Annotated in this window: 104 protein-coding genes (2 of these 104 only partly in view); 33 read left to right on the plus strand and 71 right to left on the minus strand. The window is 37.1% G+C overall.

Annotation, left to right across the window (positions count from 1 at the left end; genetic code table 11):
* The 33 genes from carA to rpsL form a co-directional block, all read right to left on the minus strand.
* Nucleotides 1–249, minus strand: the start of a protein-coding gene (gene carA, locus APB85_RS14975) for a glutamine-hydrolyzing carbamoyl-phosphate synthase small subunit (RefSeq protein ID WP_057482216.1). It extends 864 nt beyond the left edge of the window; 249 of the gene's 1,113 nt are visible here — the first part of the coding sequence; its start codon is at nt 247–249; the stop codon falls past the left edge of the window.
* 169 nt (nt 250–418) lie between these two features.
* Entirely contained in the window at nt 419–922 is a 504-nt protein-coding gene (gene rplQ / locus APB85_RS14980; protein ID WP_057482217.1) for a 50S ribosomal protein L17, read from the minus strand.
* A 69-nt stretch (nt 923–991) separates the two neighbouring features.
* Nucleotides 992–1,984 carry a DNA-directed RNA polymerase subunit alpha gene (locus APB85_RS14985; protein ID WP_057482218.1) on the minus strand — a complete coding sequence of 331 codons (993 nt, stop codon included), beginning with the start codon at nt 1,982–1,984 and terminating at the stop codon, nt 992–994.
* A 20-nt stretch (nt 1,985–2,004) separates the two neighbouring features.
* Entirely contained in the window at nt 2,005–2,610 is a 606-nt protein-coding gene (rpsD, locus tag APB85_RS14990; protein WP_057482219.1) for a 30S ribosomal protein S4, read from the minus strand.
* Nucleotides 2,611–2,699: 89 nt separating this feature from the next.
* The gene (gene rpsK / locus APB85_RS14995) at nt 2,700–3,086 is read right to left on the minus strand and encodes a 30S ribosomal protein S11 (protein WP_037319270.1); all 387 of its coding nucleotides are present in this window, start codon (nt 3,084–3,086) and stop codon (nt 2,700–2,702) included.
* Nucleotides 3,087–3,094: 8 nt separating this feature from the next.
* Nucleotides 3,095–3,469 (minus strand): 30S ribosomal protein S13, encoded by a 375-nt coding sequence (gene rpsM / locus APB85_RS15000; protein ID WP_057482220.1) that lies wholly within the window; start codon nt 3,467–3,469, stop codon nt 3,095–3,097.
* Nucleotides 3,470–3,471: 2 nt separating this feature from the next.
* A complete protein-coding gene (gene ykgO, locus APB85_RS15005; protein WP_013305171.1) occupies nt 3,472–3,588 on the minus strand; it encodes a type B 50S ribosomal protein L36 in 117 nt (38 codons plus the stop codon).
* Nucleotides 3,589–3,706: 118 nt separating this feature from the next.
* Nucleotides 3,707–3,922: a translation initiation factor IF-1 gene (gene infA / locus APB85_RS15010; RefSeq protein WP_013073244.1), complete on the minus strand. Its 216-nt coding sequence runs from the start codon at nt 3,920–3,922 to the stop codon at nt 3,707–3,709.
* A gap of 2 nt (nt 3,923–3,924) precedes the next feature.
* Complete coding sequence (gene secY, locus APB85_RS15015; RefSeq protein ID WP_057482221.1) at nt 3,925–5,262, minus strand: preprotein translocase subunit SecY; 1,338 nt, start codon at nt 5,260–5,262, stop codon at nt 3,925–3,927.
* Nucleotides 5,263–5,273: 11 nt separating this feature from the next.
* Entirely contained in the window at nt 5,274–5,726 is a 453-nt protein-coding gene (gene rplO / locus APB85_RS15020) for a 50S ribosomal protein L15 (RefSeq protein WP_057482222.1), read from the minus strand.
* Nucleotides 5,727–5,735: 9 nt separating this feature from the next.
* Nucleotides 5,736–5,918 carry a 50S ribosomal protein L30 gene (gene rpmD / locus APB85_RS15025; protein WP_037319259.1) on the minus strand — a complete coding sequence of 61 codons (183 nt, stop codon included), beginning with the start codon at nt 5,916–5,918 and terminating at the stop codon, nt 5,736–5,738.
* Nucleotides 5,919–5,931: 13 nt separating this feature from the next.
* Entirely contained in the window at nt 5,932–6,456 is a 525-nt protein-coding gene (gene rpsE, locus APB85_RS15030) for a 30S ribosomal protein S5 (protein ID WP_037319256.1), read from the minus strand.
* 6 nt (nt 6,457–6,462) lie between these two features.
* Nucleotides 6,463–6,816, minus strand: coding sequence for a 50S ribosomal protein L18 (gene rplR, locus APB85_RS15035; protein ID WP_057482223.1), 354 nt, complete (start codon nt 6,814–6,816; stop codon nt 6,463–6,465).
* Between the two features lie 12 nt (nt 6,817–6,828).
* Nucleotides 6,829–7,371 carry a 50S ribosomal protein L6 gene (gene rplF, locus APB85_RS15040; protein WP_057482224.1) on the minus strand — a complete coding sequence of 181 codons (543 nt, stop codon included), beginning with the start codon at nt 7,369–7,371 and terminating at the stop codon, nt 6,829–6,831.
* Nucleotides 7,372–7,390: 19 nt separating this feature from the next.
* Nucleotides 7,391–7,789 (minus strand): 30S ribosomal protein S8, encoded by a 399-nt coding sequence (gene rpsH / locus APB85_RS15045; RefSeq protein WP_057482225.1) that lies wholly within the window; start codon nt 7,787–7,789, stop codon nt 7,391–7,393.
* Between the two features lie 66 nt (nt 7,790–7,855).
* The gene (gene rpsN / locus APB85_RS15050; protein WP_057482226.1) at nt 7,856–8,125 is read right to left on the minus strand and encodes a 30S ribosomal protein S14; all 270 of its coding nucleotides are present in this window, start codon (nt 8,123–8,125) and stop codon (nt 7,856–7,858) included.
* 2 nt (nt 8,126–8,127) lie between these two features.
* Entirely contained in the window at nt 8,128–8,679 is a 552-nt protein-coding gene (rplE, locus tag APB85_RS15055; RefSeq protein ID WP_057482227.1) for a 50S ribosomal protein L5, read from the minus strand.
* 2 nt (nt 8,680–8,681) lie between these two features.
* Nucleotides 8,682–8,993, minus strand: coding sequence for a 50S ribosomal protein L24 (gene rplX, locus APB85_RS15060; protein ID WP_037319242.1), 312 nt, complete (start codon nt 8,991–8,993; stop codon nt 8,682–8,684).
* A gap of 12 nt (nt 8,994–9,005) precedes the next feature.
* The gene (gene rplN / locus APB85_RS15065; RefSeq protein WP_037319239.1) at nt 9,006–9,374 is read right to left on the minus strand and encodes a 50S ribosomal protein L14; all 369 of its coding nucleotides are present in this window, start codon (nt 9,372–9,374) and stop codon (nt 9,006–9,008) included.
* A complete protein-coding gene (gene rpsQ / locus APB85_RS15070) occupies nt 9,374–9,631 on the minus strand; it encodes a 30S ribosomal protein S17 (protein ID WP_037319236.1) in 258 nt (85 codons plus the stop codon). The genes rplN and rpsQ overlap by 1 nt, the downstream gene beginning before the upstream one ends.
* 18 nt (nt 9,632–9,649) lie before the next feature.
* Nucleotides 9,650–9,841, minus strand: coding sequence for a 50S ribosomal protein L29 (rpmC, locus tag APB85_RS15075; protein WP_057482228.1), 192 nt, complete (start codon nt 9,839–9,841; stop codon nt 9,650–9,652).
* Nucleotides 9,842–9,853: 12 nt separating this feature from the next.
* On the minus strand, nt 9,854–10,273 hold the full coding sequence (gene rplP, locus APB85_RS15080) for a 50S ribosomal protein L16 (protein WP_057482229.1): 420 nt from the start codon (nt 10,271–10,273) through the stop codon (nt 9,854–9,856).
* A gap of 19 nt (nt 10,274–10,292) precedes the next feature.
* Nucleotides 10,293–11,012 (minus strand): 30S ribosomal protein S3, encoded by a 720-nt coding sequence (gene rpsC, locus APB85_RS15085; protein ID WP_057482230.1) that lies wholly within the window; start codon nt 11,010–11,012, stop codon nt 10,293–10,295.
* A 7-nt stretch (nt 11,013–11,019) separates the two neighbouring features.
* Nucleotides 11,020–11,427, minus strand: coding sequence for a 50S ribosomal protein L22 (gene rplV, locus APB85_RS15090; RefSeq protein ID WP_057482231.1), 408 nt, complete (start codon nt 11,425–11,427; stop codon nt 11,020–11,022).
* Between the two features lie 8 nt (nt 11,428–11,435).
* Nucleotides 11,436–11,714: a 30S ribosomal protein S19 gene (gene rpsS / locus APB85_RS15095; protein WP_057482232.1), complete on the minus strand. Its 279-nt coding sequence runs from the start codon at nt 11,712–11,714 to the stop codon at nt 11,436–11,438.
* Between the two features lie 6 nt (nt 11,715–11,720).
* Nucleotides 11,721–12,548 (minus strand): 50S ribosomal protein L2, encoded by an 828-nt coding sequence (gene rplB / locus APB85_RS15100; RefSeq protein WP_057482233.1) that lies wholly within the window; start codon nt 12,546–12,548, stop codon nt 11,721–11,723.
* 9 nt (nt 12,549–12,557) lie between these two features.
* Nucleotides 12,558–12,848: a 50S ribosomal protein L23 gene (gene rplW / locus APB85_RS15105; RefSeq protein WP_057482234.1), complete on the minus strand. Its 291-nt coding sequence runs from the start codon at nt 12,846–12,848 to the stop codon at nt 12,558–12,560.
* A 5-nt stretch (nt 12,849–12,853) separates the two neighbouring features.
* Nucleotides 12,854–13,483 (minus strand): 50S ribosomal protein L4, encoded by a 630-nt coding sequence (gene rplD / locus APB85_RS15110; RefSeq protein WP_057482235.1) that lies wholly within the window; start codon nt 13,481–13,483, stop codon nt 12,854–12,856.
* Nucleotides 13,483–14,094 carry a 50S ribosomal protein L3 gene (gene rplC, locus APB85_RS15115; protein WP_057482236.1) on the minus strand — a complete coding sequence of 204 codons (612 nt, stop codon included), beginning with the start codon at nt 14,092–14,094 and terminating at the stop codon, nt 13,483–13,485. Before rplC ends, rplD begins: the two co-directional genes overlap by 1 nt.
* A gap of 164 nt (nt 14,095–14,258) precedes the next feature.
* On the minus strand, nt 14,259–14,564 hold the full coding sequence (gene rpsJ, locus APB85_RS15120) for a 30S ribosomal protein S10 (protein WP_037319211.1): 306 nt from the start codon (nt 14,562–14,564) through the stop codon (nt 14,259–14,261).
* 10 nt (nt 14,565–14,574) lie between these two features.
* Complete coding sequence (gene fusA / locus APB85_RS15125; protein ID WP_057482237.1) at nt 14,575–16,683, minus strand: elongation factor G; 2,109 nt, start codon at nt 16,681–16,683, stop codon at nt 14,575–14,577.
* A 5-nt stretch (nt 16,684–16,688) separates the two neighbouring features.
* Entirely contained in the window at nt 16,689–17,165 is a 477-nt protein-coding gene (rpsG, locus tag APB85_RS15130) for a 30S ribosomal protein S7 (protein ID WP_057482238.1), read from the minus strand.
* A 23-nt stretch (nt 17,166–17,188) separates the two neighbouring features.
* On the minus strand, nt 17,189–17,563 hold the full coding sequence (gene rpsL, locus APB85_RS15135) for a 30S ribosomal protein S12 (protein WP_057482239.1): 375 nt from the start codon (nt 17,561–17,563) through the stop codon (nt 17,189–17,191).
* Nucleotides 17,564–17,973: 410 nt separating this feature from the next.
* On the opposite strand from rpsL, the gene APB85_RS15140 reads away from it, so the two are divergent.
* From APB85_RS15140 to rlmB, 5 genes are all read left to right on the plus strand, one after another.
* The gene (locus APB85_RS15140) at nt 17,974–21,096 is read left to right on the plus strand and encodes a SusC/RagA family TonB-linked outer membrane protein (protein ID WP_057482240.1); all 3,123 of its coding nucleotides are present in this window, start codon (nt 17,974–17,976) and stop codon (nt 21,094–21,096) included.
* Between the two features lie 19 nt (nt 21,097–21,115).
* Nucleotides 21,116–22,765, plus strand: coding sequence for a RagB/SusD family nutrient uptake outer membrane protein (locus tag APB85_RS15145; protein ID WP_057482241.1), 1,650 nt, complete (start codon nt 21,116–21,118; stop codon nt 22,763–22,765).
* A 492-nt stretch (nt 22,766–23,257) separates the two neighbouring features.
* Nucleotides 23,258–26,524: a SusC/RagA family TonB-linked outer membrane protein gene (locus APB85_RS15150; protein ID WP_057482242.1), complete on the plus strand. Its 3,267-nt coding sequence runs from the start codon at nt 23,258–23,260 to the stop codon at nt 26,522–26,524.
* An 11-nt stretch (nt 26,525–26,535) separates the two neighbouring features.
* Nucleotides 26,536–27,957, plus strand: coding sequence for a SusD/RagB family nutrient-binding outer membrane lipoprotein (locus APB85_RS15155; RefSeq protein ID WP_057482243.1), 1,422 nt, complete (start codon nt 26,536–26,538; stop codon nt 27,955–27,957).
* Nucleotides 27,958–28,056: 99 nt separating this feature from the next.
* A complete protein-coding gene (rlmB, locus tag APB85_RS15160; RefSeq protein WP_057482244.1) occupies nt 28,057–28,797 on the plus strand; it encodes a 23S rRNA (guanosine(2251)-2'-O)-methyltransferase RlmB in 741 nt (246 codons plus the stop codon).
* A 22-nt stretch (nt 28,798–28,819) separates the two neighbouring features.
* Here the strand turns inward: rlmB and APB85_RS15165 are convergent, their stop codons facing one another.
* Nucleotides 28,820–29,572, minus strand: a complete 753-nt coding sequence (locus APB85_RS15165) for a rhomboid family intramembrane serine protease (RefSeq protein ID WP_057482245.1) — start codon at nt 29,570–29,572, stop codon at nt 28,820–28,822.
* An 85-nt stretch (nt 29,573–29,657) separates the two neighbouring features.
* Between APB85_RS15165 and APB85_RS15170 the strand changes: the two genes are divergently transcribed.
* On the plus strand, nt 29,658–30,932 hold the full coding sequence (locus APB85_RS15170; protein WP_057482246.1) for a replication-associated recombination protein A: 1,275 nt from the start codon (nt 29,658–29,660) through the stop codon (nt 30,930–30,932).
* Here APB85_RS15170 and APB85_RS15175 read toward each other — a convergent pair.
* The 8 genes from APB85_RS15175 to APB85_RS15210 form a co-directional block, all read right to left on the minus strand.
* Complete coding sequence (locus tag APB85_RS15175) at nt 30,926–31,795, minus strand: hypothetical protein (protein ID WP_057482247.1); 870 nt, start codon at nt 31,793–31,795, stop codon at nt 30,926–30,928. The two genes, APB85_RS15170 and APB85_RS15175, sit on opposite strands and share 7 nt — an antisense overlap.
* Nucleotides 31,796–31,805: 10 nt before the next feature.
* Entirely contained in the window at nt 31,806–33,209 is a 1,404-nt protein-coding gene (locus APB85_RS15180) for a DUF5723 family protein (RefSeq protein WP_057482248.1), read from the minus strand.
* Nucleotides 33,210–33,211: 2 nt separating this feature from the next.
* Complete coding sequence (locus APB85_RS15185) at nt 33,212–33,766, minus strand: zinc-binding metallopeptidase family protein (protein ID WP_057482249.1); 555 nt, start codon at nt 33,764–33,766, stop codon at nt 33,212–33,214.
* A gap of 47 nt (nt 33,767–33,813) precedes the next feature.
* The gene (locus APB85_RS15190; protein WP_057482250.1) at nt 33,814–34,503 is read right to left on the minus strand and encodes a YjjG family noncanonical pyrimidine nucleotidase; all 690 of its coding nucleotides are present in this window, start codon (nt 34,501–34,503) and stop codon (nt 33,814–33,816) included.
* Complete coding sequence (locus APB85_RS15195) at nt 34,490–35,779, minus strand: polysaccharide deacetylase family protein (RefSeq protein WP_057482251.1); 1,290 nt, start codon at nt 35,777–35,779, stop codon at nt 34,490–34,492. Before APB85_RS15195 ends, APB85_RS15190 begins: the two co-directional genes overlap by 14 nt.
* A gap of 9 nt (nt 35,780–35,788) precedes the next feature.
* The gene (gene radC, locus APB85_RS15200) at nt 35,789–36,490 is read right to left on the minus strand and encodes a RadC family protein (protein WP_057482252.1); all 702 of its coding nucleotides are present in this window, start codon (nt 36,488–36,490) and stop codon (nt 35,789–35,791) included.
* 65 nt (nt 36,491–36,555) lie between these two features.
* The gene (locus APB85_RS15205; protein ID WP_057482253.1) at nt 36,556–37,908 is read right to left on the minus strand and encodes a UDP-N-acetylmuramate--L-alanine ligase; all 1,353 of its coding nucleotides are present in this window, start codon (nt 37,906–37,908) and stop codon (nt 36,556–36,558) included.
* 91 nt (nt 37,909–37,999) lie between these two features.
* The gene (locus tag APB85_RS15210) at nt 38,000–38,878 is read right to left on the minus strand and encodes a tetratricopeptide repeat protein (protein ID WP_057482254.1); all 879 of its coding nucleotides are present in this window, start codon (nt 38,876–38,878) and stop codon (nt 38,000–38,002) included.
* A gap of 205 nt (nt 38,879–39,083) precedes the next feature.
* On the opposite strand from APB85_RS15210, the gene APB85_RS15215 reads away from it, so the two are divergent.
* From APB85_RS15215 to APB85_RS15225, 3 genes are read left to right on the plus strand one after another with little or no spacing between them, the layout of a single operon-like run.
* Complete coding sequence (locus APB85_RS15215) at nt 39,084–44,189, plus strand: gliding motility-associated C-terminal domain-containing protein (RefSeq protein WP_057482255.1); 5,106 nt, start codon at nt 39,084–39,086, stop codon at nt 44,187–44,189.
* Nucleotides 44,190–44,215: 26 nt separating this feature from the next.
* Nucleotides 44,216–45,157: a PorP/SprF family type IX secretion system membrane protein gene (locus APB85_RS15220; RefSeq protein ID WP_057482256.1), complete on the plus strand. Its 942-nt coding sequence runs from the start codon at nt 44,216–44,218 to the stop codon at nt 45,155–45,157.
* 12 nt (nt 45,158–45,169) lie between these two features.
* Nucleotides 45,170–46,831, plus strand: a complete 1,662-nt coding sequence (locus tag APB85_RS15225; RefSeq protein WP_057482257.1) for an OmpA family protein — start codon at nt 45,170–45,172, stop codon at nt 46,829–46,831.
* A 118-nt stretch (nt 46,832–46,949) separates the two neighbouring features.
* Here APB85_RS15225 and APB85_RS15230 read toward each other — a convergent pair whose 3' ends face one another.
* The 4 genes from APB85_RS15230 to hpt form a co-directional block, all read right to left on the minus strand.
* A complete protein-coding gene (locus tag APB85_RS15230; protein ID WP_057482343.1) occupies nt 46,950–47,471 on the minus strand; it encodes a DUF4136 domain-containing protein in 522 nt (173 codons plus the stop codon).
* A 149-nt stretch (nt 47,472–47,620) separates the two neighbouring features.
* Nucleotides 47,621–48,628, minus strand: coding sequence for a GTPase ObgE (obgE, locus tag APB85_RS15235; RefSeq protein ID WP_057482258.1), 1,008 nt, complete (start codon nt 48,626–48,628; stop codon nt 47,621–47,623).
* A gap of 80 nt (nt 48,629–48,708) precedes the next feature.
* Entirely contained in the window at nt 48,709–49,287 is a 579-nt protein-coding gene (locus APB85_RS17525) for an adenylate kinase (RefSeq protein ID WP_057482259.1), read from the minus strand.
* A 6-nt stretch (nt 49,288–49,293) separates the two neighbouring features.
* Complete coding sequence (hpt, locus tag APB85_RS17530; RefSeq protein ID WP_057482260.1) at nt 49,294–49,821, minus strand: hypoxanthine phosphoribosyltransferase; 528 nt, start codon at nt 49,819–49,821, stop codon at nt 49,294–49,296.
* Nucleotides 49,822–49,939: 118 nt separating this feature from the next.
* Here hpt and APB85_RS15250 point away from each other — a divergent pair, with 118 nt between their 5' ends.
* From APB85_RS15250 to APB85_RS15270, 5 genes are all read left to right on the plus strand, one after another.
* A complete protein-coding gene (locus APB85_RS15250) occupies nt 49,940–51,100 on the plus strand; it encodes a 5-(carboxyamino)imidazole ribonucleotide synthase (protein ID WP_057482261.1) in 1,161 nt (386 codons plus the stop codon).
* 27 nt (nt 51,101–51,127) lie between these two features.
* Nucleotides 51,128–51,613, plus strand: coding sequence for a 5-(carboxyamino)imidazole ribonucleotide mutase (gene purE / locus APB85_RS15255; RefSeq protein WP_037319155.1), 486 nt, complete (start codon nt 51,128–51,130; stop codon nt 51,611–51,613).
* Nucleotides 51,614–51,884: 271 nt separating this feature from the next.
* Nucleotides 51,885–53,918 (plus strand): M3 family metallopeptidase, encoded by a 2,034-nt coding sequence (locus APB85_RS15260; protein WP_057482262.1) that lies wholly within the window; start codon nt 51,885–51,887, stop codon nt 53,916–53,918.
* A gap of 231 nt (nt 53,919–54,149) precedes the next feature.
* Nucleotides 54,150–54,701 (plus strand): sigma-70 family RNA polymerase sigma factor, encoded by a 552-nt coding sequence (locus APB85_RS15265; protein ID WP_037319151.1) that lies wholly within the window; start codon nt 54,150–54,152, stop codon nt 54,699–54,701.
* A 3-nt stretch (nt 54,702–54,704) separates the two neighbouring features.
* Nucleotides 54,705–54,968, plus strand: coding sequence for a hypothetical protein (locus APB85_RS15270; protein WP_057482263.1), 264 nt, complete (start codon nt 54,705–54,707; stop codon nt 54,966–54,968).
* On the opposite strand, the gene APB85_RS15275 is transcribed toward APB85_RS15270, so the two are convergent.
* Nucleotides 54,952–55,770: a UbiA prenyltransferase family protein gene (locus APB85_RS15275; protein WP_057482264.1), complete on the minus strand. Its 819-nt coding sequence runs from the start codon at nt 55,768–55,770 to the stop codon at nt 54,952–54,954. The two genes, APB85_RS15270 and APB85_RS15275, sit on opposite strands and share 17 nt — an antisense overlap.
* A gap of 130 nt (nt 55,771–55,900) precedes the next feature.
* Between APB85_RS15275 and gcvP the strand changes: the two genes are divergently transcribed.
* The 4 genes from gcvP (at nt 55,901) to APB85_RS15295 (ending at nt 61,383) form a co-directional block, all read left to right on the plus strand.
* The gene (gcvP, locus tag APB85_RS15280) at nt 55,901–58,747 is read left to right on the plus strand and encodes an aminomethyl-transferring glycine dehydrogenase (protein WP_057482265.1); all 2,847 of its coding nucleotides are present in this window, start codon (nt 55,901–55,903) and stop codon (nt 58,745–58,747) included.
* Between the two features lie 168 nt (nt 58,748–58,915).
* A complete protein-coding gene (locus tag APB85_RS15285; RefSeq protein ID WP_057482266.1) occupies nt 58,916–59,974 on the plus strand; it encodes a 3-oxoacyl-ACP synthase III family protein in 1,059 nt (352 codons plus the stop codon).
* Nucleotides 59,975–60,496, plus strand: coding sequence for a class I SAM-dependent methyltransferase (locus tag APB85_RS15290; RefSeq protein WP_057482267.1), 522 nt, complete (start codon nt 59,975–59,977; stop codon nt 60,494–60,496).
* Nucleotides 60,497–60,534: 38 nt separating this feature from the next.
* Nucleotides 60,535–61,383 carry a glycosyltransferase family 2 protein gene (locus tag APB85_RS15295; protein ID WP_057482268.1) on the plus strand — a complete coding sequence of 283 codons (849 nt, stop codon included), beginning with the start codon at nt 60,535–60,537 and terminating at the stop codon, nt 61,381–61,383.
* Here the strand turns inward: APB85_RS15295 and pafA are convergent.
* Entirely contained in the window at nt 61,375–63,030 is a 1,656-nt protein-coding gene (gene pafA, locus APB85_RS15300; RefSeq protein ID WP_057482269.1) for an alkaline phosphatase PafA, read from the minus strand. The two genes, APB85_RS15295 and pafA, sit on opposite strands and share 9 nt — an antisense overlap.
* A gap of 117 nt (nt 63,031–63,147) precedes the next feature.
* On the opposite strand from pafA, the gene APB85_RS15305 reads away from it, so the two are divergent.
* Complete coding sequence (locus APB85_RS15305; RefSeq protein ID WP_057482270.1) at nt 63,148–63,885, plus strand: MlaE family ABC transporter permease; 738 nt, start codon at nt 63,148–63,150, stop codon at nt 63,883–63,885.
* The gene (locus APB85_RS15310) at nt 63,885–64,649 is read left to right on the plus strand and encodes an ABC transporter ATP-binding protein (protein WP_057482271.1); all 765 of its coding nucleotides are present in this window, start codon (nt 63,885–63,887) and stop codon (nt 64,647–64,649) included. Before APB85_RS15305 ends, APB85_RS15310 begins: the two co-directional genes overlap by 1 nt.
* Here APB85_RS15310 and APB85_RS15315 read toward each other — a convergent pair.
* The 9 genes from APB85_RS15315 to porV all read right to left on the minus strand — a co-directional run bounded on the left by APB85_RS15315 (nt 64,646) and on the right by porV (nt 74,083).
* Nucleotides 64,646–66,088: a DUF389 domain-containing protein gene (locus tag APB85_RS15315; RefSeq protein WP_057482272.1), complete on the minus strand. Its 1,443-nt coding sequence runs from the start codon at nt 66,086–66,088 to the stop codon at nt 64,646–64,648. The genes APB85_RS15310 and APB85_RS15315 overlap by 4 nt on opposite strands.
* A 6-nt stretch (nt 66,089–66,094) precedes the next feature.
* Complete coding sequence (locus APB85_RS15320; RefSeq protein ID WP_057482273.1) at nt 66,095–67,177, minus strand: mannose-1-phosphate guanylyltransferase; 1,083 nt, start codon at nt 67,175–67,177, stop codon at nt 66,095–66,097.
* A gap of 11 nt (nt 67,178–67,188) precedes the next feature.
* Nucleotides 67,189–67,788, minus strand: coding sequence for a SprT-like domain-containing protein (locus APB85_RS15325; RefSeq protein WP_057482274.1), 600 nt, complete (start codon nt 67,786–67,788; stop codon nt 67,189–67,191).
* Between the two features lie 3 nt (nt 67,789–67,791).
* Nucleotides 67,792–68,472 carry an SDR family NAD(P)-dependent oxidoreductase gene (locus APB85_RS15330; protein WP_057482275.1) on the minus strand — a complete coding sequence of 227 codons (681 nt, stop codon included), beginning with the start codon at nt 68,470–68,472 and terminating at the stop codon, nt 67,792–67,794.
* 67 nt (nt 68,473–68,539) lie between these two features.
* Complete coding sequence (locus APB85_RS15335) at nt 68,540–69,532, minus strand: M28 family metallopeptidase (RefSeq protein WP_057482276.1); 993 nt, start codon at nt 69,530–69,532, stop codon at nt 68,540–68,542.
* Between the two features lie 66 nt (nt 69,533–69,598).
* Nucleotides 69,599–71,251: a pyruvate dehydrogenase complex dihydrolipoamide acetyltransferase gene (locus APB85_RS15340; protein WP_057482277.1), complete on the minus strand. Its 1,653-nt coding sequence runs from the start codon at nt 71,249–71,251 to the stop codon at nt 69,599–69,601.
* 3 nt (nt 71,252–71,254) lie between these two features.
* Entirely contained in the window at nt 71,255–72,256 is a 1,002-nt protein-coding gene (pdhA, locus tag APB85_RS15345) for a pyruvate dehydrogenase (acetyl-transferring) E1 component subunit alpha (protein WP_057482278.1), read from the minus strand.
* Between the two features lie 108 nt (nt 72,257–72,364).
* Nucleotides 72,365–72,847 carry a cytidine deaminase gene (gene cdd / locus APB85_RS15350; protein ID WP_057482279.1) on the minus strand — a complete coding sequence of 161 codons (483 nt, stop codon included), beginning with the start codon at nt 72,845–72,847 and terminating at the stop codon, nt 72,365–72,367.
* A gap of 81 nt (nt 72,848–72,928) precedes the next feature.
* Nucleotides 72,929–74,083, minus strand: a complete 1,155-nt coding sequence (porV, locus tag APB85_RS15355; RefSeq protein ID WP_057482280.1) for a type IX secretion system outer membrane channel protein PorV — start codon at nt 74,081–74,083, stop codon at nt 72,929–72,931.
* A 424-nt stretch (nt 74,084–74,507) separates the two neighbouring features.
* Here porV and gldJ point away from each other — a divergent pair, with 424 nt between their 5' ends.
* The gene (gene gldJ, locus APB85_RS15360) at nt 74,508–76,202 is read left to right on the plus strand and encodes a gliding motility lipoprotein GldJ (protein WP_444544508.1); all 1,695 of its coding nucleotides are present in this window, start codon (nt 74,508–74,510) and stop codon (nt 76,200–76,202) included.
* Nucleotides 76,203–76,316: 114 nt separating this feature from the next.
* On the plus strand, nt 76,317–77,615 hold the full coding sequence (locus APB85_RS15365; protein ID WP_057482344.1) for a UDP-N-acetylmuramoyl-tripeptide--D-alanyl-D-alanine ligase: 1,299 nt from the start codon (nt 76,317–76,319) through the stop codon (nt 77,613–77,615).
* On the opposite strand, the gene APB85_RS15370 is transcribed toward APB85_RS15365, so the two are convergent.
* Nucleotides 77,605–78,228 carry a DUF4403 family protein gene (locus APB85_RS15370; RefSeq protein ID WP_083482211.1) on the minus strand — a complete coding sequence of 208 codons (624 nt, stop codon included), beginning with the start codon at nt 78,226–78,228 and terminating at the stop codon, nt 77,605–77,607. The genes APB85_RS15365 and APB85_RS15370 overlap by 11 nt on opposite strands.
* Before the next feature lie 659 nt (nt 78,229–78,887).
* Nucleotides 78,888–79,778: a bile acid:sodium symporter family protein gene (locus tag APB85_RS15375; protein WP_057482283.1), complete on the minus strand. Its 891-nt coding sequence runs from the start codon at nt 79,776–79,778 to the stop codon at nt 78,888–78,890.
* Between the two features lie 251 nt (nt 79,779–80,029).
* Here APB85_RS15375 and galK point away from each other — a divergent pair, with 251 nt between their 5' ends.
* The 3 genes from galK (at nt 80,030) to APB85_RS15390 (ending at nt 82,832) form a co-directional block, all read left to right on the plus strand.
* Nucleotides 80,030–81,190, plus strand: a complete 1,161-nt coding sequence (gene galK, locus APB85_RS15380) for a galactokinase (RefSeq protein WP_057482345.1) — start codon at nt 80,030–80,032, stop codon at nt 81,188–81,190.
* Nucleotides 81,191–81,266: 76 nt separating this feature from the next.
* Complete coding sequence (locus APB85_RS15385; RefSeq protein ID WP_057482284.1) at nt 81,267–82,307, plus strand: UDP-glucose--hexose-1-phosphate uridylyltransferase; 1,041 nt, start codon at nt 81,267–81,269, stop codon at nt 82,305–82,307.
* A gap of 156 nt (nt 82,308–82,463) precedes the next feature.
* Nucleotides 82,464–82,832 carry a lipid-binding SYLF domain-containing protein gene (locus APB85_RS15390; protein ID WP_057482285.1) on the plus strand — a complete coding sequence of 123 codons (369 nt, stop codon included), beginning with the start codon at nt 82,464–82,466 and terminating at the stop codon, nt 82,830–82,832.
* Here APB85_RS15390 and APB85_RS17430 read toward each other — a convergent pair.
* From APB85_RS17430 to APB85_RS15425, 7 genes are all read right to left on the minus strand, one after another.
* Complete coding sequence (locus tag APB85_RS17430; protein WP_057482286.1) at nt 82,793–83,119, minus strand: hypothetical protein; 327 nt, start codon at nt 83,117–83,119, stop codon at nt 82,793–82,795. The two genes, APB85_RS15390 and APB85_RS17430, sit on opposite strands and share 40 nt — an antisense overlap.
* 245 nt (nt 83,120–83,364) lie before the next feature.
* Nucleotides 83,365–86,349: a histidine kinase gene (locus APB85_RS15400; RefSeq protein WP_057482287.1), complete on the minus strand. Its 2,985-nt coding sequence runs from the start codon at nt 86,347–86,349 to the stop codon at nt 83,365–83,367.
* Nucleotides 86,327–87,079, minus strand: a complete 753-nt coding sequence (locus APB85_RS15405) for a LytR/AlgR family response regulator transcription factor (RefSeq protein ID WP_057482288.1) — start codon at nt 87,077–87,079, stop codon at nt 86,327–86,329. The genes APB85_RS15400 and APB85_RS15405 overlap by 23 nt, the downstream gene beginning before the upstream one ends.
* A 339-nt stretch (nt 87,080–87,418) precedes the next feature.
* Nucleotides 87,419–89,392, minus strand: a complete 1,974-nt coding sequence (locus APB85_RS15410) for a hypothetical protein (protein WP_057482289.1) — start codon at nt 89,390–89,392, stop codon at nt 87,419–87,421.
* A 242-nt stretch (nt 89,393–89,634) separates the two neighbouring features.
* On the minus strand, nt 89,635–90,036 hold the full coding sequence (locus tag APB85_RS15415; protein ID WP_057482290.1) for a hypothetical protein: 402 nt from the start codon (nt 90,034–90,036) through the stop codon (nt 89,635–89,637).
* Nucleotides 90,037–90,048: 12 nt separating this feature from the next.
* Nucleotides 90,049–90,624 carry an outer membrane beta-barrel protein gene (locus APB85_RS15420; protein ID WP_057482291.1) on the minus strand — a complete coding sequence of 192 codons (576 nt, stop codon included), beginning with the start codon at nt 90,622–90,624 and terminating at the stop codon, nt 90,049–90,051.
* Nucleotides 90,625–90,923: 299 nt separating this feature from the next.
* Nucleotides 90,924–91,298: a hypothetical protein gene (locus APB85_RS15425; RefSeq protein WP_057482292.1), complete on the minus strand. Its 375-nt coding sequence runs from the start codon at nt 91,296–91,298 to the stop codon at nt 90,924–90,926.
* Between the two features lie 474 nt (nt 91,299–91,772).
* On the opposite strand from APB85_RS15425, the gene APB85_RS15430 reads away from it, so the two are divergent.
* Nucleotides 91,773–92,084 carry a hypothetical protein gene (locus APB85_RS15430; RefSeq protein WP_103294478.1) on the plus strand — a complete coding sequence of 104 codons (312 nt, stop codon included), beginning with the start codon at nt 91,773–91,775 and terminating at the stop codon, nt 92,082–92,084.
* Here the strand turns inward: APB85_RS15430 and APB85_RS15435 are convergent.
* Entirely contained in the window at nt 92,065–92,676 is a 612-nt protein-coding gene (locus APB85_RS15435; protein ID WP_057482294.1) for a recombinase family protein, read from the minus strand. The two genes, APB85_RS15430 and APB85_RS15435, sit on opposite strands and share 20 nt — an antisense overlap.
* Before the next feature lie 96 nt (nt 92,677–92,772).
* Nucleotides 92,773–93,357 carry a type I restriction-modification system subunit M N-terminal domain-containing protein gene (locus tag APB85_RS15440; protein WP_229792172.1) on the minus strand — a complete coding sequence of 195 codons (585 nt, stop codon included), beginning with the start codon at nt 93,355–93,357 and terminating at the stop codon, nt 92,773–92,775.
* A 574-nt stretch (nt 93,358–93,931) separates the two neighbouring features.
* Between APB85_RS15440 and APB85_RS15445 the strand changes: the two genes are divergently transcribed.
* The 3 genes from APB85_RS15445 (at nt 93,932) to APB85_RS15455 (ending at nt 98,172) form a co-directional block, all read left to right on the plus strand.
* Nucleotides 93,932–94,555 carry a hypothetical protein gene (locus APB85_RS15445; protein WP_103294479.1) on the plus strand — a complete coding sequence of 208 codons (624 nt, stop codon included), beginning with the start codon at nt 93,932–93,934 and terminating at the stop codon, nt 94,553–94,555.
* A gap of 435 nt (nt 94,556–94,990) precedes the next feature.
* A complete protein-coding gene (locus APB85_RS15450) occupies nt 94,991–96,658 on the plus strand; it encodes a recombinase family protein (protein ID WP_057482296.1) in 1,668 nt (555 codons plus the stop codon).
* 176 nt (nt 96,659–96,834) lie between these two features.
* On the plus strand, nt 96,835–98,172 hold the full coding sequence (locus APB85_RS15455; protein WP_057482297.1) for a tyrosine-type recombinase/integrase: 1,338 nt from the start codon (nt 96,835–96,837) through the stop codon (nt 98,170–98,172).
* Nucleotides 98,173–98,270: 98 nt separating this feature from the next.
* Here APB85_RS15455 and APB85_RS15460 read toward each other — a convergent pair whose 3' ends face one another.
* Nucleotides 98,271–99,362, minus strand: a complete 1,092-nt coding sequence (locus tag APB85_RS15460; protein ID WP_057482298.1) for a Fic family protein — start codon at nt 99,360–99,362, stop codon at nt 98,271–98,273.
* Between the two features lie 496 nt (nt 99,363–99,858).
* On the opposite strand from APB85_RS15460, the gene APB85_RS15470 reads away from it, so the two are divergent.
* From APB85_RS15470 to APB85_RS15480, 3 genes are all read left to right on the plus strand, one after another.
* On the plus strand, nt 99,859–100,215 hold the full coding sequence (locus tag APB85_RS15470) for a BfmA/BtgA family mobilization protein (protein WP_057482300.1): 357 nt from the start codon (nt 99,859–99,861) through the stop codon (nt 100,213–100,215).
* Nucleotides 100,216–100,917: 702 nt separating this feature from the next.
* Nucleotides 100,918–101,208, plus strand: a complete 291-nt coding sequence (locus APB85_RS15475; protein ID WP_057482301.1) for a helix-turn-helix domain-containing protein — start codon at nt 100,918–100,920, stop codon at nt 101,206–101,208.
* Nucleotides 101,209–101,213: 5 nt separating this feature from the next.
* Nucleotides 101,214–101,963 carry a hypothetical protein gene (locus APB85_RS15480; protein ID WP_057482302.1) on the plus strand — a complete coding sequence of 250 codons (750 nt, stop codon included), beginning with the start codon at nt 101,214–101,216 and terminating at the stop codon, nt 101,961–101,963.
* Between the two features lie 541 nt (nt 101,964–102,504).
* Here APB85_RS15480 and APB85_RS15485 read toward each other — a convergent pair.
* Both APB85_RS15485 and APB85_RS15490 read right to left on the minus strand, forming a co-directional pair.
* The gene (locus APB85_RS15485; RefSeq protein ID WP_057482303.1) at nt 102,505–103,395 is read right to left on the minus strand and encodes an outer membrane beta-barrel protein; all 891 of its coding nucleotides are present in this window, start codon (nt 103,393–103,395) and stop codon (nt 102,505–102,507) included.
* A 47-nt stretch (nt 103,396–103,442) separates the two neighbouring features.
* Nucleotides 103,443–111,464: a LamG-like jellyroll fold domain-containing protein gene (locus APB85_RS15490; protein WP_083482212.1), complete on the minus strand. Its 8,022-nt coding sequence runs from the start codon at nt 111,462–111,464 to the stop codon at nt 103,443–103,445.
* Nucleotides 111,465–113,066: 1,602 nt separating this feature from the next.
* Here APB85_RS15490 and APB85_RS15495 point away from each other — a divergent pair.
* Nucleotides 113,067–115,343 carry the 5' portion of a histidine kinase dimerization/phosphoacceptor domain -containing protein gene (locus tag APB85_RS15495; protein WP_057482305.1) on the plus strand. 765 nt of this gene lie beyond the right edge of the window, so the window shows 2,277 of its 3,042 coding nt (coding positions 1–2,277); it begins with the start codon at nt 113,067–113,069; its stop codon lies off the right edge, out of view.

The following is a 115,343-nucleotide window of genomic DNA, read 5'->3' on the forward strand; positions in this document are numbered from 1 at the left end:
AGAAATCTTAGCTTTATCGGCTTCGCTTTCTTCGGCTAATGTTCCATAATTACCAATATGTGCATTGGTAGTTACCATAAGCTGACCAAAATAAGATGGATCTGTAAAGATCTCCTGGTAACCGGTCATCCCGGTATTAAAACAAACTTCTCCAACGGCTTTACCGTCTTTGTCTCCTACTGCCTTACCGTGAAAGATAGTACCATCTTCCAGTAAGATAATCGCTTTTTTTCGAGTTTGATATTTCATAGTAATAATCCTAGATGTGTTTGTTGTGTTGAATGTTGTCCGTTAAAAAGGAAGTGAACTTTTTGATTTCCGCCTTCGCGGAAATGATTATTTCATTAGAATATATAAAAAAAGGATAAACCCAGAGAGTTTATCCTTTTTTAAAATTAGATTATTAAAAGATTCATTTCTATTCCTCTTTTTTATCCTCTTTATTTTCTGAAGATTTCTCTTCTGTTTTTCCTTCTGCTTTTGGAGCAGTAGCCTCAGTAGATTTCTTTTTACCCGCTCTACGAGTAGATTTCTTCTTCTCTGGCTTGCTAAGGTTATAAGTTTCGTTATAATCAACTAACTCGATAAGGGCCATATCGGCATTATCTCCAAGACGGTTACCTAACTTAATTACCCTTGTGTATCCACCCGGGCGGTCACCAACTTTAGGAGCTACCTCACGAAACAATTCGGCTACAGCTTCTTTTTGACGAAGTTTACTGAATACCAATCTACGATTGTGAGTAGTATCTTCCTTAGACTTAGTTACCAAAGGCTCTACAAAAACTTTTAAAGCTTTTGCTTTAGCTACGGTGGTGTTGATTCTCTTGTGCTCTATTAGAGAGCAAGCCATATTGGCTAGCATAGACTTCCTGTGAGCGGTCTTTCTACCTAAATGGTTTATTTTCTTTCCGTGTCTCATTGTTTTGTTCTTAATTCATTCTCCCAAAGCGCGATCTTTTGCCGGCTTTTATGGAAAACTACTTATATATTAGTCCTTATCTAATTTGTATTTTGAAAGGTCCATACCAAAGTTAAGCCCTTTGTTACTTACCAATTCTTCAAGCTCTGTCAAAGATTTCTTTCCGAAGTTTCTAAACTTCATCAAGTCGTTTTTATTGTAAGAAACAAGGTCTCCTAAAGTATCAACTTCAGCCGCTTTTAAGCAATTTAAAGCTCTTACTGAAAGATCCATATCTACCAACTTAGTTTTAAGCAACTGTCTCATATGAAGAGATTCTTCATCATAAGTTTCAGTTTGTGCTATTTCATCTGCCTCAAGCGTGATACGCTCGTCAGAGAATAACATAAAGTGGTGAATAAGTGTTTTTGCAGCTTCAGTAAGTGCATCTTTTGGATGAATAGAGCCATCGCTTACGATTTCAAAAACCAATTTTTCATAATCGGTCTTCTGCTCTACACGATAGTTTTCAATGCTATATTTTACGTTCTTTATTGGTGTATAAATAGAATCGGTAAATATAGTTCCAAGAGGTGCGTTGGCTTTTTTGTTTTCTTCGGCCGGAACATAACCTCTACCTTTTTCTATGGTCATTTCCATATTCAGGTTTACTTTCTTGTCTGCAGTACAGATCACCTGATCTGGATTTAGGACTTGAAAGCCTGAAATGAATTTTTGAAAGTGACCGGCAGTAATTTGTTCTTCTCCAGATATAGAAATGGTAACGGCTTCGTTATCTATTTCATCAATTTGCCTTTTGAACCTTACTTGTTTAAGGTTCAGGATAATTTCTGTTACGTCTTCAACGACTCCAGGAATAGCGGAGAATTCGTGATCTACGCCTTCTATACGAATAGAAGTGATTGCATAACCTTCTAATGAAGATAAAAGCACTCTTCTTAAAGCGTTACCAACGGTTAATCCATACCCAGGTTCCAAAGGGCGAAATTCAAATTTCCCTTCGAAATCGGTTGAATCAATCATTATAACTTTATCGGGCTTCTGAAAATTTAGTATTGCCATATTACGACTTCTGTGAATTATTATTTCGAATATAATTCGACGATGAATTGTTCATTTATGTTTTCCGGAATCTGAATACGTCCGGGTACTGAAACAAAAGTACCTTGTTTTGTTTCGTTATTCCAGGTAATCCATTCGTATACACTGCTAGAATTAGCTAGTGAATCCTGGATAGCCTGTAAAGATTTTGATTTTTCACGAACACCTACAACATCACCCGCTTTCAATTGGTAAGAAGGTATGTTTACCAACTCTCCGTTTACCGTAATGTGTCTGTGAGATACAAATTGTCTTGCTGCTCTTCTAGAAGGGGCAATACCCATTCTAAATACTACGTTATCAAGACGTGATTCACAAAGTTGAAGTAAAACCTCACCAGTAATTCCCTGCGCTCTAGTAGCTTTTTTAAACATATTACTAAACTGACGCTCAAGGATACCGTAAGTATACTTTGCTTTTTGCTTTTCCATTAGCTGGATAGCATATTCAGATTTTTTACCGCGACGACGGTTGTTACCGTGTTGTCCCGGAGGATAATTTCTTTTTTCGAAAGACTTATCGTCTCCAAAAATAGCTTCTCCGAACTTTCGGGCTATTTTAGTCTTTGGACCAGTATATCTTGCCATTAACTTTGAATTTAGAAGAAAGGGATTATGAATTAAGGTCTCTGTCCTTCGATAATCTTAACTCCTCTCTTATTTATTTATACTTATTATTAAACTCTACGTCTCTTAGGAGGACGACATCCGTTGTGTGGTAATGGAGTAACATCAATAATTTCAGTTACTTCAATCCCGTTGTTATGAAGCGAACGAATAGCAGATTCTCTACCATTCCCCGGCCCTTTAACGTAAACCTTAACTTTGCGCAAACCAGCTTCGTGAGCTACTTTAGACGCGTCTTCTGCAGCTAACTGGGCAGCATAAGGAGTATTCTTTTTAGAACCTCTAAAACCCATTTTTCCTGCAGATGACCAAGCAATAACGTCACCCTTTTTATTAGTAAGGGAAACAATAATGTTATTGAAAGAAGCCGTAACGTGCGCTTGCCCTACGGACTCAACGGTTACTTTACGCTTTTTTTGAACTGTCTTCTTTGCCATATTAATTACTATTTAGTCGCTTTCTTCTTGTTAGCAACTGTTTTTCTTCTACCTTTTCTGGTTCTTGAGTTATTTTTGGTTCTCTGCCCTCTAAGTGGCAAACCACTTCTGTGACGAATACCTCTATAGCATCCAATATCCATTAGACGCTTAATACTCATTTGAACTTCTGTACGTAATTCTCCTTCGATTGTAAATTCACCAACAGCTTCACGAATACGACCAATTTCTTCATCGTCCCAATCTGAAACTTTTTTGCTTTCATCTACTTTGGCCTGGCTAAGGATCTTTTGAGCCCTGCTTTTACCAATTCCGAAGATATAGGTCAATGCTATAACTCCTCGCTTTTGTTTAGGTATATCTACCCCTGCAATTCTTGCCATAATTAGCCTTGTCTTTGTTTAAATCTAGGATTCTTTTTGTTAATTACGTAAAGGCGCCCTTTTCTGCGAACTATCTTACAGTCGGCACTTCTTTTCTTTACTGATGCTCTAACTTTCATCTCTTTAGTTTTTTACAATTCACTGATCTTGAAATATGCTCAAAATCAGGATTTCAGCATTCATAAATTTTTCAGGTTGCAAAAGTACTGAAAATTTTACAAATAGCTCAAATTACTTTTAGTATCTGTATGTTATACGAGCCTTACTTAGATCGTAAGGGCTCATTTCCAGTTTTACTTTATCTCCAGGTAACAATTTAATGTAGTGCATACGCATTTTCCCAGAGATGTGAGCTGTCACAACGTGACCATTTTCCAATTCTACACGAAACATCGCATTAGATAATGCTTCTATAATTGTTCCGTCTTGTTCTATTGCCGGTTGTTTTGCCATAATTAAGCTACTGCTTTTCTGTTTTTACCTGTTTTCATTAATCCGTCGTAATGTCTATTCAGCAAGTAAGAGTTTACTTGTTGCATAGTATCTATTGCAACTCCAACCATAATTAAAAGCGAGGTTCCTCCAAAAAACAATGCCCATCCTTGTTGCACACCTAAGAGTTGCACCACAATCGCTGGGAACACAGCAATAAGTGCAAGGAAAATAGATCCTGGCAAGGTAATTTGAGACATAATTCTATCTAAAAACTCAGCGGTTTCAGTTCCGGGACGAATGCCTGGAATAAATCCTCCACTACGTTTTAGATCATCAGCCATTTTATTGGTAGGCACAGTAATCGCGGTATAGAAGTAGGTAAACACAATAATTAAAAGTGCAAATACTACATTATACCAAAATCCGAATATATCGCTAAAAGCCGCGGTAACCCCTTGTGCAGCATCAGAATCTGATAATCCTGCCACAGCAGCCGGGATAAACATAATAGCTTGAGCAAATATAATTGGCATTACACCTGAAGCATTAAGCTTAAGTGGAATGTACTGTCTAGATCCAAATACGTTTTTCTCGTAACCTCCAGAGGCGGTTCTTCTGGCATATTGCACCGGGATTTGACGCACGGCCATAACCAACATTACCGAAGCAAGAATAATAGCGAACCAAATTACCAATTCAATAAGAATCATAATAAGGCCTCCATTAGATTCAAATACTCTGGAAGCAAATTCCTGAATAAATGCCTGCGGTAAGGTAGCAATAATACCAACCATAATTAATAGCGAAATACCATTACCAATACCTTTATCGGTTATCTTTTCACCCAGCCACATTGCAAAAATGGTTCCTGTAGTAAGGATTACCACAGCAGAAGCCACAAATGTCACAGTATCACCTAATAAAAAGGCTTGCTGCGGAAGTGTAGCAAAAAGGTTATAGATATAACCAGGTCCCTGCACCAGGGTAATTGCAATTGTTAACCAACGAGTGATTTGATTGATCTTACGTCTACCGCTCTCTCCTTCTTTTTGAAGTTTTTGCAGGTAAGGTATCGCAATACCCATAAGCTGCACCACAATCGAAGCCGAGATATATGGCATAATTCCCAACGCAAAAACAGAAGCATTAGAAAATGCTCCTCCTGTAAATGCATTTAGGAGACCTAAAAGGCCACCATCGGTTTGACTAGCAAGATTAGTTAATTGCGAGGCATCTATTCCGGGAAGCACAACTTGCGCTCCAAAACGATAGACCAACAATAGACCGAGGGTAACTAAAATTCTATTTTTTAGTTCCTCGATCTTCCAAATATTTTTAATAGTATTGATGAATTTCATTTGGCTATCTATTATAAAGTAACAACTTCACCTCCAGCAGCTTCTATAGCTTCTTTTGCTGAGGCAGTAAATTTATGAACAGATATTTTCAACTTTGCCTTTAATTCACCTCTACCTAATATCTTAACTGGTTCGTTTTTACTTACAAGACCATTAGCGATCAAAGCATCAACATCTACAGTATCTTTAATTTTACCTTCATCAACCAAACGTTGCAAAGTATCAAGATTTACACCTTGATAAGCTACACGATTTCTGTTAGTGAAACCAAATTTTGGAACACGGCGTTGAAGTGGCATCTGCCCACCTTCAAAACCTATCTTCTTGGAGTAACCAGAACGAGACTTAGCCCCTTTGTGACCACGAGTGGCAGTACCACCTTTTCCTGATCCTTCTCCACGGCCAACACGCTTGTTGTTACTCTTAACTGAACCTTTTGCAGGTTTTAAGTTATTTAATTCCATGTGAATTTATTATTTTGTTTCTTCTACAGAAACTAAATGTTTAACTTTATTTACCATACCAAGGATGTTTGGCGTATCGTTATGCTCTACCGTCTGGCCAATTTTCTTAAGACCAAGAGACTCTAAAACCAATTTCTGGTTTTTAGATCGGTTAATAGCACTTTTTACTTTTGTAACTTTTATCTTTCCCATCGTTCTCCTTGATTTATCCTTTAAAAACCTTTTCTAATGAAATACCACGTTGTTTAGCAACAGTATCAGCACTTCTTAATTGAAGTAGCGCATCAAAAGTAGCTTTTACTACGTTGTGTGGGTTTGAAGACCCCTGGTTTTTAGAAAGTACGTCGTGTACACCAACAGATTCCAGTACGGCACGAATTGCACCACCGGCTATAATCCCGGTACCAGTTGCAGCAGGTAGCAAAAGAACTCTTGCACCACCATACTTACCTTTCTGTTCGTGAGGAAGGCTTCCTTTATGCAAAGGAATACGCACTAAATTCTTTTTTGCATCTTCCACAGCTTTAGAGATAGCGTCAGCAACTTCTTTAGATTTCCCTAAACCTTGCCCTACAACACCATTCTCATCTCCTACTACTACGATAGCAGAAAACCCAAAAGCTCTACCACCTTTGGTTACTTTGGTCACACGCTGTACTCCTACCAAACGGTCTTTTAATTCAAGTCCGCCCGGTTTTACATGTTCTACGTTTTTATAATCTTGATACATAATTTTCTAGAATTTTAGTCCTCCTTCTCGAGCACCTTCTGCTAATGATTTAACTCTTCCGTGATACAGGTAACCACTTCTATCAAAAGAAATAGTTTCTACACCGGCCTTTAAAGCTTTTTCAGCAAGGGCTTTACCAACCAATTCTGCTTGCTTGGATTTATTTCCTTCTGCTGTTACACCTTTATCTCTCGAAGAGGCTGCAGCCAGGGTTTTTCCTTCTACATCATCTATAATTTGAGCATAAATTTCTTTATTACTTCTAAATACAGATAATCTTGGACGGCTAGCGGTACCCGTAATTGACTTACGAACACGCTTTCTTATCTTATTTCGTCTATCTTGTTTTGAAACTGCCATATCTAAACTTTATTAAGCTGATTTACCTGCTTTTCTACGTAATTGCTCTCCAACATACTTAATACCTTTTCCTTTGTAAGGCTCTGGAGCTCTGAAGGAACGTATTTTAGCAGCTATTTGGCCCACAAGTTGCTTGTCATAAGAAGTCAATTTCACAACAGGATTCTTACCTTTTTCTGAAATTGTTTCCACCTGAACTTCCGGTGCCAAATCTATTACAATATTATGGGAAAACCCAACGGCCAAATCTAATTTTTGTCCCTGGTTAGTTGCTCTATATCCAACTCCTACCAGTTCCAATGATTTAGTGTATCCGTTAGAAACTCCTTCAATCATATTGTTTATCAAAGCACGGTATAAGCCGTGTTTTGCTTTTTGATCACTTTTCTCTGAAGAACGTTCAAAAGTAATTACGCCATCTTCAATTTTCACATCAATGTCGCTAACTTCCTGCTTAAGTTCTCCTAATTTTCCTTTTACCGTTACAATATTACCTTTAAGGTCTACAGTTACACCTTCAGGAATTGTAATTGGGCTTTTACCTATTCTTGACATTTCTTTAGTCTTTTAAGTATTAGTAAACGTAACACAATACTTCACCACCAACTTTCTCGGCTTTAGCTTGCTTCCCGGTCATTACACCGTGAGAAGTAGAAACTATAGCGATACCAAGACCATTAAGGATACGTGGCAATTCATTAGCGCCGGCATACTTACGTAAACCAGGTTTACTTATTCTTTGAATATCTTTAATTACAGGTTCTTTAGTGACTTTATCATACTTAAGGGCAATTTTAATTGTCCCCTGAGCAGTAGCATCATCAAACTTGTAACTAAGAATATATCCCTGATCGAATAATATTTTTGTTATCTCCCTTTTAAGGTTAGAAGCTGGTATCTCTACCACCCTGTGGTTTGCGGCCACAGCGTTCCTAACTCTTGTCAAATAATCTGCAATAGGATCTGTATTCATCTATAATAATTTGCGGATGTGGTTTTCTAACCGACTATCGGTAGAACCTGCAACCAATTTATAATTTTACCAACTAGCTTTTCTAACTCCAGGAATTAATCCTTTGTTAGCCATTTCTCTAAACATTACACGAGAAAGACCAAACTGTCTCATATATCCTTTTGGCCTACCAGTTAGTTTACAACGGTTATGCAAACGTACAGGAGAAGAATTTTTTGGTAATTTTTGTAGTGCTTCCCAATCGCCAGCTTCTTTCAAAGCTTCACGTTTTTCAGCATACTTCTTTACCATTTTTTGTCTCTTCACCTCACGGGCTTTCATTGATTCTTTAGCCATAATTAATTCTTTTTAAAAGGTAATCCTAGTTCGGTTAACAATGATTTAGCTTCCTTATCGGTCTTGGCAGTGGTTACAAAGGTAATATCCATACCATTAATACGGTTTACTTTATCAATATCGATCTCTGGAAAGATGATTTGCTCAGTAACACCTAAATTGTAATTTCCTCTACCATCAAAACCATTAGCTTTAATCCCGTTAAAATCACGAACACGTGGAAGTGCTGATGTGATTAAACGATCTAGAAATTCGTACATTCTATATCCTCGCAAAGTAACTTTTGCCCCAATTGGCATTCCTTTACGAAGCTTGAATGAAGCAACATCCTTTTTAGAAATGGTTTGCACCGCTTTTTGACCTGTAATTGTTGTAAGTTCATCTACAGCATGGTCAATTAGCTTTTTATCTGCTACAGCTGCACCAACGCCACGGCTCAAAACTATTTTTTCAAGTTTTGGGATCTCCATTACGTTAGCATAGCTAAATTCTTCTTTTAATGCAGGCTTAATTCGCTCTGCATATTCTGCTCTAAGTCTTGGTACGTATGCCATAACTAAATTACTTCATTAGATTTTTTGGAAAATCTTACTTTCTTTCCATCCTCTTCTTTATATCCAACTCTGGTAGTATTACCATCTTTGTCTAACAAAGAAAGGTTAGAAATATGAATAGGAGCTTCTTTCTTTACAATACCACCTTGTGGGTTAGATGCACTTGGCTTCTCATGTTTTGAGATAGTGTTCACACCTTCCACGATGGCTTTATTCTTTTCTATGAGTACTTTTTGAACTTTGCCTTCCTGACCTTTGTGGTCTCCAGCAATAACTCTAACAGTATCTCCAGATTTTATCTTAAGCTTTCTCATCTTTTTAATGTATTAAAGCACTTCTGGTGCCAATGATACAATTTTCATGAATTGCTTATCACGAAGTTCTCTCGCAACCGGTCCAAATACACGAGTTCCGCGCATTTCTCCGGTAGGGTTTAGCAATACACAAGCATTATCATCAAAACGGATATAAGATCCATCCTGCCTGCGTACTTCTTTCTTGGTACGAACAACAACTGCTGTTGAAACTGCACCTTTTTTGATATTTCCGTTAGGTGTAGCTTCTTTTACGCTGACAACGATCTTGTCCCCAACAGAAGCGTATCTTTTCTTTGTACCGCCCAATACACGAATGGTCAAAACTTCTTTTGCCCCGGTATTGTCTGCTACTCTTAGTCTAGACTCTTGTTGTACCATTACTTCGCTCTTTCAATTATTTCTACTAATCTCCAACATTTAGATTTACTTAAAGGTCGTGTTTCCATGATCCTTACAGTATCTCCTTCGTTGCAGTCGTTTGTTTCGTCGTGCGCTACGTATTTTTTCGTTTTTAAAACGAACTTTCCATACATAGGGTGTTTTACTTTCTTAACTTCAGAAACCACGATTGATTTCTGCATTTTATTACTGGTAACAACACCTATACGCTCTTTTCTTAAATTTCTTTTTTCCATCTTTCAGCAGAATAACACTTATTGTTGTTCTCTTTTAGTTAACTCTGTAGCAAGTCTCGCTATAGTTCTTCGTTCAGCTCTAAGCTGTATCGGGTTCTCTAATGGCGAAACTGCGTGAGCCATTTTCAAATCTGAATATGCTTTTCTAGATTTACCAAGCTCTTCTTGTAATTCTGCCACAGACAGTTCTTTTACTTCTGATTGTTTCATAACTTTATAATATTAAGCTTGATAGTCTCTAGCTACAATAAATTTGGTTCTTACAGGAAGTTTCTGTGCTGCAAGCCTTAAAGCTTCTTTAGCAACATCCATTGGCACTCCACCAATTTCAAACATAATTCTTCCTGGTTTTACAACAGCAGCCCAATATTCAACAGCACCTTTACCTTTACCCATACGAACCTCTAGAGGCTTCTTAGTGATAGGCTTGTCTGGAAATATTTTAATCCAGATAGAACCTTCCCTTTTCATATAACGGGTAGCAGCAATACGTGCAGCTTCTATTTGACGGGCAGTAATGAAACTAGAATCCATAGATTTAATTCCAAAGGTTCCATTAGAGAGTCTATGCCCTCTTCCGGCATTACCTTTCATACGGCCCTTCTGCTGTTTACGGTATTTTGTTCTTTTAGGTTGTAACATTTTTCTTTACTTTAAAAAATTACTTTCTACGACGTGATTTGTTACCACCTCGCCCGGCTCCAGCTTTTCCTCCTTGCTTCTTAGACATGCCAACAAGCGGAGAAAGATCTCTTTTACCGTACACTTCACCTTTCATGATCCATACTTTAACACCCAATCTACCATAAGTAGTGTGAGCTTCAATTAAAGCGTAATCAATATCGGCCCTAAAAGTAGACAGAGGTATTCTACCATCTTTGTATGCTTCTGAACGTGCCATTTCAGCACCATTTAAACGTCCGGAAATCTGTATTTTGATTCCTTCAGCATTCATTCTCATAGCAGCCGCGATAGCCATTTTTATTGCACGACGGTAAGAGATACGATTCTCAATTTGTCTTGCAACACTAGATGCTACTAAATGCGCATCAAGTTCTGGCCTCTTAATCTCAAAGATGTTAATTTGAACCTCCTTGTCGGTAATCTTCTTAAGCTCTTCTTTAAGCTTGTCTACCTCCTGGCCGCCTTTACCAATAATTATACCTGGTCTGGCAGTGGTGATAGTAACGGTTACAAGCTTAAGCGTACGCTCAATAATTACCCTAGATACACTCGCTTTTGAAAGACGAGCATGGATGTACTTTCTAATCTTATCGTCTTCGGCTAATTTATCGCCGTAGTCATTTCCTCCGTACCAGTTGGATTCCCATCCTCTTACGATACCAAGGCGATTCCCGATTGGATTTGTTTTCTGTCCCATACTCTACTTAGCTTTGTGTATTATTGTTTTCTCCAAGCACCAAAGTAACGTGGTTGGATCTCTTTCTAATTCTATGTGCGCGACCCTGTGGTGCAGGACGTAGCCTCTTAAGCATCGCTCCTCCATCTACACGGATTTCTTTTACAAACAATTCAGCTTCTTCAATATTCGCCTCTTCGTTTTTAGACTGCCAGTTGGCTATTGCAGAAAGCAATAATTTCTCTAAACGTCCAGAAGCTTCTTTTGAACTGAATTTCAATATTTGAAGCGCCTTCTCTACTTTCTCACCTCTTACTAGATCCGCAACAAGGCGCATTTTTCTAGGTGAAGTAGGGCAGTTATTTAACTTTGCAAAAGCTACCTGTTTTTTGGCCTCTTTTATTTGCTCTGCTCTTTCTCTTTTACGAACTCCCATAGCTTCAATTATCTTTTACCTTTATTTTTTGCACCTGAATGCCCTCTAAAAGAACGCGTTGGTGAAAATTCTCCTAACTTATGACCTACCATGTTCTCTGTTACATATACAGGTACAAATTGTTTCCCGTTGTGAACAGCGATAGTTTGCCCAACGAAATCTGGAGTAATCATTGAAGCTCTAGACCAGGTTTTGATCACGGCTTTTTTACCAGACTCAACATTTTGAGCTACCTTCTTATCTAACTTATAGTGAACGTAAGGTCCTTTTTTTAATGAACGTGCCATATCTTATTATTTCTTTCTACGTTCTACAATATACTTATTACTCGCTTTTGTTCTTGAACGGGTTTTAAATCCTTTAGCAGGTAAACCTTTTCTAGAACGTGGGTGACCTCCGGAAGCTCTTCCTTCACCACCACCCATTGGGTGATCCACAGGGTTCATCACAACCGGTCTTGTTCTCGGTCTAATACCCAACCAACGTTTTCTACCAGCTTTACCAGAAACCTGAAGTTGATGATCACTATTAGATACAGCCCCAATTGTTGCCATACAAGTAGCTAACACTCTTCTAATTTCTCCTGAAGGCAGCTTAACAGTTGCGTATTTTCCTTCTCTTGCTAATAATTGAGCAAAAGCTCCGGCACTTCTTGCCATTACAGCACCTTGCCCAGCTCTTAACTCTATACAAGAAACAACAGTACCAAGCGGTATACTAGACAACGGCATCGCATTTCCAATTTCGGGAGCAGCCGAATCTGTACTTGATACAATATTTTGACCTACCTGCAACCCATTTTGAGCAATAACATATCGTTTCTCACCATCCTGGTAATTCAACAATGCGATAAAAGCAGTTCGGTTTGGATCATATTCTATACTCGCAACAGTAGCCGGAACTCCGTGCTTGTCGCGTTTAAAGTCTACAATTCTGTAACGTCTCTTATGACCTCCACCTTTGTAGCGCATGGTCATTTTTCCCTGACTGTTTCTCCCACCTGACTTTTTTATCGGAGCCAAAAGGCTTTTTTCCGGCTTATCAGTAGTTACGGCGTCATACCCGTTTACTACTCTAAAACGCTGGCCAGGGGTGATTGGTTTTAATTTTCTAACTGACATTTTTTAATCTTAAAGATTACTGTACAAATCAATAGTTTCACCTTCCGTCACCTGTACCAATGCTTTTTTGAAAGCTTTGGTTTTACCAGTGATCATACCAGACTTTGTATATCTGGTTTTGCGATCTGGACGGACATTTATAGTACGAACTTTTTCAACTGAAACTCCATATGCAGCTTCTACTGCATTCTTAATTTCAATCTTATTCGCCTTACTGTCTACCACAAAAGAAAAACGGTTATTCAACTCGCTATCTCCAGTGGCTTTTTCTGTAATAATTGGTTTTATCAAGATACTCATAAGGCTTATTTACTTAAATTCGACTCAATTCCTTCTAAAGAACCTTCAAGCAATACAATATTCTTAGCATTAAGAATTCCGTAAGTACTTAATTCTGAGGAGTTTACAACCTCAAGTCCTTTTAAATTACGTGACGACAAATATACGTTTTTATTTGAGTCACCCAACACTATAAGCGATTTTTTGTCCTGAATACCAAGGGCTTTCAAAACATCAATCATACTTTTTGTCTTTGGCGCATCAAAAGAAAAGTCTTCAATTACATAAATTGATTCTCCTTTTGCTTTAATTGATAAAGCCGATTTTCTAGCCAAACGTTTTAAATTTTTATTCAATTTAAAACCGTAATTTCTTGGTCTTGGTCCAAAAACACGTCCACCACCTTTAAAAATTGGCGACTTAATGCTACCTGCACGCGCAGTACCGGTACCTTTTTGCTTTTTAATCTTACGAGTACTACCCGCGATTTCAGCACGTTCTTTGGCTTTATGAGTTCCCTGACGCTGATTAGCTAAATATTGCTTAACATCAAGATACACAGCGTGATCATTCGGCTCTATAGCGAAAACAGAATCAGAAAGCTTTGCTTTTCTGCCTGTTTCTTTTCCTTTTATATCTAAAACTGCTACTTCCATTACTTACTAATGATTACGTATGAGTTTTTGTGACCTGGCACACATCCTTTTACTACTAAAAGGTTTTTATCTGCCACCACTTTTAAAACTCTCAGGTTTTCTACTTTAACTCTTTCTCCACCCATTCTACCGGCCATTTTCATTCCTTTGAAAACCCGTGCAGGGTAAGACGCTGCACCAATAGAACCCGGAGCTCTTAATCGGTTATGCTGACCGTGAGTCGCCTGACCCACACCACCAAAGTTGTGTCTTTTCACAACTCCCTGAAAGCCTTTACCTTTAGAAGTACCTGCAATATCTACAAATTCTCCTTCGTTAAAGTGCTCTACCGTGATAGCATCACCTAATTTATAATCTGCTTCAAATCCTTTGAATTCAACGACTTTACGTTTTGCAACGCTTCCTGCTTTTTTAGCGTGCCCTTCGGCAGCCTTATTTACAGTCTTTTTGTCATCGAAACCAACTTGAAGTGCCTCATACCCGTCAACCTCTTTGGTTCTGACTTGGGTAACTACGCATGGACCTGCTTCTATAACGGTACAAGGAATGTTTTTCCCATTCTCGTCAAAAATACTGGTCATGCCTATTTTTTTTCCTATTAACCCAGACATAATTAATTATTGATTATTACTTATTTATTTAAAAAAATTCAGGGCAGAAAAACACTTTCGCCCTGAATGTATCTTTCTTCCGTTTTTCCCTCGCCAACTGCTCAGGACATGTTTATTCTCAAGTTATTGAGAATTTTGTTATCCCCGCCCAGGCGGGGACAAACTTATACTTTGATCTCTACTTCAACTCCACTTGGTAGCTCTAACTTCATCAACGCATCAATTGTTTTTGAAGAAGAACTGTAGATATCTAAAAGCCTTTTGTAAGAGCTTAATTGAAATTGCTCTCTAGCTTTCTTATTTACGTGAGGAGAACGCAAAACAGTAAAAAGTTTTTTGTGTGTAGGCAAAGGAATTGGTCCTGTTACCACCGCACCTGTAGTTTTTACAGTCTTCACGATCTTCTCAGCAGATTTATCTACCAGGTTATGATCGTAGGATTTTAGTTTTATTCTGATTTTCTGACTCATTTTCCTAATATTATTCGTTTGTACCCTTTGCCGCTTTAATCACTTCTTCTGAAATATTAGAAGGAGTTTCAGCATAGTGAGAAAATTCCATAGTTGAAGTTGCTCTACCAGAAGATAATGTTCTCAATGTAGTCACATATCCAAACATTTCAGCCAAAGGCACTTCCGCTTTAATAATTTTCGCTCCAGATCTATCTGACATACTGTTCACCTGACCTCTTCTTCTGTTAAGGTCACCTACAATATCTCCCATATTTTCTTCTGGAGTAACCACTTCGTTCTTCATAATTGGCTCAAGAATCACAGCACCAGCTTTCTTAGCAGCAGCTTTGTAACCCAATTTAGCAGCCAATTCGAATGAAAGTTGATCCGAATCCACAGGGTGGAAAGATCCATCTTTCAATACAACTTTTAGGGTATCCATTTGGAATCCAGCTAAAGGTCCATTCTTCATCGCTTCCTTAAAGCCTTTTTCTACAGAAGGAATAAATTCCTTAGGAATACGTCCACCTTTAATTTCATCGACAAACTGAAGTCCTTTTCCTTCGAAATCTTCATCTACAGGTCCCATTTCAAATACAATATCAGCAAATTTACCACGACCACCAGATTGCTTTTTATAAACCTCTCTGTGCTCAGCGTGTTTAGTTACTGTTTCTTTATATTCTACCTGAGGTTGACCTTCGTTAACTTCAACTTTAAATTCTCTTTTTAAACGATCTACAAGAATTTCAATATGAAGTTCTCCCATACCAGAGATAATGGTTTGACCTGAAATTTCATCAGTTTTAACCTGGAAAGTTGGATCTTCTTCAGCAAGTTTAGCCAAAGCCATACCCATTTTATCAACATCAGCTTTAGTCTTAGGCTCTACCGCGATACCAATTACAGGCTCAGGGAAAGTCATCGATTCTAAAACGATTGGGTGCTTCTCGTCTGTAAGCGTATCACCAGTTTTAATATCTTTAAAACCAACAGCAGCTCCAATATCACCTGCCTCAATTCTATTAATAGGCTCCTGCTTGTTCGAGTGCATTTGGTAGATACGAGAGATACGTTCTTTTTTACCAGAACGGTTATTCAATACGTATGAACCAGCATCTAATCCACCTGAGTAAGCACGGAAGAACGCTAACCTACCCACAAAAGGATCGGTTGCGATCTTAAACGCAAGCGCAGAAAAAGGAGAGTCTACGTGTGGTTTACGAGATTCCTCTTCACCCGTTTCAGGGTTAGTACCCACAATAGCTTCAACATCTACTGGAGAAGGCATATATCTCATTACAGCGTCAAGCATTGCCTGAACACCTTTATTTTTAAAGGCAGAACCACACATCATAGGTATGATAGACATATCTATAGTTGCAGCTCTTAGCGCAGCGATAATCTCATCTTCAGTAATAGAATCCTCATCCTCAAAAAACTTTTCCATCAATGCTTCATCATACTCGGCCACAGCTTCAACAAGCTCTGCCCTGTATTTATTCACATCATCGATCAACTCTTCAGGAATATCAATAGTTTCATAGGTCATCCCATGATCTTCCTCATTCCAAATAATAGCTTTTTTGGAAATAAGATCAACAACACCTTTAAAGTCTATTTCATCACCGATTGGAACTTGCAATGGCACTGGGTTTCCACCTAACATCTCTCTAACCTGCTTACACACATTAAAGAAGTCAGCTCCCTGACGGTCCATTTTATTTACAAATCCTAAACGCGGTACTTTATATTTATCTGCCTGTCTCCATACAGTTTCAGATTGAGGCTCCACCCCATCTACTGCACTAAACAAAGCAACAACACCATCAAGAACACGTAAAGAACGCTCTACCTCTACGGTAAAGTCAACGTGACCAGGGGTGTCAATAATATTCACAATATACTCATGATCTCTATAAGGCCAGGTACAGTGCGTCGCAGCAGAAGTAATAGTAATACCTCTTTCCTGCTCTTGCTCCATCCAGTCCATAGTAGCCGCACCATCGTGCACCTCTCCTATTTTGTGGCTTATTCCTGTATAATAAAGAATACGCTCTGTTGTTGTGGTTTTACCCGCATCAATATGAGCAGCAATTCCTATATTTCTCGTAAATTTTAAATCTCTTTGTGCCATTATTTTTAGAATCTAAAGTGAGAGAATGCTTTATTCGCTTCAGCCATTTTATGAGTATCAACTCTTTTCTTAACTGCAGCTCCTTCTTCTTTGGCAGCAGCAAGAACTTCAGAAGCTAATTTCTGCGCCATAGTTTTTTCATTTCTCTTTCTTGCAAAAGAAATCAACCATTTCATAGCAGTTGCTACTTTCCTATCTGGTCTTATTTGCATCGGGATTTGAAAGGTCGCACCTCCAACTCGTCTACTTCTAACTTCAACGTGAGGCATCACATTAGAAAGAGCATCTTTCCAAATTTCCAAACCGGTTTTTTCTTCGTCTTGTTTTTTCTCCTCTATAATTGCAATAGCATCATAGAAAATTTTAAAGGCTACCGATTTCTTACCATCCCACATCATCATGTTTACAAAACGTGTAACAAGTTGATCGTTAAATTTTGGATCTGGTAAAAGCGGTCTTTTTTTGGCCTGTCTTCTTCTCATTTCTTTACATTAAAAGTTTTTAATTACTTTTTAGGGCGTTTGGCTCCGTATTTAGACCTACGCTGGCTTCTACCTTCAACACCCGCTGTATCTAATGCACCGCGAACAATGTGGTATCTCACACCTGGTAAATCTTTTACCCTTCCACCTCTAACCAATACTATCGAGTGCTCTTGTAGATTGTGACCCTCACCTGGAATATAAGCATTAACTTCTTTTCCATTAGTCAACCTTACCCTAGCTACTTTACGCATAGCCGAGTTTGGTTTCTTAGGTGTAGTAGTATACACACGTGTGCACACTCCTCTTCTTTGAGGGCACGAATCTAAAGCAGCCGATTTGCTCTTCTTGGTCATCTGGGCTCTTCCTTTTCGTACTAATTGTGAAATTGTTGGCATAATTTCTTTTACCTAATTATTGTTTAAAATTAATCCCCTGTTTTTTAGGGTTTGCAAATGTAGAAATAAAAACATATTTATCAAACTATAATGAATTAATTTTCAGCAGTATGATACCTTGAGCTAAAAATACACGTAATCAAAATAAAAAATACTTTTTTATAACGCTCCAAAATCTAACATAACAACATAACCCCTCCATTAATTATCCAAATCAATCACCATATCTTTTTTTAATACCAATTAAAACGATCTTTTTAACATATTAGATAAAATAAACACCCTTTAAACCCAAAAATGGGTGAATAAATATTGATTTATGGTGTTTTATGTTAAATTTTTTATTCAAAAAATAGTTCCATTAACTATTTTTTAGCATATTTGATAAGCTAATTCCAAAAAATAAAAAGATGAACAGAAAATTACGCAGTACCCTTACGCTATTGCTGGTGCTTATTGCGCATATTTCCTTTGCGCAACAAAAAACCATTAGCGGTAATGTCTCAGATCAGGATGGTTTACCCCTCCCTGGAGTAAACGTCCTATTAAAAGGCACATCAACCGGAACTCAAACTGACTTTGATGGAAATTATTCCATACAAGCTGCACAGGGAGATGTTCTAGTTTTCTCATTCATAGGACTGGAAACGAAAGAATACACAGTTGGCGCTGTTAATACAATAAACGTAACTTTAGGCGATGATTCTGCATCACTAGATGAAGTTGTAGTTGTTGCTTACGGTACTACCAGTCAGGAAGCTTTTACTGGATCGGCGAGTGTGATAGGCGCTGCAGATCTTGAAAACAGAAACGTAACCTCACCAATTGCAGCGATAGAAGGTAAGGCAACCGGAGTACAATTTACTTCTCCTTCGGGACCAGGAGAATCTCCTGGAATTGTAATTCGCGGAGTAGGAACTCTTAACGGAGACACAGATCCGCTATTTGTAGTAGACGGAGTACCGTTTGAAGGAAGTTTAAGTGCGATCAACCAGGAGGATATCGAATCTTTTACGGTTTTAAAGGATGCGGCCTCTACTTCGCTTTACGGTTCCCGTGCGGCCAATGGGGTTGTGATGATTACCACAAAGAGTGGTACGCCTGGAGAAACCAAAATTACTTTATCTGCCCAAACCGGAATTGTGAACAATGGTGTTTCTTTCTACGATCAGGTATCTCCTGGTCAGTATTACGAAATTATGTGGGAAGCTCTTAAAAACTCCAGTGCAGGAGGAGGAGATCCACAATTTGCCAGCGACAACATTTATAATCAGTTAGCATATAATCCATTTAACGTCCCCAATGAAGAGATCGTTGGTGTTGATGGACAGTTGAATCCTGATGCTCAGGTAATATATGAAAGTCTGGACTGGTTCGATGAACTTACGCAAACAGGGATTAGAACAAATTATAACATGAATGTCTCAGCTGGAGGAGAAGATCATTCCGTATATTTCTCAACTTCCTTTTTGGATGAAGAGAGCTATGTAATCACATCTGGTTTCGAACGATTTACCGGAAGGTTAAATGGTGAATTTGATGTAAGCGATAAAATTAAAGTAGGAGGAAATGCCTATCTTACTATTTCTGAAGCCAGAGGACCTAGTTCGGCAGGTACAGGAAGTATTGTAAACCCATTCGGTTTTGCTCTTAACGTAGGTTCAGTCTACCCGGTATACGTAAATGATCTAAATGGAAACATCGTTTTGGATGATTTCGGAAATCCTGTTTTCGATAACGGTGAAGGTTATCCCGATTTCAATATCGGTTCCAGACCTATTTCTCAAGGACGTCATGCCATCCAGGAATTAATTCTTAATAATGAAAGCGATAAAGACAATTATTACGGTATTAGGCTTTTTGGAGAATATGAGATACTTGATGGTTTAAAAGTTAGGTTAAACTATGGTCGTGACATTAGCGACCTTTGGGAAAAAGAATATGAGAACGCCGTGATCGGTGATGCTCAGCCCGATGGACGATTGAGCGAAACACGAGCTAGAAGGGATGTTGAAAACTTCAACCAATTGCTTACTTATAACCAAAGTTTTGGTGATCACAACCTTGATATTACAGCAGGTCATGAAAGTTTCGACAGAAGCATTTCTGATATGGATGGTTTGAAAACGATCCAGGCTGCGAATGGGATTTACGAATTCGCAAACTTTTCAAATATCGTAGACCTTGATGGTGCAACCTTTGACAAGGGAATTGAAGGATACTTCCTTAGAACCAATTACAATTTCAAAGATAAATATTATATAAGCGGCTCTGTAAGACGCGATGGTTCTTCTGTATTCCAGGAAGGTAGTAGATGGGGTACATTTTATTCAGTAGGTGCTTCCTGGAGAATAGACCAGGAGAGTTTTATGGACAATGTATCCTTTATAGATAAGTTAAAAGTAAGAGCATCTTATGGTGAGGTTGGTAATGACGACCTTGGAGATTCCTATCTTGCACAACCCCGATTCACCATAACCTCTAATGCAGCTAATCCAGCTATTCTATTTACAGATATTGGTAATAGAGATTTAGTATGGGAAACCATTGAGAGTTTTGATGTAGCCCTTGAATTTGGTCTTTTCAATAACTTCCTGGAAGGATCTGTTGAATATTACAGAAGAAATTCCAGTGATCTGTTGTATAATTTACCAATTGCTCTTAGTAATGGCTTGAACCAGGTTCCTGTAAACCTTGGCGATATGTACAACTCTGGTTTAGAAATGGCACTTACTGCTAACCTTATTAATACTGCCGAGTTCGACTGGAACCTAACTTTACAGGCTTCCACCTTTAAAAATGAGATCACTTTCTTACCAGACCCATTTATTAACGGCAGCAAAAGATGGGCTGAAGGTCGTTCCAGATTTGATTTCTTCCTTTTAAGAACAGCTGGTGTAGATCCTGAAACGGGAGACCAGTTATTCTATGTATATGAAGATGATGATAATGGCGAGAGCGTTCCAGTACTTGACGAGAATGGAAATATCGAAACCACTAACGACTGGCAGGAAACTCAGCAAGCCTACACCGGAGATTCATCGATTCCCGACCTTTTAGGTTCTGTTGCTAACAGTTTTAGCTATAAAGGTTTTAACCTGGACTTCTTGATTACTTATGGTATAGGCGGATCCGTACTTGACAACGCATATGCAGGTATGATGCACAGCGGAAGCTATGGTAACTCTTTACACCCAGATATCATGAACGCCTGGAGAGAGCCTGGAGACATCACCGATGTCCCAAGAATGGAAAATGGTAACGTAAACCTGGTTCGCACCCAGTCTGACAGATTCCTAACCGATGCTTCGTTCTGGGCACTTAAAAACGTAAATATTGGTTATAGCTTTGGAAATGAAACTACTAATGCTCTTGGTCTTGATAATTTGAGAATATCGGTAACTGGAGAAAATTTATATTTGAAAAGCGAAAGAGACGGCCTGGATCCACAATATAATCTTGCCGGAACACCTCCTGGAGATGACTTTTCACCACCGAGAATCATTTCACTTGGCTTGAACCTATCCTTTTAACAAATAAAAAAATACAACTATGATAAATAAATTTAAATATTGTGTTCTGATATTATTTGCAATATCGATCACTTCCTGTAGCGAGGAATTCCTAGATAGAACGCCTACAGATGCAATCTCTGCAGCAGATGCACTGTCAAGTCAGGAAAATATGCAATTAGTACTTAATGGAATTCACCGTGGATTGTATTCCCAATCTCAAACGGTTTTTCCTGGAGGTAATTCTGCCAGAGCGAACAATCATTATTGGGTTCCTATGGGCGACAACCTAACTGGAGATCTAATCCATTCAGCGAACGCCAATAACCTTTCCTGGCGTTCTGTGATGCAGTGGAACGAACATACAGATCAGACTTCTTTAACCACAGAATTATTGTGGTATCACCGCTACAATATCATTCTTCACGCGAATCTATTGATCAATGGTATTACTGAGGGTGATTTTGCTGAAACTGAACAATTGAATTCGATCCTGGGCCAGGCTTACACTTATCGTGCATATGCCTACCTTTCTTTAGTTCAGCATTATGCCAAAGGATACTTAATTGGAGATCCTACTTCAGATCCTGGAGTTCCATTATTGTTTTCTTCAGATTCACCTTTTACAAGTGAGCCAAGGTCTACAGTTCAGGAAATTTATGACCAGATTGGCTCAGACCTTGAATCGGCTATTTCAGCTTTTGAAAATGGAGCCGAGAGAACTGGAGGTGGGGCCGAAGCTAAATCTCAATTAAACATAGACGTGGCTTATGGATTAAAAGCCAGATGGGCACTTTCTAAAGGAGACTGGGCAACAGCGGCCGAAGCTGCTCAAATAGCAAGAGAAGGTTACGCTCTACTAGGCGAAGACGACTGGAAATCTGGTTTCAATACAAACAACCTATCGGAAGTTATCTGGGGAAGTCACGTAATTCAAGCTGAAACCACGTTCTTTAGATCTTATTTTTACCTTGCCAGTAACACCTTCAACGGTAGTCAGATTAGAAACAACCCAAAAATCGCCGACCGTAGAATGGTAGATGCCATTCCGGAGACCGATTACAGGAAAAATGTTTTTCTTCCAGACGCACCAAATTCAAATACATCTGCAGCCAATGGCAATGGCGGTTGGGAAAATAACACAAATCCTCTTTATCAAACAGAGGAAGAATTTGATGCTGCCATAGCCGAAATTAAGAGTACGTACGGATTGGTTTCCGGTCACAACACACATCCGTATATGCATTTTAAATTAAAGAATGCTAATCCAGGTAGTATCGATCCAGATGATGTGATATATATGCGTGCTTCTGAAATGTACCTTATTGAGGCAGAAGCAAAGTTAATGATGGATGATCTTGAAGGAGCCAAAGAAGCATTACGCCCCCTGGCTGAGGCGAGGGATAGCGCTTGGGATGCAGACGAGTTTAACACCGAAGAAGAATTCTTTGAACACATCAAGTTTCAATGGAGATTAGAAATGTGGGGAGAAGGATTTGGATATACCAATCATATTAGATGGGATGAAGGTATAGACCACGCTGCCAATGGAGGTTCTGGAGCTTCTGAAGTTCTTTATCAAGAAGCATTTCAAATTGACAAACCCTCCATGAATGATGATTGGATATTTCAAATTCCTCTTGCAGAAATAAATGCCAATCCAAACTTAAGCTCTTCAGATCAGAATTAGCCACCAGTAATACATTTTATGATCTAAAAGTCTCCAACGATTTGAAGTTGGAGACTTTTTTATTTCAAGTAGACCCCAGCGTTAATTAATACAAAAACTCTCTTTATTCTAAGAATAGATTTTAGAAACAACTTGGGAAGTTCAAATAACATTTTATAAATCAATTTATATTAAACATATGCCTGATCATAATTCAATTTAATCGAAAATTAAAACTAAATTTAAATTAATCACCCGAAGATGACATTACACGTATAGCTAAATCCCAAAACAAAATTCAGCTTCAAAAATTAACAGCCGTTAAAACAAAAAAGTTACAATTCTACAATATTTTAACATTTTAAACTAACCTCATGATGCCCTGACTCTAACGGTTCTATACACAATTATTAACAATTCCTTAAAATAGATATCGATTTTTAAAAACAAAAGTTTGTTTTATTAACCATTTATTAGCACTTTTGGCGTTGGCTAATTCAAACAAATTTTAAAATGAGAACAAAGTTTAGTAGTATTCTAACACTTTTACTAGTGTTAGTTGTGCAAATTACTTTTGCACAAGAACGAACGATTACCGGTACGGTAGTCGATGATGACGGGCTACCCCTTCCGGGTGTAACCGTTTTGGTTAAGGGAACCAATCAAGGTACCCAAACAGATTTTGACGGAAATTATTCCATTCCAGCCAATCAGGGTGATGTATTGGTTTATTCTTTCGTTGGAATGAAAACTTCAGAGTACACAGTAGCAAACAATGACACAATAGACGTGACATTAACTACAGATTCAGCTCAGTTAGATGCAGTAGTGGTAACTGCTCTGGGTATTGAACGAGAGAAAAAATCTCTTGGGTACGCCACTCAGGAAGTAGATGGTAGTGAGGTTTCTGATGTACCTACACAGAACTTCGTAAACTCTCTTTCTGGTAAAGTTGCAGGGCTTAAGGTATCATCTACTGGTACTATGGGAGGTTCGTCTAACGTAGTAATTCGTGGTAATTCTTCGTTAACAGGAAACAACCAGGCATTATTTGTTATTGATGGTACTCCGGTAAGTAACGCGAACAATAACAGAGATGGTCAGGATGAAGGTAGAGGTGGTTATGACTACGGTAACGCTGCTTCAGACATCAACCCTAATGACATTGCTTCCATTAACGTACTTAAAGGTGCGGCGGCAACTGCCTTATACGGTGCAAGAGCAGCTAACGGAGCGGTAATCATTGAAACTAAGAAAGGTAGAAAAGGAAAAGGAATTGGAGTTTCTGTAAACTCAACTCTTATGACTACCCATGTAAACAACAACACGCTTCCAGAGTACCAGGACCAATATGGTGCTGGATACGGGCCTTACTACCAGTCTGAAGATGGGTACTTTAACCTTTCTGATATTGATGGTGATGGTAACCTCGATCGCACAACTCCCTTTACAGAGGATGCATCTTTTGGTGGCAGATTTGACGGAAGTCCGGTTTACCAATGGAATTCTATCTATCCTCAACTAGAAGGAACAGACTATGATTTCTATCAACAAGCTACTCCTTGGGAAGCCGCAGAACATACTCCAAATGATATCTGGGAAACTGGTTATACAGCAATAAACTCTGTTGCATTAGATGGTGGTACAGAAAAAAGTTCTTTTAGGCTTAGTGCTACCAACTTTAATCAGCAAGGTAACTTACCCAACAGTAAGATAAAAAGAAACACTTTAAAGTTTAGCGGTGAACATGAATTCACTGATAAATTTTCTGCTCAGGCTAATATTACTTACACAAAAACAGACGGTAAAGGTAGATATGGTACTGGTTACAGTTCATTGAACATTATGCAGCAATTTAGGCAATGGTGGCAAACAAACGTAGATCTTTATGATCAAAGAGATGCTTATTTTGCTACCGGAGAGAACATTACCTGGAACCCTAATGGTCCCGATAATCTTTCTCCTATTTATTCAGATAATCCATACTGGACACTTTACGAAAACTACCAAACAGATACTCGTAACAGATATTTTGGTAACATTAACCTAAATTACGAGATCAGTGATGTATTTAGTGTGCTAGGTAGATTCTCTTTTGATACTTTTGATGAGTTACAGGAAGAAAGAATAAACGTAGGTAGTGCTGATATCCCAGCTTACTCTAGATTCAACAACAGAGCTGCGGAGTACAACTATGATCTAATCCTTAACTTTAATAAGGATGTTACAGAAGATCTTAACCTGGATGGTAACTTAGGGGTTAACTTACGTAGAAACGAAAGAAGTTATATTTTAGCAGAAACTAATGGAGGTCTTAATGCACCAGGATTTTACGCTTTAAGCAATTCTGCATCTCCAATAAACCCACCTGATGAATACGAAAGTGACAGAATGTTAGATGGTATCTACGCCAGAGCAGGTTTAGGTTATTTAGATACATATTTCTTAGAAGGTACCATTAGAAGAGACCGTTCTTCTACCCTTCCAAAAGAAAACAATACTTTTTACTATCCATCAGTTTCTACCAGTGTAATTCTTTCTAATGTGATAGAGGCTAACTGGTTAAGCTTCGCGAAGTTAAGAGCTAACTACGCAGAGGTAGGTAACGATACAGATCCTTATAGAGTTTTCAATACTTATCAAATCTCAGCTCCTTTTGGATCTGCAGGATGGGCAAGTAACAACTCTCAACTGGCTAACCCGGTTCTTGATCCGGAACGTATGAAGTCCTACGAAGTAGGTCTTGAAGCGAACTTCTTTGACAGAAGAGTAGGTTTTGATGTATCTTACTACAACTCTCAAACTGAGAACCAAATTACACCGGTACCGGTATCTACCGCAACTGGTTTCGCAACTAAGCTTTTAAATGCTGGTACTATCGAAAATAAAGGTATTGAAGCTTCTGTAACCCTTAATCCAGTTAGAACCGAAGACTGGAATTGGACTATGAACATTAACTGGGCTAAAAACGAAAGTGAAGTTCTTGAACTTGAAGACGGTATAGACAACCTACAGTTGGCTAGCTATCAGGGTGGGGTTTCAATAAACGCTGCTCCTGGACAACCTTATGGTGCTATTAGAGGTAGTGCTTATGTATACGATGATAATGGTAACAAAGTTATAACTAGCGGAGGTTATTATGCTAGAACACCAAATGCCAACTATATTATTGGTAATATCCAACCAGATTGGACAGGTGGTGTATCAAACTCTATCTCATACAAAAACCTTACTTTGAACTTCCTTGTAGATGTTCAACAAGGTGGAGATGTTTTCTCACTAGACACCTGGTATGGTCGTGCAACAGGATTGTATGAAAGTAGTGTTGGAACCAACGAACTTGGGAACCCAATAAGAAACACTATCGAAAATGGTGGTGGTGTAATTCTTGACGGTGTTCAGGGAGATATCTCTTATAATGCAGATGGTACTTATGAAGTAACTAACACATCTGAAAACTCTACAAGAGCAAGAACAGATTACTATGGTAACCCATTTGGATACGGTAGAGATGCTAACGAAGGTCACGTTTATGACGCTTCTTTCGTAAAACTAAGAGAAGCTAGTTTAACTTATAACTTTGGATCTCAAATTATAGATGCTACGCCGTTTACCAATGCGTCTCTATCTTTAATAGGTAGAAACCTTTGGATAATTCACAAGAATATTCCATATTCTGATCCAGAAGCTGGACTTAGTTCTGGAAATGCACAAGGTTACCAATCTGGTGCTTACCCAGCGGTAAGAGAAATTGGTGCTAGCCTTAAATTTAACTTTTAATAAAAATAATTATGAAGAAATATATTGTAGCTCTAACGGCTCTCGTAACACTGTGGTCTTGCCAGAGTGACGAACAATATGAGGATCTTAACAGAGATCCTAAAAATCCTACACAGGTTGCTTCTGATTTCTTATTTACCGCAGCAACGGTAAGTTTATCAGATAATATGGCAACGCCGAATGTAAATCAGGGAATTTATAGGTTCCTTGCTCAATACTTTACTACAACTACTTATGTAGATGAACCAAACTATATCTTTACTTCAAGACAAAACCCTGACAATGTTTGGTCTGAGATCTATAGGGATGTAATTCTTGATCTTCAGGATGCAAAAAGTATTGTAGCAGAAAATGCTGAACTTGAGCAAGCTGAAAAAGATGCTCGTATGGGGCAATTAGAAGTAATTGAAGTTTATGCGTGGCACGTACTTGTAGATAGTTTTGGAGATATTCCTTACACTCAAGCAGGACAGGCTGACGAATTTCCTTTACCAGCTTACGATGACGATATGATGATCTATGAAGATTTAATCTCCAGGCTAGACAACGTAGGAACTATGTTATCTGCAGGACAGGGTTATTCTTCTGCGGATGTAGTTTACGGTGGAGATATGAACAAATGGATGATGTTTGCTAACTCTCTGAAGTTAAGATTAGGAATGAGAATTTCTGATGCTAATCCAGGTCTTTCTCAATCAACTGTAGAATCTGCTGTAGCAGATGGAGTATTTGCAGCTAATGCCGATAATGCTACTGTTGAATACCAGGGTAACGATCCTTATGGTAACCCATTATGGGAAGATCTTGTACTTAGTGGACGTTCTGACTTCCTGGCTTCTAACACAATCGTTGATTATATGAACGATCTTGATGATCCAAGAAGAATGGTTTATTTTGATGAAAATGTAGAAGGTTATGTTGGTGGTATCTACGGAGCCAGCAACAACTACGGTGATTATACTCACATTGGTGATCCTTTCTTACAACCAACTCGTGAGGGTATCTTATTAGACTATGCTGAAGTTCGCTTCAACCAGTCTAGAGCTGCAGAACTTGGTTACAATGTACCAGGTGATGCTGAAACTCACTATAACGCTGCGATCACTGCTTCTATGAACTACTGGGGAATAACTGATGAAGCTGCAATTTCATCTTACCTTTCTCAGGGAGATGTAGCCTATGATGGTTCTGATGAGCAATTTGCTACTCAGTATTGGATCGCTATGTTTGACAATCCTTTCCAGGGATGGTCAGTATGGAGAAAATATGATGCTCCAGAATTAAATATTCCAGTAGAATTTGAAACTGAAGTACCATTAAGATATACTTATCCAGTAGATGAGACCAACCTTAATGAAACCAATTACGAGGCAGCTGCCGAAGCAATTGGAGGTGACTCTGCTCAAACTCCTGTTTTCTGGGATGTTCAGTAATTAAGAGTTCAATTAATACTTATAAAACCACCCCTAACCGGGTGGTTTTTTTATTTCCAGTAATTCCATAATTTTAAAAACAAAACCTACCTTTGCGCTATGGAAGAAACTACACGTATTTTTGGAATTAGAGCTGTTATAGAAGCTATTCAGGGAGGAAAAAGCATTGATAAGGTTTATATTCAAAAGGGTCTCTCAGGACCTTTATTTCAGGAATTGAATCATCTTATCCAAAAAGGCAGCTATAATATTTCGTTTGTTCCAGAAGAAAAACTTTATAAGCTTTCCAAAGGAAATCATCAGGGTGTGGTAGCGACTATCTCTCCAATTAAATTTGGAAATCTTGAAGAAACCATTGAAAAAATTCTTGAAGAAAAAACCTCTCCCCTTTTTCTATTGCTAGACCAAATTAACGATGTTCGTAATTTTGGAGCAATTATTAGAACCGCAGAATGTACTGGAGTTGATGCCATAATTATTCCTGAAAAAGGAGGCGCGCCTTTAAATGCTGATACTGTTAAAACTTCGGCTGGTGGAGTATTCAACCTTCCTATTGTAAAAGTGAATCATATAAAAGATGCTGTTTTTTATTTGCAATCTTCAGGCGTACAACTCGTAGCTGCTACCGAAAAAACAGAAGACACAATTTACGATGTAGACTTTAAGCAAGCCTCAGGAATTATTATGGGGAATGAAGCTAAAGGAGTTTCAAATTCAATTTTAAAAAGTGTAGATAAAAAGGCAAAACTGCCTATGTTCGGTAAAATTGAATCATTAAATGTTTCTGTTGCCTGTGGTGTATTTTTATATGAAGCGATTCGACAAAGAGAACTTTCTTAGGATTTAAAAAAGATTTTCATCCTTACTCTTTTTTGGATTCTGATTTCTTATAAAAATAACGATAGGTTATTCCTGAATCATCTTCAGGATCTTCCTCTTCCTTGGTTTCAAAGCGCCGTTCAATGAAATTCCCATTTTCATCAAAATGCTGCATAAATAGATCTTCCTTCTCGCTATACTCAGGTTTCTCCCATTCGTATTTAGGACTTTTAATAGTATTTTTCCGATAAAATACCGCTAACGCAAAACCCGAAATTAATCCTGAAAGATGCCCTTCCCAGGAAATTTCTGGATCTATAGGAGTTACATACCATAACATTCCACCGTAAAGGAAAACCACGATTAAAGAAAGCGCTACCAATCTATAATATTTCGAAAATATCCCTTTAAAAAATAAAAAAGCAGCAAGCATATATATTATTCCACTCGCCCCAATATGGTTCGCAGGTCGTCCAATGCTCCAGGTTAAAATTCCGGTAAGCAGCAAACCAATAATTAGCACCGGCCAGCTTATTTTCCTATAGAAATAGAATAGCGACATGGAAAGTACAAAAAGCGGGATGGTATTATTGAAAAGGTGCTTTATATCTCCATGAATAAATGGTGAAAATAAAATTCCACGTAAGCCTTTAATTTCTCCCGGACGAACCCCAAAATTATTAAAACTAATACCGAAGCGAATCTCAAACCAGAAAACTATCCAGATTAGCAGCACGAAAAGGATAGGGTATCCCAAAACGCCGGTAGTAAAAACAAATGGACTGGACTGTTTCAAAAGAATTAGTTTCTTTTAATATTACAAAAAAGAATCCATTTGTTAATAGATGACAAAGTGTTATTCAAATTACTAATTTTGTCAGATGAGTAAACCATTAGCAGAAAGATTACGCCCACAAACTTTAGACGACTATTTAAGTCAGCAGCATCTAATTGGGCCAAAAGGAGCATTGAGGCAACAAATTCAACAAGGTATAATTCCTTCTATGATCTTTTGGGGACCGCCGGGTGTTGGCAAAACCACCTTAGCCAATATTATCGCCACCACTTCAGATAGGCCTTTCTTTACATTGAGCGCAATTAGTAGTGGCGTAAAAGATGTTCGTGAAGTGATAGAAAAGGCCAAGAAAAGCGATGGTTTATTTACTACAAAAAACCCTATTCTATTTATAGATGAAATCCACCGTTTTAGCAAATCTCAACAGGATTCTCTTTTAGGCGCGGTAGAAAAAGGATGGGTTACTTTAATTGGTGCCACTACAGAAAATCCGAGTTTTGAAGTGATCTCTGCCCTACTTTCCCGTTGCCAGGTTTACATTTTAAAACCATTTAGCAAAGAAGATCTGGTAGCGCTTTTAGAAAGGGCGATGAGGGAAGATAAAATTATTGCGGCCAAAAATATCAAATTAAAGGAAACCGAAGCTTTACTTAGATTAAGTGGCGGTGATGCCCGAAAGCTTCTCAATATTTTTGAACTCCTGGTAACTTCATCTGAAGGAAACCTTGAAATTACTAACGACCTTGTTTTTAATAGCGTTCAGCAAAATACGGTACTTTACGATAAAACCGGTGAGCAACATTACGATATTATTTCGGCATTTATTAAATCTATTCGCGGGAGCGATCCCAACGCGGCTGTTTATTGGCTCGCCCGGATGATTGAAGGTGGCGAAGATGTAAAATTTATTGCCAGAAGGTTATTAATTTTGGCCAGTGAAGATATAGGAAATGCAAATCCAACAGCGCTGGTAATCGCAAATAACACGTTTCAGGCAGTAACTACCATTGGTTTTCCCGAAGCCCGAATTATATTGAGCCAATGCGTTACCTACCTGGCAACTTCCCCCAAAAGTAACGCGGCCTATATGGCGATTAACCAGGCACAAAGCGCAGTTAAAAAGACAGGAAATTTATCGGTTCCGCTATCTATTAGGAATGCTCCAACCAAACTCATGAAAGATATTGGCTATGGAAAAGATTATAAATATGCTCACAACCACGAGAATAATTTTGTAGAAGTAGAGTTTTTGCCAGATCAAATAAAAAACACAAAGTTTTATGATCCCGGGAACAATCCGCGGGAAAATGCACAAAGAGAATTTCTTAAGCAACGCTGGAAAACCAAGTATAATTATTGATTGGCTGAAGCTTTATAAACAAGCTTAACCGATTTATTTTCGGCGTTCAAATATTCTACTATCAAATTACCTCCCTCGTCAAAATAGGCTACGCCCTGCCGGGTGAGCGATTTATAGATAAAGCTATTTTGACCGCCAGATTTAGCCAAAACTGCAAAGGGTTCTTCTGAATTTTCCTGGTAAAAGGAATAACCGGAATCAGATTTTTCGAGAGAATAATTGATGCCGTCTTTTTCGAAATTTAATTCTTTAGCCGAAGCGTTTTTGACCATAGGATTTTCAACCACTACCTCGGCAGGAGCAGTTGTTGAAGTTTCAATTTCTTCAGAAGTCTTAACGGGTTCGGTTTCTGGTTCGGTTTGTGCAACCTCGGCTTTTTCAACTGCCTGTTGTGCCTCTTTAGTTTCGGAAGCCGTAGGAGCCGAAACTTCAGAAGGATCATATTCATAATTTAATTCTTCAATAGTACTAAAAGCATCACGCAATGCTTCGTGGTGCGCATCTTTAAATTCCTTTATCCTGCTTCTGCCCTCTTTAGATTCAAAAACAATATTTCCCCGACAATCCTCTAATTGAACGACTAACTTGGTTACAAATAGCCCGGAATTGTCTTTTACAGAAGCCGTAAGCCCTAAACAGTAGTTCTCCTGAAGGTCAAGAGGCTTTTGTTCACTTTTCATTAAGGTCTCAAAACCATACTTCTCAAATAAAAATTTGGTAAGCGCATTTAACTGATATTGATTTTCTTCTTTCGAGAATTCAAACTTTTCAGGTATGATAATGTATTTATATTGATCCAGGTCCTGCGCAAAGGTGGATATCGTTCCGATAAAAAAAGCGAGTATAAATAGTATTTTCTTCATTTTATTGATGTTAATTGTTGAAAATCAGTTGCATTCCCAACTGAACAGAAGCACTATGAGCTTTCGCCAAATTAGGGAAAGCCAGTAGATTATTCGCAGCCAGATAAACATTAAATTTATTAAAAGTTCTAGTGTACATCAAGCCAATATTAGTTAAAGAATAATCATCTAACGAATAGGATAGTTTAAAACGCTGATTTTCATTAATTTTCCTATCCCAATAAGTAGTAAAAGCGTAGACAAAACCTTTTGGCCTTTTTACTCCACTTAGATGCATCCCCAGCAAATTCATATACCTCACTTTTTTTACACTTAAATAGTTACAGGGCAAGAATGCAGGCCCAAAACCATATTCCATAGCAAAATTAGCTTTTATAGGGCGCCAGGTAGTGTAAGATTGGTTGGTTGTTTGGTCTCTTAAATTTCTATCTACTTCGTCTTCAAAAATATCCCAATAAGGAATGGCTTCATCATTCTCATCTAAGTCTGGGAAAAGCGGTTCAATTCCACTGGTTTCATAAGCGCCAAAATACCGGTAATTCTCAACCTCTTTACGTTGAAAAACCGCTCCAAGATCCTGTACCGAGCCAGAAAGTATAAATTGCTCATCAAGGATATAAGAAAGCCCCAGGTCTAACCCGAAACCAACATTCCCACCAAAGAAAGACCTGCTTAGCAATTCAGCAGTAGCTTGTTCTACGGTCATACCTTCTTCCTCTTTTAAAGGGGCAAAACCCGAAGTATTTATTAAAACATCCAGGTCTACGACCTCGTGCCGGTAAACATTCCTTCCATTTTGGGTGGTATAGGTAGTAAACCTTCCGGTATTCCCTGTACTTTCGGCATTAAAGATCCCAGAATAAAACTTGGCTCTGGCTCCTACTGTAAGTCTTTTATCAAATTTATGATTGATCCCTAAATGATAAACTGTCATAATTTCTCCGGTAAAAGAAACATCATCGAAGTAAAAAGGTTCGTTTAGATAGTTACTATTACCTTCATTGGCGAGTATAGCAGGATCTTTGGGGAAATATACAAATGCATCCATTTCCTGGTATATCCCGGTAGAGAGGTAATTCTTTTTATCTAATTTCCAGCCTAAAGAAATGATTTCCCATTGCTGGTTTACTGAGAAATAATCCCTGGAATCCATATCTCGCATGGTTTCCTGAATTCGCGAATTTATATTACCCCCATCATCGGCAAAAATATCGTAAAGATCTGCCCCGGTAGAACCGGCGGATAAATGTATTTGTGAAAAAAGTGGAATTCCAATATGGCCGGTAAAATTTATTTGAGCTCCGGGATTACTCATTAAAGTCTGTGGGAGATCGTCTACATTAAACAGAAGTGGCTTGTTTTGCGCCACAACCGTACCAGAAAAAAGTAAAAAAAAGCAAATAAGTTTCCACATCTCTAAAATTCAAACGAAAAGAAGCCTTTTGAAGCGAAATCCAATTCACCTTCAAAAGCCGATGTACCCGGCTGCACCTCTAATTCCACCACCATTTTTATACTTCTACGCACCAAATTTATGCGGTCTTCTTCAATTAATTCATATTGCTCTGTAGTTACAGGATTGCCATTGGCGCCAGGTTTTATGGTATAATTTACAGTAAATTGTTCCGCATTAGATTCAGACAAAAACCTGATTTCACTTTCAATTTCTCGGGGAAAAGTATTGATATGCCTAAAATAGAAATCCACCGAGAAAAGGTCTTTTTGAATATAATCATCGTCTAAAAATTCCAAACGCACGGTGTCGCTGATACGCGTTTTTAAATTTCCGGTGTTTGGATCCTCGAAATCAGATTCATTTATATCGTAAATAAGTAGATCTACCTGTAAGTCGGGACTAAGCGTAATATCTTCACCCTGGCTGAGATCAATATCCTTGGCACAGCCTAACAGCAGGCAACTTATGGCAATAAGGCCCGTAGACTTGATAAGAAGAAATGAAAAGAATTTCATCAGCCACCAGATTAGGTTGTACTAACGAAATTAACAAAAGATTATCACTACAAATAAAACTTCAGTTCATTTAACGTTTTTATGTGTATTATATCGATGTTTTCTTTATTTCCGTAGTAATCAAAGAAGATAGGTTTTATCCCGCAATTTTGAGCACCGGTGCAATCGGCTTCAAAATTATCGCCAACCATAATACTGTTTTGAGGGGTTGCTGAAGATTTCTTAAGCGCAATTTCGAATATTTGTTTATTAGGTTTTTTTACACCAGCTTCTTCAGAAGTAGTTACCGTGGTAAAATATTCGTGAATTCCAGAATTGATAAGTTTTTTATGCTGTACTTCCTCAAAACCATTAGTAATAATATGTAATACGTAGTTTTCATGCAGATAATCCAATACCTCTTTCCCTCCATCTAAAAGATAATTATGATCTGGCAGGTATTCTATATAATCTATAGCGATATTATCTATTAAATCTCTATCGGCCTCGAATTTTAAAAGATCGAAACTATCCTTTAGTCTTCCGTAGCGCAGGGCTTCTTTTGAGACCTCGTCTTTTCTATAACGCTCCCAGTATTGAAAATTTACCGGCATATAAACTTCTAGAAAATTATTGATTTCCAACGGTATATCTCTATACTTAAACACCCGTTCAAAAGCCAGGGCCGAATTTTTATCGAAATCCCAAAGCGTATGATCCAGGTCGAAAAATATATGGTTGATATTATCTAATTTCATAAATCTGCTTTAATAATGAATAATAATTCTGATGCTCGGAATATTCAGAAAAATCCTGGTTTTTAAAAACTGCTTTAAAACTGCCACCTACTTTCTTTACCTCTTCCAGCATCTTTGCAACTTCGGAAGTTATTTTTTCAAAATCATTATGCTCAACAATATTAGAATTGAAGACATACGGATGGATTTTTAAACCGAGAGTAGATTCGGTATTGATATCATAAAACAAAAAAGGACTACAGGTTCCTGCTCTAAAACCGGAAGCTTCAGGGTAGCCCATAGAATAATCTTGCGGGATTTCTAATTCGGTCAAAAAAGTATAAAATTCAGGAATATTCAAATTGTATTTTACATTAATAACCCTTTCCAGTGGTGTATGAACGGTGTTTTCCATACGTAATTTTTCCTTTCGCAGCGTTTTAAAATCTTCGTAAGCAAAATATCCGGGAATTAAGCCAACCTTAGCATAATCACCTACATATTTAATGATAGAACGATATGGATTTCGATTGTAATTTATGTTGCGATCATACATAGAGAAATCGCTCAACTGAAACATAAAAAGCAAGGAAACTTTATATTCTTTTATAAAGGCAATAAGGTCTTCAAAAATATTTATAGGATCTTTTTTTATTCTTAATAACACCTGGATTCTATCTATAACCTTATTGAACTGCAGTTTTATTATATCGAGATGCATCCCGGCCAAACTTCTTAAAAATCCTTTATTCTGAAAATTAAAAACGTGTTCTACGGCAATAATTGCGCGGCTATGAAACTCCCTTTCTTCAAGAGCGATCTCCGGAAATCTCTCCTGAAGGACTTCCTTAAATTTATAAGCCCAAATATCTACTACTGGAGATTGCAAAAAACCTTCCTGATATCCCACACTTTCTGAAGCCGGAAACCTACCTAAATCATCTTTTACGTGCGGTAAATATTCTTCATATCTACTCAGCAAAAAAAAGGAAGCGGCAAAAATATCAAACGGCAAAGCACTATTCTCCGATACTGGAAAGAAACAAGAATCATCGCCCCATGGCTGTACTTTTATTTCTACTTCACTTAAACCCTGCTCCATCAAGAGATCAACTTTTTGTATAAAAAGTTCGTTTCCCAGTGCTTGTTTACCATAGGAAAGCTTCACCCCCTCGTGAGCGATAAACTCTTCTATTTTTGAAGTGAATTTTATAGAAATTCCCAGAATATTTGTGCAAATATGTTTAAAAGTATAAACTATTCGCGGGGTGATTTTCTGGGTATAAATTAATAGCATCTAAACAATTTAAAGTACGCCTTCGTCTGCAAAGCTAAAGTATGATTTTTCGGTTACAATAAGATGGTCCAGCACCTTAATATCTAAACTTTGCGCGGCGGTTTTAAGCTTTTGTGTAAGTTGTTTATCGGCTTCACTGGGCTTTAAAGTGCCCGATGGGTGATTATGCGCTAAAATTATTGACGTAGCACCAACTTCCAGCGCCTTTCTTAAAGTAATACGCACATCTACAAGCGTACCTGTTATTCCGCCTTTACTAAGCTGTAGTTGCTCAATAACTTTATTCGAATTATTAAGATAAATAATCCAGAATTCTTCGTGATAAAGCTCCCCTATTATGGGTTGCATCAATTCAAAAACCGAAGCACTGGAGGTTATCTTCTTCTTTTCTAGAGCTTCTTCAGTTCTTCGCCGCCGGCCAAGCTCCATTGCGGCAACAATACTAACTGCCTTTGCCGGGCCAATTCCTTTAAATTCACACAGCTTTTTTACGGAAAGTTTCCCAAGATCACTCAGTTGATTTCCTGTGGAAGCTAAAATACGTTTACTTAATTGTACGGCAGATTCGTTTCTACTTCCAGAACCGATTAGGATAGCAATAAGTTCGGCGTCGCTAAGACTAACTTTGCCTTTATGAAGCAGTTTCTCCCTGGGCCGATCGTCTTCTGCCCAGGATTTAATACCAAAACCATTTTGATTTTCCTGCTCCATAGTTTTATAAAGATAAAAAATGATTCCTTATCCTTACTAAAACTATTTAAAATGAAGCGTTTATCTTAAAATAAGGCTTTTATGTCTTCCAGATTTAGATTCCCAAAAGTGCCGCTGCTCATTAAAAGCAAAACAGTATCGTTTAAATCTTTAGACCGCAATATATCCTGTAAAACTGAAGTTTCAGAGACCACTTCCAGATCTGGTTCATTAAAAGCAGTTTTTATTTCATCCGCAGAAATAGGGTTCATTTGTTTTTGCGCAATCGCCTCGGGAGAATAGAAAACAATCGCTTCATCAGCTTTACTAAGCGTATTTTTATACTGCTGAATAAACTCGGAATTAAGACTACTAAAAGTGTGTAATTCTAAGCAAGCAATTAATTTTTTATCGGGATATTGTTCTTTTACCGCCATCGTGCTGGCCTTTACTTTAGACGGACTATGCGCGAAATCTTTAAATAGAACTCCATTATCACTTTCAAAGATCTTTTCCAATCTTCGGCTGGCACCTTCAAATTCCATCATTGCTTCATAGAAATCATCTTCATCAATTCCCATATGCTGGCAAATCCATTTGGCGCCGGCAAGGTTATTCATATTATGCCTACCGAAAATCTCTAAAGGCATATCGCCTTCTGAAGTTTCTAAAATAGTCTCCCCATCTTCCACGTGATATTCCGGAGTAAAATATGGGTGTTTCCTTATTTGATTTTCTGTATTTTCAGCAAGCTGTTTTAAGGTTTCATCTTCTTCATTATACACCAGAATTCCACCTTTAACAATAGAATTTATAAAAATTCGAAACTGCTCAACATAATTTTCGAAACTTGGAAACACATTGATATGATCCCAGGCAATCCCGCTAAGCAAAGCGATATTTGGCTGGTATAAGTGAAATTTAGGACGAAGATCTATTGGGGAAGCAGGATATTCATCCCCTTCAATCAGCATAAAATCGTTTTCATCACTTAAATGAATCGTATTTTCAATTCCCCTAACGGGCGCTCCCAGCAAGTAATCAATTTCCTTTCCGTGATAATGCATCACGTGAATTATCATAGCGGTAATTGTAGTTTTACCGTGCGAACCACCAATAACTACACGGGTTTTCTCTTTGGATATTTCAAAAAGGTATTCAGGATAAGAATAGACTTTTAAGCCTAATTCCCTGGCTTTTTTCAACTCGGGATTATCGTTTTTTGCGTGCATCCCCACTACAACGGCATCCAGATCTTTAGTTATTTTCTCTGGGAACCATCCAAAACTTTCAGGCAAAAGACCATGCTTTTCCAAAGCCGATTTAGAAGGATCGTAGATTGCATCGTCGCTTCCGGTGATATCATTTCCTTTTTTGTGAAGTGCAAGGGCTAGGCTATGCATAGCGCTACCCCCAATTGCTATAAAGTGAAGTTTCATTAGATTCAATTTCGTGTGCCATTAAATTGGCGATTTCCAATTCTTTTTAATGGCTGCAAATATAGTTAAGAGATAGGAAAATGTCTTTAGCTTACATCTCTAATATTTGTCGCTTAAGCTTTTCTGCCTCCGGAAAGTTGAATTTACTCGCCAGGGCTTTATTTACGTGCGTCAAAGCTTTATCCTGGTTATTTTGTGAAGCCTGAATTTGAGCAATATAATAATGTGCCCAGGCAGGAGATTTTAAATCCTTATAATTATAATTTTCAGCATATTCCTGTAAAAAATAAATAGCCGCATCTGGCATTATTTTTAGAGCCGCAGCCCTCTCCCCTAATTCGTAATTTAGGTAATTGCGTTCTACAAGTTTTTTATTATCCAGAGCTTGCTGCAGGGCGTTTTTAACTGCAATCTCCATTAACTCTTCATTTCCCTCATATTTATGAATATATGCCTCGGCTAGATAGGCGTCTACTTTATTAATATTATGAAGTTCAGCTTTAAATTTCTCAGCTACATCCTTACTACCCCCAAGAATAGCGGGCAATTGCATATAAAGCTCCACCAAAACCCGTCGTGCTTCAGCGTGGTTCCTATCCAACTCAGCAGCTTTATTTAAGTAAGTTTTAATATCACCTATCATTAACGCTGCTTTAAGTTTAGAAATTTCCAGGGCTTTCATACCCATAGCGCCGCCAAGCTTAAAATTGTATCTTGGAGAATCGGGTTTGATTTCCAGCAATTTTTCGTAATAGTTTATCGCATCATCCCACCTTTTTTCAAACCCGGCAATATCACCTAAATATTCTAAAGCTTTCAGATCGTTAGGAAACTCTTTAAAAACAGATTTTGCCTTTTTTATTTCATTCTGATTGAGGAATTTTTCCCCAATTTCAAAATTGCTTTGCGCTCCGACGTAAGGAGAAAAACACAAGGCGAAAAGCAGAAAAGTAACGATATATCGAGTCATACTATTAATTTTTTCATAAATTTAATGTGGTTTAGCCGCATCAAACTACGACAGATTTTATCAAATGAACAAAAAATCGGCCATGAATGATAAAATTTGTTAAACTCGTTATTAATTTAACTTACAATGTTAAAAATTATTTTAATATTTGTGCTGCTAAAATTTTTAAACCTAATACTAATAATTGAATTTTAACACCTAGCCTATGCAAAATTTTACTTTTGGGAGGAAGGGAACAAATTGGTTCCTTTTCGCCTTTTTACTGTTAATTGGAACCCTGCCTTCATTTGGGCAGAATGATTGTCCAGATCTGGATAATTTTAGTTTCTCTCAATCCCAAACTTTTTGTCTTACACAAACTGTTAGCGAACTAGATACCGATGGTTTCCCGGTTTACCAGACAGATGATAACGCGAATGATACTCAAGCCATCCCGCAAAATGAACTTCTTGCGGATGGAGAAACCTATTTTGTAGGTGGAGAATCTGGACAATGTGAGCGTATTGCTATTGAAGTTACAGTTAATAGTCAACAACGACCCCAAAATACTATTACTAATAGTATTGTAGCAGGTTTTGAATTTACTACCTGTACACCAGCTAACTATTCCGCTGAAAATTTAGCGAATATTTTTGTTGCTTTAGATGATTACTCAATCGAAGTTTATGACAGTGAGGAGTCTACCACACCATTAACGGGGCCATTGGTATCTGGAAACAGTTACTTTGTTGCCCAAGTACCTGATGGTTCTCAAGATTCGGGCAGCAATACCTGTCCATCACAAAGAGTTGCTGTGGGGTTCAACCCAAATCAAATAGAAGCTCCTAGCGCAGCTACTGCACAAACTTTTTGTGAAGATGCGACAGTTGCAGACTTAGAAGCAGAAGGAACTTATGATAATACTCAAGCTATTAGATGGTATCGTTCTCAAAATGGAAATTCTCCATTAGCACCCTCTACACAACTAATTGACGGCCAAACATACTATGCAGGCCAGGTAGTTAATGAGAGAGGAAGCCCGCTACCTCCATGTGAGACTCCTGCTGAAGATAGAGTTGCTGTTACGGTTGAAGTTATACCATCAGATTTAACTGAAGAAACTCAAAGATTTTGTGAATCTATAGGAGAAGGAAACAATTTTAGAGGTCCTGAGGTACAGGATTTAAGTCCTGCTGGAGAATGGTTTGCTGATGCAACCTCTACAGAACCTTTAGATCCAAATACTGAATTAGTTGATGAAGAAGATTATTTTAACAGAGCTGGCGATAACGAATGTAGCCAATTAAGAGTTACTGCAGATTTTTTCTCAACTCCAAATGCTGGTAGCACTACTCAAACAAATTTTTGTGAGAATGCCGAACCTGAAAATTTAGTGGATAGAATAAACGATTCTCAATTAGGCTCACCCGATCAAACAGGAACATTTTCCCCGGCATTATCTACAGGAACTAATATTTTTAATCCTGCTGATTATGAACCTGGTAATTATAACTTCACTTATATAGTAGAAGGAAATGATGATTGTCCAACCGACACTTCATCTATAACAGTTACCGTTCAGGAAAGCCCTAATGCCGGAGCAGATGTAGACGAGCAAGTTTGCACATCTGATTTAGAAGATATTTCGGCATTAATTACTGAGTTTTCTGGCTATTTAGAAGGCAGAGATCAGGACGGGACTTTTGATAACAATTCAACTTCAGAAGTTGAAACATACAATTTGCAGGAATTGGGAGGTGCCTTATTTGCAGAATATCAGGCCAATCAACCTAATGGAGTAGGAACTTATTCTTATACCTATACAGTTACCAATGATGAAACAGATTGTACAGATTCCTCTACAATTGTTTTAGAAATTTCACAATCGCCCAATGCAGGTGAAAGTCTCACTATTTATTTAGAAGACCGAGATGATTCAATTATTGATCTTTTGGCAGAACTTGGAGGTGATCCAGGTGGAACATGGGATACAGGGAACGGTACATTTGATCCAACCACGGGCACTACTCCAGCTTCTTTCACCTATACAATAACAGGTCAAAATGAGTGTTCATCAAGTGCAACAGTTACAATTCTTGATGAGCTTGTTGACTGTCCTGAAGTTACACAAACAGAACAATCATTCTGCGAATCTATAGGAGAAGGCAATAATTTTAGAAGACCTACAGTTTCTAACCTATCACCTGCTAATGCTGTTTGGTATGATTCAGCAGATAGTGAAACAGCTTTAGCTGATGATACAATTCTTGAAGATGGCGAAACCTATTTTGCAGGAAATACAAATGGAACCTGTGAAGATAGAGATTCAGTAATCGTAACTTTGGATGATTCGCCAAATGCAGGAGCTACTACTTTTATAACGGTATGTAGCACTGATGATTCTTTTGACATTCTTGACGTTTTAAACCCATCAATTCTCGGTGATGCAGATCAGGGCGGAACAATTTCTCCAGCATTAGCTAGCGGAACTACAGTATTTGACCCATCAATTGATACAGCAGGCCAGTATACTTATACAGTACAAAGTACAAATGAAGACTGTCCAGATGACCTAGCTAGAATTACAATAAGAGTACTTGAAGGACCAAATGCTGGAGAAAATGGAAGTATCGAATTTACAAGAGAGGATGATCCCGTTAATCTAATTACTTATTTAGGTGGTAATCCAGATTTAACTGGCACCTGGAGTCCAGGAAATGAAAATGGTGATTTCGACCCTGCTACAGACGAATCAGGGGTTTATACCTACACGGTAACTAATGATAACGAATGCCAAGATTTAGCTACTGTTACTGTAACATTCTCGGATGAACCAATTGAAGAATGTCCTGAAGTAACTCAAAGTGAACAATCATTCTGTGAATCTATAGGAGAAGGAAATAATTTTAGAAGACCTACAGTTTCGGATCTATTACCAGCTACTGCAGTTTGGTATGTTTCAGCAGATAGTGAGACAGCCTTAGCTAGCGACACTATATTGGAAGATGGCCAAACCTACTTTGCAGGAAATACAAATGGAACCTGCGAAGAGAGAGATTCGGTAATCGTAACTTTGGATGATTCGCCAAATGCTGGGTCTACTACTTCTATAACAGTATGTACCAGCGATGATGCCTTTGATATTCTTGACAAATTAAACCCATCTATTCTGGGTGAAGCAGAAGAGGGAGGAACAATAGCTCCAGCACTAGTAAGTGGAACAACTATTTTTGACCCATCTGTAGATACGGAAGGACAGTATACCTATACAGTACAAAGTACAAATGAAACCTGTCCTGATGATGAAGCTATAATCACAATAACAATAGATGATACATTAGAGGCTGATGCAGGTAGTGATGTTGAGGATATCATTGTATGCTCAACCGATGCGGATATTAACTTATTTAACTATTTAAGTGGGGATGTAGGACAAGAAGGTTATTTTGAAGAATTAGAAGACGGGATTTTCAGCCCCTCTAATAACGGCGCAGGAACTTTCACCTTTACTTTTACAGTAGATCCTACTTCCGATTGTGTAATAGGAAGTGATTCTGCTATTTATTCAGTAGAAGTTCTCCAGGGACCTAATGCTGGTGATAATGGAAGTATCGAATTTTCTAGAGAGGATGATCCCGTTAACTTAATTAATTATTTAGGCGGAGATCCAGATGAGGGTGGCTTGTGGAGTCCAGGTAGTGAAAATGGTGATTTCGACCCTGCCACAGGCGAATCAGGAGTTTATACCTACACGGTAACTAATGATAATGAATGTCAAGATTCAGCTACTGTTACTGTAACATTCTCTAATGAACCAATTGAAGAATGTCCTGAAGTAACCGAGAGTGAACAAGCTTTCTGTGAATCTATAGGTGAAGGCAATGAATCAAGACAACCTACAATTTCGGACCTATTACCTGCTAACGCGGTATGGTATGACTCAGTAGAAAGTGAAACAGCCCTAGCAGATAACACTGTACTTATAGATGGTCAAACCTATTTTGCAGGAAATACAAATGGAACCTGTGACGACAGAAATTCTGTTACAGTTATTTTAGATGATTCACCAAATGCAGGAGCTACTACTTCTCTAGAAGTATGTACCAGTGATGATGCTTTTGATATTCTTGACGTTTTAAACCCATCTATCCTAGGTGAAGCGGAAGAGGGAGGAACAATATCTCCAGCGCTGGCAAGTGGAACAACTATTTTTGACCCATCTGTAGATACGGAAGGACAGTACACTTATACCGTTTCAAGCACAAACGACGCCTGTCCTGATGATGAAGCGATAATCACAATTACTTTCGCTGAAGGCGCCAACGCCGGTGAAGATATGAACGTAACAGTTTGTTCAAATGACGATCTTCAGGATCTTTTCACATTGATCTCTGTAGATGCAGATATGGATGGTGAGTTCACTTTAGATGGAGAAGTTATTACCGACGGTATTATGGATCCTTCAGCTTTCGAAGCTGGAACCTACGAGGTTGTTTATACAGTGATGGCTGAAGATGATCAATGTGGCGGCGATGATACAGCTACAATCACAATAACACTTGGTGAAGCTCCAGAAGCTCCAACAACTGGTGATGCTGTAGCATTCTGTGCTATAGATGGTGCAACCGCAGCTTTACTTGACGCTGAAGGTACTAACCTAACCTGGTATTCGGACGCTGACCTATCTATGATGGTAAACGAAGAAGACCTATTGGTAAATGGTGAATACTACGTAACTCAAACTGCAGATAACGGATGCGAATCTGAAGCTGCAATGATTATGGTTAATATCGTAGACTCTCCTGCACCAACGATTAGTTCAGATTACGAATTATGTGCATTTGATAATCCAACACTAGCAGATCTTACTGCCGAAATCAACGAAACTGGTGAAGTTACCTGGTACGAATCAGCAGATAGTATGACCGCGTTAAGCAACAATGCTATGCTAACTGATGGAACTACTTATTACGCTACACTTATTTCAGATAACGGTTGCGAAAGTTCAGAAAGATTAGCTGTTACAGTTACTCTAGAAGACTGCGCATTACTATTCCCAGAAGCGATTACGCCAAATGGAGATGGTAGAAATGATAGGCTAGTTATAGAAAATATTGAAAGCGAATATCCAAACTACAACATTACAATCTTTAACAGATGGGGTAATGCAGTGTACAAAGGTAACGCCTCTACTCCTACCTGGGATGGAACTTCTAACCAATCCGGTAGTCTGGGAGACGATGTACTACCTGTAGGTGTATATTTCTATGTGGTAGACTTTAACGACGGAAGCACAGAGCCTCGTCAGGGTAAAGTATACTTGAACAGATAATATAAAAGGATAAACATTAGAAAGAAATGAAAAAAACAATCACAAAATATTTAATATTCGCTGGCATTATCCTTTTCTCATTAAAGGGGATGGCTCAGCAAGACCCCCTGTTCACTCAGTATATGTATAATATGAGTGTTATAAACCCAGCTTACGCTACCGATGATCCAGGTATGCTAAACCTGGGGGGTATTTACAGATCTCAATGGCAAAATGTTGACGGTGCTCCAAGCACCGCCAACTTCTTTGCGCACACTCCAATTAGTGAAAGAGTAGAACTTGGTTTAACCGTGGTTCACGATGAAATTGGTGGTATTGTAAAAGAAAACAATATTACTGCCGATTTCGCTTATGTGATCCCAACGGGTGGAGAGAGCAAAATCTCTTTTGGTCTTAAAGGTGGTCTTACCACTTTTGATGCAAGCCTTTCTGGTTTACAGGTAAACGATCCTACAGATCCAGCTTTGGAAAATGTAAACGAAGTTTTCCCGGTGTTTGGAGTAGGTGCTTTTTGGTTTGGAGATAATTATTATTTAGGTGCTTCAGCTCCTAACTTGTTTACTTCAAAATACATTGAGAACGAACAGGAGATTGCAGCATTAGGTGAAGAGGAAATCCATTACTATTTAACCGGTGGATACGTTTTTCAACTTAATCCAGATCTTAAATTGAAGCCTGCTTTTATGGCAAGAGGTGTTCAAGGTGCTCCGTTGGCAGTAGATGTTACTGCAAACGTTTTGTTATACGATAGGTTAGAAGCCGGTGTTGGTTACAGATTTAATGAAACCATCACAGGACTTGTAAACTTCAAGATCACGCCTTCACTACGTGTAGGGTATGCTTACGATCACTTTACTTCAGAATTCGCTAATTACAATTTAGGCGGAACTCACGAGGTAATGTTGTTGTTTGATCTTGACCTGTTTGGTCTTACCAAAGGATATGACAAATCACCTAGATTCTTCTAAAAAACGAATAATATGAAAAATTTATATAGTACCCTTTTTATTCTTTTTATAGGCCTTGCCGCTTTTGGGCAAAGCGCCGAAATAAAGAAGGCAGATAAATTGTTTGTTCAAAGAGCATACATGGACGCTGCAGAAGCTTATGAAAAAGTAGTAGATAAGAATCAGCAGGTTTTACAAAATCTGGGAGATGCTTATTTCTACACCAATCAAATGGAAAGTGCTGCGGAAGTTTACCGCACACTCTTCCTTAGACACGAAGAGAATACCGCTCCGGAATATCAGTTTCGCTTTGCACATTCTTTACGCGCTATAGGAAACCAGGATGAAGCTAACGAGTATATGAGTGATTATACTGGTGAAGAAGTAAACTACGAAGATTTTGCTCGTAAATTAGATACTGTGGCACCTCACGTTTATACTACTGAGCAAATCATGAACAACAGTGCTTCAGCTGATTTTGGTATTGCTTTTTACGGAGATCGAATTGCTTTTGCTTCAACTAGAAATCAGGAGCGTCCGGTTTATCCTTGGAACAAAAAGCCAACACTAGATCTTTACACTGCTGAAATGTCTGAAGATGGTGAACTAAGTGATATCGTATTATTTTCAGATAAAATTAATACCGATGAGCACGAGAGTTCTGCAACTTTTAGTCAGGATGGCCAGGTAATGTATTTTGACCGTAACAGTGAAAACAGAGTAAAGAACGAAGAAGGAATTAGAGTTGCCCATATTAAAATCTTCCGTGCAGAAATGGTAGATGGCGAATGGAGCAATATCGAAGCACTTCCTTTTACTAGCGATGAATTTTCTACTGAACACCCAAGCTTAAGTGCTGATGGAAGCAAACTTTATTTTGCCAGCGATATGCCAGGTTCTGAAGGTTCTTTTGATATCTATGTTGTAGATGTAAATGAAGACGGAACTTACGGGGAGCCAGAAAATCTTGGTACTGGAATTAACACTCCACACCGTGAGCAATTTCCTTACATTAGCGAAGAAGGAGTACTTTATTTCGCTTCAGATGGACACCAGGGATTTGGTAACTTAGATGTATTTAGAGCTGAAGGAGATTTTAACGAAGCTCAAAATCTTGGTAATACTGTAAATAGTGGTCACGATGATTTCGCCTTTGTAATAGACGAAGAAAACCAAAAAGGATACCTTGCTTCTAACCGAAGAGGTTCAGATAACCTTTATGTATTTACCAGAGAAGATTATGTTCCTCCAGTTGTTGATTTTGACGACAGAGAAACCAACCTTGAAACGGGTAGACAACAATTAAAGGATGTTGGAAATATTTACTTCGCTTTCGATAAATCTACTATCAAAGAGGAGTCTAAACCAACACTTGATAAAGTTGTAAATATCATGAATAAGTATCCTGAGCTGCTAATTGAAATTGGTTCTCACGCTGATGCAAGAGGTTCAGATAAATATAACATGGCACTTTCTGAGAGACGTGCAGCTTCTACTTTAGAGTATCTTGTTGAAAACGGTATAGACCGCAGCAGATTAACTTCTAAAGGCTACGGAGAAAGCATGCCACTTAATGACTGTACGCAACCTACAGGTTGTACTGCAGAGCAGTATGCTAAGAATAGACGTAGTGAATTCACCATTATGAATAATGAAGACACTATGAATTCTAACGAAATGGAAGATAAAGAATAGATCTTTCATAGGTTAGCTACTAACTAACCAACCAAAATGTGAAAAGCCCCGGAAATTCCCGGGGCTTTTTTATTGTGAAATTTTCAATAGTTGATTTTAGAAAAAATAGCTACATAAATTATTCGTTAGGAGGATAGCCTTCTAAAGCTTTCTGCACAATTTCGTCAAACATCGCTCTACGTTCTTCAGGAGAAGCGTTTGGATTAAATTTGGTTTCCACAATAGCCTGCCATACTAAAGAATCTTCAGCAACATCTATAAAGTCTATTGTTACCTCAAGAATTACCGAATTATTCTCAATAGGAATTCCTCCGGAAACTCCTACCCCTCCACTTCTTCCACCGCCGCCAACTCCAATTCCAATACTGCTTCGGTTTTGATCCATAAACTCCCTGGAATATGCGTTTACAAAAACATCAGGCTCTTCAGAGGTTGAAAAGCCTTTACTTTCCATTCCGTTTTTTATACTGGTAATAAGACGGGTTTCATCTAATTGGGATAGACCTGTTTGAAAATCGGGAAAAAGCTGATAAGTTTTATAATTATTAAAGCTGACTGTATCATCATAATCATATGCAGCTTTTGGCGTATTGCAAGAGGATAGCAGGGCACAAACAAAAAGTAATTTTATTAGTTTCATGAGATGAAGTTTTAATTTTTTTACATAAAAAAGCAGCGAAGAAATACATCCACGCTGCTTAAATTTAATCAAAAACCGTTCAGAAAATCTAAAGATTATCAAAAACCTCTATTAAAAACAAGCCTTATTAATAATGCAAATTGAAGTATTTAAGAAGGTTCTTTATTTAGCATTTCCCATAACCTATCTTTAAGTTCGGTTAAACCCTGTTGTGCTACCGATGAAATAAACAGGTAAGGAGCACCTAAATTTTTATCCAACTCGTGTTTCATTTCCAACTTTAACTCAGCATCTAACATATCACTTTTAGAAATAGCAATAAGCCGGTCTTTATCCAGCATTTCAGGATTATATCTGCGCAATTCATCCAGTAAGATTTCATATTGCTCAGAAATATTAGGAGCATCGGCAGGGATCAAGAACAATAACGTAGAGTTTCTTTCAATATGTCTTAAGAACCTATGCCCAATACCTCTTCCTTCCGCAGCGCCTTCAATAATTCCAGGAATATCAGCAACTACAAAAGTTTTAAAATCGCGATATTCTACAATACCCAAATTAGGTTTCAACGTAGTAAACTCGTAATCGGCTATCTTAGGTTTTGCAGCGGTAATTACCGACAATAAAGTAGATTTTCCGGCATTAGGAAAACCAACCAGACCAACATCTGCTAAAACTTTTAGCTCAAGAGTAATATCTACTTCTGTACCGTCAATCCCAGGCTGAGAATAGCGCGGGGTTTGGTTTGTAGAACTTTTAAAATGCCAGTTTCCACGGCCACCCATTCCACCTTCGGCAACGAGATATTCCTTTCCGTCTTCGGTAATTTCATGAATAACCTTTTGGGTTTCGGTATCTCTAATTACTGTTCCTAAAGGCACCTCAATATATTCATCAGAACCTTCTGCACCGCTACTGCGTTGCTTACTTCCATTCCCACCGTGTTCGGCACGAATATGTCTTTTAAATTTTAAATGATAAAGTGTCCAAAGGTTTTTGTTCCCTTTCACAATCACATGGCCACCACGGCCACCATCACCACCATCGGGGCCACCTTTCGCAATGTACTTTTCGCGGTGTAGGTGCGAAGAACCACTACCTCCTTTCCCGGAAGCTACGTGTATCTTTACATAATCAACAAAATTCCCTTCAGTCATATTTTCAAAAATTTAATCTACCTCTGGAGAAACCCTAGGTATAAATCGCAATCCATTATATCTTCATAACAATCTCTGGATTAAGCCTGTAGCTTATCAATCACTGCACTTAAGCGTTGGGTAATTTCTTCGATAGATCCTACTCCATCCACCCCGTAATACTTGTCCTGTTTTTTATAATATTCTTTAAGAACTGCAGTTTCGTTGTAATAAACCTTGATCCTGTTCCTTATTACCGATTCATCAGCATCATCTTTTCTTCCAGAGGTTTTTCCTCTTTCCAAAAGCCTATCTACCAAAATCTCGTCATCAACTTCTAAAGCGATCATCGCGGTAACTTCGGTATTCTTCAACTTTAATAATTCAGCTAAAGCATCGGCCTGGGCAGCAGTTCGTGGAAAACCATCAAAAATAAATCCGTTAGCGCCTTCGTTTTTATCAACTTCAGCGTTCAACATTTTTATGGTTACCTCATCAGGGACTAACTGACCTTTATCTATAAAAGATTTAGCATTCAGGCCCAATTCGGTTTTATTCTTAATATTATATCTAAATACATCTCCAGTAGAGATATGAATTAGCTGATATTTTTCTTTTAAGATGTCTGCCTGAGTTCCTTTGCCGGCGCCAGGAGGGCCAAACAAAACCAAATTTGTCATGTTTTTTTATTTAAGTTTATAGACTTGTGTAAGGTTACGTCCCAGACCGTCATAATCCAGGCCATAACCCACAATAAATTTATTAGGAATCTCCATTCCTCTATATTTAATATTGAATTCTTTTTTATAAGCTTCAGGTTTGTAAAACAAAGTCGCTACTTCGTAATTGGCAACCTCTTCCTTTAAAAGAATCTTATTGATTTCTTCTAAAGTATTTCCGGTATCCACAATATCCTCCAGCAAAATTACTTTTCTGCCTTTTAAAGATTGGTTTAAACCTAAGAGTGTTTTTACAGTCCCGGTAGTTTGCGTGCCTTCATAAGAACCAAGTTTCACGAAACTCACTTCACAATCTCCAGAAAATCTTTTTATTACTTCACTGGCAAACATAAATGAGCCGTTAAGTACACCTAAAAAAATAGGATTTGCATCCAAATAATCTTCGTTAAGCTTTTGGGCTACTTTGTCTATGGCCACGTTGATTTCTTCCTCTGAAATGTAGGGCTCAAATTCTAAATCGTGTAGTTTTATCAAATCTGAAAAATTTTAAAGAGCAAAGATAAGGATTCTTAACAACCCAAACTGCCAGATTTCCATAAGAATAATAGCACAACTTGACCTAAAAATTTATTTTTGCTGAAACTTTTACGGCATGATCAATTATTTTTCTTCAAACTTTAAATTAGGAATACTTGGCGGCGGGCAGTTAGGCAAAATGATGCTCTACGAAACTCGTAAATACGATATTCAAACCAATGTTTTGGAGCCTAATCCTGAAGCACCCTGCAAAATTGCCTGCGATTATTTTGAAACCGGTGATCTTATGGATTTTGATACCGTAGTTAACTTCGGAAGAAAAGTCGACGTCCTCACTTTTGAAATTGAAGGCGTAAATATTGAAGCTTTAAAGCAATTAGAGCAGGAAGGCATTAAAACCTATCCCTCTGCTGAGACTTTAGAAAAAATACAGAATAAAGGAATTCAAAAGAATTTCTATAAAAAACATCAAATCCCAACTGTGGATTTTGAAGTTTTTTCGTCCAAGAAATATCTAATTTCCGCTCTGGAAAACAACAAAATCAGTTTCCCTTTTGTTTGGAAAAGCACCACCGGAGGTTATGATGGCAAGGGGGTTTCTGTTATAAAAACCAAAGAAGCATTAAATGATCTTGCAGATGCTGAATGTATAGCTGAAAACCTTGTTCCTTTTAAGAATGAATTAGCGGTGATCGTTGCAAGATCGGCTTCAGGGGAAGTAAAAACCTATCCCGTGGTAGAAATGGAATTTCATCCTACGGCAAACCAGGTAGAATATGTAATCTGCCCGGCCCGTATTGAAGATACCGTAGCAACAAAGGCCCGGGAACTCGCGGTTAAGGTTTCCGAAGCATTTGAGCATGTTGGTTTACTGGCGGTAGAAATGTTTCAGACTGAAAATGATGAAATACTGGTAAACGAAGTCGCCCCCAGACCTCACAACAGTGGGCATTACAGTATTGAGGCGAGCTACACTAACCAGTTCGAACAACATATTCGCGCTATTCTAGACCTTCCGCTGGGAATAACCGATAGTAAAGTCGGCGGAATTATGGTAAATTTAGTGGGCGATACCAGTCACGAAGGCGAAGTAGTTTACGAGAATATCGAAAAAATAATGAAGATGCCGGGTGTGACGCCTCACATTTACGGCAAGAAAATCACCCGCCCATTCAGAAAAATGGGACACGTAACCATTGTTAACAAAGACCTGGCTGAAGCGAGAAAAATAGCCGAAGAAGTTAAGAATTCAATTAAAGTTATTTCTAAACAATAAACTTTTCGAAGTTTTGAACATAAAATTATGAGCAAAGTAGCAGTAATAATGGGAAGCACCAGCGATTTACCGGTAATGCAGGATGCAATAGATATCCTGGAAGGTTTTGACCTGGAAGTAGAAGTAGATATCGTTTCTGCTCACCGCACCCCAGAAAAATTATTTGAATACGGAAAAACCGCACACGAACGCGGAATCAAAGTAATTATAGCCGGTGCCGGAGGCGCAGCTCACCTGCCGGGAATGATAGCATCACTCTCCCCACTTCCAGTAATTGGTGTTCCGGTAAAATCCAGCAATTCAATAGATGGCTGGGATTCGGTTTTATCTATTTTACAAATGCCGGGAGGAGTTCCGGTTGCCACAGTAGCTTTAAATGGAGCAAAAAATGCAGGAATCCTAGCCGCGCAAATTATTGGAACTTCAGACAAATGCACTTTAGATAAGATATTAGTCTATAAAGAAGGACTTAAAGAGAAAGTGATTGAAGGCGCCAAAAAGGTGAAAAAATAACAAAAGCCACGTCTTGCGACGTGGCTTTCTTTGTAGTAAACTTACCTAAATCTGTAAAAAATTATTTATTAACCATTCTAAATATTTAAACCAGAAAAACTTTAAAGCTACTACAATAATTTAAGCGTCGAATATACATTTTTTTGCAGAAAAACACCGTTTTGTGTTAAAAAAAGTTATTAAAAACGTCAAATTTAGGTTAAGTACATCTGCCTTCTCGGTTAGCCCATGATTAATAAATAAATTAGACCATTAAAACAAAGAAGATATAATGACCACTCAAAATAATCCACTTTTACAGGAATTTGATCACGCTCCATTTTCAAAAATTAAGAATGAGCATTTCAAACCCGCTATAATAAAGGCCATTGAAATGGCTCGGGAAGAAATTAATGCGATTGTATCAAATTCCGACAAAGCTACTTTCCCAAATACCATTGAAACTTTAGAATTTTCAGGAGAAAAATTAGATAGAGTAACCAGTATATTTTTCAACCTTAATTCTGCGGAAACCAATGAGGAAATTCAGCAAATTGCCCAGGAAGTTTCGCCGCTTTTATCTGAATTTAGAAATGATATTATTCTGAATAAAGCCCTTTTTGAAAAAGTGAAATCGGTTTACAATAAGAAAGACCAGCTCGACCTAAATACCGAGCAAAAAACCCTTTTAGATCGAAAATACAAAGCATTCTCCCGAAACGGAGCCAACCTGCCTATCGAAAAGCAAAACGAACTTAGAGATATAGATAAAAAACTTTCAAAGTTAAGCTTAGATTTTGGCCAAAACGTACTTGCCGAAACCAATAAATTCGAGCTACATCTTACCGATGAAAATGATCTAAAAGGCCTACCGGAAAGTTTTAAAGAAGAAGCTGCTCAAGTAGCCGCTTCCAAAGAAAAAGAAGGCTGGATCTTTACCCTTGAATACCCAAGCTACCTTCCTTTCATGAAATACGCTGAAAACAGGGAACTGCGCAAGAAAATGGCTCTCGCTTTTGGTTCTAAAGGATTTCACGGCGATGAGTTAGACAACCAGGAGAATGTGCTGCAAATTGCCAAGCTAAGATATCAGCGTGCACAGCTTTTAGGTTATAAAACCCATGCACATTTTGTATTGGAAGAGCGTATGGCTGAAACTCCCGAAAAAGTGAATAGTTTTTTAGACGAAATTCTTGAAAAAGCAAAACCTGCAGCTGAACGCGAATTCAAAGAATTAGAAAATTTCGCTAAAGACCTGGACGGAATTGACCAATTACAAAAATGGGACGCAGCTTTTTACAGCGAAAAATTAAAACAGAAATTATTCAATCTCGATGACGAAAAACTGAAACCTTATTTTAAACTTGAGAATGTAATAGACGGTGTATTTACAGTAGCCCAAAAACTTTACGGCTTGAGTTTTAAAGAAGTTTTTGATGTAGATAAATATCATGAAGATGTAAAAACCTACCAGGTACTTGACGAAAACAATAAGGAAATGGCCCTGTTTTACGCCGATTTCCACCCAAGGCCGGGAAAAAGAGATGGGGCCTGGATGACGGGTTACAAATCGCAATACAAAAAAGATGGAGAGGAAGAACGTCCGCATATTTCTATTGTTTGCAACTTTACCAAACCGTCTAAAAAACAACCTTCATTATTAACTTTCAATGAAGTTACCACGCTTTTCCACGAATTTGGTCATGCACTTCACGGGATGATGGCAGATACTGAATATCCAAGTTTATCGGGTGCTAATGTCTACTGGGATTTTGTAGAACTTCCAAGTCAGTTATTAGAAAACTGGTGTTATGAAAAGGAAGCGCTTCAGTTGTTCGCGAAGCATTACGAAACCGGGGAAGTAATTCCAATGGAATTGGTTCAAAAAATAAAAGAATCTGCAAATTTCCAGGAAGGAATGGCTACGGTAAGACAACTAAGCTTTGGAATGTTAGACCTCAGCTGGCACGGTGTAGATCCTTCAGCAATTACTAATGTTAAAGCAAACGAAGAAAAAGCTTTTGAACGCACAAAATTATTCCCAAATGTTGCTGAAAACTGTATGAGCACGGCGTTCTCACATATTTTCCAGGGCGGATATTCTGCAGGATATTATTCCTATAAATGGGCAGAAGTATTAGATGCCGATACTTTTGAATATTTTCAGCAAAACGGGATCTTTAGCAGGGAAGTTGCGAATAAATTCAAGACGAATATACTTTCCCAGGGCGGCACAGATCACCCAATGACACTTTATAAGAATTTCCGAGGAAAAGAGCCCAAACCCGATGCTTTGCTAAAACGCGCCGGATTAATTGAGAAGTAAAACTAATAAGAAGGTTGTCTGATACACCATGTTGTCAAGCTGAACTTGTTTCAGCTTCTAACTTGTTTTAATTAATAAAATCTTAGATCCTGAAATAAATTCAGGATGACGATTAATTCAGACAACCTTTTATATTTTTTAATCAATTTTCCACCTTAAAAACCTTATAAGATCTATAACTTATAATGTCAAATACTTTTGTTAATTTTGATTTGACCTTGAAGTAAGCCTATGCCAACTCATAAACTCGATCCTACAAAATGGGTGGATAAATATTCCGATTACCTATTTAACTACGCTATTGTTAGGGTTAACGATCGCGAGGTGGCCAACGATTTAATTTCTGAAACCTTTCTTGCAGGCCTTAATTCTAAAGATAATTTTGAAGGAAGGGCCACAGAGCGCACCTGGCTTATTTCTATTTTGAAGCGAAAAATCATAGATTATTACCGCAAAATAAACTCTATAAAAGGTCAGGCCGAAGTTCGCATCAATTATTCAGATTCTGAAAATAATGGCGATTGGATGGAGGAACAGGTAGCCGATGCTTTTGATCGTACTGCCGAAGATGAGATGGAAAACACCGAGTTGGGAATGGCTATTTTAGAGTGTCTCGATCAAATAAACGAAAAACACGCCGCCATCTTTAAGATGAAAACCATTGATGAGGCTGATACTGAGGCCGTATGTAAAGAATTCAATATTAGTCCGTCTAACCTTTGGGTAATCATTCACAGGGCGCGCACCGCATTGGCCGCATGCCTTGAAAAAAACTGGTTCTAAGTTATGCCGAAAAGAAAATTTTTCATTTTTGACTGTTCAAAAGCAGAAAACTGCTGTGACAAAAGCCAATACGACGAGGCCGGAACACGCGAAAAACTATCCATGCTCATGCATTTGCTTTTATGCAAACCCTGCCGCAAGTACACTTCCAAAAACACTAAACTCACCCATTTAATAAAAAAATCTAAGCTTAAAACTTGTTCTGAAGAAGAAAAAAAAGCCTGGAAAAACAGTATTGAAAAAGAAATGGCTAAAGGAGAATCTTAGTCAGCAGCCAAATTAAAAGCCAAAACACCGGAATTCCTTCCACCCAGAAAGCCGAATAATAACCTCCCTGATCTATACGTGCCGCTTTTATAAAATATGCCGAAACTAATAAAGTAAGACCTAAAGAAATTAAGTTGATTATTGAAAAATAAGATTTCAGAAATTCCAATAGCAATATGATTCCTAGTAAAACATAACCGATTTTTTTAGTATTCGCTATTCCAATTTGCTGCGGAATTGTATTTAAATCCCCAGAATCAAACTTTAAATCCCTTATCTCAAACGGAAGCGTTATAGCGATCACGAAGAAAAAACGTTGAAAAAAAGTAAGTCCGATTTCCTTTAAATTAACCTGATTCAATAGTGGCAATATAACTGTCACTCCAGCCCAAACCACGGCGATAATAAATATTTTAATTCCCCCAATATTTCTAAGGTTCTGCCTGTTTTTCCCTAAAGGAATAGCATACAGTAAAGTAAAAACTCCTAAGATAGCAGCAGCTAAAAGTATTTTTAATTCTTGCTGAAAAGCGAAATAAAGCAAAGCCACGAAACAAAAAAAAGAGAAAATCTGTATGAGTTTTAGGTTTCGGGCCAGGCTGGCGTGATGAAGTTTAGCAATACCGGCATACTTCACAAAATTATAGCCGGTAATGCTTCCGAAGAAAATAAAAAACAGCAGATTTTTATCAATTTTAATATTGTATTCGAGGAAGCTTATTAAGCTTAATGAAACCACGGCTAAAGCCACGTGCAGACTACTATTTATATAGAAATCTAATATATTTTTAAAACGCTGCATCCTGCTAAATTAATCATTCTTCTCACAACCAAAACTGACGCTTTAAATCTTAACAAGTGCATACGTCTAATCACTAAAAAATTACGTTTAAAATACGTACTTTTGCAGCACAAAACACAACTTTATTTTAATGAGAACAGATTCTTTTGCCCTACGCCATATTGGCCCCAGAGAAAGCAATCTCCAGGCAATGTTGGACACCATTGGTGTAGATTCGTTAGAACAGTTAATATACGAAACCATCCCCGACGATATTCGTTTAAAATCACCCTTAAATTTACCTGCTGCACTTAGCGAAAATCAATATGCCGAGCATATTGGCAAACTAGCTGCAAAAAACAAGGTTTTTAAAACCTATATAGGTCTTGGTTACCACCAGGGAATATTGCCAGCGGTGATACAACGAAATATTTTGGAAAACCCGGGTTGGTATACAGCCTACACGCCTTACCAGGCAGAAATTGCCCAGGGAAGACTGGAAGCTTTATTAAATTTCCAAACTATGGTAAGCGATCTTACCGGAATGGAAATTGCCAATGCCTCGCTTTTAGATGAATCTACCGCAGCGGCAGAGGCTATGGGACTTTTATTCGCTGTTCGCGATCGTAAGCAGAAGAAAGACGATGTAAATAAATTCTTTGTTTCTGAACAGGCGTTACCACAAACTATAGATCTTATTAAAACACGTGCCGATTTTATGGGCATCGAGCTAGTGGTTGGTAATCATGAAGAATTTGACTTTAGTGATAAATTCTTTGGAGCTTTAGTACAATATCCAGGAAAATTCGGACAGGTTTTTAACTATGCCGATTTTGTATCAAAATGTAAAGATGCTGAGATAAAAGTAGCTGTTGCTGCCGATATTTTGAGTTTGGTAAAACTACAGGCACCGGGAGAACTTGGTGTAGATGTAGTTGTGGGAACTACTCAGCGTTTTGGAATCCCATTAGGTTATGGTGGGCCACACGCTGCTTATTTTGCTACTAAAGAAGAATACAAAAGAAATCTTCCCGGAAGAATTATTGGGGTAACTAAAGATCTTGATGGCAACCACGCCTTAAGAATGGCGCTCCAAACCCGCGAGCAGCATATTAAACGTGACCGCGCTACTTCTAACATTTGTACCGCGCAGGTTTTATTGGCTGTGATGGCAGGAATGTATGCAGTTTACCACGGGCCCGATGGTCTAAAATATATTGCTGATACCGTTCATTTTTCTACAGTTACTTTAGCTGAAGAACTTGAGAAAATGGGTATTAAGCAGCTTAATTCAGCTTATTTTGATACGCTTCAGGTGAAAGCTGATGCTCAAAAAATTAAGGCTGAAGCCGAAAAGAACGAGATTAATTTCTATTATCCAGATGCTGAAACGGTTTGTATTTCTTTAAACGAGACTACAACGCAGGAAGACATTAATAATATTTTGAAGGTTTTCGCTACAGTTTCAGGTGAAAAATCTACTGAAGTTGAAAGTTTGAAAGAGGAGTCTGCAATTCCTTCAGCATTACAGAGAAAAACCGAATTTTTAACGCATAAAGTATTCAACCTTTACCATTCAGAAACTGAACTGATGCGTTATATCAAAAATCTGGAACGCAAAGATCTTTCTTTGAACCAGTCTATGATTTCGCTTGGAAGCTGTACCATGAAATTAAACGCAGCTTCAGAAATGCTTCCTTTAAGCAATCCGCAATGGGGAAATATTCACCCATTTGTACCGGTAGAACAGGCAGAAGGTTACCAGATCGTATTAAAAAGACTGGAAGATCAATTAACAGAAATCACCGGATTTTCTGCAACTTCGCTTCAGCCAAATTCTGGTGCACAGGGAGAATATGCCGGCTTGATGACTATTAGAGCTTACCATGAATCTAGAGGTGAAGGACATAGAAATATATGTTTAATCCCTTCATCGGCTCACGGTACTAACCCAGCTTCCGCAGTAATGGCGGGAATGAAAGTAGTGGTAACCAAAGCTTCAGAAAACGGAAATATAGATGTAGATGATCTTCGCGAAAAAGCGATAAAACACAAAGATAACCTTGCCGCTTTAATGGTAACCTATCCTTCTACCCACGGGGTTTTTGAATCGGCTATTAAAGAAATCACTCAAATTATTCATAATAATGGCGGGCAGGTTTATATGGATGGTGCAAATATGAACGCCCAGGTTGGCTTAACAAATCCGGGAGTTATTGGCGCCGATGTTTGTCATTTAAACCTACATAAAACTTTCGCAATTCCTCACGGAGGCGGTGGCCCGGGAGTTGGACCAATTTGCGTTGCAGAACAATTAAAACCGTTTTTACCAGGAAACCCGGTAATAAAAACCGGTGGTGAAAATGCTATTGGCGCAATTTCTTCAGCACCATGGGGTTCCTCTTTAGTTTGCCTTATTTCTTATGGTTATATAACCATGTTGGGCAGCAAAGGACTTCAAAAAGCTACAGAGTATGCAATTCTTAATGCCAATTACATAAAAGAGCGTTTAAACGAACATTACAAAACATTATATTCTGGAGAACGCGGTCGCGCTGCTCACGAGATGATCTTAGATTGTCGTCCATTTAAAGAGAATGGAATTGAAGTAGTGGATATCGCCAAGCGATTGATAGATTACGGCTTCCATGCTCCTACTGTTTCCTTCCCTGTTGCAGGAACTATGATGATAGAACCTACCGAAAGTGAAAGCAAAGCTGAACTGGATAGATTCTGCGATGCATTAATTTCTATTAGACAGGAAATTGAAGATTTAGATAGCGAAGAAGATAACGTGCTTAAAAATGCACCACATACTATTACTATGCTAACTTCAGATGAATGGAAATTCTCTTATACAAGAGAAAAGGCAGCTTATCCGCTAAATTATGTGTCAGAAAATAAGTTCTGGCCAAGCGTAAGACGTGTAGACGAAGCATTTGGAGACAGAAATCTAATGTGCACCTGCCCTCCTATTGAGGAGTATATGGATGCATAGGTTTTTTAAAAATGCCTGAAAATTTTCTTCGGAAATGATTCCGAAACTATTTTCAGGCATTTCTTATTTTGTGACTTTCATCACATTTTAGTTTATTTTTCCTTTTTCTTTAAAGCTCACTATATTTGTAATTAGTACATTCGGAGTTTAATCTTAATTAAAAGTCAGATGAATATTAAAATTACCGGCACAGGTAGTTATATCCCTAAAGTTATAACCGCAAATGCTGACTTTGACAATCATGAATTCTACAATCTTGACGGAACAGGTTTTCCGCAAGATAACAAGACAACAATTGCTAAGTTTAAAGCAATTACAGGAATTGAAGAACGGCGTTATTTGGAGGAAAATTTAAACACCTCAGATATGGCTGTAATTGCTGCCCAAAAAGCTTTGGAAGATGCAGGAACAGATCCTGAAACTCTAGATTACATAATTGTAGCTCATAATTATGGCGACGTTAAACACGAAAGTATTCAGAGTGATACCGTACCAAGTATAGCCACCAGGGTTAAATATCATTTACGAATTAAAAACCCTAAATGTGTTGGTTATGATGTGCTTTTTGGATGTCCCGGTTGGATTGAAGGACTCATCCAGGCGCAGGCATTTATGAAAGCCGGAATGGCAAAAAAATGCCTGGTAATTGGTGCCGAAGCTTTATCTAGAGTAGTAGATAAACACGACCGTGACTCTATGATTTTTTCTGATGGCGCCGGTGCCGTGGTTTTGGAAGAAACCGAAGAAGAAGGGGGAATCCTCGCTCACGAATCAGGCACTTATGCTTTTAACGAAGCTAACTATATTTACTTCGGAAAATCTAACCGAACAGAAGCGCCAGACGATCTACGATATATCAAAATGAACGGCCGCAAGATCTATGAATTTGCATTAATGAATGTTCCGGCTGCGATGAAAACCTGTCTGGAAAATAGCGGTAAAAGCATAAAAGATCTAAAAAAGGTCTTTATTCACCAGGCCAATGAAAAGATGGACGAGGCTATTATTAAGCGTTTTTATAAACTTCATCAATTAGAAGCGCCTAAAAATGTTATGCCAATGACTATCCAGGAGCTTGGTAACAGCAGTGTTGCTACCGTTCCTACACTTTATGATCTTGTAGTAAAAAATAAAATCGCAGATCAACAACTTGAAAAAGGCGATGTAGTGATGTTCGCCAGCGTTGGAGCTGGAATGAATGTAAATGCAATAGTTTACCAATACTAAATGTACGAAAATAGCTTCCCCAATAAACGATACAAGGAAACTTTAGAGTTTTTAGAAGCTAATGTACCCGCCCCTCAAAAAATCCTTGATTTAGGCGTAAAAAACCCTTTTTCAGAAATTATGGAAAAACATAATTACAGGGTACAAAATACAGAAGGGGAAGATCTGGACCTAAACACTAAAGCCGTAGAAACTAACGCTTATAATGTGGTAACGGCATTCGAAATTTTTGAGCACCTGGTTTCTCCTTATAACGTTTTATCAAATATTAAAGCCGATAAATTAGTAGCTACTGTTCCTCTTAAATTGTGGTTTTCCAGCGCATATAGAAGCAAAACAGATATGCGAGACAGGCATTACCACGAGTTTGAGGACTGGCAATTCGATTGGCTTTTAGAAAAAGCAGGATGGAAAATTATTAGTCGAAAAAAATGGACCAACCCTGTTAACAAATTGGGACTTAGACCTATTTTAAGATATTTCACGCCTAGATATTACGCGGTTTATGCAGAGCGGATTTAAGCGAAATTAATCTTTGCAGAACCTTTAAATTTCGCCACTTGAAGATTTATATTATTATCCCGGCATATAATGAAGCTGAATTTATTGGTGAGACGCTTCAGTCTTTAATCAGCCAAAGTCAACCGGCTCATAAAATTGTAGTCGTAGATGATGGTTCTACTGATAAAACTCCGGAAATAGTCTCAGAATTTTCTAAAAAATATCCTGAAATATCACTGATAAAAAATACTTCAGAAGGCAAACATTTGCCCGGTAGCAAAGTTGTAAACGCTTTTAATATAGGTTTTAAAACACTTGACGACAATTTTGATATTGTTTGTAAGTTTGATGCCGATCTAATCTTTCCAAAGGATTATTTAGAAAAAATTAGCCTTCTTTTTGATCAAAATCCCAGAACCGGGATGGTAGGCGGATTCTGTGAAATTGAGAAAAATGGAGAATGGATCCTGGAAAATCTAACAGGAAAGGATCATATTCGCGGTGCGTTAAAAGTTTATCGAAAAGACTGCTTTAAGGATATTGGTGGTCTTAAACCGGCTATGGGATGGGACACCGCAGATGAACTACTTGCTCAGTATCACGGTTGGGAAATAAAAACCGATGAAAACCTAAGGGTAAAACACCTTAAACCTACCGGAAAAAACTACACCAAAACTTCAAAATATAAGCAGGGCGAAGCTTTTTACAGCTTGAGATATGGCCTTGTGATCACTTTTATAGCTTCAGCTAAACTTGCATTTAAAAAGAAAGACTTTAGCTTTTTTATAGATTGTATCACGGGATTCTTATATGCTAAAAATGAAAAACGACCTTATCTTGTTAGTAAAGATGAAGGCCGTTTTATTAAAAATCTTCGCTGGAAAAAAATGCAGGAGAAATTATTCTGAAACCTCAGTTTCTTCAGCATCTAGCATCATATACAATGGTTTTCCAGTAGTTCCGCTAGGGAATGAGATACCTAAAAGTGCCGATAACGTTGGTGCGATATCAACAATTTCTGTTCTTTGGGTTGTGCTGCCCTTTTTCACTCCGTTTCCGTAGAAAATTAAAGGAGCGTGAGTATCATACATCAAACCACTACCGTGGGTAGAACCCGTTCTTGAATATACGATAGTTGCAGGATCTAAAACATAAACCACATCTCCACTTCTTTTTTGATTAAATCCGTTTTGAATAGCTACAGCTGCTCCAGACACAAAGCTACCGCTGCTAAGCTGATCTCTGGTATATACTTTATCTATTTGATCTAATTGAAGAATATAATGCGCCATTTTAGATTGTAACTCTGAGGAGCTAATTTCTGCTTCTTCCATCACTTCGTAATTAAAGAAAATCTGATTGTTATAGACGCTTTCTATAAGCTCATCTTCATCAAATTCTTCAGAGACAAATTGCTCAAGCTCTTCTCTAAACTCATCAGACTCAAAATAGCCTGCTGGAATATTTACAGAATCAAGATAAGCCGGAACATCTCCCCCACCGTGATCTGCCGATAGAAAAATTGTATAATTACCTTCTCCAACTTGCTCATTTAATTCTTCTAATAGTTGCGCTATATTTTTATCAAGCCGCAGATAAGTATCCTGAATTTCTTTAGAGTTCACTCCAAAATTGTGACCTATCTTATCGGTACTTGAAAAACTTAGGGTAAGGAAATCGGTATCAACATCCTGTCCCAATTCTTCAGCCTCAATTGCCGCCAAAGCAAATTCGAGAGTAATATCATTCCCATAAGCTGAATTTTCAATGATATCGAATCCACCGTTTTCTTTGCTTAATTCAGCTAAATCATAGGGAAAGGTGGCATCTTCTTTTCCTCTAAAACCACCTTCAAAATTATTCTTGTCGCTTCCGCTTTCTTTATAGGTTTCAATATCATAAAGAGTATTCCATGGTTTTAAATAAGCTTCTACCTTGTCTGAATCGTTAAAGTCTTTAACCCATTGCGGCAATTCTTCCATATAATATGAACTGGTTATCCACTTGCCTTCGTCGTCACCATGAAACCAGTAAGCTGCATTGGCAGTATGCCCGGCGGGCAGAATAGAGCCACGATCTTTAATAGAAACACCAATGGTTTTTCCGCGCATTTGGGTATGTAATCTGTTTTCATCACTCACTGTAGTAGTTTTCATCCTGTGCGGAGACATTTTCCCGGCATCATCTTCAGTTCCTACCGGCTCTACCGAATCATCTCCTGCGCAATAAACCGATTCGTGGATAAATTTATCATACCAGCCGTTTCCTATAATTCCATGATTCATTGGGCTGGTGCCTGTATAAACCGAGGCGTGACCAGGGCCGGTATAAGTAGGCACATAATTAAAATGGTTATTTTTAAAGTTGTAACCTTCATTTACTAATTTCTTAAATCCATCTTCTCCAAATCGATCCCAAAATCGGGTAAGATAATCATAGCGCATTTGGTCCACTACAATTCCTACTACCAGCTTGGGTTGCTCCTGGGACTTTTCCTGAGAAAAAGCCTGAAAGGTTAATAATCCTGTAAATAGTAAAAATGCTAATCGCTTCATCTTGTATTGTTTTATAGAAGTAGCTCAAAATTACTAAACTTATTGGGCTAAAGATTAATTCTTCGTTAAATACTTTGGAGTAATTTTTTAGTATTTTAGCTTTACAAAAATTGCTTAATGAACTATCTACACTCCATTGGGGAATATTTTTTAATGTTGAAAGGAACTTTTCACCGAATGACAAAAACATCGGTTCTTAGAAGTTTGATCCTTAAAGAAATAGACGACCTAATTATTGGCTCGATGGGAATCGTGTCTTTTTTATCCTTTTTTATTGGAGCTGTAGTGGCTTTGCAAACCGCGTTAAATTTAAATAATCCATTAATACCAAAATCCCTGGTAGCATATGCGGCAAGGCAATCTATAATTCTTGAATTTGCTCCTACTTTTATCTCCATTATTATGGCGGGTAAAGTGGGCTCTTATATCACCTCCAGCATTGGCTCTATGAACGTTACCGAACAGATTGATGCTCTGGAAGTGATGGGTATTAATTCTTTAAACTATCTTATTTTCCCTAAGATCGTAGCAATGCTTTTTTATCCGTTTGTAATTGCTATTTCCATGTTCCTGGGAATCCTTGGCGCTTATACTGCAGCGGTTATGGGAGGTTTTGTCCCCCCAGATCTTTTTGTGCAGGGACTTCAGGAAGATTTTATACCATTTCACCTTGTTTACGCCTTTATTAAAACATTTTTATTCGCCTTTATTTTGGCCACCGTTCCTGCTTACCACGGCTATTATATGAAAGGTGGCGCGCTAGAAGTTGGTGAAGCCAGTACCACCTCTTTTGTTTGGACTAGTGTGGTTATTATTATTACAAATTACGCAGTAACCCAATTATTACTAAGCTAATGATAGAAGTAGAAAATTTACATAAAGCGTTTGATGGCGAGGAAGTCTTAAAAGGGATAGATTTTAAGTTTGAAAAAAGTAAAACCAATCTTATTATAGGGCAATCTGGTTCTGGGAAAAGTGTACTCCTAAAATGTATGTTAGGTTTATTTACTCCTGAAAAAGGAATTATAAAATATGACGGAAAACCTTATAGTGAATTTACTGAAGATGAACGCAAAGATCTTAGTAAACAAATAGGAATGGTTTTTCAGGGCGGCGCTCTATTTGATTCTATGACCGTGGAAGAGAATGTAATGTTTCCTTTAAAAATGTTCACTAAAAAACAACACAAGGAAAATAAAGAACGAGTTAAGGAGGTTTTAAACCGAGTAAATCTTGATGGTAACGAGAAAAAAATGCCTTCTGAAATAAGCGGTGGAATGCAGAAGCGTGTCTCTATTGCCCGAGCTATTGTTAACCGACCCAAATACTTGTTTTGCGATGAACCTAACTCAGGATTGGATCCTAAAACCGCTACAGTGATAGACAATCTTATTCAGGAGATTACGCACGAATACGATATCACTACAATTATCATTACTCACGATATGAATTCGGTTTTAGAAATTGGAGAAAACATCGCCTTTTTAAAAGACGGAGTTTTAGCCTGGAAAGGAGATAAATCACAGATCTTTAAAACCGACGACGAAACCGTAACCGATTTTGTTTACTCTTCAAACCTATTTCAGAAAGTAAGAGAAGCGCAACAACAAGGACTTTAATTAACAGATTTCACCTGAAGCGTATCCAGTTTCAACCTAACTTTTAACCATCTTTCAAAACGTTGTTTTTGTTCCGAGATCTGGCTGGTTTTTAAGTCATCTTTCCAACCTACGGTAAATGTTGGGATAGTATCTGTTTTCGCGAAATTTGTAGTAATTAAGTTAGAGTAACCTAACTCTTCTATCCCATCATAATTTATTTTCGCCTCCTGGCTTACGTCGCTAAAAGAAAAACTACTGTTCCGGTATTTCGAAATTTCATTTTCCAATAGCGCTATTTTTTCGTCTTTATTTTCAATAAGCTCCTGGTTTTTCATATAAAGATCTTCCAGAATTCCACTTCTAACCTGCATAGAAAGTTCATCTATTGCTCCACTGGGATCTTCTCCCTGGTGTATCACTAATTCAGTTTCCTTTAAAGCCTCAATATCCTCTAATTGTTTCTGCCAGGTGGTAATAATAGTCTTAGGTACGCGCTTTCCAATTAAATATACTTCAATGCTTTTCTCTTTATAATCGTAGGAAGATTTTATGGTTTCCGTACCATCATACCTCATTACGTTAGCTATAAAGTCTTTAGCTTTAGATTCAAATAGTTGCTCCTGAAGCAGGAATACAAACAAAATCACACTGGGAATCATGACAATTACGGCGATGGTAGATGCTATTTGGGCGGTTCTTCTTCGTCTTTTACTATTTACATATTTCACCAGAGGAAAACCAAGAACTTTAGTTACCACAAAAGTTGAAAGGGCGATAAATACCGCGTTAATTGAAAAAAGATACAAAGCGCCACCAGCATAAGACCAGTTTCCAATTGCCAAACCGTAGCCTACAGTACATAAAGGTGGCATAAGTGCAGTTGCAATCGCAACACCAAGAATCACACTGGCTATGGTCCCCTTTTTTGTTTTAGCTACGATTAGTGCCAATCCACCAAAAATAGCAACCAAAACATCTAAAATTGTTGGATAAGTTCGGGCTATAAGTTCGGGTGTTTCTTCTTTCACCGGCGAAACGAGAAAATAAATATAAGCGGTAAGTACACTTAAACCCACCATTAAACCAAGATTGATAAAAGACTTTCTTAAAGTAAGTACGTCATTTATCGCAACAGACATTCCCACACCAACTATTGGCCCCATTAGAGGTGAGATAAGCATCGCACCAATAACAACTGCTGTACTACTTACATTTAGACCAATAGAGGCCACAAAAATGGAAAATATAAGAATCCAGGCATTATGACCTTTAAACGAGATATCCTTTTTTACAGCCTCTATGGTGGATTCTCTATCGGTATCATGCCGAATTTCCAGTAACTCTCTTATAAGCGCTTTTATGTTCTGCCAGATCCCTTTTGCATTTGCCCCCAAATCTTCAGATTTCTCGTGCGGAGGCAGAGATTTATTACTTTCAGGCTTTTGATTATTATCCATATAATTTTAACCTAGATCTTCTCCAAATTTCTCAATAGCTTTTTCGCGAAGCGCCTTGATTTCCTGTATTTTCTTTTTCGGAGTAATTAACAATACTCTATCATCTTCTACTACCACAAAATCATTCAAGCCATCCAGAACAACTACTTTATTGTTTTGAGTTTTAATGATATTTCCGGTAGAATTTAAAGGTAGCAATCTTCCGTTTACCATGGTATTTTGGTTTTCGTCTTGCGGTAATTCATCTTCCAACGACTTCCAGGTACCCAGATCGTTCCATTTAAATTTCGCCGGAATCACATATACACTATCAGACTTTTCCATAATAGCGTAATCTATAGAAACATTTTGGGCTTTATGATAATTTTCCTCTAAAAACTCCAGTTCTTTTTCGGTATTATAAAACTCGCTCCCTTTCTCAAAAAGCCTGAAAGTTTCGGGATGATATTTTTGAAAACTCTCTACAATAAAAGCAGCACTCCATATAAATATGCCCGCGTTCCAAACGTAATTGCCTTCTTCAATAAAAGTTTCTGCCTTTTTAAAAGAAGGCTTTTCGGTGAACTTTAATACCGGTTTAGCACCTTCAGCATCATCTTTTTTATATTGAATATATCCATAACCAGTATTGGGAAAAGTAGGCTCGATTCCCAGGGTAATTAATTTATCTTCTGAAGCTACAATTTGAAAAGCTTCTTCAATATTTTCCTGAAATGCAGTATCTCCCTGAATCCAGTGGTCGCTGGGCGCCACTAAAATTAAGGCGTCTTTATTCTTCTTTTTAATCTTCAAGGCCCCCAATAAAATACTGGGAGCGGTATTCCGCATCTCGGGCTCCAGTACAATTTGATCATCCTCAACCTGCGGCAATTGCTCTTTTACAGATTCCTTATAATCTTTATGGGTAAGAATTATGATATTTTCTAAAGGCATTAGCTTCGCCAAACGATGAAAAGTAGTTTGTATAAGTGTAGATCCCACGCCCAAAATATCCTGAAATTGCTTAGGATATTGAGTAGTACTTACTGGCCAGAACCGTGAACCAATTCCACCAGCCATTAAGATTGCGTAGTGATTTGTGTTTTTCATAAAAAAAGGAATTAATTTTTGAGCAACTCTACTTCTGCATTGGGTTGAAACAAATAAATTTTACCCGTGTCTACTTCCAGACATTCGTAGCGTTTTATTCTTCTTTCCCCTTTTTTAAACGTTTTCCCATTATAGATTCTAAAAATTCCTCCAAGCGGGATTTCAAAAATATAATTTTTATCGTTCTCAGGATCAAAAGTTTTGAGCGCTACAGATAATTTTGCATCGGTATCGCTACTGGCTTTAGGATTTCTAAAATGCTGCGCAATTAAAGGAAGTAATCCTGAAGGAAAAATTTCGGGCCTAATAAAAGGCAACATTAATTCCCTGAAAGTAAATTTCCACTCCTGCCCGTGGGGCTTTATTTGCCTTCCAAATTTCTCAAAAGCTAACAAATGGGCGATCTCATGAACTAAAGTAATTAAAAAACGATATTTATTTAAATTGGCATTAACCGTAATTTGTTGCGCCCCATTTGGCATTCTGCGATAATCGCCGTGCCTTGTCTTACGTTCATTTACAATTTTTAAATGAACATTATTGTCCTTTATCATTTCAAACACTGGAGAAACGGCTCGTTCTGGAATATATCTTTCAAGGATTTCTCTCATTGGCTACGGCGTACTGTTAGAAACCTGGAGCAATTTACCATTATAAAATTTATGTCCTGTAAGGCTAAAATTGGCAATATACTCGGCCATATCTTTTGCTGAAAGCGGAACTTCCAAGCCAGGAAATGCTTCTTCCAGCATTTCGGTTTGTACAGCACCAAGAGCAAGTACATTAAATGAAGGTCCCTTTTCTTTGTATTCTTCGGCTAAAAGCTCGGTTAATGTAATTACTGCCGCTTTACTGGAACTATAAGCTGAAAGTCCAGGAAATTTCACACTACCCTGTACACCGCCCATGGTACTAATATTCACCACGTGCGCATCTTTTTTCATAAAGGGCAACATTTTTTGAGTTAAACCAATTACTCCAAAAACATTGGTACTATATATCTGCTGAAATTCTTCAGCTGAAATTTTTTCAAAATCTTTATTAATAAGTGCACCGGCGTTGTTTATTAAAACATCTACCTGTTTCCATTTGGTCTCTACAAACGCTGAAACTTTTTCGAGATCTTCAGCTTTGGAAATATCGCAAGATATAGCAGTTACATTTTCTAAATTTAACTCAGAAACCGGTTTATCATTTCGGGAAAGCGCCAGTACTTTGTACCCTTTTTCAGCAAAGAGCTTCACCATTTCGTACCCCATCCCACGGCTGGTTCCTGTTATGACAATATGTTTCATTTTTTTAATAATCTTTTAATCTCAGTTAAATAAATTTCTAACAGATTCTATTTGAACTATGTTGGTATTACTCCGAAACCTGTTTGTTTAATTTTATTTCCTTTTCAGGTGTATTGGCCATTTTCAATATTCCCGGAATCACACTTTCTATTACGTTGGTCATATGCGCTAAATCAAGCTTTTCGGCTTCATCTGCAACGTGGTGATAGTAATCGTAATTAGTAAAATCGAACGTTGAAATTGTTTGTGCAGGCACATTAAATTCTTCGAAAAACGGGTAGTTATCGCTTCTTTTAAATAGATTATATTCTTTAGCCTGCGGTAAAAACCCAAGCACTTTTTCTCCAGAATATTCATTGAATTTTTCAGCGAAATTAGAGTTTTCGTAACCGGTGAGATAACCTATATAATCTTTATTATTCATTGGTACGCCAATCATTTCAAAATTGAATAAAGCGTATAAATCCAATTTATCTTCTTTAAGTTCCTGTGCGATTCTCTTTGCACCTACCAGCCCCATTTCTTCCGCAGAAAATAACACGAACATAATGCTTCGTTTATTATTATCTATTTTGGCAAATTTCTTAGCCAGCTCTACAACTGCAACCGTTCCAGCAGCATTATCGTTAGCTCCATTGGCAATAGAATCTCCTTCTATGGGTTCCTGGATTCCAATATGATCGTAATGCGCTCCCAAAACGATAAACTCATCCTTCAGCTTAGGATCATTGCCTTCCAACATTCCAACAATATTAAATCCTTCAACGCCGTTTATTTCAAAATTATGGCGATAGGTATCAAAATATTTTTGGATGCCATTCGCCTCAAAAACCTTTTCGATTCTTTGCGCGGCAAGCTCAATTCCTTCTGTACCGGTTTGCCTTCCTGCTAATTCGTTTGAAGACAAATAATTCAGTAACGCTTCAACTTCATTTTGCTGAACATTGACATTTAAACTGGTTTTTACTTCCTGGGAAGATTGAACCGCTTGTGAATTTCCGCAGGAAATAGTAAGCAGGGAAGCTGCAAGTATCGTAAAACTTAAAGTAATTTTTCTCATACCGTTAAAGATAAAAAAATCCCGCAAGTGTGCGGGATTTTAATAATTAGTTATTATAAACCTGAGTTACGCTAACATAGTTACCGGATTTTCCAGGTAAGTTTTAAGCGTTTTCAAAAAAGCAGCACCGGTTGCACCGTCTACCGTTCTGTGATCGCAGGCTAGTGTTAACTTCATTGTATTTCCAACTACAATCTCTCCATTTTTCACTACTGGTTTTTCAACGATAGTTCCTACAGAAAGAATTGCAGAGTTTGGTTGGTTAATGATACTTGTAAACTCAACAATACCAAACATTCCAAGATTAGATACGGTAAAAGTACTTCCTTCCATATCTTTTGGTTGTAACTTCTTGCTTCTGGCTTTCCCGGCAACGTCTTTTACATTATTCCCAATTTGGGTCATAGACATTTGATCGGCAAATTTTAACACAGGAACAACAAGACCCTCTTCTACCGCTACAGCAACACCCATATGAATGTGTTTAGCAATTTTCATAGATTCTCCTGTCCACTGGCTATTTACCTGCGGGTGCTTACGAAGCGCCATTGCACTGGCTTTTATCACCATATCATTAAAGGAAACCTTAACATCTGGCATTTCGTTGATCTGCTTACGAGAAGCCATTGCATTCGCCATATCCACCTCTATAGTTAAATAGTAATGTGGCGCGTTAAACTTAGATTCCCCAAGTCTCTTCGCAATAGTTTTACGCATTTGAGAATTTTTAATCTCCTCAAAGCTTTCTTCTCCTGCAGGCACGTAAGGTTGTGGTGCAGCAGCTGTATCTTTAGTTTCAGATTTTGCTTCAGCAGGTTTCTCTGAAGGTTTATAATCTTCAATGTCTTTCTTCACGATACGGCCATTGCCGCCGCTACCTTCAACATCTGAAAGATTTATACCTTTATCTTCTGCCATTTTCTTAGCCAGTGGAGAAGCAAATATTCTTCCACTATCTTTAGATGAACCTGAAGATTTCTTTTCTGAAGACTTACTTTCTTTTTCTTCAGATTTTTCTTCTTTTTTATCGTCTTTTTTCCCTGGTTTTTCTGAAGATTTCTTTTTAGACTTTCCGTCTACTGAAACATTAGAAACATCTGTTCCTTCTGGCCCAATAATCGCTAATAGACTATCTACTTTAGCAGTTTCCCCTTCTTCAAGACCAATTTTAAGCAAAGTTCCTTCGTAAAAAGATTCGAATTCCATAGTGGCCTTATCAGTTTCGATCTCGGCCAGAATATCACCTTCTTCAACTTTATCACCTTCTTTCTTCAACCACGAAGCCACGGTACCTTCTTCCATGGTATCGCTTAAACGAGGCATAGTAATGATTTCTACGCCTTCAGGAATTCCCCCATCGTCGCTATCACCATCACTTTCAGCTTCATCTTCGCCCTCGTCTTCATCAGAATCTGAAGTGTCTTCTTCTTTATCTTTATCGGCATCTCCGCCGCCTTTCAGTAATTCTGAAATATCTTCGCCTTCCTCTCCAATAATAGCAAGCAAAGTATCTACGGGAGCGGTTTCGCCCTCTTCAATACCTATGTGAAGTAAAGTTCCTTCATAGAAAGACTCAAACTCCATTGTAGCTTTATCGGTTTCAATTTCAGCAAGGATATCACCTTCTTCAACTTTATCACCTTTTTGCTTTAACCACTTCGCAACAACACCTTCTTCCATGGTGTCGCTCAAACGCGGCATGTTTATTACTTCTGCCATAATTTACTGAGGTTTATGTGCTAAAAACGGATAATCTTTTTGTTCGTAAACAACATCATACATCACGTTTTTATCTGGGAAGTCTGATTCTTCTGCGAATTTCTCACATTCAGACACCTTGTCTTTAACGCGTTTGTTGATCTCTTTTATTTCATCTTCTGAAGCATACTTTTTATCCTTAATTACATTCAATACTTTAGTGATTGGATCTAATTCCTGATATTCTGCAACTTCTTCTTTTGTTCTATATTTTTGAGCATCACTCATAGAGTGACCACGGTAACGGTAAGTTTTCATTTCTAAAAATGTTGGTCCGTCACCTTTTCTAGCTCTTTTAATTGCCTCATCTAAAGCTTCTGCAACTTTAATAGGATCCATAGCATCTACAGGACCACAAGGCATTTCGTAACCATTACCAAGTTTCCAGATATCTGTTCCTTTTGCAGTTCTGGCTACAGATGTACCCATTGCATAACCGTTATTCTCTACACAAAATACCACCGGTAAATTCCATTTAACGGCCATATTTAAAGTTTCGTGAAGAGAACCCTGTCTGGCAGCACCGTCTCCTAAAAAGGTAAGGGTTACCGCTTCGCGCTTAAAGTATTTATCTGCAAAAGCAAGCCCTGCACCAAGTGGAATTTGCCCACCTACAATACCGTGACCTCCATAAAAGTTATGTTCTTTAGAGAAAATATGCATCGAACCACCAAGACCCTGAGAAGTACCGGTGCCTTTACCATAAAGTTCTGCCATAACACGCTTAGGATCTACTCCCAAACCTATTGGCTGCACGTGGTTACGATAAGCGGTAATCATTTTATCCTTTTCCAGGTCCATCACATGAAGGGCTCCAGCCAGGATAGCTTCCTGCCCATTATACAAATGCAAAAAACCTCTTACTTTCTGCTGAATGTAAACCTGCGCAAGTTTGTCTTCAAATTTACGCCAAAACAGCATATCCTCGTACCACTTTAAATACGTGGCTTTTGTTACTTTCTTCATTTAACTTATTAATTTTAGGCCAGACAGATAGGGTTTGCCAAGCGGATAACAAAAATACTATTTTCAATAAGAATGGAAAACAGTTTTTAAGCAAAAATAACGAAAACGTTATAAGGCCGAATTATCGAATATTAAAGGTAGTAAATCTTTTATAGAATTTGCCTTCATCACTTTGCCGCTTTCACCCATAAAATATACTGCAATTTCCGCTTTCTGTTTCACCTCATATTCCACTAATGCCTGCCTACAGGCGCCGCAAGGCGGTACAGGAGCATCAACTTTATGCTTCATAGATTTTGCCGAAATAGCAATATTTTTAATTTGCGACTTAGGATACCTGGCGCCGGCGTAATAAATAGCAGTACGCTCTGCACACAATCCTGAAGGATAGGATGCGTTTTCCTGATTGCTACCGGTAACAACTTCTTGATTATCTAAGACCAAAGCAGCACCAACTTTAAATCGAGAATAGGGCGCGTATGCATTATCTCTTGCCAAAACTGCTTCTTTCATTAAATCCTGAATAGTTTCTGGAAGTTCTTCTACAGCATCATAAACCTCAAAATTAGAGGTGACTTTTAATGGTTTCATATAAAAAATATTGGAAGGGAAAGATAATAGAAACCTTTCTGGCAGCAAATATTAATTTAAAACAGTATTTCTGAAAAGAAATTAATAAACCGAGTATTGATCCCCAAAGTTAAATGTCAACCCAAAACGAAGGGTTCCTTCTAAAGGACTTGGTACCGGCGAGGTAGAAAATAAATAAGAGATATCTATATTTACTCTTTCATATTCAAAACCTGCTCCAAAAGAAACAAATCTCCTGGAACCTTTGGTTAGACTTTCGCTAAAATAACCGGCACGAAAAGCAAAAGCTTCGCGATACATATATTCAGCTCCCAATGCCCAGGTTACTTCCCTAAGCTCTTCGCTAAAACCACCCGGAGCATCACCAAAGGATGTAAAAATTCCTTCTATAGCTCCAATGTCGTTATATTCAGCATCATCTTCTGCATCAATTTGGCCGTCGTTATTAAAATCTTTAGGTGTAGGGACAAGCAGCTTATTAAATTCAAGGTAAGCACCTAAACGATTTTCTATATCGAAGATAAAATCAAAACCACCTCCTACTTTTAAATTAGTAGGAATAAAATTTTCCTGGCCGGCATCTTCATACTTCATCTTAGGACCAATATTCGAGATATTAGCACCTGCTTTCCAAACTCCATCAAAACCCGAATAAGTTAATTGATCGCTTCGATAAAAAGCAGCAATATCTACCCCAAAACTATTGGCCGCACCTAGATCTTCTTCGTCTTGTAAACCCAGATCTGAACGCAAATAACGCCCGGCGACCGCCATTGCGATATTTTCGCTCAATTGCAAAGAATAAGAAAGATCAAAAGTAAGTTCATTTGGATTCACAACTAAAGGCGCCTGTTCTATAGTAGAACGCCTCTCTATACTTCCCAAACTAAAGTATCGTAAGCTGGAAGCAAAAGCACTTCTATCGCTTATTCGCTGGTAATAACTAATATTCCCTAGAAAGATATCATTAACAATATCACTTAGATACGGTGTATATGAGAAGCCTATTCCATGCTCGCTGGATGCAAAAGCATATTTTGCGGGATTCCATTGTTGGGAAAACACATCGGGTGAAGTAGCTACCCCCTGGTCACCCATACCGGCTGCCCTGGCATCTGCTGCTACAAGTAAAAAAGGGACCGCAGTAGTAATCACCCTATCCCTTTCTTCCTGGGCATTCATTTTAAACTGAGAGCCTAAAACAAACACGAGCAATAAAATTGTAATTTTTTTCATCATATTAGTTAATGATTAACAAATATATACTAATAATCTTGTTAAGAAAAGACCTTAAGTTTTAAATTAATCTATTTGACAAAAAGGAAATACTTTTAGTTTCCACAATGACAAAAATAATTAGAGTAGGTCTATAACAACTGCGAAATAGCTAAAATATTGTATCTCCGGTATTTTAAGCACTTTTTTTAAGCATAGCAACCTTCAATTAAATAAAAATCATTTAATTTTGCTGCTTTCTAGCCCTAGATAAGGTTAAATTAAAAGGGTATGGAGATACATTTTAAGCGTTCAATCTATCCTAAGCCCTAAGGTCATCAGGGCTTTAAAGAAAATTGGAACCTTGGAGACAACATAAAATAAACTTGTACTTTTAGCGTTAATTACTATATTGCAAAGCCTAATATTTCTACCAAAAGAGATGATGAATATGAGAATCAATATTGCTTTTAGAGCCTTTTTAACCCTCGTGCTTAGCGTTGGTTTACTAAGCTGTAATAATTCCCGAGATTATGATGATAGATCCAGGGCAACTGGATGGGACATTAATTCAGATGAAGGCGGATTTCAATACAATACAGATTACAAAGAACAGGAAGCCGGTCCCGGGCTGGTTTTTGTAGAGGGTGGAACCTTTACTATGGGACAGGTGCAGGATGATGTAATGCACGATTGGAATAATACTCCAACCCAACAACATGTTCAGTCCTTTTATATGGACGAAACCGAAGTTACCAATATGATGTATATGGAATACCTTGATTGGTTAAAAAAGGTGTTTCCTCCTACACAGGAAAACTTCCGAAATATTTATAATGGTGCCGTGCCAGATACTCTTGTTTGGAGAAACAGACTTGGGTATAATGAAACAATGGTAAACAACTACCTACGCCACCCCGCTTACGGAAACTACCCGGTTGTGGGTGTAAGCTGGATACAAGCTGTAGAATTCAGTAAATGGAGAACCGACAGGGTGAACGAACTTCTTTTAGAAGAAGGCGGTTACACCAAAGAAGGAGCACGTTTAACCGATGTACAGGCTGGAACCACGTTTAATACAGAAACCTACCTCAATGCGCCAAGTAAGGCTTATGGAGGTAATACTGAAATTAGCCAGGGAGGTGACGAGTCTCAGGATATGATTGATAATCAAAATACCGATGCAGATGGAAATGCACTTGGCGGACAAACTTATGTTCAGCGTAAAGATGGAGTTTTGTTACCTGAATACCGTTTACCAACTGAAGCTGAATGGGAATATGCTGCATCTTCTTTAGTAGGAATTAGAGATTATAATGTTTACAGAGGAAGAAAAAAATATCCGTGGGATGGTCAATACACCAGATCTGGTGATGTTAAAAAACAGGGAGACCAGTTAGCCAACTTTAAGCAAAGTGACGGAGATTACGGTGGTATTGCAGGCTGGAGTGATGATGGCGCTGATATTACTGCTGAAGTAAAATCTTACGATCCTAATGATTTCGGACTTTATGATATGGCCGGCAACGTAGCAGAGTGGGTAGCCGATGTTTACCGCCCAATAGTTGATGATGAATTTAACGACTTCAACTATTACAGAGGAAATGTATACACCAAAAATGCAATTAACGAAGATGGTAGCGTAAAGGTAGTTGGAGTAGACGAAATTGAATTTGATACTTTAGCTACGGGAAGACTGGTTGCAAGATCCTACCCTGGAGATATTGCACAAATACCTGTTAGCGAAGAAGACACTTATATGCGAACCAATTATACTGATAGTGATCAACGTAATTTTAGAGATGGAGATAAAAGCTCTAGCCGTTATTACAGATCTTACCAGGAAGCTGAAGACGAATCTCAACGTATGTACAACTCCCCTACTTATAATGTAGCTGGAGCTAAAGATAGCACAGGAGTAGCACAACGCGGTTACGACACTGCAGACAGAACAACCCTTATTAGTGATGAGGTTAGAGTTTACAAAGGTGGTTCCTGGAGAGATCGCGCTTATTGGTTAGACCCGGCACAGCGTAGATATTTCCCACAGGATATGGCTACAGACTATATTGGATTTAGAAATGCCATGTCTAGAGTTGGTTCAAAATCTTTAGATAACAATAAGAAAGCAAGAAATTAGAAAATTCTAATCTTCTAAAAATTATGATAAAAGCCCTATTCGTTTAGGGCTTTTTTTATAGCTTTATTTTTGAAGACCTCTAACAAGTTAAATAAAGGCTTAGAAAAGCGCAATATGAAAACAGCAATTATTCACCAAAGATTTCTTGTAAGCACCGGAATTTCTACCGATACCCGAAACATTAAACCCGGAAGCATTTTCTTCGCTTTAAAAGGAGCTAATTTTAACGGTAACCTCTTTGCAGCACAAGCTATCGAAAAAGGAGCCATTTGCGCGATTGTAGACGATAAGGACGCCGCGTTGAATGATAAGGAATACATTGTTGTTAAAAACAGTCTCGAGGCACTTCAAAAGCTAGCTAAATTCCATAGAAAATTTCTGGGTATTCCCATAATAGGTATAACCGGTAGTAATGGAAAAACCACTACTAAGGAGCTTATCTATAATGTGCTTTCTAAAAAATACACAGTTACTGCGACACAGGGAAACCTCAACAACCATATTGGAGTACCACTTAGTTTACTTGCAATGGATGAGGAAACTGAATTAGGATTAATTGAAATGGGCGCAAACCATCCCGGTGAAATTGAGTTTCTTTCTAATATAGTGATGCCAGATTATGGGTTTATCACAAACTTCGGAAAAGCCCACCTGGAAGGATTCGGGAGTTTAGAGGGAGTAATACAAGCAAAGACTGAATTATACCGACATTTAAAAGAAAATAAAAGATTAATTTTTCTAAACCTGGACGACGATGTACAAAGGCTCGAGATAAACTATAAACATAATTTCACTTTTGGAACCAACAGGAAGGCTCAGGTAAAAGTAACTTACCCTGAAACAGATAATGCAGCTAAAATAATCTTTAACGATACAACTTTTAAAAGTCAGTTAAGTGGGGCTTATAACTCTAAAAATATGGCTGCAGCACTATGTATCGGTTTGTATTTTAAAGTTCCAGTGAATGAGATTAGAGAAGCTATAGAAAATTATATTCCTTCTAATAATCGTTCGCAAATAATAGAAAGTGGTTCTAACAAAATTTACCTGGATGCCTATAACGCGAATCCCACGAGCATGATGGCGTCTTTACAGCATTTCAACAAGGTCAAAACCAATACTACTAAAATTGTGATTTTAGGAGATATGGGTGAACTCGGCAATGCTTCAGAAACCGAACACCAGGTAGTCGTAAACTTTTTAGAAAATGCTGATATTTCTGAAATCTACCTGGTAGGAAAGCAGTTTAAAAAGACCACCACAAACAAACCGAATATCATTAAATTTGAAAATACAGAGAACATTAAAAAGCATCTACAATTAGCCGATTTAGAAAATTGCAGTATCCTTATTAAAGGTTCCAGATCGATGGCCTTAGAGAAAATATTAGAAGTTTTTGAAGCTAAAGCTTAATTTCTTTAATATCTACAAAACCATAAGCACTAATTTCCAGAAGAATTAACAATAAAGTATCTCCTGGAATAATTTCAGCCACCTTTAATATGTTTACATTGCCAGAAAGAAAAACTCCCGGTGCAGCTTCCATTTCCTCACCAAGCTTTTCATTTACTTTACCCAGTTGCTCTTTAATGTGTGGCTTAAGATCTAACCTCATTTTATTTTTAATCTTTTTATAGATTAAAGTATTGGCGAGGGTTTCTATAGAATTATCAATTAACCAGCTTTTACTCTGGCCCTCCAGTTCGTACTCCTTAACATCTATTACCTGATCTACTTCATCAAATCCCAGGGTAATATGCACTAACAGGTTAACCTCTTTATTCTTAAATAGGGTGGTTAGAGTTTTCAATTTCAAATTAAGCGTAAGATCAAAATTTGGCTGCTGGCTTTTTCCTAAATTAGCGTCAAGTACTTCAACATAGTTTTTCACCGTGCCATTAGAGTCTTCCATCCCTATTTGCTCGCCTACCAATTTTTTCTGAAGAACATCTTCTAAAACCCGATAATTAATTTTCACCGGTAAGTTAAGTTTGATATTATCATCTTCAAAAAGCTCGTTCATCATGTAAAATTTAAGTTGGTTAGTTTTTAAACAACATAAGTTTTTTCTTCTGAAAAAATCTGAAAACGCAGTTAAATAAAATTAAACTTTGGAAATCAGGCCAAGGAATTCAGAATTTATCAAGCTGAAAACTTCAAATTGTATTACAGATTTGCTCTACTATAAAATCTAAAGCCTTCAGCAAACTACATCAAACACTTTTAAAATTTCATTTTAATCCAATTCCGAATCTATCTTAAAATTGAAATTACCGTTGCTCACTAGTTTTATAGAATTATCAATGGCATTATGAGCTTTAAAACCGAAATATCCATTAACATAACTTCGGTTGTTACCCAGAATCTGGATATTAAAAATTGGTAGTGTTTATTTGATTATTTAGTAAAGTGCTATTTGAATTTGACTATTCCTCAGAAAGCCCTTCTATTTCACTGCTAAATAGATTCGAAAAAATATTAGAGAAATAAAAACTGATAATCAACAGGTTAGCGCAAGTCTTACGGAAATCCGTAAAATTACGCGTAACAAAAGCTTTAAATTTGTACCTATAGAAGCAAATAGATCTGTATTTGCACTTATTTAATTTGGCAATTAAATTATGCCGGCTACAATGAGAGACTAGATTGAGTAGGGTCTGTTTAGTTTTTTCGTAGCCGGTATTTTTATTTCAGCTTACTATCAGCCTTCTTGCCGAAATAATTTTTCAAAATCCACCCACCTACAAAAGTTGAAATTAGGGAAAAACTACTATAAAGAATAGCAACCAGGCTAATATCCTTGTCTTTTAAAACCTGGTTAGCGATGAAGAGAGCGAGCACACTATTTTGCAATCCCATTTCAATAGCGATTGTATATGCAGAGCTATGTTTTAGTTTTAGGCGCCTACTAACTAGATAACCAATAATTATAGTTGCAAAATTCAGAATTATTAGAGGTATTAAAAGATTAAGATGCTCAAAGTATTTTACATTTTTTTGAGATTCATCAAAAAAGATGACCACAATAAAGGCAAGTAACATAATCCCGGGTAGAATATATTGTAAAGCCTTGTGAAGTTTATCTCCAAACTTATGTCCGAAGAATTCATTTAATAGTATTCCCGCTACTACGGGAAGGATCACGGTAAATAAAACATCACTCATAGTTTCGCCAAAGGTGAGACTAAAGGATTGCCCCTCTTCCCCGAAAACCATAAAACTGAATTGAACCACAAGCGGAATACTGAATAGAATAATAAAACTATTAAAAGCAGTTAGCGAAACAGAAAGCGCCACCCTGCCTCTAAGCATTTTGGTTACCAGGTTTGAGGCGGTTCCGCCGGGACAGGCGGCAAGCAACATAATTCCAATTTTATACACGGTTTCTATTGGCCAGAAATAAATTAGCAGGAAAGCTATAATAGGCAACAAGAAAAGCTGGGAAGCAAGACCGGTTATAATTGCGCGAGGATGAGTAAAAACCCTTCTAAAATTACTAAAATTAAGCTCCAGCCCTATCCCAAACATAATTAAGGCAATAGACAGAGGCATAAAAATATTGGCAAATTGCTGCATATTTCTTCGAAAAAAATCCAAGATAAGATTTTTTAAAGAAAGAGAATTTTAGGCCTGATTTTTTATTCTTTTAATTAGGCAAACATAGAATTTAGGATCTTTTTTTGAAATTTTAGCGATAGCAAAATATTCATCCTTAAACCCCTAAAAGGGTATTCACATGCCACGCTGAATTGTGAGAAAATAGGAAAGAATAATTAACGTAAAATATACATTTATTATCTTTGAAATTCTTCTAAATAGAATTGCCTTTGAAAACTGCAGAAAATAATAGCAAGCTACCTGATGATTTTAAAAGTTTTGAAGCGGAAATTAAAGTAGCTTCTCCTGGAAGAATCAATTTAATTGGCGAGCATACAGATTACAACAATGGTTTTGTAATACCTGCGGCCATAGACAAAAAAATTTATTTTAGATTCAGGAAGAACAACACTAAAAATTTAGTCCGAATTTACAGCGAAACCTTTGATGCTTATGTAGAATTTAATCTTCAGAAGATAACTAAAAGTACCAATTCCTGGGAAAACTATTTGTTAGGAGTTATTGATGAAATTCAAAAGCTAGGCAAACAACTTCAGGGTTTTGATTGTATCTTGAAAAGCGAATTACCTATTGGAGCTGGCATCAGTTCTTCTGCAGCGCTAGAATGCGGTTTTGCAGAAGGCTTAAATTCATTATTCAATTTAGACCTGGCGCAAATGGAAATCGTAAAACTTTCCCAGCGAGCAGAAAATAATTTTGTTGGCAGCAACTGCGGAATTATGGATCAGTTTGCTTCTGTAATGAGTAAAAAAGATCATTTCATCAAGCTCGATTGCGAGTCGCTGGAAGCAACGCTTATTCCGGCTAAAATTGAGCATTGCAAATTATTGCTTTTAAACACTAATGTTGCTCATAACCTGGCCGATAGCGAATACAACAGCCGGCGGCAGGAATGCGAAAATGTGGTGGCAGTTATTCAGCAAAAATATTCAGCAGTAAAATCACTAAGACAGGTCTCTTTTAATATGCTAGAAGAATTCAAAGAAGAAATTGGCGCTATAGGTTTTAAGCGCTGCCAGTATGTATTAGAAGAAAATGAACGCGTGCAAGAAACCGAAAAGGCTTTGCGCGATGGAAACCTGCAAACCATTGGAAAGTTGATGTACGCCTCCCATAGAGGCTTGCAGCACCAGTATGAGGTGAGCTGCCCCGAACTGGATTTCCTCGTAGATTTTTCAGAAGAAAAACCTTTTATTTATGGCTCCAGAATGATGGGCGGTGGTTTTGGGGGCTGCACCATTAACTTGATAGAAGCCGATGAAATTGATGCTTATTTTGAAGAAGTAAAAAAGGTTTATCAGAAAAAATTCGATATCACACCAACTGCAATAACAGTGGTTCCCGATGAAGGAACTCAAATTACTCGATAACCGAAAACAAAATATTATCAAAAAAAGCCTCTCAAGCTTGATTTGAGGTAATTTTATAAGCTTTAAAATAAATATCATGGATACCGAAATAAACAAACATCCACATAGACGCTATAATATTTTAACCGGGGAATGGATCCTGGTTTCACCTCATCGCACCAAAAGACCCTGGCAGGGAAAAACCGAAAAGAATAATGTGGAAAAACGGAAAACATATGATCCCTCCTGCTACTTATGTCCAGGAAATTCCAGGGCCGGAGGAGAAACCAATCCCGATTATAAAAGCGCTTATTCCTTTGAAAATGATTTCCCTTCTCTACTCCCGAAAGCTCCGGTAAAAGATTTTGAAAACGGACTTTTAAAAGCAGAAGCTGAAACAGGTATTTGTAAAGTGGTTTGTTTTTCTCCCGATCATTCTCTCACCCTTCCATTAATGGAAGAAAAAGATATTACTGAAGTTGTAAAACTTTGGAAAAAGGAATACCACGAACTAGGCGGTAAAGAGGATATAAATTATGTGCAGATCTTTGAAAACAAAGGTCAAATAATGGGTTGTAGCAATCCGCATGCTCACGGGCAGATATGGTCGCAAAAATCTATCCCGACAGAAATTTCAAAGAAATCGAAACATTTTAAAGAATATTGGAACAAAAATAAAAGCAGTTTGCTGGGCGATTATTTAAAGCAGGAATTAGAACTAAATGAACGCATTTTAGCACAGAATGAGCATTTTGTGGCTTTAATTCCCTATTGGGCGGTTTGGCCGTATGAAGCCATGATTATTCCGAAAAAACATTATCAGCATATTGGTCAGTTAAATACTGAAGAAGAAAAAGCTTTTGCGGCAATTATAAAAAAGCTTACCATAAAATACGACAATCTTTTTGAAACCTCTTTTCCCTATTCTTCCGGTATTCATCAAATTCCCACCGATAGCAAAGAGTATCCCGAATGGCATTTTCATATGAGTTTTTATCCGCCGCTTTTAAGATCGGCTACAGTTAAGAAATTTATGGTGGGCTACGAAATGTTTGCCGGCCCCCAACGCGACATTACCGCAGAACAGGCTGCGAAGAATTTAAATGAACTTTCTGAAATTCATTATTTAAATCATTAAAATAGAGGTGTTCCATTCTCTATAATCAAACACCAGTTAGTTTATTCCAGTTAACATTCTTTCACATTAGACTTTAAGGAATTCCCAAATAACGTTGAATTAACAGCCTAATCTTTAAGCACTTGTTATTTTAGTCACCAACCAAAAAATAGATTGATGATGAAAAAATGGAATGAATTTTTAGGAAAAACAGGTATTTTGATGCTATTTGTAGCTATTACTAGTTGTGGTCCAGGAAATATGGGCGACGGGGACACTCTAAGGCAAGATGCCAATGAAGCTAAGATGGCAATGACTCAAGCTGATGACAATCTACAGGAATTGTTCAATAATTCTGTAGGATATGCAATCTTCCCTAACGTAGGTAAAGGTGCATACATTATTGGCGGTGCTTCAGGTAACGGTATAGTTTACGAAGATGGTGATATGATCGGTTATGCAAATCTTAAACAAGTTGACATAGGACTTCAGGCAGGCGGAAAGGCTTACAGGCGGACTTGTGGCAACATTTTAAACACGTGGTAACCAGAACCGGCACCAATATCGGCGATAGTGTCGTCGGGAGCGATATTCATATTTTTAATAAGCCTACTGGTATTTTCTTCCTTTTCACGTTCTGGACGTTCCAGCCAATTTATACCCTGGTAACCCATCACGTGAGAAATCTCGCGGCCTTTATAAAATTTTCCAATCCCATCAAAACTTCCTTTTTGAAAGGTATAATTTGAATTGGAATTGTTGTTTTGTCCCTTACATTGAAAGAAACATAAAACCAAAATTGTAATAAAAATAGCGGAAGTATAATTTTTCATGATATTTATTTCAATATCATAAAGTTAAGGAAATCTGTTCTTAGGAGGAATATTAAAAAAAGATTAGAGAAGTGACCTCTACCATAGCTTCAAATAAATAGCACGACCCTACTCATAATATTTACCTTGAAAGTAATACCAATTAAGGTGTAGCTGCCACTTGCTCTAATTTAAAGTAAAAGTAGATATTATGTTAAAGCAATGCGTGCTTGTTTAGTAAACGTATGGAATTTTAAAGTTATCGTTTAAACTTCAAGTTTAATGGAGACAGAAGTGCCTTTGTTTTTAGCAGAAGTTATCTCAACAGCTTCCTTCACATCGTAACCCAGCAATGCTAATCGCTCTTTTACCAGGGAAACTCCTTTAGATTCGTGAAGTTTATTGGTTGAATTTTCTGAAAATCCAATTCCGTTATCTTCGATTTTGCATTGCAAAACCCCTTCTGGAAGCATATTAAAAGAAACTTTTAAGGTTGGATTTATTACACCCGGCGGAAAAGCATGAATAAAAACATTTTCCACAAAAGTTTGTAAAAGCATAGTAGGAATTTCTACCGCATAAGGATCAATTAAAGGATCTATTTCAAATATCACCTTAATTCGATTATTAAACCTTGTATTTTCAACCCGAATATAGGATTGCAAATATTCAATTTCCTCACTCAATAAAATAGTGGGTTTGGTGCAATGATCCAGGTTTAACCTGATCAATTTTGAAAAATCTCCTAAAAATATTGTTGCTTTATCTATATCGCTATCCATAATGTAATATTGGATAGAATTCATCGCATTAAAGATAAAATGCGGATTCATTTGCGCCAGCAATGCTTCCATTTTGGTTTCTTCAAAACGCTTTTGGATCAAACCTTTTTGGGCTTCAAACTTTCTGGCCTGCCTTATTTGAAATTTATAAAAGCTATAAATTACAGTAGCTATAATACTTATGATAAGTAAGGCAAACCACCAGGTTTTCCAAAAGGGCGGAAGCACGGTTAAATTCAGCAAGGCCTGAGTATAACTTAAACCTGTACTTTCATCTAATACTTTTACCTCTAACTCGTAATTATTTGTTGGTAGGGAAGGAAGGAAAATTTCCGGACTGGAAAATGAAAGGCTCCAGGGTTCACCCTCATTTAAACGGTATTGATATTTTAATTTATTCGGATATGGATGCGCGTTTGTGCTAAATTTAAGTAATAGTGTATTTTCATTGTACTTCAATTTGAGCTTATCTCTTTCGGGAGATGATCCTAAAGAAAATTTATTGTTATTGATAAATATTTCTTTCAGTTCTATTTGATCTACCAGCGTAGTTGAATCTTTTACGGCATCAAGATCTATGTTATAATACCCATTGTGGCTTCCTATAGATAGGATGTTTTGATTTACTTGGGCACTCAATAAAGGTTGCTCCAGGCCCTGTTCTTTATCTAAAAAAATATATCGCCCGTTTTTGTAAAGTGTCAACCCTTTTTCTGTTCCAATAACTAAAGTTTCCTTGTAATTCTTTAAAAAAGAAATAGAGTTTCCCTGGATTTTCGCCCTTGGAATTTTCTTATGAATTTTGAATGATTCATCGTCATTAACGATAAACACGTCACCAAACTCATTTGAAATGGCGAGATCATTTCCTAAAACCGTAATATGCTTTAACTTTTTTTCGGCCCAGATTCCATTTTCCAGATACGATTTAAAACGATTATTCTCCCAGGCATACAGACCAGAGAAAACAGACAAAAAATAAGTTTTACCACCCCTCTGCAAACTACCTACCACCATAGTAGGGGTTTGTGAGTTGTCCTTTTCAAAGTGGGTATACTTAAGAAGATCCAGGTTGCTATACACTCTAACGCCACCGTAAGGATTGGTTTCTATAAGATTCCCAGTTTTCGTAAAATTAATCTCTTCTGAATGCAATGGTAAATACCGATTCAATTCCCCGGATTCTTTTATGGCAAACACTCCAATGTTAGTATTTACCCAAAAGTTATTTTTAGAAACTTTTAAATCATAAAAATCGATATCTGCGGCCTTAGTAGAGTAATCCAATTCGTAGAAATCATCTTGATGCTTAGGCAAAGGCAAGTTGGTATTTCTCACAAATTGTTCTTGCCAATTTTTAAGCTGTGATAACGTAATCTTTTGCTCATTTCCAGCTCTTTTTAAAACGATACCATTGTTGAATAATACTGCGGAAGTTTTTTCTGTTCTCGCGAATCCAATAATATTCTTACCCGGTAGTTCGTGAATCTTAATCTGGGGATTTAAAGCGATTTCAAATAATCCGGCATCCCGGGTTCCAGCATATAATTTTTCAAATTTCGAGTCATATGCCAGGGATATTACTTCCTGGCTGGCTATATTAAATTCGGAAGCCCTGGATATTAATCGCTCCTCTACCAGTTCATAAATTCCTCCGTTAGTATCGTATATGCCCCAGGCCGCAGCAAAAATTTTATGATCATCGGTTTTCGCATAATCCCAAATAATGGAAGTTCCGCGTTTTTCTAAAGGAATAGAATCCTTTTCTCTCACGTAATCGGGAAGATGACTTTTCGTAAAAAAACCTTTATTACTGCTGTAAATACTATCATTATCTGGGAAGGTGGAATAAATGTATTTATGATCATTTACTTCCACCAAAGCGGTCTGCCCCTCCTCATTTAGAATCTTGAAGATCCCGGATCGATAAGTGACCACGTAGATTTGATTTTGATATTCAAAAAAATCCTGAACCCTGAAAAGTTCTTTCCCAGAAGGAGTCTTTAAAGAATTTACTTTGAAAGTATTTACATCTATCAGAGAAACCCCATCACTGGTTCCCACATACATATAATTACCGGAAGTAAAGAGTTTGGTTATTTGGTTATGAACCAATCCGTCCTTTTCTGAAAGGATTTTGAATTTATAGCCATCATAAATACTAACCCCTTCACCGTAGCTACCAAACCATAATTTGCCGTTATTGTCTTCTGCAATAGCCCAACAGCTGTTTTGAGCTAAACCATCCTCTTCAAAGAAATATTGAAATTCGTCATTTTCCTTTTTAATTACACCATTTTCAGTACCAATCCATAGACTATTGTTGCTGTCAACCAATATGGATCTAACCGAGTTATTTGGTAAATCTCTAGCTGCAGTATAATTTTTAGTGGGATAATTTTGAGAGAAGGCGAAATTAAACCATAAAAATAATAAGAAGAATAGTTTAATGGTTTTGTAGAATGGCATTGATAAACTCTTCTTCTTTTCGAAACGAAACAGGAAGTTTCTCTCCGTTGGTTAATTCAATTTCCTTATTTGCCTTATGGTATCTAACTACGTAATTTAAATTGATGACGTAGCTTTTATGAATTCTTTTAAAAGTAGTGGCCGGAAGTATTTCTTCAATAAACTTTAAGGTCTTTGAAGCTGTTTTTGTAGCACCATCGATTTTTTTAATGCTACAGTAATTACTTTCAGCCTTGCAATATAAAATTTGATTGGTATGTATAAGTTCAAACCCTTCAAGGGTAGGAAAAGCAATTTTACTTACGTTCTGGTCATTTACATTTAAATTCTCTAATAGTAAAGACAACTTTCTTTGAGCAAAATTCTTTTCATTTTTCTTTTCAAACTTTTTTACGGCTTCGGCTAAATCTAAATAACTAATTGGTTTCAATAAATAATCCAGCGCGCTACGCTTAATTGCTTTAATGCCAAATTTATCGTGTGCCGTGGTGAAAATAACTTCAAAATTTATCACCTCAAAATGCTTAAAAAGTTCAAAACCATTCTTTTCTGGCATTTGGATATCCAAAAAAACGAGATCTGGTTCATATTTTTTAATGGCCTGCACACCTTCATCTACTGAAATACATTTTTCAACAATATTAAATTTATTTGGAAAATACCTGTCTAGTGTTTTCTCCAGTAAACTTTGCGCATTGATTTCGTCATCAATAATTATTGCCTTTATCATAAACCAAAATTACAATTAAATTATGAGTTGTTTAGAAGCTGTATTAGACGACAAAAGAACAATTATATATGTTATTTAACCAGTTATAATCATCCTTTAGATTATTCTTTATATAGATTTATTTTTCGAAGTCACTAGATTAGGAAAAATCGAAGATTTCCAGAAATTTATCATTAACCTTGAGATTAAAGCTCATTAGAATGAAGAAGATATTCTAAAAGTTCAGCAATAAAAAAAGGCTTCACATCTCTGTGAAGCCTTGTCTTTGCTAGTAGCGGGTAAATTTGAAATATCGAATCGTTTCTCAAAGGATATTGCAGAAATTGCTAACCTTCACCTTTAATATAAATGCCAAGTGAAGGGTCTATTTTGACAGTTCGCTGATTGCCTTGTATGAAGAGTTCCATCTTCATATAGCATTATATATTTGGGATAACGATACCTATAGTAACTGTCACTCCCTCCCGATAATTGAATAACACTATTTATGAAATCAGTAGTTTGATATTCCTGACACTGAATATTTGAAGCAGATGAATGAATCCCTACGAAATTATAAGTTCCGTCATGGCTGGAGGAACCATCATTACTTACGTATTTATATGTGCCATCAGGATAAAAGAAGATATTCTTTGGTTTACCTTCAGCTTCTCCATGGGAACCATAATCTATAGTTATGCTATTATTGACAAATCTATTATAACCGTAATTTTTCAAGGTTAGGTTTACACTTATGGTTACCTCCTTATTGTTTGTAGCATCATATACGGTTATACCGTAATTTTCAATATTAATATCTTCATTACTCTCGGGATAATAACCTATAACATCTGACCCTGTCCATCCTGTTTCTGAACCATTGCCAACTAAAACGGGTACATCATCCAAAGTTAATCTTACGAGATGGGTCATATAGTTTGGTAAAGTCAAATCGTCCCCATTTTCCAAAGTATGTATCACAACAGGATTCGAGTAGCCTTCATATTTCCCAATTTGAAGCTTATAATTAGCAGTTTCTTTATTCACCCTTATTTCAAAGAAACCACTTAAGTCGTTAAAATCATCAGAATATGAGTAATTCAGCTCGGTATCGATGTAATCCTGACTTAGGTTATCGACATCTTTAATTTTTAATTTCAGCTTAAGACCTCCGTCAAAAGAAATTTCAGCTATCTCAACCTTATCGCTCCCTACAGAAAATTCCATCTTCTCATAAATTTCCATACCCGCTGTAACGGTTTCTATCGGAGATTCTCCTAATTCCCCTTCATCTACCTCATCCTTATCACTTAAGAACACATTTTCATTAATATATCTTATTGCTTTATTCAGTCTTGTCACAAAAGAATTAAAGAGATTTAAGTCTTTGAAAAACGTTTGGATGTTTTCATTACCAGAATCTTGGTCCTGGCTATTCAAGCTCCTTTGTTTGATTGCAAAGTTCAATGTCTCTCCAACTTCATGAGTAAATTCAAGACGACTTACCGCTTGCCTTGATAAGTCAGAGTCTAAATCATTAATAACTACATTCACCTTTTTTATTGCCAAATTTGCTAGATGGTCCAGATAATCCTTTGCTTTAAACCATGCAGTAATCGCAACGGCTGCACCTATACCCATGATAATTGGGTTTGGAAAACCTGCAACTGCCATCCCCACACCAATTCCCAATGCAGCTACAGCAATCCCGTGTTTTCGCAGTAAGGCCATTTCAGATTCTGATTGCCTTGTATAATCATCTCTTAATAAGCCATCAATCATCTCCTTATTAGCCTGGTAAAATGCTGCGGCCTGAAATTGCTCTTCGGAAGATGCATCATCAAAAGCTTTCTTGAGCTCTGACCAATACCCTGAGACATATTGAGATTCTGGACTAACATCAAAACCGCTTATCTCACCCGTAGCAACAGTTAGCAACTCCTCAAAGGTTACTGATTCAGAACTATTCAATCTCAATTGAGAAATATCGTAATGCTTTTCAATATCTAAACCTGACACTTTTAAAGTTGAAATTCCTTCTTCCATATCTGAAGGAACCATGACCATTAAATGATTTTCGTCAACCTTGACAAGGTTTACATCTCTGCTACCGAAAGTTCCCTGGTACTCATCAGAATTAAGATTTATATTTACTTCAATATTTATAATTTCTGAAGTTTTTACTGAAGTGCCTGTTAAAGGTGGATTCGATGGGTTTTCAGAAGAACTAGGATTTTCGGTGGGATTAGATGGTGTAGAATCAGGTGAATCCGTTGAGCAGCCGAGGTTAATAAATAAAACCATAGCTAAAATCAGCTTTAGCGAACGTAACATAATGATATTTTAAGTTAGACCTCTTAAAAATAAATATTTACGATGTTCAATGCCATACCCTTTTATGGGTATTTTGGTTCGATAAAGTACTTAAAGCAAAAAAGCCAACTATCTAAATTTTAGATAATTGGCTTCTTAGTAGCGGGTAAATTTGAAATATCGAACAAATTTTTTGAGGATTTAATTGCGGTAGCCGCACTAAGCACAGAGGCTTAAACAGGAAATGTAAAAGCTTTAAATTTTCATTCCTCATACCGTTCAAAATAAAGATGAATGTTACCATTCCCCTCATCTACCTTTATAAGATGAAGTTTTCTGTTGTTGACATCAACAAGCTTATGTCTTCCGCTCAGAAACAAGTTAATTTCACCATCATGATACTTATATGCTTCACCCCAACCAAACCCTAATCCACTTGTTCCAAACGTGGTATCATAATTTATAGACTCCTCATCTATTGTCCAAATTGTTCCTCCTTTGCCTTCATTACGAGTATAATCTTCTGAGCCATCAGGATTTTCATATATTTTAGTAATGACATCCCAGCTACCATACAACTCTAGAGGTGGTTTATCTACCTCTTTGGTGCAGCTGGTTAGTACTAAAAAGAAAAATAAAATTGAAAGACATTCAGAAAACTTCATGAAATAGGAAGATTAAAATTTATAACCTAAACCAATTTGGAAAGTGTTTACCTTATAAGGAATAAAATCATTTTCGTCCCCTCGTTCTGTCAAACCATAAGCATATTTAAGGTCAGCGAATAGGTCATCTGTTATATCAAACCCAACACCCACAGCAACATCAACACCAAAACTATTGTCTTCTACATCTTCTTCCCCAATAAAATAGGTAGCTTGAGGTCCAGCCAAGATGCTTAGGTTCTCGACTACGTAATACTTAGCCAAGACAGCACCATGAATAATGTTGGCTTCGGCTGCTCTCGAATATAGCACTTCAGGCTGGATTAAAATTTTATCAGTGGCTGAAAATTCAGCTATCAATCCAGCGTAAAACCCATCTACTGATAAACTTATAACACCTAAATCTACTGCTACGCTTGAGTAGCCTGCTTTCACGCCAAATCTATTTTTCCTATTTTCTTCTTCTTCCTGTTCTTCAGAAATTTCTTCTTGTTGATTACCTGTGGTTCCTTCTTCTACAGGTTGTTTCTGTGCAAAAATTGCGAATGTCGTTAAGAATAAAATAGAGCTAAGTAAAATTTTCTTCATTTTTGATTGTTTAATGTTGATTATTAAATTTTTCACAAAACTATATAACTGTTTTAACAAAAAGTTTTGATTTAGTAATCGTATGGAATAGAGTAGTAATCGTCTGAATTGGCTGTAGGAAAGTGAGAGTATTAGGCAGCAATTGGAGATGAAGGAAGTGCAATATAGTAAAACAAAAAAGCCAGCATTATAGCTGGCTTTATCTCTGTTTAGCGAGTAAAATTGAAATATCGAACCTTTTCCTAAAGGATATAGTTAGAATAGCGGATTTGGTTGATAACGACTTGTAGTATCTACAATCATTCGATTCTAGTCATCTTGTCTCCGCAACAACTCCTTCTAATAATAATGTTATTATCGCTAATTACTTCGACCGTGTAGACAATACCGCCCATAACTAATTCTTTTGAATCTGGTAAGTACTCGTACTCGTACTCAGTTGCGTCAGACTCGTCAAAGGTATCACCGTACATTTGCACTTGGGCACGTTTCTCCGAAAAAACGTAGAAACCTTCTTCTTCTGGCCATTCATAATTATCCTCATCCATGTATGCTGTAATTTCCCATTTCCCTATTAAAAAATCTGACGAACTTATATCGTCGCTTGAATCCTCCGTACTACAGGCTGACACTAAAAATAGAACGAGTACGGATAGTTTAAATAGTCTTTTCATAAAATTAAGGTTTGGTCTAGTTAAAGTTGACTTGGCTAAAAATATAGTTGTTCCTACAAATCTAAACTTTATGCTATAGAAAAAAATTTCGTTTAGTTAACGTATGGAGTTTGGTAGCAATCGTTTGGTCTGAATATGTTTAAGAGCAAGCTCATAATCCCAATAAACTTATTCTTGACTCTCAATTGGTAACGGTACCAGAAATTTTTGGGTTGTACTTTATTGAGTGCATCGGACTCACTAAAAGGAGGCAATAAAACTTTTTCATTCATAACTTACTGAAGTCATGTTTGATAAGATAATAATTGTATCGATTATAGAAAAGTCTCGTAAAGATGAGAAAATTTCACAACCAAAAAAACAATGGAATAATATTATTACCAACCTGTATTTGAGTTGTTTACATCTTTTTTATTGAAGAAAAAACCTTGGTCAAACTCTAAAAGTGTAATATTTTTGCTAAAAATAAAATTTATGCTAGAAATAGAGAAAGGCATATATAAACTGAATGAGTTTGGTTTAATATGTCAATATGATAAAATTTCAATGACGCTTCTAATGGCAACAGCAGAGCGAGATAATAACGATGTATGGTTCTACCCAGTTTATATATTAAATCAAGAATGGGGTACCGAAAAGGATGCACTAGATATGGTTGAGTTAATATCAATAGCTAGAATCCAGTTAAACCTACCTCAGAACCCAGACCGTGATTTTAATACGATTAATTTCATAAAATACGGTAATGGAATTGATGTAACTGACATCAGATATTTTGGGACTTAACAATTTGGCTAACTTTTTGGACCGTTCCTAAACTGGTATCCGTGAGCTTGGCTAATTTTCTTAACGATAAATCCTGATGGTTCCGAATTTCCTTAACAACGTGAGAATACTTCTCAAGAAATTCGGATTCATCCATGGATGAACCCCTAACTCTACCTTTATACCTTCCATTAGCTTTAGCAATTGCTATCCCTTCAAGCTGCCTCTCACGTAGATTTTCTCGCTCCATTTCAGCAACATTACCCAGCACGGACACAATTAATTTAAAGACCTGGTTGGGCTTTCCGTTGACCATAGATTCAATACCCAGATTGTCTACCCTAAGCACAACACCATTATCAGTAAAATACTCCAAAGTGGTTATCACATCGTAGAGATTCCGTCCCAAGCGGTCCACAGCAGCTACTGATACAAAATCAATAGTTCCTTCTTCAATTGCCTTCATTAATTCCTGGCCCTTTTCTCTTTCTTTAAAAGCAACTGCACCACTAACAACATCATTATATATTAACTCATCTGGGTGGTTTCGTACTAATTGCCTTTCAAGTTTTTGATTGGGTGATGAGATGCGGTTGTATCGTGCTTTTTTCATGTTGGAAGGATTTCCAACAAATATAGGCTATTTAAAAATAATGTACAATTTTAGGGTGGTTATTATTGAACAATCGAAGTCATAGTAAAACCGTTGTTAAAACTCCGCCACGCAGTATCGTGTTTTGGGTATACTCTTAGGCGAATAAAATTCTCCCTTACCCTTTCCCTCTTTTAATGCAAATTTGCTCAGGAAATATTCATATACCCTTCCAACAATATCTTCAGCTACATCCTTCTGTGTATCGATGTTATTGATAGTATCGATTAATGAGCTAAGCTTACTCACATCCATATTTAGACGTGAAAAATAGTTATCGGGTAAGGCACCTTTTAGAGCAGGATTATTTTTTTCGATAGTAAATAATGCGGTATCGATTATAATTGCGATATCATCCTGCTTGGTTCTATCTTTCACATAACTCCAACGGGCTTCAGGTGGCAGGTAGAACACATTTTTCATAGTATAGAATTCTGTCATATCTATGAACTTCTCTTTGCCTTCTTCTATTAACTCCTGCTTACGTTTTTCAAATTTATCACTGGCGAATTTTAGGAAGATTAAACCCAGCACCACGTGTTTGTATTCAGAAGACTCTACTGTTCCTCTTAAACTATTGGCAGAATCCCATAGAGATTCTTCCATACTCTTCTGTTTCTTAGCCTTAGTTTTTTTGGCCATATATTATTGGTTCGATTTTTAATAATAATTTGTTAAATATACTAAACTGAAAATTAGATTTACAACAGGTGCCAGCAAAAGTATTCTAGGCTTTAAGTATAATCATCTAAATGTGCCAACAAGTGCATTTAGGCTAATTAATGTGTACTATCCTTCAGGTTTAGACAACCTAGTGACAGGTGAAACAGACCATCCTACAAAAGCGACATCTCATCATATCCTCTCTAATCCCCTATGAAGTATGGATTTTTTCGAAATTAAGAATTGCATTTCACCCAAAATAAATACCCCCTCCCTCTTAACGATTCCACACTAGGGAGGTATCCGTTGTTACACCCCCCTCCCTGGCCTTTCCAAATATATGCTGAATGATGTGGTCTCAAAATTTAAGATTAAAAATTGGAGTAATTGTTTGTAGGTGTCCTATTAAGTGGATAGTACAAAAAAAATAAAAACTTGTCGTAAAGTGTTTCCTTTTTGGGATTACTGCATATATATACAATAGATGCGGGGATAAAAACCTTTATATCCTTCTTGTATCCAGCAATAACCGAAACAAACACAAGCATGACTATTGAAGTATTTACTAAAAAAAGAATTTATTAAAGAAGCAGACACATCTAAATCTACCTTATATAAATTTTATAAAAAATATCCTAACTTGAAGGAGGAAACAAAACTAGTTCGTAACCGTAGATTAATTCCTACCGCGCACATCAAATATTTCTCAACTGAAGCAATGTTGGAAGATAGCTTCAGAAAAGAAGAAAAAATTGAAGAGTTAAAATCATTCCTAGACCAGATAAGGAATTGCGAACCTGACGATTTTAGGTTATCACTATGGCGAGCTGATTGGGATATATTTGGCACCATAAGTTATAAATATGAATTAAGTAGAAGCCACTGTGAAAGAAAGCTTCGAGAATTGTTTAGGCATTTAGAACATCATTTTCTCCATAAAACTAATCTTAGGATGTTCTTTAATACAGAGCAATATGAATTACGTGGTGGGCATCACAATCATTTCATAATGCATTGTTCCAACCCAGCAATACTTAAGGACGTCAAAGAATCCATCAAACAATTTTTTAGCTATGACCGTGTGGACTTGCAACCCTACGACAAATACCGTCCTGCTACTTTCTACATCTGTAAAGACGGTCTTAATGATGAAGACTGGGATGACTTAGAATTTTAAAAATATTTGAAAATTTTAACTGGTAATAATATTGTTACCATTATCAAAATCAGGCTCTTATGAGCCTTTTTTTATTCTAGAACCTTGGCGGGGGAGAAAAAATATAATATTATTGTGATAGTGATTCAGGCGCCATTTGAATCTTAATTCGCACTCAGCGAAATGCAGTGATTAACCACAGCAAAGAATAACCTCCAATGTGAGGACCGAAACTCTCCACGTAAAAATCAAGAGTAGTGGGTGTTTGGAAATGTCAAAAAATTATGAGGATGGGAGTCACAAGGACAACAGACTCTCCTTGGAAACGTTACGCTCATACACCAAGTATCAGAATGTAACCGATGAAGAAGGTGAAGCTATCATTGATGATACCATCGCCTTAGCCAGATTGATTCTGGACATTATAAAATAAGTTTAATCAAAACTAAAATAAAAATGAACTTAAATAAATATAATAGGTTTAAAAAAGCTGGAAAGGTTCAGGAATTTAACGCCAGAAATAAAGAGCTGTGGATGTATACCAGAGTAAGCAGCAAAGAACAGACGAAGAAGAAATACAGTATAGAAGGGCAAAGAAGTAGTATCAAAGCATACGCCAGGGAGAATGATTATCTAATTGTTAAAGAACATGGTGGGACTTACGAGAGTGCTAAGGGTGATTTGACCAGAAGGGAATTTACACAGCTCCTCGATAGTGTAAAAAGAGCTAAAAAAAAACCATTTGCGATTGCAATAAAATTTATAAGTCGATTCTCCCGTTCTGGTGGTGGAGCAATTGGGTTGGTTGAGGAACTTGTAAATAACGTAGGGGTCCACCTAATCGAAACCAGTACTGGTCTTACAACGGAACTTGAGAAAGACCGTCTGGAAATATATGATAAATTGTTGGATTCAAGAAGGGAAAACATGGTAAGACTTGAAAGAACACTACCTGCCTTGAAAGAGTTCCTAGAAGAAGGCTACTGGCTTGGAAGAGCCCCCAGAGGCTATGATATGTATGGGGAAAGAGTAAGTAATTTCAGCAACCGTATTGAAGGACAAAAATTGGTGCTTAATGCAGAGGGTAGAATCCTCAAGAAAGCGTGGAATTGGAAAGCTGAAGGTATGTCTGATGTAGATATTAGATATAAATTATTGGACAAATTTCATTTCAAAATCACAAAACAGAATTTATCTGCAATGTGGGGAAAGCCATTTTACGTGGGGGTAAATACTAATGCAATGTTAGATTCACCTGTAAGAGGCCGATGGCCAGCACTTGTAAGCGAAGACATCTGGGACCAAGTACAAAAGAGACTAGACAAAGCTAAAAGAAAATCAGGCTACGATATAGCCCCTGTAAGTGAGCACAGGCCACTGACTGGTTTTATCTACTGCTCCCAATGTGGTGCCGCTATAACCAGTTACATTGCCAAGAAAAAGCAGGTACATTATTACAAGTGTCAGTGTCAGCATGGCAAAGGAGGCAACATGAATGCCTACACGACACCAAGAAGTCTAAAACCTGGTGTAAATAATTCGTTTATTGACTTTCTTTCAAATTTCGAATTAGGTGATGTAGAGAAGGAACTTCTGAAGACTCAGATTAAACTCTTAACTCAGGAACACGAGGAGGAGAAAAGAAGTTGTTCTGAAATGCTTGGGAAAGAGCTTGTAAAGATGCAAAATAAATTAGATAAGGTTAACGAAAAATATCTCTTAAGCGATGATGTTAACGAAACCGCTTTCAATAAAGTGAAAGAGAAATTGGAGAAGGAAATTGACCAGATAAAAGAAAAATTGGATGACACCCCAAAAAATTTATCGAACCAAGTAAATTTCATTGACAAAGCATTAGATTTTTGCCAGAATATCAGTGTTCATTGGTCTTCAGGGGACATACACCAAAAATTAAAAATTCAAAAAACCCTGTTTCCTGAAGGTTTAATAATTAACCCTGAAACAAGACAATATCGAACCATAAAAATGAATAGCTTAATCTCTGTAATCGCAGATATATCAAAGGATGAGAAAGGTTCTAAAAGTAAGAAAGCCACCCGTAAAGGTGGCTTGTCTTCTACAGTAGCGGGAACTGGACTCGAACCAGTGACCTTCGGGTTATGAGCTGCATTAATATGCATATCAAAACATCACAAAACCTAGCAAAATTAATGGTTTCCAAGGATTTTAACAAAACAAGAATATCAAAGAATACCATCTAAATTCAAATCATTCTGTACCTATTCTGTACCCCTTTTTAAAAGTTTATGCTTATATTTATATCTGACAAACAGATAGTTATGGCTTCTATCAAAATCGTTCGTAGAAAAAATAAAAGGCGTAAAGACGGAACCGCTCCTATAGCTATTAGAATTAGCAAAGATTATACAACCAATTATCATTTTCTTGGTCAATATATTTTGGAAAACGATTGGGACGAAATCAAATGTCAGGTTAAAAGATCTCATCCAAATTATAGGAGGATTAATCACTTTTTAATGAAGGAGTTGACAAAGGCGAATGATCTTTTTCTAAATTCAACTGATGGAAGGATCACAACCAAAATAGCCAAGCAAAAATTAAAAGGAACCGGGGGTCAAAAATCCTTTTTTGAAGTCGCCGCCGAGCGAGTAAAAAACAAATATGATAGTGGGGTTTTTTCCGTAGCCCGATCAGAACTTTCAATTTTATATAATCTTGAAGAATTTCTAATACATAAGCCTGGCAAACCGAAGGAATTAATCATTAAGGAAATTTCAAGAAGAAGAAAGCTACGCATAAGTAAGGGCCAAAAAAATAATTATGCCTGCTTAGATGGTATTACCTATTTTAGAAAAAACCAGAACCTAAAATTCCGGGATATCAATCAAAATTTCATTACCAAATACAAGATTTTTTGTTCCGTTTACTTAAATCATAAAACTAGGTCTATCACCAATCAACTAATATTTATTAGAACGCTTTTTAATATCGCTATTAAAAATGGTTATGTGGAATCTAAATATTATCCTTTTGCAAACGGGAAAGAAAAAATAAGGATCAATTCTGGAAATAAAATAGGCTTAACAGCAAGTGAAGTTGAAAAAATTGAAGCACTGGAATTTCAGGAAGATTTACTAATATGGCACACTCATAATGCCTGGTTAATTGCATTCTATTTTGCGGGCATCCGGATTTCTGATGTGGTAAAACTCAAATGGTCCGATTTTAAAGATAATCGATTGTACTATGTTATGAGTAAAAATGAAAAAGCTTTAAGTCTTAAGGTTCCCGATAAGGCTAAAACCATTTTAGAAAAATACCGCAACTCCCAATTTGGAAATAACGGCTATATTTTTCCTTTTCTTAAAGACGTAAAACGAAATGATGCTGAAAAAATTTTTATAAAGACCAGGAATGCTACTCATGTCTTTAATAAATACCTAAAGAGAATTGCTCAGCAATGTGATATTGAGAAAAATCTTTCAAATCATATTGCCCGCCATAGTTTTGGAAATATTGCTGGGGACAAAATTCACCCTTTGATGCTTCAAAAACTTTATCGCCACAGTGATTTAAAAACTACCTTAAACTATCAGGCGAATTTTATACATAAAGAGGCTGATGATGCACTAGATAGTGTTATCAATTTTGATTGATATTCAAAAAAAAGCATTTTCAATTTTTTACGGTTATTTAATAAAAGAGCTTACAGATTTATTAACTGATCTGCTTATCTATTCTATTTAAGATAAACTTACATTTTCAGATGATACCTTGTACTCTTTCTATCACCAGTTTTTCTAAATGCTCCTAAATCTACCATTTTTTTCAAATCCCTGGTAGCGGTCGAAGCTGTTGTTCCTGTAATTTTTATATAGTTATCCGCACTTAAACCTCCCTGAAACCCTTCTATACCTTCTCGAAAAATCCGATTCACCACTTTCCATTGGCGTTCATTAAACTTTTCCTCAAATTCCAGAAAAAACTTTGTTTTACCAATTAGAAAATCAATCATTCTTTGAGTATAATCCTGAGCCTCTAGTATCGTTTCACAGAAATATTCGAGCCAATTGGTAATTTCAGTTTCCTTACTATTTAAGTGCAGGGATTTATAATAAAGTTTCTTATTATTTTCGATAATATGCGAAAGAGCGATCAAAGTAGGACGTTCAAGATATTGCGACAGTACTTTCTCCGAAATCGCACGACCAATTCTTCCGTTTCCATCTTCAAAAGGATGGATACTTTCAAAATACAAATGCGCGATACCAGACTTAACTAAGGGGCCGGGATATTTATTGCCCATATTATTAAACCACGAAATATATTTATCCATTTCAATTTTTACCCCTGAAGAAGGCGGGGCTTCAAAATGAACTATAGGTCTACCCATTGAACCTGAAACTATTTGCATTGGATCAGAATGCGATCTGTAACTACCAATATCCTGTAGATCACGGCGACCATTCATCAGCATTTCATGCCAAGAGAATAATTGTTCATGAGTTAGAGAAGATGAATAATTTTTATATAAATCGATCATCATTTCGGAGATGCCGTGTTCTGCTGGAGATATTCTTTTTTTATTAACCTGAAGGCCAAAATGTCTTCGAATTGAGGATTGCAATGAATCTCTATCCAGAAGCTCTCCTTCTATCTTAGACGTTTGAAAAGCTTCATCACTAAGCAACATCACTTTTAATTCATCTTGACTTTCATCACTAATATGTTTCATACTACCATATAACATACCCGCCTTTTGTAAAAAAGCTTTTTCATAAGGAATTAAAACTTCCGATGTGAATTCAAAATCTGGCCAATTTTTAAGTTGCCAATTCCATGTCATGAGCTATAAATTTTAATTTATAGCTCAATATACAGCTAAAAAATGAGCTAAAAAAATATGCTTTATAGCTCATCACGGACTAAAATACTTCTTACGAAAAACGATTATGCTTCTAACAAGGGTTATGAATTTACCTGATCTCATTGTTCCTTTTACGGAATTCCCAGTAATTCTTTCTTTTCCCTTTAGTTCATTTCAAAGTTTATCTCTTCAAATCTTAAAAAACAGGATTCACTTTTTCTTCATCAAAAGAGCTATTAAATTCAATTTAATAGTTGAAGTTTTTGTCCCTGTGGGACGAAAAGGTAAAGGAAAAGGTAAAGCAAGAGGGTAACGGGCAGAGCCACGTTACACATACCTTTTCGATGTTAATTATTTGATTACCAATTATTTGAAAATAACAGAAATATTATAAAATTATGGATTTACTGGTTTTGGGCTTGAAACCCCAATAAAATGGTTCAAAAAACCAGTAAACCTTAAAAACTACTGAATTATGAAAGCAGTTAAGAACATAACTTTTGAAAAGAAAACGGCCGAACGCTTTCAGCAATTTTCTCGAACACATTACAAAACACATTCAGAAGCATTGGCCGGAATGCTCGATTTTTTCTTTTACAATGAGATTTCTCCCAAAGAAAATTTTGGCCCTACCGGCAGACGAATTGAAAATATTATCAAGAAAAGAATCAATGTAGTGATCGCAATTACGAAGGATATGGAAAGGCATAAAGTGAACCCCACTTTGGCTATTTTGATGTCACTTATGGAGGCAGCAGATCCTAAAAATAATTACGCAAATCGGAAAAGGGATTATGAAGAAGACGATACCCATCCCGACTTCTACAAATAATTTACCGATCAAAATTTTAGTTCTTTTTCTTTTAAAACCTCTTGCTTACCGCCTTCCCTTTTGCTGCTAAAAGAACAAGCTTTGAAATTAACCGGAGCGCATAAAACGCCGGGCTATTTATAGCTCCTCTATAATTTCAAAGCTTGAATATGCAAGAGCATCAAAAGGTAATGCGAAGGCGCTGAAAGAAGTAAATAAATAGAAGGACTCAAAAACTGTCATTTCTATCTACTTTTTGCTCCTTTTCGACGTCAAAAAGGAAAATGCTCCAGATGAAAAAAGTAAATGTTAAAAAAGCAATCATTTTATTTAGTGTCATTTGGTGGATTTTGTGATCTTGAAGGCAGCTTTTTAAGTTTTATATTTTCAAAATATCCCAAATGTTATCAAATTTAATGTTACCAAAAAATCACACTTAAGTGTTTTATAATCAATTTATTACATATTTTTAAAGACGTGAATTACAGTAGTTTTTTTAAGTGCTTAATTGTCCATTTTTTGTTTGACTTCGAAGACATAAGCATATAAATAATAAAAACGTTTTTGGGTTTCTTACCTGGTTGATCACTTGTTGGTTAAGCTAAGCTTGCATAAGATTTTTGCCCTTAGCGCAATCTTCTGAAAAAGAAAGCTGCCAGAAGGTAAAAAAAATTAAGTAATGGTGATTTTTAAAATAACAACAGATAATAAACTAATGAAATTATGAAAGAAAGCACCCATCCATTTATGGTTAGTATGCATTCCCTGGAAGCTAAGATTGAACAGCTCACCAGGGAATTCAGGATCAGACAGATCAAAGATCCCTGTCTCATCCTTCTGGATAATGCTGATTTTATCCAGCTATTTAAAATAAGCGCTAAAACAGCACAAAACTGGCGAGAAGAGGGGCTGATTGAATTTGCCCAGGTGAAAGGAAAGATCTACTACAGCCTCAAAGATATCCAGGCATTTATAAATCGTCACCGAAAAAACAGGAAGTATGCTAACTCTTAAGTAAGATGACTCCGGAGATCTCAGTTCCCATTCAGCTATTTATTGATGCACAGCAAAAAGGCTATGCTAAAAAGCTGCAATTCTTTCTATCCTTGAAGCTAATCTACAGGTGCGGGAAGGCAAAACTGGATGATGGGGAACTCTTATTTCTTGAACTCACCGAGGAGATCAGTTCCCGGAAAACTACATTAAAGTATTTAGGCTTTCTGGTAAAAAAGGGATGGCTGCGATACAATTCTAGAACACGTTATTACATCATCAAATCTTTTGAAGGAATAAGAGAAGAGAATAGTTGGGAGACAAGACATTCCTTTCCGGTGGATTTTGATTCCTATAGAAACATTAAGGCAATTACAGGGGCAATTATTTATGGATATCTCCATAAAGATTTCTGGAGAAAAGTAAGGAGAAAGAAAAGCGTACAGATAAAAGGCAGTACCTATCATTTTCTATCCCCTCACTTTAATTATAGAGAAGCACCTGCGCCCCTTTCTGTGTTAGGCATTGGAAATATCTTTCAAATCTCACCGGCTACGGCTTCCAGGCTTAAAAACTCTGCCCTAAAGCATAAGCTGCTAGAGGTTCAAAAGAATTACGGGGCGTTAATACCTAACAAAAAAGCCGTGGAAGTATGCTTAGACTACAATGATAAGCCGAACAATATTGTGTTTATAGAAGGAGGCTACCGATTCCAGTTAATTGATACTATTTTACCCCTTTTTCTTTTTAAAAAACGGCAAAAACTGAAAACATAAAAGAAAGGTTTATGGAAAAAATTAAAAGTAATAAGTTTTATTGGCCAAAGTTTGATTTGTTTAAGCGCGATAGCGCGTTTGTTTATTTTTTGCGGCCAAATGTACCGTAGGTTGCTCAGCAGAGGTGCAAAGCTTGTACACTACTTGTTTCCTACTTGTTCATATTTGAAACAAGTAGATTTAAAACCAAGAGCCTTAATCTTTGTAATTCATTTTTTGACTACTATTCAAAAATAGTACTGAAAACAATATTATCTACTTCATATAAATTTTCTAAAGTTGGGTTTTTATTTTTTATAAGCACTAAGGCGCTGTGTTTCTGCTTCAGGATCAAAAGAGGAAAAGACTAAAAATATAAAGGAAAGGTGTATATATGAAAGAATTAAATTTCTCCGGAGCAAGTCCACGGTGTATTTTAGGAGAACACGTTTTCAAAATTCATGAAATTTAATAGCGAGGCGAGCCTCGAAGTATTTACCCTCATATAATAAATATGCCCTTCCAAAAATGAAAGGGCATATCCTATTAACCAAGAAACATTTTAGAATTGAAATGCATATTGCAGTTTTATACCAAAAGCCAGAGTTTTTACTTCATCCTGATCCTGTAATGCATTGATATCCCTCCGAGAAGATAATAAACTGCCAAAGACAAAATCTGTCGGGTTTTGAGTATTGTAATCAATAAGCCTTTCCCTAGAAGCATCAGGCTTAATATCATTTAGTCCGTAATCAAGAAAAAGCCCCATATAAAGCGACTGACTGTTCTCTAGCATAAGTTTTACCCCGCTTTCCACATGTGCTACAAAGTTTGTTTTCAGGTCCAGTTCAGACTCAGCATTGTTTATAGCAGCAAATTCCCCAAATCCGGCAAATTCAGGACTGGTGAGTTCCACGTCATATTGAGGATAAAAGCCGCTGGTTTCAAGCGAAGTAGCCGAGCTTTGATATTCTGAAGTCAAAACTAAGCCTGCTTTAACTCCGGCAGCCGTATAAAACCTCACCGTACCAGAGGATTCATATTGAACCTGGAGAGGAATATTAAGAAAATACACTTCCTGATTTTCTGCAAAATTAGTAGCTCGGTATCTAAATTCGAACTCATCTGCTTCAGCATCCTGGGTCATAAAAGAACCCTGCACATTGGGCAGAGAAATCGATCCTTCCATATACTGTAATTCGGCACCTGTGCCAAGACTCCAATTTTCAGTTAAATAATAAGCATAATTAGTTCCTAAGCCAAAACCATTTTCCATTTCGCTGTCCTGCCCTAAAGCTTCATACTTTAGCTTCGAAAAAGATCCCTGCAGATAAAATGAGACTTCATTTTTAGATTGCGCTAAAGCCTGCCCTTGTACACTGATTAGGGCGAGAACTATTGCCAATCCTGAGATAGCACTCTTAATATCTGCTTTTATATTATTAGTTTTCATATATATGTTTAATCTTTTAAAGTAAATTTCAAAAAGTACAAAGCGCCTTATTTTATGATGAATTTGAGAGATCTACGAATATTCTTAGTTTCAATTTTAAGAATATAGACTCCCATTTCAAGATTGTATGGTAAAGCTATGCTTGTACTCTTATTATTCGATTTCATTTGCTTAATAAGCATTCCGTTAAGATTATGTATTGAAAGATTCATAGTCTCAAGTTCGTCTTTAGGGAAATCTGCTAAAAGTTCCATAGTTCCTCCAGAATTAACCGGGTTTGGTGCTAAAGCAACATTTAAAGAACTCCTTAACTGAATCGCAGAAGTACAGGTTCTTAAAAATTCTCCATCCTCAGTTTCCATTACCACGTAGTAAGAACTATCAGCGTTCAGTTGATCATCAGCATTATTCCCTGCGGAATAGTATTGACCATTTCCGATTACGGAACCATCTTTATACCAGCGGTAACTCACAAATTTGTACCCGCCGTTGGTCTCAGGATTATTATTAACCAGTAATACATTGTTAAATTTCTGAACTACGATATCCTCGAAATTGAAATTCTTCTCTACTGTAATGTTATAGGTTCTGCTTAAATTTCCATCTTCTGAAGTTACTATTACCGTTTCTCTGTAAATACCAGGAACCGGTGTACTCATCGTGAAGATATTATCGCGATCTATTGTTGCCCCTAGATTATGTTCCAGTTCAATTTGAACCTCATCTTCGGAGTTTCCACAACCAATGAGATAGTAAATATCTTCACTAGGATTGGAATAAGGAGTTCCGTTGATAACCGCATTAACTAATCGAGCTTCACTGCCACTTATCGTAAGCGTTCTTACCACGGAAGCAGCAGCTTCATAATTCTGGTTTCCTGCCTGAGTAGCTGTAATAGTGATTTGCCCTCCACCTAAAACTCTTACAAATCCTCGAGGACCAACTGTAGCAGCAGGATCTTCTGTCTCATAGGTATAAGAATACATTACAGGTAAGCCCGAAGTTGAAGTTGCATCTAATTGTAAATATTCATCTGTTAGTTGATCTAAATCTTCAAGTTCATTGAAAGTGATGCTTTGCGATGCTTTTTCAATTAACATATTCGCAGTTAGCACCAGATCTTCATATCCAGGCTGGCTCACTGTGGCGGTAACCGTGTAAGTACCTGCATTAGTTTTCCCGTTATTGGTATACGTTACCGTAGCAGCTTCGGGAAGACCGGTTACAAAAATACTCTGTTCATTTCCATTATAAACAAAAGGTTCAGTATTCCCTTCAAAAGTTACTCCCGTAATTTCAGCCTTTTCAATTACCAAAGACACTTCTTTTGTAGAGGCAAGGTAATTCTCTGTTTCTGCTGAAGAAATAGTTATAGGATATATTCCTACTTCGATAAAACCTTCTTCAGGAGTATAGGTCAAATCACTTTCTGAATGATTTAGCGCTGCTACAACATTCTTAACCGTTCCGTCATAAGTGAACGTTTGTGTAGCGTCTGCAGTGATCATTGCCTCTGCTTTTAAAATAGTAAGGGTAGCAGTCAATTCAGTATCTGGACAAGTTTCAATTCCTGAAGAAAGATTTGCCGTTACTGTATAAACCCCTGCATTTATAGCCCCGTTTTGTGTTCCAGTTTCAGAAGAAATAGTATAATCAACAGAAGCACCTTCAGGAAGGTTTTTTACTTCCAGTCTATGTTCACTTTCATTATACACAAAATTTGCGTCATCAAAAGTTACCTCATTTAACGGTGACGGTTCTACAATCACGTTTTGCGTTTGCATAGCGGTATTTCCGTTTCCATCATCAAAATTCCAGGTAATAGTATAAGATCCTGGTTCGTTATAAGTCAGCGGATCTAAAGTTGTCGCAGTCAATACTCCGCAATTATCTGTAGCTGTTGGGGCAGTAATCCTTCCGGTTAGAACTTCACATTTTACTATTACATCTTGAAGTTCAGCAACATCAGGAACAGGAGCTACATTGTCTTCTACTATTACCGTAGCGGTTGCTGAGGATTCATTCCCATTTACGTCAATTACCGCTAGGGTAACTGTTACAGGATTATCGACATCTACACAACTAAATTCAGTGACATCCAAACTCATCGTATCGATCTCACAATTATCGGAAGAACCGTTATCGATATCTTCCGGTGTAATTGAAGCCACTCCATTAGCATCAAGCTGAACCGTGATAGGTTGAGTTTCTACTATAGGAGCTACGTTGTCTTCTACTATTACCGTAGCGGTTGATGAAGATTCATTCCCATTTACATCAATTACCGTTAAAGTAACCGTTACAGGATTATCGACATCAGCACAGTCAAAGCTGGTAATATCCAAACTCATCGTATCGATCTCACAATTATCGGAAGAACCCTTATCGATATCTTCAGGAGTAATTGAAGCTACTCCGTTTGCATCAAGCTGAACCGTGATAGGTTGAGTTTCCACTACAGGAGCTACATTGTCTTCTACCATTACCGTAGCAGTTGCTGAAGATTCATTGCCATTTACGTCAATTACCGTTAAGGTAACAGTTACAGGATTATCTACATCAGCACAGCTAAATTCTGTGATATCCAAACTCATCGTGTCGATCTCACAGTTATCTAAAGAGCCGTTATCAATATCTTCAGGAGTAATTGAAGCTACTCCGTTTGCATCAAGCTGAACCGTGATAGATTGAGTTTCCACTACAGGGGCTACATTGTCTTCTACTGTTACCGTAGCGCTAGCTGAAGATTCGTTTCCATTTACATCAATTACCGTTAAGGTAACAGCTACGGGATTATCTACATCAGCACAGCTAAATTCTGTGATATCCAAACTTATCGTATCAATCTCACAATTATCGGAAGAACCGTTATCGATATCTTCTGGGGTAATTGAAGCCACTCCATTAGCATCAAGCTGAACCGTGATAGATTGAGTTTCCACTATAGGAGCTACATTATCTTCTACGGTTACCAAAGCAGTTGCTGAAGATTCATTCCCATTAACATCGGTAGCTGTTAGCGTTACTATATTTTCACCTATATTTTCACAAGTAAAATCAGTAATATCCAAACCAAGACTTTCAATACCACAGGTATCGTTTGACCCATTATCGATCATATCTGGGGTAATAGAAGCCATTCCAAGCTCATCCAGTTGAACCGTAATATTTTGAGTCAATACTTCAGCAGCGATATTATCTTCTACAGTAACAACTGCAGTGGCTGAAGATTCATTGCCATTAACATCGGTAGCGCTTAGAGTTACTGTATTCTCACCTATATTTTCACAGGTAAAATCAGTAATATCCAAACCAAGACTTTCAATACCACAAGCGTCGTTAGATCCATTATCGATCATTTCTGGAGTAATGGTAGCCATTCCCAATTCATCCAATTGAACTGTAATATCTTGAGTCAATACTTCGGCAGCGATATTGTCTTCTACTGTTACTATTGCAGTAGCAGTAGCGGAATTCCCGTTTTGATCGGTAACTGTAAGTGTTACCTGATTTTGCTTTAAAATACCTTCAACAAAATTCTCTTCATTAGAACCAACGAGAGTTCCATTGTTATTTCCTTCTTCATCGTTTATATCTGTACCATTTTTATCATCAAAAGTATAACTGCTTACCACTCCATTTAAAGGGGCCAGACTTGCCTTATCCTCTTCAACTTCTAACTCGTTTAATGCTCTATCATAAATTCTAACCTCATCTATTTGCCCATCAAAATTTTCTCTGAAACTAGCTCCGTTATTTACCGTTTCCCTCCCCACGAATAATTTGCTACTTGTGGTATTTATATTGGGCTTAGGGAATGATTCAGACTCTCCATTTGCGTATAGCGTAACCAATCCGTTTTTAAAGGTAATCGCAATGTAAGTCCATGTGTCATTAGGAATATCCAGGTTCGAAATGTAATCATCACAACCTCCCCAGAAAACAAGTTTATTATTTTCATTCATTCCCAGTCCAAACATTTTACTGGTACAATCACCATTTCCTTGCTGTACTAAACATCCCCAACAAAAATCAGAAACATCGGGGTTGACCCATAAACTAATGGTTCTTTCCTGAGTACCTACAGGAATATTAGCTGTTGCATCTGTAGAAAAATAGGAGTTATTTTCACTGATAAAATCGATAGCCGAAGGATTATTCGATTCAATATTTTCACAATTAAATTCAGTCTTATCTAAACTAAAGCTAAGAGCATCAGGGTTAGTACAGTTGTCACTACTTCCATTGTTGATCATTTCCGGAGTAATAAAAGCCATCCCATTTTCATCTAATTGAACAGTTATGTCTTTAGCAATTGCCGTGGGAGCAGTATTGTCTTCTACAGTTACTGTTGCAGCAGTAGAAGATTCATTACCGTTCACATCGGTCACCGTTAGCGTTACGGTATTTTCACCAACATCTTCGCAGGTAAAATCGTAAGCATCTGCGGAAATAGAAGCGATTTCACAATTATCAAATGATGCATTATTTATACTTAATAAGGTATTAATTGGTGCGTACTTAAAACTTACGGATGATGAATATCCAGAAGTTTGATTTACAGACATTCCAACAATGGCCTGACCAGCAGGAGCAAATTTAGTAGTGGTCACGAAGTTTGATGTTCCTGTTCCAGAACCACTTATAGCCCCTAAAACAGTATTTTCAGTACTATTGAGTCTTCCTCTGGCTACTTCTTTTAAAGACTTTCCATATCCCTGAACACTCACGTGAGTTCTGGAGGATTGCTGATGTTGATAATCTCCATCTATAACCTGGAATCCAACCAGGACTTCATTATCATTTAAAACTTTAGTGTTTCCTAAACTGGTTTGAGAGCCACTGAAACAGGTTTCAATTATTTCTGTTCCCAGGCTACCATCTGCCAATACTTCTTTACACATCAATCTGAAATCATCTAAAATCCAACCTGAAGAGCCTTCATAACCAACGGCCACATAACCTTCTGGACAATCACAATCTACAGCAGCAGTTGTACTAGCGCTATTTTGAGGCTCAAGCTGACCGGCAACAGGTCCTACAGTATAATCACCGGTGATTGAAGCCTGTCCATTCTCATCTAAATATACGGTCACATCCTGAGTATTAACGGTAGGTGGCATCAAATCTTCGACGGTTACCGTAGCAGTAGCCTTAGAGATATTACCATTATTATCTTCTACTGTAAGAGTTACATTGTTTTCTCCAATATTATCACAGTTAAAATCTACCACGTCAAGCCTAAGTTCAGCAATCCCACAAATATCATTCGAGCCATTGTCTATCATATCTGCAGTGATCGAAGCTATGCCATTCCCATCAAGCTGAACGGTGATATCCTGAGTTTTGGCTATAGGAACTATCTTATCTTCTACAGTAACGGTTGCCTGGGCCTCAGAAATATTTCCATTCTTATCAGTAACTGTTAAAGTAATGGCGTTAGCGCCAACATTTGAACAATCGAAGTCGTAGACATCAAGGGCCATGCTGTCAATTCCGCAGGCATCAGAAGAACCATTATTGATTTGAGCAGCAGTAATTGAAGCCGCGCCATTCTCATCAAGCTGAACGGCGATATCTTGGGCTATGGCATTTGGTGCCGTTTTATCTTCAACTGTTACTGTTGCTGTAGCAGCAGATTTATTTCCATTAACATCGGTTACGACCAGATTAACTGTATTATCGCCTAACTCATTACAGGTGAAAGTCATCCCTGTGTTTGGGTTTTCATAACTTACTACCACATAAAGTCTTTTATAAGTACCTCCACATGGATCTCCAAATACAGTGTTAGTAGCAGGAATAGTAAAAGTATTCTCGCCTAAAGCGTAATCTTCCACTATTGATTTTGAATTTGTGGCATGACAAGAACCAATAGTATAATCTCCATTACTACCACTGGGAGTTCCATAACTTGCAAAATCTACAGATGTCACTACTTTCCCTTCAGGAAGCGTAATTGTTAGATTCTGGCCTTCATCAACTTGTGCATATACCGTAGTATTTTCCTTAAATGCTAAGCTTGCAATTTCACAATTATCCTTAGACCCATTGTTAACATCTCCTGGTTCAACTACAATTTTCCCATTTTCATCTAATTGAACAGTTATGTCTTTAGCAATTGCCGTGGGAGCAGTATTGTCTTCTACCGTTACAGTAGCGGTACAAGTATCTTTAACACCATCTGAATCGGTTATTGTTAATTCTACCGTATTCTCTCCTATATTAGAACAATCAAAAGTTTCTTTATCTATTGATAAAATAAATCCTGCTTTATCATCACTTGATCCACCATCTACATCATTTGGAGAAATAGTAACATTGCCAGAAGTATCCAATTGCGCAGTAAATGCTTTACATACTGCAACCGGGGCTTGATTAGTAGCTTTAAGCTTAGTATCTGTCACCGCAGCTCCCTCATTTAAAGCTGCATCGGTTAGTGTTACAGATAAAGTGATTGTTCCATCTTCAAGACCACTAAGGTCTATCCCTGTAACTTGATCTGTTGCCGCAGTAATAGTACCTGAACCAGTCACGTTAGTTCCGCCGTTATCACTGCTAAAGGTATAATTATAGGTAGATCCTACTTCTGCACCTACAAAAGTAAAACTAACACCTGTTTGGTTATTTTCATCAATTTCAGACTGATCTATACTTACCGAATAACCTGTAGGGGCCTCCACATCATTAACGGTAACATCAAAACTACAGGTAGATGTATTTCCGCTTGCATCAGTTACTTTAAAAGTGTTAGTGGTAGTTCCTATTGGAAATTCGCTCCCAGTAGGAAGACCAGCTGTTTGAATTACTCCTGAACTAACTTCAAGAATATATGGCCTTGATATAGAAGCGGGCAAATCATTCCAATTTCCACCGGAATATAATTCTGTATAATCTTCATTATTACTATTATTCGGTTCGCCAGGCGCCCAATTAGTATAGGTTACAGCTTCTCCATTAACCCAAGCAAACTGTCCTTCTACTTCTTTATCAGTAAGACCAATAATTACAGATGGTACACTTATAACCGAGTTTATAAAACTGTTTTCGGATGCATCATTTATAGTCACCACATTTCCGCCATTAGACTCAGCATCGGAGAATGCTGCTTCCGGGGTGAATGAATTATCGGAAATATAATAGTATTTACCATTAAAAACCCCTAAGGAGGTGAAATTTGCTTTTGCCGGTTGCGGTATATCACAATTATCTGTTGCTACAGGGGTACTAAAAGTAACAGTAGTTCCCGCATCATTGTCAATCTCAATATCAGTAGGACAAGTAATTGAAGGCGGAGTATTATCTCCCGCATTTACTGTTATTGTAGCGCAGGTTCCTGAAGTTTCATCTACGCAGCCTGTACCATCTTCTCCACGAACATAATAGGTAGTATCCCCGTTTGGCGGAGTTACTTCAAAAGAAGTACCAGCCGTACTACCCACCTCGATACCTCCGCAAGAGCCTGTATAAATAACCCACTCTGTAGCATCGTTCAGATTACCACTTATATTGATTGTGGTAGAAGTTCCTGGGCATATATTATTTTCGGAAAGGCTTAGACTTGGCGTATCGGGAGATGAGCAAGGAGGGGGTCCAATAACATTAAATGTCACACTCCAACCTGCATTTGCGGCTATATTGACTACACTAGCTGCCGCATAAGTTCCTGGCTGATTAAAGAAATTGGCTGAATTAATAGTTCCTGAAAAATTTGGACCAAATTGAGCAAAAGCTTCTTGATTAGGACCAAATGCAAAGAAACCAGCGCTTATATTAGCATTATTTTGAATAGAATATTCAATAGATGTGATCTCCATTCCAGAAGGAAGTTGAATTTGCCAATTATCCTGGCCATCACCTGGCGTATTTACAGAACCTGAAAAAGTATTTGCTCCTTCTGCAAGTACATAAGTAAATGCTGAATTCGTAGTTGGTGAATTAGGAAAATCAGTGCCTTCGCTCTGGGCAAAACCAGCGAAGGTAATACTCATTAAAAGCGAAAAGAGCACGAACCGTAATAACGGGTATTTTCTTCTTTGGAATAAGTTGCTAAAGTAATTGTGTTTCATTTAGAATGGTTTGGTTAGTAGATAGATTTTAGATTTAAAATTGGGCAACCAAAGCAAAAGCTTCCAAATTCTGACCTTTCTATTTCATAGAAATTTTTAAGAGATAAAATCTCTGGATAAGTAGAATTGGAATATAAATGCAATAGAAACTCTTAATTTTTCCTTAAAACGCATCAAATATAACTATTCCAAAAAGATATAAAACACTGAAATTTAGGGGGTTTTACCCCTTTCAAATCTCAAATATGAGGCAACAATCTCTTTAACAATTCTTTAGCACTACACGGTATTAATTAGAGACGTTAATTTTTCGACAAAATGCAGCATTTTTTCGTTAAATTACATCGTCGTAAAAGTTTACTCGCTCATTATCTGACAAATAAAATTAACACGTTGAATTGGCACTTGAGTAATAAAAAAATAATTTCTGTATTAAGATATTGCGTTTATATTTTAGTAATCCTATAATCATACAGACGCTAAATTTCAGTTGCTCTAGAGTTATTTTGATTACGTAACGACGAAAGTAGGAAAGAAGCAGATGCGCTAAGAATAAATGTCGTGAACGGTTACTTTTTTGTCGTGAATGGAAATTTTTAATAAAAATGAAAGAGAATTCTTACATTTTCCGAACATAAGACAATTGTGTTTTTGATCACAAATCTACTGTTGGCATTCAATTCATAAACGCTATAAAAAATAAAAACCTTTCAGCGAACTGAAAGGTTTTAAAATTAATCCGAAAGCATATTATGCTTAACACCTATGTATTTCTATCCCCAAATGAAAATACATCACCAACATGCATAATCGAATTAATCCCCAAATCATATCATTAAGAAGTTTATAGCTCTATTTTATGAACTATGCTACTAAACTTATCTTTTAGTGATTTTTCGTGGTTGTTATAATTAATTAAACTTACTTGCTCCTCTAAAAGAGCCTTCTCTCTCCAGCTGAGAGAGTTCGGTAATTCATTAGCTTGCCCCATTTTATCAAGATTCATTCATAATCAGAGATCATATTCTCTACTCACTCAATAGATGCGAAGTGCTTCGCTACATCTTCCAACTTGACTTCGAGCAGTGTGCTTAACAGTAACTTTCGAATATCCTAAGTACTTATCTTATCAAAACGTATGATGGTTGAATATCCCCGATTTACGGTCAAAAGTAGAAAAGAAGAAGGAGGCCCTAAAAAAAATGTCGTGAACAGCCCCGTTTTTGTCGTGAACGGTTATTTTTATAGAAAATAAAGGCATTTCCTACATTCTTTAAACCTGAAAAATTAATAATAACTAAATTCAACAGCGTTAATCATCTACTCACTTACCTGTTAAACTCCCAAGTATTTCGCTATATTTTTTAAAATTTAAGTTGGGCTTAGCTTTAGAATAAGAAAAGAATACACAGAATTTTTTTGCGGTATTTATGGCTTTTTAAATTAGCGATTAATCGTTATAATAAAACATTTTTCAGTTCAAGTGAACCCAGTTTATTTATAAATGCTTCAGAAAAACTGTTTTATCAAATAATTTTATATTTTTCTTAAAAAAACTATACTGCTTCTTTACATTTGATCTAATATTCTTTAAATCAAAATTTGAAAAAATTATTTTCATTATTCCTTTTACTTTTCTCAGTTACACTTTGGTGTCAGGAAGATAATTCTCTACTGGTTAATAAAAACACCTTTTCATTTAGAGACGGTTATTTAATCTCCCGTCCCTTCCACTCTATCTACGATACAACAGGCTGGCTGTGGATTGTGGGGCAGAACAAGCTTTCGAACGAATATATTTTAGGAGAGCAAGAAATAATTATCCAACGTTTTGATGGGGCTCATTTCTTCACGCTAAAATTACCGGATACCTCTAATAAAAAAATTAGAGAAGGCCACTTTATTAAAAAGACGGCCAACGGCCTTTATTTAAAACTATATTACCAGGCAGAACGGGCTGATATATTTTTTCTCAACACAGAGACCTTAGAGATCAAAGCTGTCAAAGAATATAACGACTTAAACAAAAACTATTTAAATTCTAAAGCTTTTACTGGAGCAGATACAAACCATATTGTGCTTACGTCAAACGAAAAATTTTATAGTGCCATCCTTGATAATTTGAGTTTAAGGTTTATTGATTCTACACCCTTTACAAGACCAGTTGCTCAACCGGTTTTAGCTGATCCAATAACAATGGATGACTTTACACTGATTAAATTACAAACTGAAAAAGAGGGAGTTCTTTTAAATACAGAGGGAAAGTTCATAAAAAAAATAGCGGAAAGTGATTTTGAAACCACAAATGGAATTAATTTTTATCCGACGGTCATACGCACCCCTTTTAAAGTCAGTGATGCTTTTTACACCTATGTGGATAACTATAAGAACGCGTTTAAATTCAATAAAGAATTTAACAAATTCGTAGAAGTACCTAATACTGATGGCATTCTTCGCAAAAATGAAGAATTGCAGTTTACGTCAGATTTTAATTATGCTTTTTCAACAGAGATTATGGGTGACTATACAGCAATGGAGTTGTATCGCCTTAAAGATTTTCAAAAGGAGTTACTTACTAAAATTAAAGTAAAGAATTTTTCAGAATTCGCTTACAATGAGTTTACAAAAGACCTGGTAGTTCTCAACGAAAACACCTTAGAATCCTATTCTTTTATAAAAGGTAAAATCAAAACTTTTTTAAAAAATAAAAGCGTCCGATCAATTAAAAAACTGAAGGAAAACAAGTATGTCATAGCAACAGATACAGAGGGATTTTATAAGATAGACGTAAAGGAAAACACAGAAGAACGAATAAAAATTCTATCAGATACTACCGAGCTAAACATTAATTATTCCAGGGATATTTTCAATGGAAAAGACAACAATCTTATAATTGCGGAATCTAATAATCTATACACCCTGAATTCAAATTATGAGATAGTTCAGGATAAAACGATAAAAATACATAGTGGAGAAATTGTAAAACTAAAAGACACTCTGTTTACGGCAGATCCAAGCGGTGGCATTTATAAATACAACCTTAAAGAACATAGTTATATTAAAATTGCAAAAACAGACACTGTACAAGTAAAGGAATTTGCTACAGATGGTTCAAGACTCTATGCAAACACCATACAGGGAATTTTTGAATACGAGAATGGCAGCTTTAATATCTATGAATTTGAAAATGTAGAAACACATGATTTGTTGTCTATAAACTACCTGAATGATTACGGCATTCTGCTTTCTACAAAATTTGGTGAAATTTATACATTTGATACAGCAACTAAAAAATTAAACCTGCTTTACGAAGATGAATTAAACGCTTCCATATTTGGTATGGTTGCAGATGATACAGGTACTTTATGGTTAAATACGTATGCAGGAATTGTTTCTTTCGATCCATCTTCTGAACAAATTATTAGATATACTACCAAAGATGGAGTTTATGAGCTTAAAGGTAATAGTTTCAGCACCTTTAAAGATGAGCAGGATGGCAGTATTTTAATGGGGAGTTATAAAGGTCTTAGCTATTTTAAGCCCGAAGAATTGGTTGAAAAAAATCTCAATATTCAACCTCAATTTACGTCAATTTCATTTTTCAATTCAGATAAGGGTCAATGGATGATTAATACCTCCCCCGACTTTTTAAAGAAGACCAGCGAGATTGTATTGCCTTCAGAATACAGAAGATTTTCAGCAACAATATCTGTTTTAGGGCAGACAAACCCTCAAGATATTAAGTACCGATTTCGTTTATTGAATTACGAAAGTGATAAACAATGGTTTACCACCTTTCCTGGAAAAGAACTACTATATGCAAATCTGGCAGCAGGAACGTATGTATTACAAGTTGAAGCTTATAATATTTCTAAACAA

Source organism: Salegentibacter mishustinae (assembly GCF_002900095.1).
GTDB classification, from domain to species: domain Bacteria; phylum Bacteroidota; class Bacteroidia; order Flavobacteriales; family Flavobacteriaceae; genus Salegentibacter; species Salegentibacter mishustinae.

Coding starts and splice junctions, on each gene's coding strand:
- rpsK (WP_037319270.1), bottom strand. CDS start 3,086: ATGGCAAAGAAGACAGTTCAAAAAAAGCGTAAAGTAACCGTTGAGTCC.
- APB85_RS15415 (WP_057482290.1), bottom strand. CDS start 90,036: ATGAAGTTTTCTGAATGTCTTTCAATTTTATTTTTCTTTTTAGTACTA.
- APB85_RS15220 (WP_057482256.1), top strand. CDS start 44,216: ATGAAAAAAACAATCACAAAATATTTAATATTCGCTGGCATTATCCTT.
- rplB (WP_057482233.1), bottom strand. CDS start 12,548: ATGTCAGTTAGAAAATTAAAACCAATCACCCCTGGCCAGCGTTTTAGA.
- purE (WP_037319155.1), top strand. CDS start 51,128: ATGAGCAAAGTAGCAGTAATAATGGGAAGCACCAGCGATTTACCGGTA.
- APB85_RS15185 (WP_057482249.1), bottom strand. CDS start 33,766: ATGAAATTCTTTTCATTTCTTCTTATCAAGTCTACGGGCCTTATTGCC.
- rlmB (WP_057482244.1), top strand. CDS start 28,057: ATGGAAGAAACTACACGTATTTTTGGAATTAGAGCTGTTATAGAAGCT.
- rplX (WP_037319242.1), bottom strand. CDS start 8,993: ATGAGAAAGCTTAAGATAAAATCTGGAGATACTGTTAGAGTTATTGCT.
- APB85_RS15180 (WP_057482248.1), bottom strand. CDS start 33,209: ATGTGGAAACTTATTTGCTTTTTTTTACTTTTTTCTGGTACGGTTGTG.
- APB85_RS15340 (WP_057482277.1), bottom strand. CDS start 71,251: ATGGCAGAAGTAATAAACATGCCGCGTTTGAGCGACACCATGGAAGAA.
- APB85_RS15365 (WP_057482344.1), top strand. CDS start 76,317: ATGAAAACAGCAATTATTCACCAAAGATTTCTTGTAAGCACCGGAATT.
- APB85_RS15425 (WP_057482292.1), bottom strand. CDS start 91,298: ATGAAAAGACTATTTAAACTATCCGTACTCGTTCTATTTTTAGTGTCA.
- ykgO (WP_013305171.1), bottom strand. CDS start 3,588: ATGAAAGTTAGAGCATCAGTAAAGAAAAGAAGTGCCGACTGTAAGATA.
- rpmD (WP_037319259.1), bottom strand. CDS start 5,918: ATGGGAAAGATAAAAGTTACAAAAGTAAAAAGTGCTATTAACCGATCT.
- rplD (WP_057482235.1), bottom strand. CDS start 13,483: ATGGAAGTAGCAGTTTTAGATATAAAAGGAAAAGAAACAGGCAGAAAA.
- APB85_RS15230 (WP_057482343.1), bottom strand. CDS start 47,471: ATGAAACTAATAAAATTACTTTTTGTTTGTGCCCTGCTATCCTCTTGC.
- APB85_RS15385 (WP_057482284.1), top strand. CDS start 81,267: ATGGATACCGAAATAAACAAACATCCACATAGACGCTATAATATTTTA.
- rplV (WP_057482231.1), bottom strand. CDS start 11,427: ATGGGAGTTCGTAAAAGAGAAAGAGCAGAGCAAATAAAAGAGGCCAAA.
- APB85_RS17430 (WP_057482286.1), bottom strand. CDS start 83,119: ATGAAAAATTATACTTCCGCTATTTTTATTACAATTTTGGTTTTATGT.
- APB85_RS15480 (WP_057482302.1), top strand. CDS start 101,214: ATGACTCCGGAGATCTCAGTTCCCATTCAGCTATTTATTGATGCACAG.
- rpsJ (WP_037319211.1), bottom strand. CDS start 14,564: ATGAGTCAGAAAATCAGAATAAAACTAAAATCCTACGATCATAACCTG.
- pafA (WP_057482269.1), bottom strand. CDS start 63,030: ATGAAGCGATTAGCATTTTTACTATTTACAGGATTATTAACCTTTCAG.
- rpsH (WP_057482225.1), bottom strand. CDS start 7,789: ATGAATACAGATCCTATTGCAGATTATTTGACAAGAGTTAGGAACGCT.
- APB85_RS14985 (WP_057482218.1), bottom strand. CDS start 1,984: ATGGCAATACTAAATTTTCAGAAGCCCGATAAAGTTATAATGATTGAT.
- rpsM (WP_057482220.1), bottom strand. CDS start 3,469: ATGGCAAGAATTGCAGGGGTAGATATACCTAAACAAAAGCGAGGAGTT.
- APB85_RS15310 (WP_057482271.1), top strand. CDS start 63,885: ATGATAGAAGTAGAAAATTTACATAAAGCGTTTGATGGCGAGGAAGTC.
- APB85_RS15485 (WP_057482303.1), bottom strand. CDS start 103,395: ATGAAAACTAATAATATAAAAGCAGATATTAAGAGTGCTATCTCAGGA.
- rpsL (WP_057482239.1), bottom strand. CDS start 17,563: ATGCCAACAATTTCACAATTAGTACGAAAAGGAAGAGCCCAGATGACC.
- gldJ (WP_444544508.1), top strand. CDS start 74,508: ATGAATATGAGAATCAATATTGCTTTTAGAGCCTTTTTAACCCTCGTG.
- rplR (WP_057482223.1), bottom strand. CDS start 6,816: ATGGCAGTTTCAAAACAAGATAGACGAAATAAGATAAGAAAGCGTGTT.
- APB85_RS15320 (WP_057482273.1), bottom strand. CDS start 67,177: ATGAAAAACACAAATCACTACGCAATCTTAATGGCTGGTGGAATTGGT.
- APB85_RS15315 (WP_057482272.1), bottom strand. CDS start 66,088: ATGGATAATAATCAAAAGCCTGAAAGTAATAAATCTCTGCCTCCGCAC.
- APB85_RS15175 (WP_057482247.1), bottom strand. CDS start 31,795: ATGAAGAAAATACTATTTATACTCGCTTTTTTTATCGGAACGATATCC.
- APB85_RS15420 (WP_057482291.1), bottom strand. CDS start 90,624: ATGAAGAAAATTTTACTTAGCTCTATTTTATTCTTAACGACATTCGCA.
- obgE (WP_057482258.1), bottom strand. CDS start 48,628: ATGACTGAAGGGAATTTTGTTGATTATGTAAAGATACACGTAGCTTCC.
- rpsS (WP_057482232.1), bottom strand. CDS start 11,714: ATGGCACGTTCATTAAAAAAAGGACCTTACGTTCACTATAAGTTAGAT.
- pdhA (WP_057482278.1), bottom strand. CDS start 72,256: ATGAAGAAAGTAACAAAAGCCACGTATTTAAAGTGGTACGAGGATATG.
- APB85_RS15330 (WP_057482275.1), bottom strand. CDS start 68,472: ATGAAACATATTGTCATAACAGGAACCAGCCGTGGGATGGGGTACGAA.
- APB85_RS15375 (WP_057482283.1), bottom strand. CDS start 79,778: ATGCAGCAATTTGCCAATATTTTTATGCCTCTGTCTATTGCCTTAATT.
- rplF (WP_057482224.1), bottom strand. CDS start 7,371: ATGTCAAGAATAGGTAAAAGCCCAATTACAATTCCTGAAGGTGTAACT.
- rpmC (WP_057482228.1), bottom strand. CDS start 9,841: ATGAAACAATCAGAAGTAAAAGAACTGTCTGTGGCAGAATTACAAGAA.
- APB85_RS15270 (WP_057482263.1), top strand. CDS start 54,705: ATGCCGAAAAGAAAATTTTTCATTTTTGACTGTTCAAAAGCAGAAAAC.
- rplO (WP_057482222.1), bottom strand. CDS start 5,726: ATGGAATTAAATAACTTAAAACCTGCAAAAGGTTCAGTTAAGAGTAAC.
- APB85_RS15145 (WP_057482241.1), top strand. CDS start 21,116: ATGATAAATAAATTTAAATATTGTGTTCTGATATTATTTGCAATATCG.
- rpsN (WP_057482226.1), bottom strand. CDS start 8,125: ATGGCTAAAGAATCAATGAAAGCCCGTGAGGTGAAGAGACAAAAAATG.
- infA (WP_013073244.1), bottom strand. CDS start 3,922: ATGGCAAAACAACCGGCAATAGAACAAGACGGAACAATTATAGAAGCA.
- rplQ (WP_057482217.1), bottom strand. CDS start 922: ATGAGACACGGAAAGAAAATAAACCATTTAGGTAGAAAGACCGCTCAC.
- APB85_RS15405 (WP_057482288.1), bottom strand. CDS start 87,079: ATGATAAAGGCAATAATTATTGATGACGAAATCAATGCGCAAAGTTTA.
- APB85_RS15190 (WP_057482250.1), bottom strand. CDS start 34,503: ATGAAATTAGATAATATCAACCATATATTTTTCGACCTGGATCATACG.
- APB85_RS15305 (WP_057482270.1), top strand. CDS start 63,148: ATGAACTATCTACACTCCATTGGGGAATATTTTTTAATGTTGAAAGGA.
- APB85_RS15265 (WP_037319151.1), top strand. CDS start 54,150: ATGCCAACTCATAAACTCGATCCTACAAAATGGGTGGATAAATATTCC.
- APB85_RS15285 (WP_057482266.1), top strand. CDS start 58,916: ATGAATATTAAAATTACCGGCACAGGTAGTTATATCCCTAAAGTTATA.
- APB85_RS15470 (WP_057482300.1), top strand. CDS start 99,859: ATGAAAGCAGTTAAGAACATAACTTTTGAAAAGAAAACGGCCGAACGC.
- APB85_RS15430 (WP_103294478.1), top strand. CDS start 91,773: ATGCTAGAAATAGAGAAAGGCATATATAAACTGAATGAGTTTGGTTTA.
- APB85_RS15250 (WP_057482261.1), top strand. CDS start 49,940: ATGATCAATTATTTTTCTTCAAACTTTAAATTAGGAATACTTGGCGGC.
- rplP (WP_057482229.1), bottom strand. CDS start 10,273: ATGTTACAACCTAAAAGAACAAAATACCGTAAACAGCAGAAGGGCCGT.
- APB85_RS15390 (WP_057482285.1), top strand. CDS start 82,464: ATGATGAAAAAATGGAATGAATTTTTAGGAAAAACAGGTATTTTGATG.
- APB85_RS15225 (WP_057482257.1), top strand. CDS start 45,170: ATGAAAAATTTATATAGTACCCTTTTTATTCTTTTTATAGGCCTTGCC.
- APB85_RS15290 (WP_057482267.1), top strand. CDS start 59,975: ATGTACGAAAATAGCTTCCCCAATAAACGATACAAGGAAACTTTAGAG.
- rpsC (WP_057482230.1), bottom strand. CDS start 11,012: ATGGGACAGAAAACAAATCCAATCGGGAATCGCCTTGGTATCGTAAGA.
- APB85_RS15205 (WP_057482253.1), bottom strand. CDS start 37,908: ATGAAACTTCACTTTATAGCAATTGGGGGTAGCGCTATGCATAGCCTA.
- APB85_RS15475 (WP_057482301.1), top strand. CDS start 100,918: ATGAAAGAAAGCACCCATCCATTTATGGTTAGTATGCATTCCCTGGAA.
- APB85_RS15460 (WP_057482298.1), bottom strand. CDS start 99,362: ATGACATGGAATTGGCAACTTAAAAATTGGCCAGATTTTGAATTCACA.
- APB85_RS15195 (WP_057482251.1), bottom strand. CDS start 35,779: ATGCTATTAATTTATACCCAGAAAATCACCCCGCGAATAGTTTATACT.
- rpsG (WP_057482238.1), bottom strand. CDS start 17,165: ATGAGAAGAAGACAGGCCAAAAAAAGACCGCTTTTACCAGATCCAAAA.
- APB85_RS15260 (WP_057482262.1), top strand. CDS start 51,885: ATGACCACTCAAAATAATCCACTTTTACAGGAATTTGATCACGCTCCA.
- APB85_RS15490 (WP_083482212.1), bottom strand. CDS start 111,464: ATGAAACACAATTACTTTAGCAACTTATTCCAAAGAAGAAAATACCCG.
- rplE (WP_057482227.1), bottom strand. CDS start 8,679: ATGGCATACGTACCAAGACTTAGAGCAGAATATGCAGAGCGAATTAAG.
- APB85_RS15455 (WP_057482297.1), top strand. CDS start 96,835: ATGGCTTCTATCAAAATCGTTCGTAGAAAAAATAAAAGGCGTAAAGAC.
- APB85_RS15150 (WP_057482242.1), top strand. CDS start 23,258: ATGAGAACAAAGTTTAGTAGTATTCTAACACTTTTACTAGTGTTAGTT.
- rpsD (WP_057482219.1), bottom strand. CDS start 2,610: ATGGCAAGATATACTGGTCCAAAGACTAAAATAGCCCGAAAGTTCGGA.
- APB85_RS15140 (WP_057482240.1), top strand. CDS start 17,974: ATGAACAGAAAATTACGCAGTACCCTTACGCTATTGCTGGTGCTTATT.
- radC (WP_057482252.1), bottom strand. CDS start 36,490: ATGGAGCAGGAAAATCAAAATGGTTTTGGTATTAAATCCTGGGCAGAA.
- fusA (WP_057482237.1), bottom strand. CDS start 16,683: ATGGCACAAAGAGATTTAAAATTTACGAGAAATATAGGAATTGCTGCT.
- APB85_RS15370 (WP_083482211.1), bottom strand. CDS start 78,228: ATGATGAACGAGCTTTTTGAAGATGATAATATCAAACTTAACTTACCG.
- rpsQ (WP_037319236.1), bottom strand. CDS start 9,631: ATGGAAAAAAGAAATTTAAGAAAAGAGCGTATAGGTGTTGTTACCAGT.
- porV (WP_057482280.1), bottom strand. CDS start 74,083: ATGAAAAAAATTACAATTTTATTGCTCGTGTTTGTTTTAGGCTCTCAG.
- APB85_RS15440 (WP_229792172.1), bottom strand. CDS start 93,357: ATGGCCAAAAAAACTAAGGCTAAGAAACAGAAGAGTATGGAAGAATCT.
- APB85_RS17525 (WP_057482259.1), bottom strand. CDS start 49,287: ATGACAAATTTGGTTTTGTTTGGCCCTCCTGGCGCCGGCAAAGGAACT.
- APB85_RS15450 (WP_057482296.1), top strand. CDS start 94,991: ATGAACTTAAATAAATATAATAGGTTTAAAAAAGCTGGAAAGGTTCAG.
- APB85_RS15335 (WP_057482276.1), bottom strand. CDS start 69,532: ATGAGAAAAATTACTTTAAGTTTTACGATACTTGCAGCTTCCCTGCTT.
- APB85_RS15170 (WP_057482246.1), top strand. CDS start 29,658: ATGAGTAAACCATTAGCAGAAAGATTACGCCCACAAACTTTAGACGAC.
- rplC (WP_057482236.1), bottom strand. CDS start 14,094: ATGTCTGGGTTAATAGGAAAAAAAATAGGCATGACCAGTATTTTTGAC.
- APB85_RS15215 (WP_057482255.1), top strand. CDS start 39,084: ATGCAAAATTTTACTTTTGGGAGGAAGGGAACAAATTGGTTCCTTTTC.
- rplN (WP_037319239.1), bottom strand. CDS start 9,374: ATGGTACAACAAGAGTCTAGACTAAGAGTAGCAGACAATACCGGGGCA.
- gcvP (WP_057482265.1), top strand. CDS start 55,901: ATGAGAACAGATTCTTTTGCCCTACGCCATATTGGCCCCAGAGAAAGC.
- APB85_RS15410 (WP_057482289.1), bottom strand. CDS start 89,392: ATGTTACGTTCGCTAAAGCTGATTTTAGCTATGGTTTTATTTATTAAC.
- APB85_RS15435 (WP_057482294.1), bottom strand. CDS start 92,676: ATGAAAAAAGCACGATACAACCGCATCTCATCACCCAATCAAAAACTT.
- rplW (WP_057482234.1), bottom strand. CDS start 12,848: ATGAGTATCTTGATAAAACCAATTATTACAGAAAAAGCCACTGGAGAT.
- APB85_RS15275 (WP_057482264.1), bottom strand. CDS start 55,770: ATGCAGCGTTTTAAAAATATATTAGATTTCTATATAAATAGTAGTCTG.
- APB85_RS15325 (WP_057482274.1), bottom strand. CDS start 67,788: ATGAGAGAAATCCTTGAAAGATATATTCCAGAACGAGCCGTTTCTCCA.
- rpsE (WP_037319256.1), bottom strand. CDS start 6,456: ATGTATCAAGATTATAAAAACGTAGAACATGTAAAACCGGGCGGACTT.
- cdd (WP_057482279.1), bottom strand. CDS start 72,847: ATGAAACCATTAAAAGTCACCTCTAATTTTGAGGTTTATGATGCTGTA.
- APB85_RS15155 (WP_057482243.1), top strand. CDS start 26,536: ATGAAGAAATATATTGTAGCTCTAACGGCTCTCGTAACACTGTGGTCT.
- APB85_RS15210 (WP_057482254.1), bottom strand. CDS start 38,878: ATGACTCGATATATCGTTACTTTTCTGCTTTTCGCCTTGTGTTTTTCT.
- APB85_RS15400 (WP_057482287.1), bottom strand. CDS start 86,349: ATGCCATTCTACAAAACCATTAAACTATTCTTCTTATTATTTTTATGG.
- secY (WP_057482221.1), bottom strand. CDS start 5,262: ATGAAATTCATCAATACTATTAAAAATATTTGGAAGATCGAGGAACTA.